Annotated in this window: 91 protein-coding genes and 1 pseudogene; 66 read left to right on the forward strand and 26 right to left on the reverse strand. The window is 48.5% G+C overall.

Annotation, left to right across the window (positions count from 1 at the left end):
• Positions 1 to 187: 187 nt before the first annotated feature.
• The 14 genes from AC4IFB_RS15300 to AC4IFB_RS15365 all read left to right on the forward strand — a co-directional run bounded on the left by AC4IFB_RS15300 (position 188) and on the right by AC4IFB_RS15365 (position 16719).
• Entirely contained in the window at positions 188 to 979 is a 792-nt protein-coding gene (locus AC4IFB_RS15300) for an ABC transporter permease (RefSeq protein WP_490774807.1), read from the forward strand.
• Complete coding sequence (locus tag AC4IFB_RS15305) at positions 976 to 2172, forward strand: ABC transporter ATP-binding protein (RefSeq protein ID WP_490780605.1); 1197 nt, start codon at positions 976 to 978, stop codon at positions 2170 to 2172. Before AC4IFB_RS15300 ends, AC4IFB_RS15305 begins: the two co-directional genes overlap by 4 nt.
• Before the next feature lie 102 nt (positions 2173 to 2274).
• A complete protein-coding gene (locus AC4IFB_RS15310; protein ID WP_490780606.1) occupies positions 2275 to 3207 on the forward strand; it encodes a lysophospholipid acyltransferase family protein in 933 nt (310 codons plus the stop codon).
• Positions 3208 to 3311: 104 nt separating this feature from the next.
• Positions 3312 to 3722, forward strand: a complete 411-nt coding sequence (locus AC4IFB_RS15315) for a hypothetical protein (RefSeq protein ID WP_490780607.1) — start codon at positions 3312 to 3314, stop codon at positions 3720 to 3722.
• A gap of 497 nt (positions 3723 to 4219) precedes the next feature.
• Positions 4220 to 5992, forward strand: a complete 1773-nt coding sequence (locus AC4IFB_RS15320; protein ID WP_490780608.1) for a hypothetical protein — start codon at positions 4220 to 4222, stop codon at positions 5990 to 5992.
• 257 nt (positions 5993 to 6249) lie between these two features.
• Positions 6250 to 7152: a peptidylprolyl isomerase gene (locus AC4IFB_RS15325; protein WP_490780609.1), complete on the forward strand. Its 903-nt coding sequence runs from the start codon at positions 6250 to 6252 to the stop codon at positions 7150 to 7152.
• Positions 7153 to 7195: 43 nt separating this feature from the next.
• Complete coding sequence (locus AC4IFB_RS15330; RefSeq protein WP_490780610.1) at positions 7196 to 10186, forward strand: glycosyltransferase; 2991 nt, start codon at positions 7196 to 7198, stop codon at positions 10184 to 10186.
• 5 nt (positions 10187 to 10191) lie between these two features.
• Positions 10192 to 10455, forward strand: a complete 264-nt coding sequence (locus tag AC4IFB_RS15335) for a hypothetical protein (protein WP_490774800.1) — start codon at positions 10192 to 10194, stop codon at positions 10453 to 10455.
• A 125-nt stretch (positions 10456 to 10580) separates the two neighbouring features.
• Positions 10581 to 11396 carry a glycosyltransferase family 2 protein gene (locus AC4IFB_RS15340; protein WP_490780611.1) on the forward strand — a complete coding sequence of 272 codons (816 nt, stop codon included), beginning with the start codon at positions 10581 to 10583 and terminating at the stop codon, positions 11394 to 11396.
• 189 nt (positions 11397 to 11585) lie between these two features.
• Positions 11586 to 11765 carry a hypothetical protein gene (locus tag AC4IFB_RS15345; protein ID WP_490780612.1) on the forward strand — a complete coding sequence of 60 codons (180 nt, stop codon included), beginning with the start codon at positions 11586 to 11588 and terminating at the stop codon, positions 11763 to 11765.
• 182 nt (positions 11766 to 11947) lie between these two features.
• On the forward strand, positions 11948 to 13477 hold the full coding sequence (locus tag AC4IFB_RS15350; protein ID WP_490780613.1) for a flippase: 1530 nt from the start codon (positions 11948 to 11950) through the stop codon (positions 13475 to 13477).
• 91 nt (positions 13478 to 13568) lie between these two features.
• Positions 13569 to 14699 carry a glycosyltransferase family 4 protein gene (locus tag AC4IFB_RS15355; RefSeq protein ID WP_490775988.1) on the forward strand — a complete coding sequence of 377 codons (1131 nt, stop codon included), beginning with the start codon at positions 13569 to 13571 and terminating at the stop codon, positions 14697 to 14699.
• Positions 14696 to 15637, forward strand: coding sequence for a UDP-glucose 4-epimerase family protein (locus AC4IFB_RS15360; RefSeq protein WP_490780614.1), 942 nt, complete (start codon positions 14696 to 14698; stop codon positions 15635 to 15637). Before AC4IFB_RS15355 ends, AC4IFB_RS15360 begins: the two co-directional genes overlap by 4 nt.
• Positions 15637 to 16719: an MraY family glycosyltransferase gene (locus tag AC4IFB_RS15365; RefSeq protein WP_490780615.1), complete on the forward strand. Its 1083-nt coding sequence runs from the start codon at positions 15637 to 15639 to the stop codon at positions 16717 to 16719. Before AC4IFB_RS15360 ends, AC4IFB_RS15365 begins: the two co-directional genes overlap by 1 nt.
• Before the next feature lie 56 nt (positions 16720 to 16775).
• Here the strand turns inward: AC4IFB_RS15365 and AC4IFB_RS15370 are convergent, their stop codons facing one another.
• On the reverse strand, positions 16776 to 17735 hold the full coding sequence (locus AC4IFB_RS15370) for a glycosyltransferase family 2 protein (protein WP_490775985.1): 960 nt from the start codon (positions 17733 to 17735) through the stop codon (positions 16776 to 16778).
• A gap of 564 nt (positions 17736 to 18299) precedes the next feature.
• On the opposite strand from AC4IFB_RS15370, the gene AC4IFB_RS15375 reads away from it, so the two are divergent.
• The 6 genes from AC4IFB_RS15375 to AC4IFB_RS15400 all read left to right on the forward strand — a co-directional run bounded on the left by AC4IFB_RS15375 (position 18300) and on the right by AC4IFB_RS15400 (position 23968).
• Positions 18300 to 18734 (forward strand): globin, encoded by a 435-nt coding sequence (locus tag AC4IFB_RS15375; protein ID WP_490775984.1) that lies wholly within the window; start codon positions 18300 to 18302, stop codon positions 18732 to 18734.
• 108 nt (positions 18735 to 18842) lie between these two features.
• Positions 18843 to 21425 carry a leucine--tRNA ligase gene (gene leuS / locus AC4IFB_RS15380; protein ID WP_490780616.1) on the forward strand — a complete coding sequence of 861 codons (2583 nt, stop codon included), beginning with the start codon at positions 18843 to 18845 and terminating at the stop codon, positions 21423 to 21425.
• Entirely contained in the window at positions 21415 to 21933 is a 519-nt protein-coding gene (locus tag AC4IFB_RS15385) for an LPS-assembly lipoprotein LptE (RefSeq protein ID WP_490775982.1), read from the forward strand. Before leuS ends, AC4IFB_RS15385 begins: the two co-directional genes overlap by 11 nt.
• A 91-nt stretch (positions 21934 to 22024) precedes the next feature.
• Complete coding sequence (holA, locus tag AC4IFB_RS15390; protein WP_490780617.1) at positions 22025 to 23038, forward strand: DNA polymerase III subunit delta; 1014 nt, start codon at positions 22025 to 22027, stop codon at positions 23036 to 23038.
• A gap of 165 nt (positions 23039 to 23203) precedes the next feature.
• Entirely contained in the window at positions 23204 to 23452 is a 249-nt protein-coding gene (locus tag AC4IFB_RS15395; protein WP_490780618.1) for an EF-hand domain-containing protein, read from the forward strand.
• A gap of 261 nt (positions 23453 to 23713) precedes the next feature.
• A complete protein-coding gene (locus AC4IFB_RS15400; protein ID WP_490780619.1) occupies positions 23714 to 23968 on the forward strand; it encodes a hypothetical protein in 255 nt (84 codons plus the stop codon).
• Between the two features lie 21 nt (positions 23969 to 23989).
• Here AC4IFB_RS15400 and AC4IFB_RS15405 read toward each other — a convergent pair whose 3' ends face one another.
• A complete protein-coding gene (locus AC4IFB_RS15405) occupies positions 23990 to 24511 on the reverse strand; it encodes a retroviral-like aspartic protease family protein (RefSeq protein ID WP_490780620.1) in 522 nt (173 codons plus the stop codon).
• Between the two features lie 478 nt (positions 24512 to 24989).
• On the opposite strand from AC4IFB_RS15405, the gene AC4IFB_RS15410 reads away from it, so the two are divergent.
• The 4 genes from AC4IFB_RS15410 (at position 24990) to AC4IFB_RS15425 (ending at position 28393) form a co-directional block, all read left to right on the forward strand.
• On the forward strand, positions 24990 to 26264 hold the full coding sequence (locus AC4IFB_RS15410; protein WP_490780621.1) for a glutamate-5-semialdehyde dehydrogenase: 1275 nt from the start codon (positions 24990 to 24992) through the stop codon (positions 26262 to 26264).
• Positions 26265 to 26269: 5 nt separating this feature from the next.
• The gene (gene nadD, locus AC4IFB_RS15415; RefSeq protein ID WP_490780622.1) at positions 26270 to 26896 is read left to right on the forward strand and encodes a nicotinate-nucleotide adenylyltransferase; all 627 of its coding nucleotides are present in this window, start codon (positions 26270 to 26272) and stop codon (positions 26894 to 26896) included.
• Positions 26897 to 27056: 160 nt separating this feature from the next.
• Positions 27057 to 27416 (forward strand): ribosome silencing factor, encoded by a 360-nt coding sequence (rsfS, locus tag AC4IFB_RS15420; protein WP_490775975.1) that lies wholly within the window; start codon positions 27057 to 27059, stop codon positions 27414 to 27416.
• 8 nt (positions 27417 to 27424) lie between these two features.
• The gene (locus tag AC4IFB_RS15425) at positions 27425 to 28393 is read left to right on the forward strand and encodes a helix-turn-helix transcriptional regulator (protein WP_490780623.1); all 969 of its coding nucleotides are present in this window, start codon (positions 27425 to 27427) and stop codon (positions 28391 to 28393) included.
• An 86-nt stretch (positions 28394 to 28479) separates the two neighbouring features.
• On the opposite strand, the gene AC4IFB_RS15430 is transcribed toward AC4IFB_RS15425, so the two are convergent.
• Positions 28480 to 28725, reverse strand: a complete 246-nt coding sequence (locus AC4IFB_RS15430) for a hypothetical protein (RefSeq protein WP_490780624.1) — start codon at positions 28723 to 28725, stop codon at positions 28480 to 28482.
• Between the two features lie 601 nt (positions 28726 to 29326).
• On the opposite strand from AC4IFB_RS15430, the gene AC4IFB_RS15435 reads away from it, so the two are divergent.
• The 8 genes from AC4IFB_RS15435 to AC4IFB_RS15470 all read left to right on the forward strand — a co-directional run bounded on the left by AC4IFB_RS15435 (position 29327) and on the right by AC4IFB_RS15470 (position 37191).
• Positions 29327 to 30844, forward strand: coding sequence for a hemolysin family protein (locus tag AC4IFB_RS15435; RefSeq protein ID WP_490780625.1), 1518 nt, complete (start codon positions 29327 to 29329; stop codon positions 30842 to 30844).
• Complete coding sequence (locus AC4IFB_RS15440) at positions 30828 to 32090, forward strand: hemolysin family protein (RefSeq protein ID WP_490780626.1); 1263 nt, start codon at positions 30828 to 30830, stop codon at positions 32088 to 32090. Before AC4IFB_RS15435 ends, AC4IFB_RS15440 begins: the two co-directional genes overlap by 17 nt.
• 258 nt (positions 32091 to 32348) lie before the next feature.
• The gene (locus tag AC4IFB_RS15445; protein ID WP_490780627.1) at positions 32349 to 34160 is read left to right on the forward strand and encodes a Na/Pi cotransporter family protein; all 1812 of its coding nucleotides are present in this window, start codon (positions 32349 to 32351) and stop codon (positions 34158 to 34160) included.
• A gap of 81 nt (positions 34161 to 34241) precedes the next feature.
• Positions 34242 to 34496, forward strand: coding sequence for a hypothetical protein (locus tag AC4IFB_RS15450; protein WP_490780628.1), 255 nt, complete (start codon positions 34242 to 34244; stop codon positions 34494 to 34496).
• A gap of 109 nt (positions 34497 to 34605) precedes the next feature.
• Positions 34606 to 34887 carry a hypothetical protein gene (locus tag AC4IFB_RS15455; RefSeq protein WP_490780629.1) on the forward strand — a complete coding sequence of 94 codons (282 nt, stop codon included), beginning with the start codon at positions 34606 to 34608 and terminating at the stop codon, positions 34885 to 34887.
• Positions 34888 to 35214: 327 nt separating this feature from the next.
• A complete protein-coding gene (locus AC4IFB_RS15460; RefSeq protein ID WP_490780630.1) occupies positions 35215 to 35499 on the forward strand; it encodes a hypothetical protein in 285 nt (94 codons plus the stop codon).
• Positions 35500 to 35519: 20 nt separating this feature from the next.
• Entirely contained in the window at positions 35520 to 36230 is a 711-nt protein-coding gene (locus AC4IFB_RS15465) for a choice-of-anchor H family protein (RefSeq protein WP_490780631.1), read from the forward strand.
• A gap of 97 nt (positions 36231 to 36327) precedes the next feature.
• Complete coding sequence (locus AC4IFB_RS15470; protein WP_490780632.1) at positions 36328 to 37191, forward strand: LEA/WHy family protein; 864 nt, start codon at positions 36328 to 36330, stop codon at positions 37189 to 37191.
• Positions 37192 to 37523: 332 nt separating this feature from the next.
• Here the strand turns inward: AC4IFB_RS15470 and metH are convergent, their stop codons facing one another.
• The gene (gene metH / locus AC4IFB_RS15475) at positions 37524 to 41306 is read right to left on the reverse strand and encodes a methionine synthase (RefSeq protein ID WP_490780633.1); all 3783 of its coding nucleotides are present in this window, start codon (positions 41304 to 41306) and stop codon (positions 37524 to 37526) included.
• A gap of 311 nt (positions 41307 to 41617) precedes the next feature.
• On the opposite strand from metH, the gene AC4IFB_RS15480 reads away from it, so the two are divergent.
• The 3 genes from AC4IFB_RS15480 (at position 41618) to AC4IFB_RS15490 (ending at position 44966) form a co-directional block, all read left to right on the forward strand.
• Positions 41618 to 42769, forward strand: coding sequence for a response regulator (locus AC4IFB_RS15480; protein ID WP_490775963.1), 1152 nt, complete (start codon positions 41618 to 41620; stop codon positions 42767 to 42769).
• Positions 42770 to 42944: 175 nt separating this feature from the next.
• On the forward strand, positions 42945 to 43580 hold the full coding sequence (gene msrA, locus AC4IFB_RS15485) for a peptide-methionine (S)-S-oxide reductase MsrA (RefSeq protein ID WP_490780634.1): 636 nt from the start codon (positions 42945 to 42947) through the stop codon (positions 43578 to 43580).
• 279 nt (positions 43581 to 43859) lie between these two features.
• Positions 43860 to 44966 (forward strand): hypothetical protein, encoded by a 1107-nt coding sequence (locus AC4IFB_RS15490; protein WP_490775961.1) that lies wholly within the window; start codon positions 43860 to 43862, stop codon positions 44964 to 44966.
• 17 nt (positions 44967 to 44983) lie between these two features.
• On the opposite strand, the gene AC4IFB_RS15495 is transcribed toward AC4IFB_RS15490, so the two are convergent.
• Both AC4IFB_RS15495 and AC4IFB_RS15500 read right to left on the reverse strand, forming a co-directional pair.
• The gene (locus AC4IFB_RS15495; RefSeq protein ID WP_490775960.1) at positions 44984 to 45448 is read right to left on the reverse strand and encodes an OsmC family protein; all 465 of its coding nucleotides are present in this window, start codon (positions 45446 to 45448) and stop codon (positions 44984 to 44986) included.
• A complete protein-coding gene (locus AC4IFB_RS15500; RefSeq protein ID WP_490780635.1) occupies positions 45448 to 46011 on the reverse strand; it encodes a uracil-DNA glycosylase family protein in 564 nt (187 codons plus the stop codon). Before AC4IFB_RS15500 ends, AC4IFB_RS15495 begins: the two co-directional genes overlap by 1 nt.
• 358 nt (positions 46012 to 46369) lie before the next feature.
• On the opposite strand from AC4IFB_RS15500, the gene AC4IFB_RS15505 reads away from it, so the two are divergent.
• The 3 genes from AC4IFB_RS15505 to AC4IFB_RS15515 all read left to right on the forward strand — a co-directional run bounded on the left by AC4IFB_RS15505 (position 46370) and on the right by AC4IFB_RS15515 (position 49885).
• Positions 46370 to 47377, forward strand: a complete 1008-nt coding sequence (locus tag AC4IFB_RS15505) for a zinc-binding dehydrogenase (protein ID WP_490780636.1) — start codon at positions 46370 to 46372, stop codon at positions 47375 to 47377.
• 124 nt (positions 47378 to 47501) lie between these two features.
• Positions 47502 to 49346, forward strand: a complete 1845-nt coding sequence (locus AC4IFB_RS15510) for an ATP-binding protein (protein ID WP_490780637.1) — start codon at positions 47502 to 47504, stop codon at positions 49344 to 49346.
• 107 nt (positions 49347 to 49453) lie between these two features.
• Entirely contained in the window at positions 49454 to 49885 is a 432-nt protein-coding gene (locus tag AC4IFB_RS15515) for a putative iron-sulfur cluster-binding metallochaperone (RefSeq protein ID WP_490780638.1), read from the forward strand.
• A gap of 183 nt (positions 49886 to 50068) precedes the next feature.
• Here the strand turns inward: AC4IFB_RS15515 and AC4IFB_RS15520 are convergent, their stop codons facing one another.
• The 7 genes and pseudogenes from AC4IFB_RS15520 to AC4IFB_RS15550 form a co-directional block, all read right to left on the reverse strand.
• Entirely contained in the window at positions 50069 to 51751 is a 1683-nt protein-coding gene (locus AC4IFB_RS15520; RefSeq protein WP_490780639.1) for a methyl-accepting chemotaxis protein, read from the reverse strand.
• A gap of 24 nt (positions 51752 to 51775) precedes the next feature.
• Positions 51776 to 52633 carry a carbonic anhydrase gene (locus AC4IFB_RS15525; protein ID WP_490780640.1) on the reverse strand — a complete coding sequence of 286 codons (858 nt, stop codon included), beginning with the start codon at positions 52631 to 52633 and terminating at the stop codon, positions 51776 to 51778.
• A gap of 418 nt (positions 52634 to 53051) precedes the next feature.
• Positions 53052 to 53813: an HD domain-containing phosphohydrolase gene (locus AC4IFB_RS15530; protein WP_490780668.1), complete on the reverse strand. Its 762-nt coding sequence runs from the start codon at positions 53811 to 53813 to the stop codon at positions 53052 to 53054.
• Positions 53814 to 53867: 54 nt separating this feature from the next.
• Positions 53868 to 54254: pseudogene (locus AC4IFB_RS15535) on the reverse strand (response regulator); the annotation flags it as partial.
• Positions 54193 to 55404: an HDOD domain-containing protein gene (locus AC4IFB_RS15540; RefSeq protein ID WP_490780641.1), complete on the reverse strand. Its 1212-nt coding sequence runs from the start codon at positions 55402 to 55404 to the stop codon at positions 54193 to 54195. The pseudogene AC4IFB_RS15535 and the gene AC4IFB_RS15540, both read right to left, overlap by 62 nt.
• A gap of 201 nt (positions 55405 to 55605) precedes the next feature.
• Complete coding sequence (locus tag AC4IFB_RS15545) at positions 55606 to 56049, reverse strand: NfeD family protein (RefSeq protein WP_490780642.1); 444 nt, start codon at positions 56047 to 56049, stop codon at positions 55606 to 55608.
• The gene (locus AC4IFB_RS15550; RefSeq protein ID WP_490775951.1) at positions 56046 to 56972 is read right to left on the reverse strand and encodes an SPFH domain-containing protein; all 927 of its coding nucleotides are present in this window, start codon (positions 56970 to 56972) and stop codon (positions 56046 to 56048) included. Before AC4IFB_RS15550 ends, AC4IFB_RS15545 begins: the two co-directional genes overlap by 4 nt.
• Positions 56973 to 57400: 428 nt before the next feature.
• On the opposite strand from AC4IFB_RS15550, the gene AC4IFB_RS15555 reads away from it, so the two are divergent.
• The 5 genes from AC4IFB_RS15555 (at position 57401) to AC4IFB_RS15575 (ending at position 60997) form a co-directional block, all read left to right on the forward strand.
• The gene (locus AC4IFB_RS15555) at positions 57401 to 58102 is read left to right on the forward strand and encodes a PP-loop family protein (protein ID WP_490780643.1); all 702 of its coding nucleotides are present in this window, start codon (positions 57401 to 57403) and stop codon (positions 58100 to 58102) included.
• Complete coding sequence (locus AC4IFB_RS15560; RefSeq protein ID WP_490775949.1) at positions 58099 to 58557, forward strand: CBS domain-containing protein; 459 nt, start codon at positions 58099 to 58101, stop codon at positions 58555 to 58557. Before AC4IFB_RS15555 ends, AC4IFB_RS15560 begins: the two co-directional genes overlap by 4 nt.
• Before the next feature lie 11 nt (positions 58558 to 58568).
• Positions 58569 to 59882 carry an ArsB/NhaD family transporter gene (locus AC4IFB_RS15565; RefSeq protein WP_490780644.1) on the forward strand — a complete coding sequence of 438 codons (1314 nt, stop codon included), beginning with the start codon at positions 58569 to 58571 and terminating at the stop codon, positions 59880 to 59882.
• A gap of 392 nt (positions 59883 to 60274) precedes the next feature.
• A complete protein-coding gene (locus AC4IFB_RS15570; protein WP_490775947.1) occupies positions 60275 to 60484 on the forward strand; it encodes a hypothetical protein in 210 nt (69 codons plus the stop codon).
• Between the two features lie 3 nt (positions 60485 to 60487).
• Positions 60488 to 60997 carry a hypothetical protein gene (locus AC4IFB_RS15575; protein WP_490780645.1) on the forward strand — a complete coding sequence of 170 codons (510 nt, stop codon included), beginning with the start codon at positions 60488 to 60490 and terminating at the stop codon, positions 60995 to 60997.
• Between the two features lie 329 nt (positions 60998 to 61326).
• On the opposite strand, the gene prlC is transcribed toward AC4IFB_RS15575, so the two are convergent.
• The 4 genes from prlC to AC4IFB_RS15595 all read right to left on the reverse strand — a co-directional run bounded on the left by prlC (position 61327) and on the right by AC4IFB_RS15595 (position 65763).
• Entirely contained in the window at positions 61327 to 63357 is a 2031-nt protein-coding gene (prlC, locus tag AC4IFB_RS15580; protein WP_490780646.1) for an oligopeptidase A, read from the reverse strand.
• Between the two features lie 266 nt (positions 63358 to 63623).
• The gene (locus tag AC4IFB_RS15585) at positions 63624 to 64169 is read right to left on the reverse strand and encodes a CNP1-like family protein (protein ID WP_490780647.1); all 546 of its coding nucleotides are present in this window, start codon (positions 64167 to 64169) and stop codon (positions 63624 to 63626) included.
• A 77-nt stretch (positions 64170 to 64246) separates the two neighbouring features.
• The gene (locus AC4IFB_RS15590; protein ID WP_490780648.1) at positions 64247 to 65194 is read right to left on the reverse strand and encodes a GIDE domain-containing protein; all 948 of its coding nucleotides are present in this window, start codon (positions 65192 to 65194) and stop codon (positions 64247 to 64249) included.
• Positions 65191 to 65763 carry a LemA family protein gene (locus tag AC4IFB_RS15595; RefSeq protein ID WP_490775942.1) on the reverse strand — a complete coding sequence of 191 codons (573 nt, stop codon included), beginning with the start codon at positions 65761 to 65763 and terminating at the stop codon, positions 65191 to 65193. The genes AC4IFB_RS15590 and AC4IFB_RS15595 overlap by 4 nt, the downstream gene beginning before the upstream one ends.
• Before the next feature lie 23 nt (positions 65764 to 65786).
• On the opposite strand from AC4IFB_RS15595, the gene AC4IFB_RS15600 reads away from it, so the two are divergent.
• Positions 65787 to 66317 (forward strand): gamma carbonic anhydrase family protein, encoded by a 531-nt coding sequence (locus AC4IFB_RS15600; protein WP_490775941.1) that lies wholly within the window; start codon positions 65787 to 65789, stop codon positions 66315 to 66317.
• Between the two features lie 169 nt (positions 66318 to 66486).
• Here the strand turns inward: AC4IFB_RS15600 and AC4IFB_RS15605 are convergent, their stop codons facing one another.
• Positions 66487 to 67167: a GGDEF domain-containing protein gene (locus AC4IFB_RS15605; protein WP_490780649.1), complete on the reverse strand. Its 681-nt coding sequence runs from the start codon at positions 67165 to 67167 to the stop codon at positions 66487 to 66489.
• A gap of 153 nt (positions 67168 to 67320) precedes the next feature.
• Here AC4IFB_RS15605 and AC4IFB_RS15610 point away from each other — a divergent pair, with 153 nt between their 5' ends.
• Together AC4IFB_RS15610 and AC4IFB_RS15615 are read left to right on the forward strand one after the other, a co-directional pair.
• Entirely contained in the window at positions 67321 to 68787 is a 1467-nt protein-coding gene (locus AC4IFB_RS15610) for an ATP-binding protein (RefSeq protein ID WP_490780650.1), read from the forward strand.
• Between the two features lie 167 nt (positions 68788 to 68954).
• Entirely contained in the window at positions 68955 to 69644 is a 690-nt protein-coding gene (locus AC4IFB_RS15615) for a response regulator (protein ID WP_490775938.1), read from the forward strand.
• Here AC4IFB_RS15615 and AC4IFB_RS15620 read toward each other — a convergent pair.
• Entirely contained in the window at positions 69638 to 71170 is a 1533-nt protein-coding gene (locus tag AC4IFB_RS15620) for an Lcl domain-containing protein (protein ID WP_490780651.1), read from the reverse strand. The genes AC4IFB_RS15615 and AC4IFB_RS15620 overlap by 7 nt on opposite strands.
• A 476-nt stretch (positions 71171 to 71646) precedes the next feature.
• Here AC4IFB_RS15620 and AC4IFB_RS15625 point away from each other — a divergent pair, with 476 nt between their 5' ends.
• The 5 genes from AC4IFB_RS15625 to minE all read left to right on the forward strand — a co-directional run bounded on the left by AC4IFB_RS15625 (position 71647) and on the right by minE (position 76554).
• Positions 71647 to 73260: an Lcl C-terminal domain-containing protein gene (locus tag AC4IFB_RS15625; RefSeq protein ID WP_490780652.1), complete on the forward strand. Its 1614-nt coding sequence runs from the start codon at positions 71647 to 71649 to the stop codon at positions 73258 to 73260.
• A gap of 126 nt (positions 73261 to 73386) precedes the next feature.
• The gene (locus AC4IFB_RS15630; RefSeq protein ID WP_490775935.1) at positions 73387 to 74073 is read left to right on the forward strand and encodes a DUF599 domain-containing protein; all 687 of its coding nucleotides are present in this window, start codon (positions 73387 to 73389) and stop codon (positions 74071 to 74073) included.
• A 609-nt stretch (positions 74074 to 74682) separates the two neighbouring features.
• On the forward strand, positions 74683 to 75402 hold the full coding sequence (gene minC, locus AC4IFB_RS15635) for a septum site-determining protein MinC (protein WP_490775934.1): 720 nt from the start codon (positions 74683 to 74685) through the stop codon (positions 75400 to 75402).
• Between the two features lie 67 nt (positions 75403 to 75469).
• Entirely contained in the window at positions 75470 to 76279 is an 810-nt protein-coding gene (minD, locus tag AC4IFB_RS15640; protein ID WP_490775933.1) for a septum site-determining protein MinD, read from the forward strand.
• Between the two features lie 5 nt (positions 76280 to 76284).
• Positions 76285 to 76554, forward strand: coding sequence for a cell division topological specificity factor MinE (minE, locus tag AC4IFB_RS15645; RefSeq protein WP_490775994.1), 270 nt, complete (start codon positions 76285 to 76287; stop codon positions 76552 to 76554).
• 132 nt (positions 76555 to 76686) lie between these two features.
• Here minE and AC4IFB_RS15650 read toward each other — a convergent pair whose 3' ends face one another.
• Positions 76687 to 77721, reverse strand: a complete 1035-nt coding sequence (locus AC4IFB_RS15650; protein WP_490780653.1) for a cytochrome-c peroxidase — start codon at positions 77719 to 77721, stop codon at positions 76687 to 76689.
• Between the two features lie 249 nt (positions 77722 to 77970).
• Between AC4IFB_RS15650 and AC4IFB_RS15655 the strand changes: the two genes are divergently transcribed.
• A complete protein-coding gene (locus AC4IFB_RS15655; protein ID WP_490780654.1) occupies positions 77971 to 79923 on the forward strand; it encodes a diguanylate cyclase domain-containing protein in 1953 nt (650 codons plus the stop codon).
• Between the two features lie 71 nt (positions 79924 to 79994).
• On the opposite strand, the gene aroE is transcribed toward AC4IFB_RS15655, so the two are convergent.
• Complete coding sequence (gene aroE, locus AC4IFB_RS15660) at positions 79995 to 80807, reverse strand: shikimate dehydrogenase (RefSeq protein WP_490780655.1); 813 nt, start codon at positions 80805 to 80807, stop codon at positions 79995 to 79997.
• 5 nt (positions 80808 to 80812) lie between these two features.
• Complete coding sequence (gene hemB, locus AC4IFB_RS15665) at positions 80813 to 81826, reverse strand: porphobilinogen synthase (RefSeq protein ID WP_490775929.1); 1014 nt, start codon at positions 81824 to 81826, stop codon at positions 80813 to 80815.
• A 464-nt stretch (positions 81827 to 82290) separates the two neighbouring features.
• Here hemB and AC4IFB_RS15670 point away from each other — a divergent pair, with 464 nt between their 5' ends.
• A complete protein-coding gene (locus tag AC4IFB_RS15670; RefSeq protein WP_490775928.1) occupies positions 82291 to 82656 on the forward strand; it encodes a thioredoxin family protein in 366 nt (121 codons plus the stop codon).
• A gap of 302 nt (positions 82657 to 82958) precedes the next feature.
• Here AC4IFB_RS15670 and tsaC read toward each other — a convergent pair whose 3' ends face one another.
• Entirely contained in the window at positions 82959 to 83531 is a 573-nt protein-coding gene (gene tsaC / locus AC4IFB_RS15675; RefSeq protein WP_490780656.1) for an L-threonylcarbamoyladenylate synthase type 1 TsaC, read from the reverse strand.
• A gap of 182 nt (positions 83532 to 83713) precedes the next feature.
• Between tsaC and AC4IFB_RS15680 the strand changes: the two genes are divergently transcribed.
• The 3 genes from AC4IFB_RS15680 (at position 83714) to AC4IFB_RS15690 (ending at position 87021) form a co-directional block, all read left to right on the forward strand.
• Complete coding sequence (locus AC4IFB_RS15680) at positions 83714 to 85150, forward strand: transporter substrate-binding domain-containing protein (protein ID WP_490780657.1); 1437 nt, start codon at positions 83714 to 83716, stop codon at positions 85148 to 85150.
• A 119-nt stretch (positions 85151 to 85269) separates the two neighbouring features.
• Complete coding sequence (locus AC4IFB_RS15685; protein WP_490775925.1) at positions 85270 to 85905, forward strand: MlaC/ttg2D family ABC transporter substrate-binding protein; 636 nt, start codon at positions 85270 to 85272, stop codon at positions 85903 to 85905.
• Between the two features lie 207 nt (positions 85906 to 86112).
• A complete protein-coding gene (locus AC4IFB_RS15690) occupies positions 86113 to 87021 on the forward strand; it encodes a hypothetical protein (RefSeq protein WP_490780658.1) in 909 nt (302 codons plus the stop codon).
• A 284-nt stretch (positions 87022 to 87305) separates the two neighbouring features.
• On the opposite strand, the gene AC4IFB_RS15695 is transcribed toward AC4IFB_RS15690, so the two are convergent.
• The 3 genes from AC4IFB_RS15695 to AC4IFB_RS15705 all read right to left on the reverse strand — a co-directional run bounded on the left by AC4IFB_RS15695 (position 87306) and on the right by AC4IFB_RS15705 (position 90778).
• Positions 87306 to 87947, reverse strand: a complete 642-nt coding sequence (locus AC4IFB_RS15695; RefSeq protein ID WP_490780659.1) for a methyltransferase family protein — start codon at positions 87945 to 87947, stop codon at positions 87306 to 87308.
• Between the two features lie 93 nt (positions 87948 to 88040).
• Positions 88041 to 88955: a polyphosphate kinase 2 gene (gene ppk2 / locus AC4IFB_RS15700; protein ID WP_490775922.1), complete on the reverse strand. Its 915-nt coding sequence runs from the start codon at positions 88953 to 88955 to the stop codon at positions 88041 to 88043.
• A 92-nt stretch (positions 88956 to 89047) separates the two neighbouring features.
• Positions 89048 to 90778 carry a chloride channel protein gene (locus AC4IFB_RS15705; RefSeq protein ID WP_490775921.1) on the reverse strand — a complete coding sequence of 577 codons (1731 nt, stop codon included), beginning with the start codon at positions 90776 to 90778 and terminating at the stop codon, positions 89048 to 89050.
• A 109-nt stretch (positions 90779 to 90887) separates the two neighbouring features.
• Here AC4IFB_RS15705 and AC4IFB_RS15710 point away from each other — a divergent pair, with 109 nt between their 5' ends.
• The 10 genes from AC4IFB_RS15710 to AC4IFB_RS15755 all read left to right on the forward strand — a co-directional run.
• A complete protein-coding gene (locus AC4IFB_RS15710; RefSeq protein WP_490775920.1) occupies positions 90888 to 91619 on the forward strand; it encodes a class I SAM-dependent methyltransferase in 732 nt (243 codons plus the stop codon).
• A 128-nt stretch (positions 91620 to 91747) separates the two neighbouring features.
• On the forward strand, positions 91748 to 91999 hold the full coding sequence (locus tag AC4IFB_RS15715; protein ID WP_490780660.1) for a FeoA family protein: 252 nt from the start codon (positions 91748 to 91750) through the stop codon (positions 91997 to 91999).
• A 25-nt stretch (positions 92000 to 92024) separates the two neighbouring features.
• Positions 92025 to 94379, forward strand: coding sequence for a Fe(2+) transporter permease subunit FeoB (gene feoB, locus AC4IFB_RS15720; protein WP_490780661.1), 2355 nt, complete (start codon positions 92025 to 92027; stop codon positions 94377 to 94379).
• Positions 94379 to 94615: a FeoC-like transcriptional regulator gene (locus AC4IFB_RS15725; protein ID WP_490775917.1), complete on the forward strand. Its 237-nt coding sequence runs from the start codon at positions 94379 to 94381 to the stop codon at positions 94613 to 94615. The genes feoB and AC4IFB_RS15725 overlap by 1 nt, the downstream gene beginning before the upstream one ends.
• Before the next feature lie 288 nt (positions 94616 to 94903).
• The gene (locus tag AC4IFB_RS15730) at positions 94904 to 97261 is read left to right on the forward strand and encodes a type I secretion system permease/ATPase (RefSeq protein WP_490780662.1); all 2358 of its coding nucleotides are present in this window, start codon (positions 94904 to 94906) and stop codon (positions 97259 to 97261) included.
• A 64-nt stretch (positions 97262 to 97325) separates the two neighbouring features.
• Positions 97326 to 98726 (forward strand): HlyD family type I secretion periplasmic adaptor subunit, encoded by a 1401-nt coding sequence (locus AC4IFB_RS15735; RefSeq protein WP_490780663.1) that lies wholly within the window; start codon positions 97326 to 97328, stop codon positions 98724 to 98726.
• Between the two features lie 262 nt (positions 98727 to 98988).
• On the forward strand, positions 98989 to 99429 hold the full coding sequence (locus tag AC4IFB_RS15740) for a hypothetical protein (protein WP_490780664.1): 441 nt from the start codon (positions 98989 to 98991) through the stop codon (positions 99427 to 99429).
• Positions 99430 to 99443: 14 nt separating this feature from the next.
• Complete coding sequence (locus tag AC4IFB_RS15745) at positions 99444 to 99590, forward strand: hypothetical protein (protein ID WP_490780665.1); 147 nt, start codon at positions 99444 to 99446, stop codon at positions 99588 to 99590.
• Between the two features lie 110 nt (positions 99591 to 99700).
• The gene (locus AC4IFB_RS15750; RefSeq protein ID WP_490780666.1) at positions 99701 to 100240 is read left to right on the forward strand and encodes a hypothetical protein; all 540 of its coding nucleotides are present in this window, start codon (positions 99701 to 99703) and stop codon (positions 100238 to 100240) included.
• Positions 100241 to 100389: 149 nt separating this feature from the next.
• Positions 100390 to 100963: transposase (locus AC4IFB_RS15755; RefSeq protein WP_490780667.1), on the forward strand; the 574-nt coding region annotated here is incomplete at its 3' end.

A 100963-nucleotide genomic window follows, 5' to 3' on the forward strand; every position in this document is an offset into this window, starting at 1 on the left:
GCCCCACCCTACGCCAATACGGGTAGGGTGGGGCCATGCCCCACCAAGTTCAACTAGTGAGGGTGGTCGCTGAATACTATTTCAAAACCAGTCTAATGTTCAGAGTAGAAAGCTCTGGCTCGGCAAGGCGTGGCAAGTGATGTATCATGGAGCCCTGTTTTATACTGTGACTGGAAGCTGAAGGCGCTTGTTAAAAATCTATCTTGATCTCTACCATCATCGCCAAAGCGTTTTTCTGATGGTGCGGCGTGATACCCTGCTTAGAATTAAAGGTACACTGCTGGGGCCAATATGGTTGTTGGCCCAGCCGCTATTTCTGTTGCTGGTCTACAGTTTCGTTTTTTCCGGAATCCTCAAGATCAGCTTCCGGCCGGATGGCGGTAGTGGTGACTTTGCGCTCTATCTGTTTGCCGCTCTGATGCCATTCAGTGCCTTGCAGGATGGATTGCAGCGTGCCAGCAGCAGCCTTTCTGAAAATAGAGATCTACTGCTAAAGACGCAGATGCCGCCGATTGTATTTCCGGCAGTTGCCTCATTGGGAACCTTGATCCAAGAGGTGATAGGTCTGTTGATTCTTGTTTTCGCTGCCTGGGCTATGGGGTATCCTCCGGGCATTACACTGATTTTGCTTCCTTTATTGATTGGCATCAGGCTGCTGTTAACCTTTGCTCTGGCACCATTGGTCGCAATTCTATCGGTATTCATTAAGGATGTTGGCCAGATCTTGCCAATGATCATGATGGCGCTTTTTTTTACCACCCCGATCATCTATCCACTGGAGATGATCCCGTTAAGATTTCGCCCAATCATAGAGAGCAATCCCCTTACCTGGTTGGTTCAGGCTTATCGGTCAATTATTCTTGAACAGCAGTGGCCGGTTGATAATCTGGTGATTGTCGCTCTTGCCAGTCTGGTTATATTGGTTCTCTCTGGCGCTCTATTCTATCGTTTGCAGCATCGCGCAAAGGATTTCCTGTGATTGCCATCGAAGCAAACCAGCTATCGAAGCACTATCGGCAGTATGCCAAGCCAATCGATCTGTTTAAGGAGTGGCTGTTTCGCAAGCCCTTCCATACAGAAGTCAACGCCCTGGCTCCGATCGATCTCAGAATTGAAAAAGGCACAACCTTTGGTGTCATCGGTGACAATGGCGCCGGAAAATCCACCCTGCTGAAGCTTTTGGCGGGCACCCTTGAGCCTTCAAGTGGTAATTTACATATCGAAGGCAGGAAATCGGCAATATTAGAGCTTGGCTCAGGCTTCCACCCAGAATTCTCCGGTTTGGAAAATATACAGTTGGCCTGTTCTCTATTGGGTCTTTCTGCAGCGGAAACCGAACAGAGAACACCGGATATCATTGAGTTTTCTGAATTGGGTGATGCTATCCACAGGACAGTCAAAACCTATTCATCAGGCATGTTTGTGCGTCTTGCCTTCTCCGTGATCACCTCTATCGAGCCCGATGTGCTGATTGTTGATGAGGCGCTGTCGGTGGGGGATGCCCTGTTCCAGAAAAAAAGCATGGACAGAATGATGCGCTTCAGGGACGAAAGCCGTACGTTGGTGTTTTGTTCTCACAATCTCTATCAGGTCAAAGAGTTGTGTGAACAGGCTATCTGGCTTGAGAATGGCATGGTTATGGGGATGGGGGAGTCGGCCAAAGTGGTCGATGACTATCAGGATTCAGTCAGGCGCAGGCAAAAGGTTGGTAGCAGTCAAAGGGCCGCCCCGGATGCAGAGGCTGCGGGTGATGTCTATCTGAAGGAGGTTGTCTTGGAAGGGGGGATTGATACCCCTGAAGATGTACCGCTCTATCAGACAGGCGGTGCATTGACCATTCGAGTGGAAGCGGATATCGGTTCCCGGCCTCCTGAAGATGTGCATATTGGATTGGTATTGATTCGCAATGATGGGCTACAGGTTTATGGGGTATCGACCTTGATCGATCAACTTGGGCTCTATCAGATGCAGGGTAAAAACTATGGTGTTCGGTTGGTGTTCGATCCAATCAACCTTATGTCCGGTGATTATGCCCTGGAGGCCTGGTTGATCGATCAGAGTGGCCTGCATGTCTACGATTCACGCCCGGTTTGTTGTCAATTTCGAGTGCGTCATGAATCCAGCGAGGTTGGAATCGTTAAAATGAATCACCAATGGGAACCTATTGCCTGAGTGGCAATCATAGAAACATCATAATGGGTTCAAGTGTGAATATTACCGTTTTTCGAAATCGCAAGCTTGGTAAGATGAAACTGCGCCTCGTTGATTGGATTATTGAGGCTGCTTGAGATGGGTGGGCGATTCGATCATTGGGATCTAGGGCTGAAGTATGGCGCGCTTTTTCCTCTCTTGTCGCGCCTGCCTCGATATGCCTCCTATCGGTTTGCCAGCCTATACGGGAAAATTGAGTTTCGCCGGGATCAGGAGCTATCCACCCAGATTGCCCATCAGATGGGGCGGGCGATACCTGGGCTTGAAGATCAGATCTATAAGGATTGGACGCGCTATTTTTACGGCCTGCAGCAGCGTGAAATTCTCGATACCTGGTACTATCCGCGCCTGAAGAGTGCTGAGCAGGTAGGCGGTTTTATCGAAATGGAAAACTTCGAGCAGGTGTTGTCGTTTCGAAGGGAGGGTCGGCCTGTGATCTTCGCTGGGGCGCATCTGGGGCGTTTCTGGATGCTGGGAGTCACGGCTGCGGCTTACGGCGTACCAACAAGCGCGCTCGCGCGGGATGATGAAGGCAACAATACCTGGGGATTACCAGAGCCAGAGTTTGCCTATCGGAGATTGAAGTTATCCCGCTTGCGTGCCTGCTATAGAAGTGACTTCATAACACCGGGTGCCTCAAACATGCGGCCGTTACTACAGGCACTTAAAGAGCGGCCAATAGCGATCCTGCTCGACGTGCCCTACCACAAGGGAAGTCCCGGATTGGTACCGGTGCCGTTTTTTGGGCGAGAGGGCTATTTTCCCGAAGGCACCATTAAAATAGCAAAGCGGGCTGGTGCGGTGATTCAGCCATTTTGTGTTGATGAGCATCGTCAAGGGATTAAATTGAGATTTATGTCACCTGTTGAGGTTGAAGGCAGATCCAGTGAGGCGCTGCTTGCGATGCTGGTTGGAGATATTGAGCAGCGAATCAGACAAAACCCGGGAAGATGGTGGCAATGGCAGGCGCTACCGATGTATTGGGGAGAGGTTTGATGTCGTTGTTAATCTTCTATTGCTCAATTGATGGAATTGAGTCGATTGCGTAGAATTTGGTCGTTTTCAAATAATCAAAGCATTGAGTCAGGAGTTCAGATAGAGTGAGAAACTTTACTGTTATGGTGTTTATTTTAATGATCAGCGGCTGTGCTACTGATCCTGCGGTTCAGGCTTTGAATGATGAAGCTGAGGTGGCGAAGCGTGCTCAGGAGCGCTGGGTGCTATTGTTGGATGGGCGCTTGGAGACGGCCTATAACTACCTGGCAACAGGCTATCGTCAGGTAACGCCATACTCTCACTATGCAAAAAAGGTTAAAGGGGTTGGATTATGGAAATCTGCCCAGGTACAAGACGTTAAATGTAAAGAAGACGTCTGTAGTGCCGATATAGAGATTCAGATGGAAATTCACCATCCGTTGATGAGAGGGCCTGCGCGAACGGAAAGCGTGGTGAAAGAGCAGTGGGTTCGAGATCAGGAAGGAATTTGGGGTTTTCTTCCCACTGTTAATTGATGAAAACAAAAATGCATCTGTTGTTTTTATGATACATTATTGAGTAATTGCTGTAATTACAGTATGTTATGGTAAGTTATTCTTGGGTTGTCTATTATCTTGCATTAAAGCAAGTAGTTAACAGGAAATTTAACGTATTTAGACAACCTGGAGCAGGTGGGTGGTATTATTTTTGTGACAAATTTGGATATAAATAATTGTATAAAAAACAGTTGCTTAGGTCTTGGATTTGTAAATATGCAACATTTTTTTATTTTTTTGCTACAATTCCGCTTGTTAGCTTGAATATTTATGGTAGACTTCTGGCGTGAGATTGGACTTATGGGGCGTTTGTGGCCTGAGACTTTCTTCACAAAGGAATGATCATTCCCTTGAAAGGCCATGAATTTAAGGCGATAATTCCTCGCAAAGCGCCTGAACTCATGGCTTATAGCTGGCCGCATAACGGGCTCAGTTAGTTTTTTAGTGTTAACACGCAAGAAATAGGAGACACAACTGTGTTGAGAAAATCTAAGATCGCTGCAGCCATGCTGATGGCTACCGCTACAGCCGGAGTCAATGCGGCAAACATCAATTCTGATGGCGTCGGCCAAGTTGCCCTGCTGCCTTACTACAATGTAAACAACAACATTGTTACTAATATTAATATCACCAACACCACCAACCTTTATAAAGTGGTCAAGGTTCGTTTTCGCGAGTCCCGCATCTCTGCTGACGTGCTCGACTTTAACATCTATATGTCACCTTTCGACGTATGGAATGGCACCATCCGTGCAAGCGGTACTGTTGCTAACATCATCACTGAAGACGAGACTTGTACCTTCCCTGATAAAGCACTGATTCAGGCTGGCGTTAACTTCCGTAACATCTACGATGCGACCACCGACGAAGATCTGACCGAAGGTTATGTTGAGATCATCGAGATGGGCGTAATTGCTGACGGTACTGGTCCTGCTACTGACGGCGGCGAAACTGCTGAAATTCATGACGGACTTACTGCTGATGGCGCGATTGGCCTGACCGATCGTTCTATCCCAGCTGGTCTCCTTCATGATGCAAACGGCATGCCTGCTGACTGCTCTGTAGTAAGTGATGCTTGGACTGCTGGCGCCGCTGGTGTCAATGGTTTCACCCCTGGTTCAATGACTGCTACCGGTATCGCTGCTGACGCAGCCGTTGCTGACCCATATGAAGTTGGTGGCATCAATGCTGGCTTGGTATACACCGCAGCTGACCGTGGTGGCATCAACGCTTACGCTATCATGATCAATGTTGCTGATGGCGCTGCTTTTGTTGAGCAGGGCACTCACATCGACAACTATGCAACCGTTCCACAGCACTATCGTTCAAACGATGCATCCAACTACCTGTTGCCTTCACTGGCTTCTGGTGACGTTGCTAACGCAACCATGTTGAATGCGACTGCTACCGGCGTTAAAGATACGCTTGCTCTGCCTCTGGTAGAGTACGATACAGGTTCTGTAAACGACATCACTCCTAACCCATCAATCCCAATGGGCTCTAACCCATTCCCGGTTGCTGTGGCGCTGAGTGCTGATGCGATCTCTGCACCTTACTTCGTAGAAGCCAATATCAATGGCGGTACTGACATCGTTGCTACCTTCCCAATGCGTAAGCATGGTATCTACAATGGTGGCGTTCTGAGCAACCAGTTGGATGCCACAGTTGCTGCTTGTGCAGGTACTCTGAACGATATCGTCAGTGACGGTGCTGCGGTAGCAATTCCTAACGTTGGTACTACTGGTCAAGACTATCCTAACGATGGTGCTGGCGCATACTGTGCCAATGCAGGTTATGCTTCCAGTACTCCTGACGTTCAGGTCAGCCTGACCTACTACGACTACGAAGAAGGAACTGCTGCAGCTGCGGCTGGTAGTGATGACTTCTCTCCTGTACCGATCGACGCACCTACTGTCATCGCTCTGGAACGTGAAGTTAACGTGGTTTCTGTAAATGCCGCTACCGGTACCCCTGCATCTGTTCTGGGTACACCGGCTGCCAACGTTTTCAACTGGACTCTCGACGCTGGATTCGAGGCTGGTTGGGTAACCATCGGTATGGCTGCTACTTATGACTACAACACCGATGCTCGCATCGCTGCGATGACTGAGTTTGTTGGCGGTCTGAACGCAGACGGTCCTGGCGTATGGACTGGTGCTCCAGTTATCGGCTTCTCTGCGATGGCTGCAGATGTCGGTCCTGCTCAGATCGGTGAGACTGTTGACCTGATCCGTAGCGTAAATCGCTAAAATACAAATCGCTTAGGCGATCTTGTAGAGAGGCAGGCCTTCGGGCCTGCCTTTTTTTATGCTTAACAATGTGTGTCGGGTCTCTTTCTTCTTTATGAAAGCGAACTTTTTCTTTTGATTTGCGATCTATGTTCTGTGATCGAAAAAGAGAGAACATAGATGGCGAGCCTATGACAGTTGAAGTTGCTGTTCTGTATAATCCCTAACGATCACAGATTCATTAGAGTTTAATTATTTCGATATTTTGAGGTGTGGATATGCGACTGATTTTTGTTGGTCTGTTGTGTGCGTTGATGGCGCCGGTGCTTTTTGCTGAAGATGACGTGTTGATGTTTGGTGGTGATATCGAAGTAGAGAGAAGCGATCTGGATGCCTTGCTCTCTTCAGGGCCGCCGAAGGCCCGTGAAGATGTATTGAACAATAAAAAACAGATACTGCAGTTGTTGCGCCAAACCTATCTGATCAGGGCTCTGGCTGAAGAGTATGCAAAGCGTGGGCTTGCCGATGATAAACTGATGCAGGCAAAGTTGAGAAGACAGAGAGAGAGGTTGCTCTATCTGGAGCGACTCAAAGAGATCGACAATCAGCCTATTCCAGATTTTGAACAGGCTGCGAAGGAGCAATATCTCGGCAATCCCGATGCCTATATGATTCCGGAAAAAGTGAATGCAAAACATATCCTGATCTCTACCACCGATCGTCTGCCGGTCTACCACGAGCGACAAGAGGCGTTGGAGATTGCAAACAAAGTAAAAGCTGAGCTGGATGCGGGTAGCGTATTTGAGGATCTGGTGCCTATCTACTCTGAAGATACCTTATCAAAAAAGAATCAGGGCTCTCTGGGTGTGATCAAGAAAGACTCGATATCGAAACCTGTGGTTAAAGCCGCATTCGATTTGCGCAAACCAGGCGAGATCAGTGAAGTGGTTGAGAGTGAGTTTGGCTTTCATATTGTCAAGCTGGTTGATCGTTTTCCGCCACAAAAACAGACCTTTGAGCAGGTGAAATCAAATATTATCGATATTTTGAAGAAAGAGTATGTTCAAAAGAGGCGTGAGGCCTATTTTGATGAGCTGCTGGAACGCAATAACGCCAGCATCTATGAAGATCTGGTTGAAGAGTATATTGCAAAAGGCTTGAAAGATCTGCAAGCCGAGTGAAGACAGTTGCAGTATTTATGGATTCTGAGTGAGATGAAAACAGGTGGCTGAATACGACTTTAAACTCGATCTGAATGTTGAGAATAACTCTCACACACAGTTGATTCGGCGCATTCCGAAAGGCAGTCGTGTGCTTGAGTTAGGCTGTGCAACGGGTTACATGTCTGAATTTTTGCGCAGGGAGCGGGATTGTTACGTTGTCGGCGTAGAGTATGATCGCGCTATGGCACAAAAGGCGAAAGCCCATTGCGATCAGGTGATCGTAGGCGATGTGCAAAAAGATAACTGGTTGAAGTCTCTGGGTGACGAGAGATTCGATATCATCACCTGCGCCGATATTCTGGAACATCTCAGAGACCCAACAGGTTTACTCAAAAAGTTACCAAAACTTTTAAAAGAAGATGGACGCCTGATTGCCTCCCTACCTAACGGGGCCCATGCAGCACTACGTCTTGAGTTACTGGAGGGCCGGTTTACCTACGAAGATACAGGTCTTCTGGATCGAACTCATCTACACCTTTTCAACTACCACTCATTGCGGGAGCTCTTTGTCAGAAGTGGGTTTAGAGTTGATGAGCTCTCATATACCTTTCATGATATGGCAGACTCCGAGATTGAGCGTCGCCTCGAAAACCTGGGATTTAATCCTACAGAAAAAGGTTTGGCGTTATTCCATACCCCTGAAGCCGCAGCATTCCAATTTATAGTCACTGCGCAACCCGACAGTGATATTTCCATCGAAGATTTTCCTGTATTGACAGATAAGCCGATGGAATCCTCTATCGAAGTCTATCGTAATCTCTACGACCAACTTCACCAGGCTGGGGAGACAGCCGCCACGCGTCTGGCGATGGTTGAAGAGCGCGATCAACTGTTGCAACAGCAGAGAGAAGAGCTCACTGCCCTGATTGAAGTGCGTGATCAACTTTCGGCAGATCAACAGAGGTTGGCAAAGTCACTGGATGAGTCTCAGAACACGCTTACCAAAGAGCAGGCTGTAAATTCCGATCTCTCCCAGACATTGAAGATGAGTGAGCGAGCTGTTCGTGCCATGGGGCAGGAGAAAGCCCTGATAGAGAAGCAGTTGGCTCAACATAAACAGAGTCTGAAGGATGTGACCAGCAGTCGGGGATGGCGTGCCTATATGTCCCTGATGTTGCCGCTGCGTCTGCTGCGCAGATCAAAGCCGGCTATTGGGCAACTGATTAGAAACCCAAGCTTGTTATCGAACTGGATCAAAGAGGCAAAAGCACTCTATAAGGCGGGTGGCCTGACCGCAATTCGAGAGCGCGTGGTGAATCAGACCTCGCCAACCTATACCTACTCATTGTGGATCAAGGATGTCGAGCCGGTAGGTTTACCTAAACTGGATGCCATCGAAGCACTCAATGAAAGAGATGATCGACCGACTGTCTCAATAGTTATGCCTGTCTACAATGTTGAAGAGACCTGGCTGCGTGAGGCGATCGATTCAGTGCTGGCCCAGACCTATGATGATTGGGAACTCTGCATAGCGGATGATGCTTCAACAAAATCTCATGTAAAACGCGTTCTGAATGAGTATGAGACCCGATTCAAACGTATCAAGGTTGTCTACCGGGAGAAGAATGGCCATATATCTGCCGCTACCAACTCTGCATTAGAGCTGGCAACCGGTCAGTTCGTTGCTTTAATGGACCACGATGATGTTTTGGCGCCCCATGCGCTCTTCTTTGTTGCCCAGGAGATTATTCTTCACCCCGAGGCATCACTCTTCTACTCGGATGAGGATAAGTTGAATAGTGAAGGGGTTCGTTACGATCACTATTTCAAACCCGATTTCAATCCTGATCTGATGCGTTCACATAACATGATCTGCCACTTTGGTGTCTACAGACGATCATTGTTGGAGAAGATTGGCGGGGTTCGTGAGGGCTTCGAAGGAGCACAGGATTATGATCTGGCGCTACGCTGCCTGCGAGAGATAGAAGATCCCAGGGAAGGCGTTCGCCATATACCCTGGATTCTCTATCACTGGCGCGCTATCCCAGAGAGTACAGCATCTGGTGCTGAAGCGAAATCCTATGCGATGAAGGCTGCAATCGACGCAGTGAAAGATGACCTGGATGCCCGCAATATTGAGGCAAAGGTTGCCGAATCTGATCTGATCGATGGCATGATCAGAGTGCAGTATCCAGTACCTGAAAATCCACCTCTGGTGTCGATCATCATACCGACTAGAAATGGTGAGGCGCTGTTACGCCAGTGTGTAGATAGTATCCATGATCGAACTGAATATAAAAATTATGAGATTGTTGTCGTAGACAATCAAAGTGATGACCCGAAAACATTGCAATATCTCGCCCAGCTGGATAGCTCCGATAGCGTGAAAGTGGTGCGCTACGACCATCCTTTTAACTTCTCGGCAATCAATAATTTTGCAGTGAGAGAGTCGCAAGGCGAGCTGCTCTGTTTCATGAATGACGACATTGAGATTATCGCACCCGGATGGCTTGATGAGATGGTCAGTCAAGGGACTCGACCTGAAATCGGTGCAGTCGGTGCCCGTTTGTGGTATCCGGATGGCCGCCTGCAACATGGTGGGGTGGTGCTGGGGCTTGGTGGCGTTGCCGGACATGCGATGAAATACAGCTATCAAGGCAATCGCGGGTATATGGGACGCTCAGTGCTGGTGCAAAATTATACGGCAGTAACTGCTGCTTGCATGCTGGTGCGTAGAGCCGTGTTCGACGAGGTTGGCGGTTTTGATGAGTCGAACCTGGCGGTAGCATTCAATGATGTTGATATATGTATCCGCATCTATCAGCAGGGCTATAACAATCTCTGGTCGCCCTATGCGGAGTTTTATCACCATGAGTCTGCATCCCGTGGTGCAGAAGACACGCCTGAAAAACAGCAACGTTTTAGTCGCGAAGCAGAGTTTATGCTCAATAAGTGGGGGCCGTTACTTGAACGGGATCCTGCCTATAATCCGAACCTTACCCGCTGTGGTGAGGATTTTTCTCTGAATTGGAAAGGTGTCGAAGAGGTTTAAAAAATATGTCGGAAAAAAATGATATCGAAGAGTTTACTGCGCTGTCAGAACGCTTTATCAGCCTCGCCAACGAGATGAAAAGTGAAGGTAAACCGATACAAATGATCAATGCAGCTTTGATGTCAGCTTCGGCAACTTATGGCACCTATATCTTTGCAGGTAATGAAGGGTATTTAAAACCGGGCGGCGTAAAAAAATTAACTGATGCGTTTGCTAATCAGGTGAATAATATTCAACAGATTAAGAAAAAAGCAGCAGAGCAGAGCTAATATTTTTGCCAGGTCTGTGATACTTCAATAGCGCTGTACCACTGCGCTGATTCGTTTGTTCTGTTGAATGACCTCTGGCACAAGAATAAAAACGACACACAATAAGACACCAAACTACTCAGCCTATGAAACTGGTTATCTCCATCGTTTATTATGATAGTGGCCTGGATATACTCAGCGATACCCTCAGCAGTATCGTAGAGGCTCTGGGTTACACACTTCAGGAGAGGAGTGACCTTGAGGCTACGGTTGTTGTGGTCGATAACGGCGGCATACTGAATAAAGTAAAACGCCTGGTGGGACAAGTTGTCGGCAGTGGTCGATATCAATGGATGGTGATTGGTACTGGGGGCAATATTGGCTATGGTGCAGCCCACAATCTGGTGATACTCAATCAGGAGAGCGACTACCATCTCATTATCAATCCAGATGTTGAGGTGGTTAAGGATGCCTTTAGCGAAGCGCTGAACTATATGCAGCAGCATCCTGAAGTCGGTATGTTATCCCCCTATTCAGAAGATCCCGAAGGGCATAAACAGTATCTCTGCAAACGTTATCCAGCGGTTTTGGATCTGTTTTTGCGTGGCTTTGCGCCTCGTGCGGTCAAGCGTTACTTTTCAGATCGCATGCAGGAGTATGAGATGCGCTGCGAGATGAACCAGCATGCACTCAGTAAAGAGGCCATGGCCAGTGGTTGTTTCATGTTTGTCAGGCACAGTGTGCTTGATAAGGTGCGAGGATTCTCTCCTGACTTTTTTGTCTATTTCGAAGACTTCGATCTGTCCATAAGAATCGCCAGGCAATCGATCATTGCTTATGTCCCTGAAGTACGGATTGTGCATGGTGGTGGTAATGCTTCAAAGAAAGGGCTGAAACATATTCTGATGTTCGCCAAGTCAGCATTTGTTTTTTATCATATACATGGTTGGCGTTGGGCCTGAGTTTTTTGGTGGGGCATGGCCCCACCCTACGCCTAAACGGAGAGGTCGGGTGGGGCCATGCCCCACCGAGTAGTCAAGTGGATCAACTGGTGAGGGTGGTGGCAAGTTTCGAGGTGCCTGCAGAGGTCCGTTGGATACTGATTATATTCCTATGCCAATATCCGCTCTCCTTACAAGAGAGTTTTTTTGGTGGGGCATGGCCCCACCCTACGCCTAAACGGAGAGGTAGGGTGGGGCCATGCCCCACCGAGTGGTCAAGTCGCTCAACTGGTGAGGGTGGTGGCAAGTTTCAACGTGACTGCAGGGGGTGGTAATGTTACTCCTCAGGATGCAGCTGATGCGCTTCAGCCACTACTTGCTGATAGCTAGCTGGCTACTATCTAGTGTGCTGCACCACACTAGCTATTCATGGCATTTTGAAAATCCGGACACAGTTCGATAGCTCAAGATTTTATGAAATGCCACACCATCCGATTTACTTTGTATTGCCAGATCAGGCCAAATGGTGAAATTTGGTTCTTTGCAGGTGGTTGAACCATAATAGAGATCCGATGAACATTAGACAGAAAGAACTCACAAGTGGCAGTCGTCTGGCTAAAAATATCATCTGGAATCTTGTCAGCGTGCTGGTGCCTTTCCTGGTTGCCATTGTCACTATCCCCATTCTTATTGATGAGATCGGTAAAGAGCGATTTGGTTTGCTGGCGATCAGTTGGATGTTTGTTGGCTATTTCAGTCTTTTTGATTTTGGCCTGAGTCGTGCTCTGAGTGTATTGGTAGCCAAATATCTGGGTGAGGAGCGGGAGTCGGAAATCCCTGGATTGGTCTGGACAGCCCTGACTTTGATGGCAGTGCTGGGGGTGTTTGGGTTTGGGGTGATTCTTATACTCTCCCCCTGGTTGGTGGGAGAGGTACTCAATGTTCCTCCAGCGCTTAAAGAAGAGACACTCAATGCGTTTTATCTTTTGTCCGCGTCGATGCCGTTGGTAATTACAACGGTTGGATTGCGTGGTGTAGTCGCAGCCTATCAGCGCTTTGATCTGCTGACTGCAATCAGAATTCCGATGGGAATGTGGACCTTTCTTGGGCCGGTGGCAGTTCTACCCTTTTCAAACAGTCTCTATCCGATTGTGGCTGTTTTAGTGTTTGGCAGGATGTTGGCTACCATTGCCCATCTGATTCTCATGTTTCATGTCGTACCCGGCATCAGACAACACTATCTGTACGATAAGAAGCAGGTCAGGCCTCTGTTGGGTTTTGGGGGATGGATGACGGTCAGTAATATGGCGGTACCCCTGATGGTGTCAATGGACCGTTTTGTTATCGGTGCGGTGTTGACGGTTACTGCAGTTGCTTTCTATACGACACCTTATGAGATTGTTTCACGATTGCTGGTTATTCCCACCGCTGTTGTTGCGGTTCTGCTGCCTGCTCAGTCGACCACACTGGCGAGAGGGGGAGGGATGGATCGGCAACACTCGGCGCGACTGTTCGATAAAGGGCTCAGTTATATCTCCATTGCACTGTTTCCACTGATTATGGTGATTATCGCTTTCTCATTTGACGGACTGAATTTGTGGGTGGGGCAGGAGTTTGCTGAGAATGGCTATCTGGTGATGCAATGGCTGGGTGTTGGTGTGTTCTTCTATGGCATGTCACTGGTTCCATTTTCTCTGGTGCAATCAGCCGGCTATCCACAGTGGTCTGCCAAGCTACATTTGTTGGAGCTGCCCCTCTACCTGGCAGGACTCTGGTGGGCGCTATCTGAATTCGGTATTTTAGGTGCTGCAATAGTGTGGACAATCAGAGCCTTTGTAGATGCCTTGGCACTATACGTCATGGCCCTGTTACTGATTCCTGAGTGTCGTGCTTCTACAAAGCGGTTTGCCTTGGCACTGCTTGCTGCAGTCACTCTATTTTTACTCGCCGCTCAACTTGAAGCTTTTTACATTAAGGCGCTCTTCACCTCAGTTACACTGCTGTTGTTCAGTTTCATGGTTTGGCGCTATGTTTTCGAAAATAGTGAACGTGCCTGGGTTCTGCGTGCGTTGCATGTGGAGCGTGTGGAGCGGGCAGAGTGAAACTATTCTTCAGGCACAGACAGGCTGAATACGACATACTTAGTCGCCGGGTCAATTACTGGCTCTAGATAGATAAAGTGGTTCCCTAACAATGAAACATCAACTTCTGCTCTTTGTTGTCAATGACGCCGGTTTTTTTCTCTCGCACCGGCTTCCTCTGGCAATTGCTGCCCGTGAAAGGGGGTATAGAGTCGCGGTGGCCACGCCTGAAGGTGATGGGGTTGAGCAGATCGAGGCTGAGGGTTTTCGACACTATGCTGTCTCTCTGAGTCGTAGTGGGGCAAATCCACTTGCTGAAATTAAAACCATCCGGGGTTTATATAGACTCTATAGCAGCTTGCAGCCGACGCTGGTTCATCATGTCACAATCAAACCCGTGCTTTATGGCACCCTCGCGGCACGTATCGCTAAAGTGCCTGCGGTGGTGAATGCTATCTCAGGACTTGGTTTTGTTTTTCTTGCCCGGGGTTGGTTCAGCTCATTTGCCAGGGCTGCGGTTTTAAACAGCTACCGTTGGCTTTTTTCCCGTGAGCGTCTTTGGGTTATTGTGCAGAACCAGGATGACTACCACTATCTTCTTGATGAGGGGTGCCTTAGTCAGGAGAAAATTGAATTGATAAGAGGTTCAGGAGTCGATCTGATCCAGTTCAAGATGAGTCCTGAGCAGAGTGGGGTGCCTTTAGTGGTGCTGCCTGCGCGTATGCTTTGGGATAAGGGTGTTGGAGAATTTGTCGCTGCGGCGCAGAAACTGCACGCAAGAGGTGTCAAAGCACGCTTTGCCCTGGTTGGTGGTATCGACCCAAGTAATCCCAAATCGGTTTCGGCGAAGAAGCTGGCTGAATGGGCCCGAGAGCATGATGTTGAGTGGTGGGGAAATCGTCAGGATATGTCTGCGGTTTTTCGTTGTGCCAACATCATCTGCCTGCCCTCCTACAGAGAGGGATTGCCAAAGGTGTTGCTGGAGGCCGCATCGAGTGGTCGCGCAATAGTCACTACGGATGTTCCGGGCTGTCGTGAAGTGGTGGTTGATGGGGAGAATGGTCTATTGGTTCCTGCGCGGCAGAGTGAGCCGTTGGCCGATGCTCTGTTTAAATTGATCGATCAGCAAGATCTTCGGCAGAGCATGGGTGAGAAAAGCAGGCTGATGGCTGAGGCCGAGTTTTCAATTAACACGGTGGTCGAACAGCATATGTCGATCTATCAGAAGGCATTGGAGTCATGAAAAAGGTATTGGTCACTGGGGCCAGTGGCTTTGTGGGCACTCAACTCTGCCCCTTTCTGATCAGTCAGGGATATGATGTGCGGGCCGGGATGCGCGAGAAAAAAACTGATTGGACGATCTGTGAGCAGGCGGTGTTAGGTGAGATCACAGCTGCCACTGATTGGCGCAAGGCGCTTGAGGGTGTCGATGTAGTGGTTCATTTGGCCGGGCGCGCCCATGTGATGCGGGAATCCACGGGTGATCCCTTAACCTTGTTCCGCAAGGTGAATGTGGAGGGTAGTCGTAGTTTGGCGCGTCAGGCAGCTGAGGCTGGGGTGAAACGTCTGATCTATTTGAGCAGTATCAAGGTCAATGGAGAACGAAGCACTGACCATCCATTGGCCGCTGATGATCCTGCGGCGCCGGAAGATGCCTATGGGCAATCTAAATGGGAGGCTGAGCAGCTATTGAGGGAGATAACCGCAGAAGCGGATATGGAGTTGGTGATTCTGCGTCCGGTGTTGGTCTATGGGCCTGGCGTTAAGGGAAATATGCAGAGCCTTGTGGGTTGGATTCGCAAAGGCCTGCCCCTGCCTCTGGGGCGAGTTGAAAACCGCCGTAGCCTGGTCAGCATTGAAAACCTGCTCGACTTTATTGCCATCAGCCTGGATCACACCGGGGCGGCCGGTGAGGTATTTTTAGTTGCGGATGGTGAGGATCTTTCCACGCCGCAATTAATCCGCAAGCTTGCCCAGGCCATCGGAGTTACTCCGCGCCTGATTCCAGTGCCTATGATGTTGTTACGTCTATTGGGAGAAGTGACTGGCCGCTCATCTGCTATTGACCGCCTATGCGGAAATCTACAGGTCGATATCAGTAAAAACAGAAGGGTGTTGGGTTGGACGCCTAAAGTTACCGTTGAGGCGGCGCTGAAGGAAATGGTAAGGCAGTCGAATTGATGGCGCGTTATGTGGAATGGTTCTACTTGGCTGGAGTGGTGTTTATCCTCTCCGTACTCTTGACCTGGGTGCTACGCTACTATGCTCTACAGCGTGGTTTGATGGACAATCCAAACAGCCGTAGCTCACATCTGACAGCAACCCCCCGTGGGGGCGGGCTTGCTTTTGTGCTGATCTTTTTGGCTCTGCTGCTATGGGCGAAGCGCTTCTATACAGGCAGCTTGCAGGGTATTGCGCCTCTCGATATGGTGTTGCTTGCCGGTGGTGGAGTGGTGGCGTTGATCGGATTTATCGATGACCACAGAGATCTCTCGGCCCGTTTACGAATCCTGGTTCATTTCGCTGCGGCTGGGTTAGCGATCTGGCTGGTGGGAACGCCACCGCTCTCCCTCGGGAGCTGGATTGTAGCTGAGAGTTGGTGGCTCAGTGTACTGTTTGTGCTGATGCTGGTCTGGCTGTTGAATCTCTATAATTTCATGGATGGTATCGATGGCATAGCCAGTATGCAGGCGATCACTGTGCTCAGTAGCGCCTCGTTAATTCTTATCCTGAATAGTGCTGAGCAACAGATTGTTCTGTGGTTGATGCTGCTTGCCACGGGTGTGGCCGGTTTTTTGGTATGGAACTGGGCACCTGCAAAAATTTTTATGGGGGATGCAGCCAGTGGTTTCTTGGGTTTCTCTCTAGGTGTGTTCGCCTGTTTCAGTGCGATTCACTATCCCATCGCCTTCTGGAGTTGGATAATTCTGTTGGCTCTTTTCATAGCAGATGCAAGCTGGACACTGGGCGTGAGGGCGTTGAATGGGGAGAAATGGTATCAACCTCATGCCAAACACGCCTATCAGATCGCAGCAAGATACCGTCAGGCACAGCTTGAAGCGGATGGATTGGCGCCAGAGCAGGCCCGTGCCGGGGCCCATAAATGGGTCGTCTTGCTGGGGTTGCTGATCAATTTGCTCTGGTTGACCCCTTTGGCCTGGCTCGCCTCTTTTAAGCCGGTTTATGGGGTTCTTCTGGTGGTGGTGGCCTATATGCCTCTATTTTTCATGGCGTGGCGAGTGGGGGCGGGAAAATCCCGCTGATCTTATTTTTCATCTCTCACTCTTGCATAGGCTGATACTTGCCCTGTGCAGAATCACTAATCCCGGATATTCGATCGAGGCTCAGACTCCAGTTTTCTCAATCGATACTGTACCTCTTCAAGCAGCTTTCTGTTGACGCTCAACAGATCAGCAATAAATGCCACTAAAAAAGTCTGGAAGCCAATACCCATCATGACACCAGCCAGGACGACAGATTGAATATGTCCTGAGCCATCTCCTGTCAGGTAGTAGTAGAGATATCGTAATCCGAGCACCATTCCCAAGCTGAACAGCACAAGGCCGATCGCCAGGAAAAAGCGAAAAGGTTTGTAGACGACAAAGATTCTGAGAATGGTGATGATCGATTTCTTAATGTAGCTGCTGATGCTCTTTACCAGCTTCGAGGGTCTCAGGTCCTCATTGACCTCAACAGGTACAGAGGTAACGGCCATCTGTTTCATACCGGCCTGGATGATGGTTTCCAGGGTATAGGTATATTCATTGAAAACGTTCAGTTTCATCGCCGCCTCACGGCTGAAGGCGCGAAAACCGCTGGGCGCGTCGGGGATGTCGGTGTGGCTGACCTTGCGCACTACGCTACTGCCCAGGTGCTGCAACATCTTCTTTGTAAAGGAAAAATGTTCGATCATATGGATAGGGCGGGCGCCAATGACCATGTCCGCCTTGCCATCGACAATGGGTTTGGTTAAGTCGGGTATATAGCTGGCATTGTACTGATTGTCGGCATCCGTATTGACGATGACATCTGCGCCTTGCTTTACGCAGGCATCCAGCCCCAGCATGAAGCCTCTGGCCAGCCCCTGGTTTTTGGTATATCCCACCACATGGTCAACCCCGTTTTCCAACGCCACTTTGCGCGTATCGTCTGAGCTGCCATCGTCAATTATCAACCATTCAACCTGATCGAAACCGGGCACCTCTCGGGGCAGCTCTGCCAGTGCTACCGCCAGGGTTTGTTCTTCGTTATAGCAGGGAATCTGTATTATCAGCTTCATTAATTAAGCTCTTGCTGGTTTTAATTATCAGTTCTTGTGCAATGGGTCATAGCGCAGTACAGATCAGTTTTACAACTCATTCCGGCGAGCGCAGGCTTCGGGGCAATCTCTTGCGAATGTATACCACTAAGAAAGCTTGGGTTAATTTTGCCCTGATTTAACGATATTCTTAATCTCAGTGCTAATAGTAACACTTGTTGATACGAATGCATGAGTCAGTTGATGTTTGGGGCAGGGTAGCTGAAGTCAGATGCTTTTGTCAGCTAAGGCTTTGTTGCTGCACGATAAAATTTCTTGTCATAAAGAATTGCCAAGAGATTGTTGGTAGAGGCCAATTCGTTGAATTGGGGGCGCCAGGGTATTAAACAATGATGAGGCCCGCTTAATTTACGCCTGAATGGCTGATTTTTATGCCGGCGTTTTCTCTCTCCCGGCTTAATGAATCATTGTTAAATTTGGTGACCTGTATGGCAAAAGTTACATTCTTTTATGAATTCACGGACATAATGGGAAAAGTTCTAGCCATTTGTGCCGTTAAGAGTGAACAGGTCACAGGCGAGTAGTATGTCCACCATTTCACAAGATAATTTAAAACGCTTTCAGCAAAGTCTCAGACGGGTAAGCCAGAAAGAGGGTTTTTACGAGAGCTTTTATGAGTATTTCATTGCTCAGTCGGACGAAATGGCGAAGATTTTTCATAATCGCAATATGGCTCAACTGATACATAAACTTAAAGAGACGCTGCAAATGGTGGACGATGTAGTGGCGGGGAAGCCTGGCGTGGTGCTCTATATGGAGATGCTCGGCCGCATTCATACCCGTCTTAAGGTTGAGCGCCGACATCTGGATATGTGGACAGATGCGCTGATGAGCACGGTGAAGTCCTACGATGATGAGTATGACAGTCAGGTTCATGCGGCATGGATCGAGGCGATCGAAATGGTTACCAGCTTCATGTATCCGCAAGAGGAACAGGTCAACCTCGCAGCCATGCAATAATCATTTAGCAACGAATTTACCGAGCACCACACTAGAGCTCTTTCTGTCCGAAGCTGGCTGGGGTATCCTTCCGCGATTGTAGTTTTCAATCTTAATTCGGGCCTGACCATGCAGAATCAATACGATCCAGCCACCCTGGAGGCTGAGGTCCAGTCATACTGGGTAAACAGCAAAACCTTCGAAGTCACCGAGGATCCGGAGAAGGAGAAATTCTATTGTCTCTCCATGTTCCCCTATCCCAGCGGCAAGCTCCATATGGGGCATGTGCGCAACTACACCATCGGTGATGTCATCGCTCGCTATCAGCGTATGTTGGGAAAAAATGTCCTGCAACCCATGGGGTGGGATGCATTTGGTCTTCCCGCAGAGAATGCCGCACTGAAAAACCGGGTAGCCCCTGCTGGATGGACATACGAAAATATAGACTACATGAAGCAGCAGCTGAAACGGCTCGGCTTCGGCTATGACTGGCAACGTGAACTGGCGACCTGTCAGCCTGAATACTACAAATGGGAGCAGTGGCTATTCACCGAGCTCTACAAAAAAGGGCTGGTGTATAGAAAGCATGCGGTAGTCAATTGGGATCCGGTTGATCAGACGGTTCTGGCCAACGAACAGGTGATCGATGGTCGGGGTTGGCGTTCAGGCGCTTTGGTAGAGCGTCGCGAAATCCCTCAGTGGTTCATCAAGATCACCGAATATGCCGATGAGCTGCTGGAGGAGATTGACCGGCTTGAGGATTGGCCCGACCAGGTACGAACCATGCAGCGTAACTGGATAGGTCGCTCCTTTGGCGTACAGATGGATTTCGGCATCGAGGGAGGTGATGATCTTTTGACGATCTATACCACCCGCCCGGATACCCTGATGGGTGTCACCTATGTGGCGGTAGCGGCTGAGCATCCTCTGGCGTTGCGCGCTGCAGAACAGAATCCGGCACTGGCCGAATTTATCGAAGAGTGCCGCCAGGGTGGCACTTCCGAAGCAGAACTGGAGACAATCGAGAAAAAGGGCATGCTGCTTGGTATCAATGCGGTCCATCCAGTAAGTGGCGAGCTTGTGCCTGTCTATGCAGCCAATTTCGTATTGATGACCTATGGTACCGGTGCCGTGATGGCAGTACCTGGACATGATGAACGGGATCACGCCTTTGCTCGAAAATATGGTATCCAGATCAAACAGGTCATTCAGCCAAAGGATGGCTCAAGTCTGGATATTCAAGCCGAGGCCTATACCGAAAAGGGTGTTTTAATGGATTCCGGGCCGTTCAGTGGTCAGACTTCCGAGGATGCCTTTGAGACTATCTCTGAGTGGCTGCAGGCCAGGGGTAAAGGGGGTAAGAGTAAAAATTATCGTCTGCGGGATTGGGGTGTTTCCCGTCAGCGATACTGGGGCGCGCCGATCCCGATGATTCATTGTGATCACTGCGGTATTGTGCCAGTGCCTCTGAAAGACCTGCCGGTACGATTACCCGAAGATATCGTCTACGACGAAAACACCATCAATCCGATCAAGGACAATCCCGAGTTCTCTGCCTGCAGTTGCCCTGAATGCGGTGGAGATGCCCAGCGGGAGACCGATACCTTCGACACCTTTATGGAGTCGAGTTGGTACTATGCCCGCTACACCAGTCCTGGTGCTGACAAGATGCTGGATCAGCGTGCTGACTACTGGTTGCCTGTGGATCAGTATGTCGGAGGTATAGAGCATGCCGTTTTGCATCTTCTGTATGCCCGTTTCTACCACAAACTGATGCGTGATGCGGGCCTGGTAAAGAGTGATGAGCCTTTTACACGTCTGCTGACACAAGGCATGGTTGTGGCCGATACCTACTATCGTGACCAGTCAGATGGGAGTAAGCACTGGTACAACCCGACTGAGGTTGATGTCAGTTGTGATGATAAGGGACGCCCTCTGAGTGCCACACTCAAGGAGGATGCCGGGTCTGTGGAGATTGGTGGCATTGAAAAGATGTCGAAGTCGAAGAACAACGGTGTCGATCCCCAGACGCTCATCGACCGCTACGGCTCAGATACGGTCAGGCTCTATACCATGTTCACCTCTCCCCCGGATCAATCCCTGGAGTGGAGTGATGATGGTGTGGAAGGGGCTTATCGTTTTATAAAGCGTCTGTGGGCGCTGGCAGAGACCAGTCAGGATCAACTCTCCCAACCTGTAGCTGCGGATATCGATTATGACGATAGCCAGAAAGAGGCACGAAGAGAGCTGCATGAGCTGTTGAAAAAGGCGCTCTATGACTATCAGAGGCAGCGTTTCAATAATGTGGTTTCAGCCTGCATGGGAATGACCAACATTCTCTATAAACTGGGAGATTCAAGCGCAGACCTGGCAATTGTCAAAGAGGGGCTCTCCCTGGTATTGAGGCTGTTGGCGCCGATAGCACCCCACGTCACCCACCATCTATGGGGAGCACTGGGTTTTGGTGAAGAGATACTTGAGAGTGAGTGGCCACAACCCGATGAGCAGGCACTGAAGCAGGAGAGTCTGCCATATGTAGTGCAGGTCAATGGTAAGGTGCGTGCCACCATACAGGTAGCTGCAGATGCAGATAAATCGGCCGTTGAAAAGATCGCCCTCGAGAATGAGAATGTGAAGCGATTCATTGGCGACAGCACAGTCAGAAAAGTGATTGTGGTGCCAAATAAACTGGTCAATGTTGTTGCTAAATAAGCTCATTATGCGAGGTAGGGTCAGCAGCTGCATAGTCGGGGCTGTTTTGCTTGTTTTGCTGAATGGTTGTGGATTTCACCTGAAGGGCTACGCGCAACCGTCCGCAGCACTGAACGGCCTCTACATAGTCGGCGGTAATGAGCAGCAGACGCTTGCAGGCGTATTGCAGAGTGATCTGCTGGCCGGAGGAGTGATTCTGGCAGCAGATAAAGCCTCGGCAAAATACGCCTTTCAGGTGCTTCAGGAGAAGTTCTCAAGCCGGGTTCTCTCTGTAGATGCCAATGGCAAGGCCCTGGATAATGAACTGCGTCTTCAAGCCAAAGTCCGGCTCACCTCTCCCGGCGTCGGTAACAAGCCCCATGAAGAGCAGTTGCAGCTGGTCAGGCAGCTCAGTTTCAGTGGTAGCGACGAACTTGGCCAAAGAAATGAAACAAGATTAATGAAGAGCGATATGCGTCGGGATTTATCGGCGCAGATCATTCGGCGGCTGGAAGCCGGGTTAAGATAGTGGTTAACCTTCAAGTAGGATGTTTTGAACTCTTACCTGCAGCCATCGACACTGAGGATGAAATGGCACGATTACTTGCCGACAACTGCTCATGAGACTTCGCAACGATCAACTCACTGCACAATTGAAACGCAATTTGGCGCCTGTCTATCTGCTCAGCGGGGACGAGCCTCTGCAAATGATGGAGGCCACAGATGAGATTCGATCGGCGGCCCGGGATCAGGGGTATACCGAACGGGAGGTATTGGATCAGGGTAGTGGTTTCGATTGGTCAGCACTCAATGTGGCCGCTGAAAGTCTCTCTCTGTTTGGGGATCGTCGCATTTTGGAGTTACGTCTGAGCAGTGCCAAGCTGGGTGCTGAAGGGGGCAAGGCGTTGACTGCATATTGCCAACGTCCAGCAGAGGATACGGTGCTTTTGGTCACCCTTCCGAAGCTGGAAAAGGTGCAGATGAAAAGTAAGTGGCTGCAAGCCGTTGAACAACTGGGGGTGGTTATCCAGGTCTGGCCGGTAGAAGGGGGACGCCTGATTCCCTGGATAGAGCAACGTCTGCGCAAGGCCGGTCTGGTACCTGAAACAGGTGTGGTTGAGATGTTGGCAGATCGGGTTGAAGGTAATCTGCTTGCGGCCAGTCAGGAGATTGAAAAGCTCTTACTGCTGCAGGGTGAAGGGATCATCACTCAAGAGCAACTGGCCCGCTCAGTTGCCGATAGCGCCCGTTTCGATGTGTTTGGTTTTCTTGATACCTTAATGGTTGGAGAGGCAGCCAAAGGACTTCGTATGCTTTCTGCACTCAAGGCGGAGGGGGTGGCAGCGCCAGTTGTATTATGGGCATTCAGTCGTGAGATTCGTATGCTGGCAGAAATGGCCTGTGAATTAGAGCAAGGGCAAAACACAGCTCAGGTTATGGCAGCCTTCAGAGTTTGGGAAAAACGTAAACCAATTGTGAAAAAGGCGCTTTCCAATGGCCGTTCTCCGTATTGGCAGAACCTACTCATTAAGTGTTCAGAAGCTGATCAGGCGATCAAAGGTATTCGCAGAACTGATCCCTGGCTTGTATTGAAAAACCTGGCTCAAGGCGTTTCTGGTATTGCATGCTTGTGATGAGCTGCACAACCTTTGTTAAGAACTTAATGCCTGGGAAAGCTGTTCCTTTTCATTTGTGACTTCTGTCACCCAATTTTTTTCGTCGTCGTTGTCTCATCCCGTACAGAGGCCTCAATCAAGAGGGCTTTGATTTGAGAAAATATCATTAAAAGGAGATCGATGATGAAAACTATGACTATGAAAAAGATTATTGTAGGTTTGGCTGCGGCAGGTTTTTTTGCAGCGGTTAATGCTGCAGAAGAGGGCGCATTCACCAAACTTGACGCTAATGCTGATGGTTATATCTCAGCCGAAGAGTCCACAGCTGATGAAGGACTCTACAAGGAATGGGCTAAGGTAGATGCCAATGCTGACGGTCAGGTAGATGCTGCTGAATTCAGTGCATTCGAGTCTGCACCTCAGGCTCAGTAATTGAACAACTCATATTGAGTTGATGGTGGAATGCCGGTGACCAGATAGTTCTGGTCGCTGGATTGTCACAGGGATTTGATGACTAATAAATTGACCCGAAATCCACAATTTACCTGAACCCTGTTAGGGAATTAAAATTGTGGAACTGTGATTCCTGTCACCGCAATAAGAGCCCATGCGGTGTCATATTTGGGTCACCAGAGGATCCACGTTGTTGATACGGACCTTTGGCCAAACTAAATATAATTCGTTAAGGAGAACATGATGAAAACTAAAACCATGAAAATGGCCGCAATGGCATTGGTTACAGCTGGATTTATCACCACTGCAGTAGCCGGTGAGGATGTCTTCACAGCATTGGATGCTAACGCTGATGGAACAATCTCTTCAGAAGAAGCGACTGCAAATGAAGCCCTATACAAAGGCTGGGAAGCTGCTGATGCTAATCAGGATGGCAGTGTTGATGCGGCTGAGTTCAGCGCATTTGAAGCCAGCGCTATGCCTGAAGGTAAATAATATAGCTTGAAATTGGCACCCCTAGTTAGGGGTTGAAATACCAGCGGCCAACTGTGTTGGTTGGTCACTGGTAGCCATTTCAGTCAGATTGCAATTGCTCAATTGAAGTTGGGGAGGCTCGGCGGAAAAAGTGAACGGAGCTGTCTTCAACAGTGCGCTCAAACCGAGAATCTGCCGTGTTTTACCAGGAAATACAGCTACTTCAACCTCTTCCAATAGGCATTTTTCTCCAATAAGCACATCGGACACGGTGTATACAGGTACCTGCATTTCTGCTCCGTTAGCCAGTACCCCCCTCAGATCTCGAAGATAGCGTGGGTTACCCACCGTTCTCAATTCAGCCAGTGTCGATTCATTAATGGTCATATAGCTCGAGCCGGTATCGACCATAAACTCGGATGCCGCCATGCTGCCGATTTTTCCTGAGATATAGAAGGTGTTAGCGCCTTTTGAGTGCATAGGAATATCGAACACAAACTGCTCTGCCCAGAGTTGTCCGGCATATCCAATTAGCATTACTGCACATAGTGTGACTTTGTTCATTGTTTCAGGACCGTTATTTCATCGGCTGGTTGCTTACTACTAAGATCGGTAGAAATGGGCCGAACTTTAAATGTTTTGGTTATCGGTCGTGATATTTATTCCCGTGTAAGATACGAGGTATATCTCTTTTCTGGATTCACAATGAGCAGATCAACGGCATTTCACATCGATTTTTTGTTAAAACCTAAAAAATCAGTTGACCGCTCCATTCTAATAGCAGGTACTAGATTTTGAAGAAAATAGCTACAATTCACATGGTCACCATTTGGGTGAATCATGCTAAAGCATGAATTGCACGATTGTGGCGGCGCATGGCTTCGTTGCGCGCCGTGCAGGGAGGCACAAGTGTCGCGGCACAGGGATGTGCAAGAGTGACCCTTGCCCTGCACCACCACAAGCGCATACTTCACGCTGCCCAACTGATCTTTTTAGGTTAAAGTAATCAAAGCAATTCAGTAGAAAATGAGTTAAAAAAACAATGCTAGACAATAATATCTCCGACGTTGCCAGCTATATGGCTGGACTGGGTCAGCAGGCTCGTCTTGCCTCACGCACTCTGGCCGGAATACCAACAGCCAAAAAGAACAGTGCGCTTGAGGAAATAGCTGCTGAACTCGATAGAGCCAGAGATGGCTTAATGGTTGAGAATGAAAAGGATCTGCTCAATGGCAGGGAAAAAGGGCTCGACAGCGCCCTCTTGGATCGCTTGGAGCTGACTACAGCACGAATCGACAGCATGATCGAAGGTGTCCGTCAGATCGCAGCGTTGTCCGATCCGGTTGGTGAGATATTTGATATGAAATACCTGCCCAGCGGTATCCAGGTTGGGCGGATGAGAGTCCCTCTGGGGGTCGTCGGAATCATCTACGAGTCACGTCCGAATGTGACTGCCGATGCGGCTGCACTCTGCCTCAAGTCTGGAAATGCTGCGCTGCTGAGAGGCGGTTCAGAAGCCTATTACTCTAACCAGGCGATTGCCAAATGCATCAATAGTGCACTACGCAAGACAGGGTTGCCGGAAGCGGTGGTACAGGTCGTAGCGACGACTGATCGTGCAGCGGTAGGGGAGATGATTGCCATGCCGGAATATGTGGATGTCATTATTCCCCGGGGCGGAAAAGGATTGATCGAACGTATCAGCCGGGATGCCCGGGTGCCTGTAATCAAGCATCTGGACGGTATCTGCCATGTCTACGTTGACGATCAGGCTGATCTCACAAAAGCCTACGATGTCGCGATGAATTCGAAAACACATCGATATGGTACCTGTAACACCATGGAGACCCTGCTGGTGGCCGAGGGAGTGGCTGAGGATATTCTATCTAAACTCGCCCCATCTCTGGCAGAAAAGGGTGTAGAGCTTCGTGGTTGTTCCAAGAGTTGCAATCTGATCAAGAGCTGCATAGCAGCAACCGAAGAGGATTGGGATACGGAATATCTGGCGCCGATACTATCGATCAAGGTGGTTGATGGTCTGGATCAGGCGATTGAACATATCAATACACACAGCTCTCAACATACCGATGCGATAATCACGGAGAACTACACCCGAGCCAGACGATTTCTCACAGAAGTCGATTCCAGCTCTGTCATGGTGAATGCATCAACACGGTTCGCCGATGGATTTGAATATGGCTTAGGCGCTGAAATCGGCATCTCAACCGACAAGTTCCATGCCCGCGGGCCAGTCGGGTTGGAGGGGCTGACGTCGGTGAAATATATTGTTCTGGGTGACGGACATATCCGAAGCTGAAGCAGATGATAGGCATCTTTGGTGGTACCTTCGACCCCATACACTATGGGCATCTGCGCACTGCACTTGATGTGATGCAGGCAATAGATCTGGAGCAGATTCGATTTATTCCCCTGCATGGCCCGGTTCACCGTAATCCTCCCCAGGCCTCGCCTGGATTGAGACTGCAGATGGTTGAAGCCGCGATCGCCGGGCAGCAAGGTTTTGTTGCTGATGATCGAGAATTAAAGCGAGCGGGGCCATCCTATACAGTAGATACACTCCTGGATTTACGGGAGGCTTTTCCGCATCAGACCCTCTGTTTGTTGATGGGTATGGATGCGTTTAATGGTTTTTCCAACTGGCATCGGCCAGATGAAATTCTACAATTGGCTCACCTGATTGTGATGAAAAGGCCAGGTGAAGATCAGTTGTCCTTAGCCTCTCAGAGCCTTCTGAAAAAAGCCCAAGTCCATGATAAATCAATGGTTAATCGGCGCTCCTCCGGGGTGATCCTGTTACAGACAGTGACCCAGCTTGATATATCGGCCACGAATATCCGCACTATGCTGAGTCAGGGCAAGCTGCCCCGGTACCTTATGCCTGAAGCGGTTATTGAGCTGATTTTAGCGCAAGGCCTGTATGAAAATTGATTGAGAGCTGGGGTATGTTGAGTTGAAATGGTGTGGAAATCGGCGTTTTCAGCCTATTTCCAGGCTATTCCTGTGAAGATCATAGAAAATTATTCCCCTCAATGGGTTATGATAGCTGTTATCAACCGGTCATTAGACAAAGCAACCGATATGGGACTCAATGCAGACAGAAGCACTTAGAGACATCGTTCTGGAAATCCTTGACGATATGAAAGCAAAGGATGTTGTGGTACTGGATGTACGTGGAAAAACCAGCATAACCGACATCATGATCATCGCCAGTGGAACCTCGGATCGTCACGTGAAATCGATTGCACAGAGTGTCGAGTTCAAGGCAAAGCAGTCAGGTGAAATGCCACTGGGAACAGAAGGGGTGGCGGATGGTGAGTGGGCGTTGGTGGATCTGAATGGCGTAGTGGTGCATGTCATGTTGCCAAAGGTACGCGATTTTTACCATCTGGAGCGGCTCTGGTCACTGGATGAACCTCAGAGTAAAAATCAAAACCTGGAATCAAACTGATAATCTGAATGGATCGGTTCGACCGAATCTTTGAACTCAATAGGATTTTCCAGGCAGCCCGCTATCCGGTCTCCCGTCAGCGGTTAGAGCAGGAACTGGAGTGTTCCAGGGCTACTGTGAAGCGTCTTATTGAAGAGATGCGGCTCTATTTGAATGCACCGATCGTCTACGATCGAAAACAAAATGGCTATCGATACGATGCCGCTGAAAGCGAGATGTATCAGCTGCCTGGCCTCTGGTTCAATGCCTCTGAGCTGCAGGCGCTACTGACAGTTCAACAACTGCTTGCAGATATTCAGCCCGGTCTGCTCGATAACCACCTTCAGCCCCTGCGGCGTAAAATTGACCAGCTATTGAGTCGCCAGCCTGGACAGGCTGAACCCCTATCCCGCCATATTCGCCTGTTAAAAGCGGCTGCACGTCCCGCCGGCCCGCATTTAACGCTTTTTGCCTCTGCATTGTCTGCCGGGCATCGTGTCGACTTTAAATATTACAATCGTGGCACAGACGATTTTACTCAGCGGCAAGTCTCTCCCCAGCGCATGACACTCTATAGGGATAACTGGTATCTCGATGCCTGGTGTCATTTGCGTGATGGTTTACGTACCTTTGCCTTGGATGCCATGAGTGAGGTAAATGAGTCTCAGCAGCAGTCAATTGAGGTGGATGAGAGCCAACTCGAGGCGCACTTCTCAGAGGCCTATGGCATCTTTTCAGGGCCTGCAAAGCATCAAGCGGTATTGCGGTTCAGTAAACAAAGGGCACGTTGGGTAGCGAATGAGCAGTGGCATCCACAACAAAAGAGTCAATGGCTTGAGGATGGTCGATACGAACTCAGCTTGCCCTACGCCAATCCAGAGGAACTGATTATGGACTTGATGCGTTATGGCGCAGATGTCGAAGTGGTATCCCCTGCTGAATTGCGCAAAGAGATCGAAACACGGTTTCGCCTGGCTGCTGCTGTATATAAGAATTGAATGGACCTGGATGGTAAGTGGCCGCAGAACAAGCCAGGAACCGACGTTCTGTTTAGCCAAGGGTGCCCTTAATTGCTAGAGGCAGTTCAACACTTTTTCATGAGTTGCATGTAGCGACGCAGTGCCTTCTTTCGCTGAGTATGAAGAATCTTGATCTTGGTAGAGAGGCGCTTTCGTTTGCGCTTGTCTTTTTCCTTGGGTAACTCTTTTTTGGCAGCTCGTTCCTGTTTTTTCATCTTTTTCAACAGTTCTGCAATTCGTTCAGGTTTAAGCTTCTTATGGTCGCGATCAAGCAGACGAAATATTTTAGATATTAATTTCTCTGTGGACATGACGTCTACCTCTAGGATGCCGGGTGTCGGCTATATCGCGTTGTCTTTTTACAAGGATGGTCTTCATATAGCTTAAAGTATGTAATAATTATAGTTTAAGTTGTGTTTTCCAGAACACTTGCTAGTTTATAGTAGGTTGTCTCTTTATTAGTTCAGCTTGTTCCTCTGGTGGAAACCGGCGATCTAGTTCTAGAAATAGTTGAGCCTAATACAAGTGAGTGTCATTTGAGGGATCCGCACAACACAGGCAGATTTTTTTAGAAATCCTGGGTCTGTCTGTTCTCTGGGGGAATTTTTGTTATCTAATGCTTGTCAGTAGAAGTCTCTATTTGGCCTGTTGTCACAACCCAAACAGGTTCTACTGCAACTGAGCAAAATCCCGATTCAGGTATTGTGTGGAGTTTCGCTCCAAATGAACGATAAGAACTGTAAGGCTGCCCGTTTATCGTTCCAATCACTACAGGGCTGGGGCGACAGGGTTTTATCAGTTTGGATCCTGTATGTGGCTCTACACTGGGTTTAGTGCTGATATCACTCTATTTTGTTATCTCAGTACTTCTTGTTCTTACCACAACTGCGTTTAACAGATTCAGGTTTTTTGATGGAAGAGTTGAGAACACTATACGACTCCCTGGGGCTTGGGGGAGCGGACTGGGAACTGATACTGCGGATTTGCTTGCAGGTGGTTCTGCTTGGGTTCTCTGCCGTTTTTTCCGGATCTGAGACAGCCCTGTTCTCGCTCAGCAGGATCGACCTTCAAAAGCTCAGACATAGCCGGGACAAACACTCGGAAAATATCCATGCCATGCTCGATGAACCCAGGCGATTGATCATATCGATCCTCTGCGGCAACGAACTGGTGAATATCGCATCAGCTGCAAATATGGCGGCAATCCTCTTATTGTTTGTTTCTGAGCAGGATGTAGGCTGGGTCAATATCCTGATCATGGTACCGCTACTGCTGTTGATTGGTGAGGTTACCCCCAAGACCATCGCTGTCAGCTTCCCGGTTAAATTTGCCACTCGCCTGACTGCCAGAATCCTGCCTCGCTGGATAGTATTGATAACCCCGCTCAGGGAAGTGGTACGTCAGGTGGCAGACCGAATCACAACTCTTGTGGTTGGTGAGGCAATCAGTCGTGAAAATATCCTCCAGGCAGATGAACTGCGCACAATCCTTGAAGAGAGTGAGGAGAGTGGTGTCATTGAAGCCACAGAGCGGGTATTGATCGACAATGTGATCGAAGCATCAGAGACAGATATATCACGAATCATGACGCCTGGTCCTCGTATCAGGTTTCTCGATGCTGATCTGCCGGTACAGGAGTTGATTGAAAAATTCCGTGAGTATCAGCACCCCCGCATTCCTCTCTATCAGGGTCACTGGGACAACGTCATCGGCTTCATCCATTCTGAGGATATTCTGCGATTGATCCAGGGTGGTGGAGATTTGGAGCAGGTCACTCTGGAGATGATCATCAAGCCGGCCCATTTTGTACCACCAACCAAAAAGGTTGATGAGATGTTCGACTATTTCCAGGCACACAATACCCGTGTAGCGATTGTGCTCGGGGAGTATGGTGAGGTGCTTGGTATCGTCACCATGAAGGATGTACTGACCTTCATCTTTGGTGAAATCAGCGGCAAGATGGTTGGGCTTGAATACTATCAGGAAGAGGATGAAAACAGCTATATCGTTCCCGGAGATATGCGCCTGAGTGATTTTTATAACCTGACCAATTTCGATATTGAAGACCCTGTCATGAGTACCATTGGTGGGGTGGCATTCAGACTTTTCGATCGATTGCCCAAAGAGGGTGACAAGGTACGTTATGAAGGTTATGAATTTATCACCAGGGAGGTGACAGGATTACGTATCAGTAAGGTTCAGGTACGCAAAATCGTCTCTGACAGGGAGGCCTCGAGCAAGGAGGAGTTGGAAGAAGTCAATGAAGATGAGGCGCAGCTTGAAACCAATGGAGAGGAGAGCCTAAACGACAGCGAAGATTCGGATCTGGATCTTCACGACGATTCTCTGGATGAGGACTCAGAGCCAGTGGCGGATGAGACAGAGCGAAAGATTGAAGCTAAGGAGGTGAAAGATGAGCTGGAGCGTTGAGTTATTGATCATCGTAATCTTCCTTCTGCTGAAGGGGTTTTTCTCTGGATCAGAGATCGCCATGGTCAATTCGGATAAATTGAAGCTCAGACATCTTGCGAAATTGGGCAATCGTGGTGCAGCACTTGTGTTGAAGCTGTTCAAGACCCCGGATGTGATCCTCGGTACAACCCTGGTTGGAACCAATCTCGCAACTGTCATCATCTCAACCCTGGGAGCTCTGGTCTGCATCGATCTGTTTGGTCCGGCAGGTGATCTGATTTCAGTTCTTCTTTTAACTCCAGTGCTGCTGATTTTCGGTGAGGTGGTGCCAAAGAGTGTATTTCAGCAAGAGGCTGACAGCCTTGTCAGCCGGTTGATTTACGTACTGCGTTTTTTCTCATTTGTCTTCTACCCGGTGATCTTCATTTTTAGTCGCATAGCCAGGCTGGTGACGCGGATAGTTGGCGGCGGCAGCGTACCGCAGAATATGTTCATCACCCGTGAAGAGCTGCGGGTGCTTCTGGATGTATCTGAATCTGCCTCTGATCCTCAGACCATTGATCGTAAGCGTATCAGAAGGATTATCCGTTTCGCTGACACCACAGTAGGCGAGGCGATGATTCCCTTGCCGGATGTGGTCGGTTTTAATGAAGTTCGCCACATGAAAGAGGCGGTGCGATTGGTGATGAAGCATGGTTACAATCGCCTGCCTGTCTATCGCGGAAATATTACCAATGTGAAGGGTATCCTGACTTTGGATACCTGGGATCTGATGCAACCTGATCTGGACAGTCGTCCGATCTCCGATTTCATCAGTCCTGTGCTCTACCTGTCGCCACGACAGACCATCGACCGTGCCTTGCCGATGTTGCAGGCCCGCGAGGATCACATGGCGGTTGTAGTGGATGAGTTTGGTTCAGCGGTAGGTATTTTGACCATGGAAGATGTCTTCGAAGAGGTGGTTGGTGAAATTGATGTTGGCTATGATTTCGATGAGTACCATCCGAAGCGGCGTCTCTATATTGAGCATGAGAGTGAAAACTCGCACCTGCTCAGTGGCCGTACACCCATCTCGGAGATTAACGATATTCTTCATGTACAGTTTTCAGTAGAAGAGGCTTTGACCATTGGAGGTTTGGTGGTGAGTCGGATTCGTCATATCCCTGTTGAGGGGGATTGCGTTGAGGAGCAGGGGCACCGTATCACTGTTATCGAAGCAGATGAACGCTCAGTGGTCAAAGTTAGAATCGAGCGTCTTACCTGAGTATCAAGCGAAAATCATGCACCTGAATCGGATCGAAGAATTCAGATAGATTTGGCTTATTTAAGCGCTGGTCTAAAATTGGTTAATCAATAGATCGCTTTTGACAACCCTGGCTTAAGCCTGGGTTGTCAAAAGCGTATGTTGTAAACCACTCTATTTTTAAGAATATGGCTTCGCCAGGGATACAACACTCCTACAGCTTGATTTTAATAGTTGTATCGGCCTGTTGTTGAATGAGATGTAACTATGTTTTCTAAAATGATCTGGCAATTTAACGATTTGAATCCAAAGCGATTATTACTGCTCTTTCTATGTGGTGTGATGGCTTTTTTTGCACTCCCGGTATTTGCGGCTTCAGCTGCCGAACAGAACATCGAATGGGGTGTTATGGGCATGAAGCTGTTTGGTGGGCTTGCCCTCTTTCTATTTGGCATGGAGCAGATGGCCGATGCTCTAAAGGCAGTTGCTGGCGAGCGAATGAAGGGCATTCTCGCAAAGTTGACCAGCAATAAGGTTATGGGGGCTGCAACAGGTGCCTTTGTTACTGCGATAATTCAATCCTCATCTGTGACAACCGTGCTTGTGGTTGGATTCATTACCGCAGGATTAATGACCTTCTCTCAATCGATTGGGGTCATCATGGGGGCCAACATTGGCACCACGATTACCGCCCAGATTGTCGCTTTCAAGGTGACCAAAGCGGCCTTGCTGATGATTGGTGTCGGATTCAGCATGTTGTTTATCTCCAAGCAAGATCGCATCAAACAGTATGGCGGCATGATCATGGGTTTGGGGCTTGTGTTTTTCGGTATGAGTGTCATGAGTGACGCTATGAAGCCGCTCAGGACCTACCAGCCCTTTTTGGATCTGATGATCAGTATGGAGAGTCCGATGATAGGGATTCTCGTCGCAGCAGCTTTTACCGGATTGATTCAATCCTCCTCAGCAACGACAGGTATTGTCATCGTTATGGCCAGTCAGGGGTTTATAACCCTGCCCGCAGGAATAGCACTGGCTTTTGGTGCGAATATCGGCACCTGCGTCACAGCAATGCTTGCTTCAATTGGCAAGCCCAGGGAAGCAGTACGTGCAGCAATGGTGCATGTAATTTTTAATGTGTTGGGTGTAGTTCTTTGGATCATGTTTATACCTCAACTGGCAGAGTTCGTGGTCTCATTTTCTCCATCACATCCAGAGCTCTCAGGTATTGAACGTCTGGGGGCAGAGACCCCTCGCCAGATTGCAAACGCCCATACACTATTCAATATCGCCAATACTCTGATATTTATCTGGTTCACATCCCAATTTGCCAGAGTAGTCGAATACTTGATTCCTGAGCGTCTGATTGAGGAGGAGGGAATCGCTGTCAGTGCAAAATATCTGGATGAAGAGTTGTTGAGTACACCTTCATTGGCTTTGGATCGAGTTCGCCTTGAAGTACTGCATATGGGGGAGAAGGTGCAAGCCATGCTTAACAGGATAATGCCGGCGATCATCAGCGGAAGTCGTGAGTCACTGGATGCTGTGGCTCAACTGGATGATGAGGTGGATATCCTGTATGAGCAGATCCTCGACTATTTAGGCAGAATCAGTAAACAGAGCCTGTCAGACAATCAAACGGACGAACTGCTGAGTTTGATGGAGGCTGTTGGTGACCTCGAAAATATAGGTGACACCATAGAAACGAATCTGGTAGCCCTTGGGCATGAGCGTATCAAGGTTGGGTTCTCTATCAGTGAACCGACTAGAATTGTATTACAGGAGTTTCACCGGGTGATTGTAAGATCGGTTGATGGTGCCATTCAATCGGTATCCCAGATCAATACTGAGGTCGCCCATGCGGTTGTGGCTATGAAGGACGAGATTACGGCTTTGGCCAGTTCTGCGACACAGCATCAAGCGGCACGGTTGGTTGCAGAAGAACCAAACAGGATTGCCGCATACACTACTGAAGTTGATATTATCGAAAAACAGAAGCGTATCTACTATTTCGCAAAACGTATGGCGAAAACAGTGCTCTCTCCGGAAGAGGCAGAAGAAGCAGAGGAGGCAGAAGTGGCGGAAGAGTAACGTTACTTTTTTCGTATCTCAGCAATATTGAGATAGTAAAGATGCTTTTATGTAAATAACCCCGTTCTGAAGGTTTGACTTATGAAAATAGAAAGTCTGCTTCAAAATCTGAAAAAAATGCTCAAAAAGGCAGAGCTTTCGGATAAGGTAAAATGTGACCGAATCGATGAGTTACTGATCCAGCTTGAGAAGAAACAGAAGCGCCTGCAAGGTAAGCTGGAAAATGAGAAAAACTCGAGCAAGTATAAACGCTTGAAAACGGAGTTGAAGGTTGTTCATGCGCAACTGAAAAAAGGTAATAAGCGCAGGCAGGAGCTGGGTAAAAAGTGTAACTAAAACAAGTGCAGGCTGTATAGGGCTTGTTCTGAGCCATTCTTGTTGCCCTGAGTGTCGTAATACTTTTTATCTGATAAGTATATCCAGTGTTATCAATGTGGATCTGCTCGTGACTGAGAGAAAGCCCAATACCCAAATTGCGATGCGCCAACTGATTGAGCAGATCAGAGCGACACTGCCGTTCGATCTGAATAGTGAAGATCGGTGTGGTGATTCCTGTCATGGTTGTTCAAGTAAACTACTCATCTACCTTGAAACAGAGTTGGATGAGTGGGAGATGAAGCTGGCAGATGGTGTAGTGCCGGGATTTGCCGACCTCTCCCGCTTGTTGGGGCAAGGGAAAAAAATAAGCAAGGTGCTGAAGCGCAATGGCTTGATTCCGGAGGAATAGATAAAAAAATGAAGGGTATTGCCCAACTGCACCTTTTCTGATTTTAAATCGAAGTCTATCTATTTCCTCGTTCCCACGCTCCAGCATGGGAATGAATACGAACAGGCAGAGTGGTGCGGCAGGGCCGGCACCCTACACATCGCACTTATCATGACCCAGTTATGCAACGGTTATTGTTCCGTTATCTGTAGAGGAGATCTAGAGGGAAGTCGATCTCTCCTATAACCAGCATCGGATATGGGGCCTATACATCTCCAGGCCATTCAGCTTTCGTTCAGCCAAGCCTCCTTAAGCTTAACTACAAGCTCAAACCAATGGAGGCTTCAAATGAGTTCGAAATTAAAAGCACTGACACTGGGGACAATCCTATCCACTTCGATGATGCTGGCACCTGCAGCCCAGGCGCACGACGTACCGCATGGATTACTGGGTGGGGTGTTACTCGGATTGCACTATGGTCACATCCACAATTATGGCCACCACCATAGCCACCGATACGATCGTTACCGCCATCGTGACTATCGTCGCAGCGATAGCCATGGATATCGTCATCGTGACCGTCATAAGCATGGACGCGATCATGATCGTCGCAGACGTCATCGCGATCACTAATCATTTGTGGAGAGCCTGTTATGAATATGACAAAGGCAATGATATTCGCTGTTTTACTAGTGACGGGAGAGGGTGTTCTGGCCGAGACTGCCACTGAGCGTTTGAGTCAGTCTGTTGAGGGTTTTGTGGCTGCAGAGCCAAAGGCTCTGGTAGAAAAGCTCGATCAGGCTGAGATTGAAATTCATGAGCCAATGTCAGTTACAGGTGATCGCCTTAAGAGCCTGAACCGGCAACTGATTACAACTCAGCATGCTGGCTTGGGTTTTTCGATCTTCGATGCTCAGACTGTAATCAGTCGAGACGATGATGATGATGGTTATTACCATCGTTTGAGCGTGACCTTCGATCCTGATGTCTCCAGCGGTCGTGCATGGGTCTATGCGAAGCTCTATCTCAGTCTTGAGGGTGGGCCCTGGAACCACTACTACACCACAGAGACGTTTCCGATCGACACAGATCGCACAGATGACGACTATGAGGTTGTTACCCGTTTGCTGGATGGATATCCCAGTGGATATTATGATGTGTTGATTGAGCTTTATGATGCTGATGATGAACTGTGGGTGAGTGAATATGGCCCCTATGATGATCAGGACCTTGCTCTGCTACCGTTGGAAGACAGTTACCGCGATGATGACGGTCACTATCACGGTGGCGGAGGTGCCTTGGATCTTGGAGTGGTACTATTAGGCTTGGCTGTGTTTGTAGTCAGAAGGCGAGTCTTATTGTAATAGGCCTACAAAAGGGTCTCTTCAGAACTTTAACAATAGAAGTACCCATTACCTATGCAAGATATCTGCGATCATTTTTTTAAGACGGAACACGACTATGGTTAAGCAATTCCCCTATATCATCACCTTAATGTCCTTGTTGATGTTTCAGGGGTGTTCTACCCTCGAGCAGGCTGAACAGATCATCACTGGACAACAGCCTACCGCTGAGGTGAAGGGCGTTAAACTCTCCGGACTTGATATCGATGGCATCGATCTGATTTTTGATCTGCAGGTCGATAACCCTAATCCGGTGAAAATTGCATTGGATCGCCTGGATTATGATCTGAAGCTATCGAATCACTCCTTCCTTAAAGGTGAACAAGGGATGGGAGTAAGTTTGGCGGCGAACGGTCCCAGCCAGGTTAAATTACCGGTCAGAATGGAGTTTGAACAGTTACTGCAGCAATATGGCCAACTGCTCAAACAGGATGAAGTTCCCTATGAGATTGACCTTGGGCTTGGTTTGGATGTTCCGCTACTGGGACGGATACGTCTGCCGGTTAACTATCAAGGGCGGATGCCTATTCCAAAAATACCTGATGTGAAGGTCAGTGATGTGGATGTAGAGCGTCTGACTCTGCAGAAGGCGGACTTGATGGTCGAGTTGGAGGTGGCAAATCCGAACCGATTCGCGGTAATACTCGATAAACTTGACTACCAACTCAAACTGAATGGTATCGATGTGGGTGGTGGTGTGCTTTCGCAATCGATGAAGATCGATCAGCGGGGAAAAGGTCGGATTAAAATCCCCCTTTCACTTGATTTGATGCAAGCGGGCAGAGGTCTATATGGCGCATTTATTGGTGGTTCCGGTCTAAGCTATGAACTTGGTGGCTCATTGGATGCATCAGGTGATACCCCTCTGTTGGGTGAGTTTCAGATTCCACTGGATAAGCAAGGCAAAGTTGATTTGAATTAGAGCAGATACTTCTAGTGTACCTCGTCATAGATTCTGTACCATTCAGCGAGTCTGGAAGGGGTTAGCCACGCCTTGCACTCACGGCTTGAGCGGCTTTCTAAATACATGGTTTATATGACGCACCACACTAGCCCCATGGTTTCAGCACAAGGGTGGCATTGGCTCTGGTTCAAAGCGCTGTACACCATAATGGTGTATTACAATCGGCCGTTATGCAGCGTAGGCTCCCCCAAAGCGTGAGTATGAGCCTGATTGGGTACCTTGTGGATGCCCAGCATGGGCAGGCTTCCACTGCCGCCCATCAGCCTTATCACGATACTCCCGCCTATTTTCTAATTCTGAGGCGTATAGGCTAAATTTGGCGCCAGCCAGCGCTCGATCTCAGCTAAAGAGATGCCTTTACGGGCAGCATACTCTTCGACCTGATCCCGATTCACTTTTCCTACTGCAAAGTATCTCGCCTGTGGATGGCTGAAATAGAGGCCACTGACCGACGCTGTGGGCACCATCGCTTTACTTTCAGTGAGCCAGATACCGGTGTTCTCCTGCGCCGATAGCAGTGACCAGAGGAGATCTTTCTCAGTATGGTCAGGGCTGGCAGGATATCCCATCGCAGGTCGGATACCGGAGTAGGCTTCAGCAATCAATTCATCATTGTTGAGGGATTCCTCTGCAGCATAACCCCAGAAATCCTTACGTACCTGTTCATGCAGCCATTCAGCCAGTGCTTCCGCCAGTCTGTCTGCAAGGGCTTTGAGCATAATTGCCTGGTAGTCGTCATGCTCTTTTTCGAATTCGTCGAGCTTGGCATCGATACCAATCCCGGCAGTAGAGACAAAGGCGCCCAGATAATCTTTTTGGTTGGATGTTTCCGGAGCGATGAAATCCGCCAGGCACTCATTGTATTTACCCTTCGGCTGGCGACCCTGTTTCCTCAGATTGTGCAGCCTGGTCAAAATTGCAGAGCGACTCTCATCCCCATAGATATTGATATCATCAGCTTCAGCATTGGCAGGGAAGAGCCCAACCAGAGCAGAGGCTCGAAGCCACTTTTCGTCGACAATCTGTTTCAGCATCTGCTGGGCATCGTTAAACAGCTTGCCCGCCTCTACCCCTTTTGCCGGATCCTGAAGGATTTGCGGATATCGGCCCTTCAGCTGCCAGGCATGAAAAAAGAAGGTCCAATCGATATAGGCAGTCAGTTCTGCAATAGGGATATCCTCTAAAAGTACCATTCTCGCCGGATGATCCCCGCTCTTATCCTCGTCAGTCAGGGGAAGAACTCTGGCGCCAGCCGGGGGCTGATAGTCTGATCGGCAGATATTGGGGGTATGGGGGGTGAATGCCTGCCAGTCTATAGGTGTTGGATTCTCTCTGGCCTGAGTCAGGGGAATCAGGTTTCTAGTCTCATTGGCTGCCGCACGACGCTGCCGTACAGTTTCGTACTCTTCACGCAATTGATCGACATAGGCGCCCCGATGCTCATCTGAGAGCAGATTGGATGCGACTGAAACAGCCCGGGAAGCGTCTGGGACATAAACCACCGGGTGATCATATTGAGGCTCTATTTTTACTGCTGTGTGGGCAATAGAGGTGGTTGCCCCTCCAATCATCAGGGGCTGGCTCATGCCCAGCCGCTGCATCTCCCTGGCAACGTGTACCATCTCATCCAGAGAGGGGGTGATCAGGCCGGAAAGACCGATCAAATCGACATTTCTCTCTTTTGCTGTCTGCAGAATGGTATCGGCTGAAACCATCACGCCAATATCGATAACCTCATAGTTGTTGCATTGAAGTACGACACCGACGATATTCTTACCAATATCGTGTACATCCCCCTTAACGGTAGCCATTAAAATTTTGCCTTGGGCCTGCACCGCGCAACCCGCCTTTTCAGCTTCCAGGTAGGGCTCAAGGTAGGCCACTGACTTCTTCATCACCCGTGCAGATTTTACAACCTGAGGCAGGAACATCTTGCCAGCACCGAACAGGTCACCCACCTGGTTCATGCCATCCATCAAAGGACCTTCGATGACCTCCAGGGTCTTTGTGACATGTTGCCGCGCTTCTTCTGTATCCACTTCTATAAACTCGGTGATCCCTTTCACCAGAGCATGTTGCAGACGTTTGTTGACTGGCCAGGAGCGCCATTCAGCATCCTCTTTGACGGTCGATTGGCTGTTGTCGCCCTGATAGCGGGGTGCCAGCTCCACCAGCCGATCACCGGCCAGAGGATCAAGGTTGAGTACGACGGCTTCCACCGCGCTGCGTAAATCTTCAGGTAGCTCGTCATAGACAGCCAGTTGGCCGGCATTGACAATACCCATATCCATCCCTTCACGGATGGCGTGGTAGAGAAACACCGCGTGAATAGCTTCGCGTACTGGGTTGTTACCACGAAATGAGAATGAGACGTTAGAGACGCCACCGGAAATCATCGCATGGGGCAGGGATTGCTTGATCTGTCGAGTGGCCTGAATGAAATCGACGCCATAGTTGTTGTGCTCTTCGATACCCGTGGCGATGGCAAAAATGTTGGGATCGAAGATAATCTCTTCAGCGGGGAATCCGATCTGTTCGGTGAGTAATTTGTAGGCACGGGTGCAGATCTCAACTTTTCTCTTCAGAGTATCTGCCTGGCCCTGCTCATCAAAGGCCATAACAATAATTGCGGCACCATAACGGCGGCAAAGGCTGGCCTGATGGAGGAATTTCTCCTCACCCTCTTTCAGGGAGATCGAGTTAACGATGGCTTTGCCCTGTACGCACTTTAGTCCCGCTTCGATGATCTCCCACTTTGAAGAGTCGATCATCACCGGTACTTTCGCGATTTCAGGCTCTCCCGCGCAGAGATTCAGGAAACGCTGCATGGCAGAGACGCCATCCAGCATCGCTTCGTCCATGTTGATGTCTACCACCTGAGCCCCGTTTTCAACCTGCTCCCGGCAGATATCGAGTGCTTCATCATACTCTTCATTCAGAATCAGTCGCTTGAACTTGGCTGAACCGGTAACGTTGGCGCGTTCGCCGATGTTGACGAATAGTGAGTCAGCTCCGATATTGAGGGGCTCCAGGCCGGAGAGACGACACTGCTTCTCAAGCTCTGGGCATTGGCGAGGGGGTTTCTCCTTCAGGGCATTGGCAATCGCCTGAATGTGCTGAGGGGTGGTGCCGCAACAGCCGCCGACAATGTTGACGAAGCCAGCATCTGCCCACTCACTGAGATATTCGGCCATATGTGCCGCATCCAGGTCATATTCACCAAACTCGTTGGGTAGACCAGCATTTGGGTGGGCGGAGACAAAGGTTTCGGAGATATTGGACATCTCTTCCACATATTGGCGCAACATGTCGGGGCCTAAGGCGCAATTGAGGCCGATAGAGATGGGCTGGATATGGCGTAGACTGTTATAGAAGGCTTCGGTTGTCTGGCCTGAGAGGGTGCGTCCGGATTGGTCGGTGATGGTTCCTGAAATCATCACTGGGAGACGTATTCCGTCCTCTTCGAAGACCTTCTCACAGGCAAAGGCTGCAGCCTTGGCATTCAGGGTGTCGAAAATGGTTTCGATCAGCAACAGATCACTGCCACCGGCAATCAGGCCTCTGGCCGCCTCGGTATAGGCAGTGACAAGTTCGTCAAAGTATATATTTCTTGTGCCTGGATCATTTACATCCGGCGAGATAGATGCCGTGCGGTTGGTTGGGCCAAGCACACCGGCGACAAACCGGGGTTTGTCAGGAGTGGCGTATTTATCGGCTGCTTCACGTGCCAGCTTTGCTCCCGCCTCACTCATCTCATAGGCGAGGGAGGACATATCATAGTCGGCCATCGAGACACTGTTAGCCCCGAAGGTGTTGGTTTCCAGGATGTCAGCACCCGCCTCCAGGTACTCCTGATGGATGTCTCGGATGATTTCGGGCTGGGAGAGTGTTAATAGATCGTTATTACCCTTGAGATCACAAGGCCATTTTTTAAAACGCTCCCCCCGATAATCAGCTTCACTCAGATTGTGGCGCTGTATCATGGTACCCATTGCCCCGTCGAGAATCAGAATGCGCTGACGTAAGAGGGATTCAATAGGGTGGATTGGGTGTTTCGGAGTTTTGCTGGCCATCAAGCTACTCAGGTTTTATGGTGAACGGTCGCCAATTATAAGACGCTGACCCGATACAGGCGAGCCGCTATTAGGATTTGTTGCGGTTAGAACTGCTCGGGGATAGGATTCTGACTGGGATTTTAACTGGATAGGTTATCGTAGTTCGATTAATTATTAGTTCAGTGTTGAGTAGAGTTTAAGGCTTGGTAAGGCTTCACTTTTGATTCCTTTGTGGTTAGCCGATAAAGTCAAACAATAATCTATGCTCATATTCCACTGGAATGCATATCGGCTTCAAATATACCAACCTTCGATAAGGGATAAATAGCGTGTCAAAACAAGCATTTCTTGTAGATGATTCGAAATCTGCTCGCATTGTACTCAGCCGTATGTTGAAGAAAAGCGGTTTCGATGAGGTAGAAATGGCGGAATCGGGGGAAGAGGCCCTGGAGCGATTGAAGTCGCTGACACCCGATGCCATATTCGTCGACTTCCTGATGGATGGCATTGATGGTTTGGAAACAATTACTGAGATTAAGAAGGATCTCCGTTTCGATACCACACCGATCGTCATGTGTACCGCCAATGAGGGTGATGAGTATGTACGTGCAGCCGTCGACCATGGTGCACTGGGCATTTTGGCGAAACCCCCGACAGAAGCGAGCCTGGGAGAGATCATCGACTTGATCGATGCGCATCAGCAGGAAGTTGCTGCAACGAAAGCCGCCGAATCTGAACTCGAAAATGAGCAATCTGAGGTTTCTCCAGAGATTGCAGCCTCTACTGAGGGTGTAGCAGGGCTTTCAGAAGCAGATGTACGGCGCATTGCCGAAGAAGTTGCTGCACAGAGTGGTGAGCAGGCGGCTCGTCAAACGGCAGAGCAGATTACCCGGGATCTCGCCGAGAAAGTTATCGCTGAGTCTCTCGATCAACGACTCAGTTCGATGATCCATGACTATCTTGAGCAGAAGCTTGAACCGATGGTTTCAGAGTTGGTGAGTCGGACAGCCAATGTCGATAAACCTGTGGAAATAGATAGTGACGCACTTAAAAAGGGCATCGTGGAAGAGGTGAATCACGACCTGGAAGACTTTGTCAGGCAGCTTAATCAGCGCAATGTTGAAGAGTTGATTCAATCTACGATTTTTAGTCAGGTTGGCGAACTCAGAGACGATTTCAACAGCCGCCTCAAGGATCAGGAAGAGCGTATTCTCAGTCAGGTTCCGGAAAAGAACGATATGATTGAGCACATTCGGGTGATAACCGAGGGCTCTCTTGAAGCTCATATTCATGAAACCGCGACACAAGTCTCCCAGGAGATTTCAAACTCCGTCGCCACCGAGACGGTAGAGCAGATGCTGGAACAGCATTTTGCGCAACAGAGCGTGGAACAGCAGCCGGAGTCGGGCGGTAAGATGATCTGGATTCTACTGGGGGCACTGGTCGCTGCCTCTGCGGGAGCTGCCTACTTCCTCCTCTGATTAGTATAAGAGTAATCCAGATAACCCCCTGACTACGGGTTAATCGCAATCTTTGTGTGGTTGGTATCGCTGCGGATGGCGCTATAGTCTATGCATATCCCGGCATTCTCTGATTTTGGGATTTTTACATATCGGATGCTTCAGGCAAGCCGCATTACTCTTACAGGAACATCTCATGTTCGGACTTGGTCGTAAAACTAAAATGCCTTCTGAAGAGGAGGCACTGCCTGGTCGCGCCACACCTATAGAGCCTAAATCGAAACATTTTGTGAGTGGAAACACCATTACCGCCCCCTTTCCTGAAGGTTTACAGAAGGCAATGTTTGGAATGGGCTGTTTTTGGGGCGCTGAGCGCCGTTTTTGGAGTTTAGCTGGCGTCTATTCGACTGCCGTAGGCTATGCTGCTGGTCTGACCCCCAACCCCACTTACGAAGAGGTCTGTAGCGGGATGACAGGACACAATGAAGTTGTGCTGGTGATCTACGATCCGGAAAAAGTCGATTTCCAGACACTATTGAAGACATTTTGGGAGTCACATAATCCTACTGAAGTTATGCGACAGGGTAATGATGTTGGTACCCAGTATCGATCTGGTATCTACACCTTTAATGACGAGCAGAAGCGTTTGGCCGAGACATCGCGAGAGCACTATCAACATGCCCTTGGGCAGGTCTCGACTGCACCTATCACTACTGAAATTATTCCCGCACCCCCATTTTATTATGCTGAGGATTATCATCAGCAGTATTTAGCGAAAAACCCGGCAGGCTATTGTGGCCTTGGTGGGACAGGTGTCTGCTATCCAGTTTGAGTGTCGCTATCCTATCTCCGGGTTAATAGTAAGACTTCAGGCTTTTACCGATGCTCTTTTCAGCACTAATTGATCACTGCCATGACTATTGAGATTGCTTTGAACCTGGTTGAATAGAGCTGTAATTGTGAACAACTATTACATTTTTCTAGATGTTAGGGTGAAAAATCCTATTTGTGTGCTATGTCTTAAGTGAGGCCCTAAGGATCATGGGAATCAGCTTTGGGACTTTCAATAAGCAGCAGTATTCCCCACTTACTCGTAGCGCATGGAATGCGGATGGTATACTCAGCAAAACTGTCGACTAAGAATCTACTCCATTTGGGTGGTTTGGCGCTATTAATGGCCTTGCCACTGCTACTCATAGCCAACCTCATCCTCTGGTTGGGTTACAACTTAAGTGTTAACAATATGAAGGAGCGCTGGCAAGGGCTATCCGAACTGTCAGTAGACAGTGCGCTGTATGCTCTAGAGCAACGGCGGAATGACCTGCGGGCTGATATCAAAATGTTGGTATCCGATCCTGATATTGTCAGGGCCATTGGAGGTTATGATGAAAGGGTTTTGAGCAGTATTGCCGCTGACTGGGAGATGTTTGTCGCAGAAAAGCAGTTGTATGATCAAGTCAGATTACTCGACCTGCAGGGTATTGAGCGTTTACGTGTAGATCGAACCCCATTGGGAGCCAGCAGGGTTACCACTCGCCTGCTGCAGGATAAATCTCATCGCTACTATTTTCAGAAGGGCTTGACCCTGGAGGCTGGTGGTATCTATGCGTCGCCTATTGACCTGAATATAGAAAGGGGGGAGGTTGAACTGCCCTATAAGCCAATGATACGTCTGGTTACCCCCCTCGAAGATGAAAATGGAGAAATAGAGGCGCTGCTGGTTGTCAATGCGTTGGCGAGTTATATATTTGATGATTTGGAGCGGCATGCTCACCTGGTCGAGGGGAATATGTTGTTACTCAATGATTCGGGGTACTATTTGCGTGGCTTCAGCAGTGATCAGGAGTGGGGTTTTGTATTTCCTGACACCGCAAAATCTTACCAAAAATTCAATCAGACTTATCCTGAGGTCTGGGCTTTGATGCAGCAGAGCGTATCGAATCAGATAGCCAACAGTGATGGTATTTTCAGCTTCCGCACTGTTACCTATGGATCGAATGGATACGAGCAGAGCTATCGGTTGGTTGTGGCAATGCTGCAAGAGCAACAGTATGCCTTGCTGGCGCCACAGCGAACCTTGTGGTTGGGTATCGCGGTAACACTCTCCTTGCTACTGTTGCTCTCTTCGCTGATTTTTATCCGTTTTCGTTTCAGACAGGCGCTGGAAAAACCAGCCACTGCTGATGAGAGTGAGGGGTTGAGGCATTTTTTTCGTTGATCAGAGGTTGTCGAACGCTATTCGGCCTTGTGTAGCAGTTCGCCCGCTTGATTGACCACTTCAACCCCAACAGGGATGCCGTCCCTCAAGCTGGCTGTTACCACGCAGAAATCTTCAAAAAGTGAAAGACAGCGCTCACTCTTTTTTGAACTGAGAAGTTCATCACCCGCAGTGATTCGAACGTCCAAGCGTCCTACTCTTATGCGCTTCTTATCATTGCGAACCATTGTGCAGGTCACTTCAGTAGTTACATCATTTGAAGGCACATCTTCCTTCGCCAGGCAGAACATCAGACTGGCGCTGAGGCAGTTCGCCGCAGCTGCAGCGAGCATGCGTGAGGCGTTTGGTCCGTTACGTTCACCCAATGGAGGCGGTTCATCCATGATGATATCAGGGGCTTTTTTCAGATCAAATTTTACCCGGAACGCATAATCCTCTTCCTGTTCCAGATGTATGGTGAATTTGCCAATTTCTTCTGCCATTAACTTTTCCTCTGAGTGTTACCGAATTTACCGAGTGGCCAACTAGGGTGAGACTCAATCAGTTGCAATGCTTGAGCAAGTAGTGACTTACCGGGTTGTGTGCGATGCCAGGTTGAAGCACCTGATGGATGGGGTAGGGGTATCAGGTCGGTCTCTCCACTGTCCAATGTTATGCGATGACGCACTCCAATGATATCCACCAGCTTATTCACAGTAATAAACTGTGATATCGCGAGCTTGCCTACTGGAATAATCAACTGAGGCTTCAGTAGCTGCAACTCACAGTTTAGCCATTGTTGACAGTTTTCAATCTCTTCTCTACTGGGTACTCGATCGCCGCCTTTTGGGTTCTTTCCCGGAAAACATCGGCAAACTGCCGACATATAGACACTAGTTCGAAACTGCTCCTCATCCATTCCAATAGTTTCAAACCATTTGAAAAGTGTTTTACCTGCAGTCCAGGCAAAGGGTTTTCCTGCTGATCCCTCTTTGTCTCCAGGGGCTTGACCAACAAGAAGGAGTGGTGAAACGGTAGCGTTGCCAACAACGACAGGGCCAATCATCGAAGTGCAGCGCCGGCACTGTTTCAATAAGGATTGATGGTCATTAAGGGCTTTAAGAGTGTTCATGTTTAAGCGGGTTAACGATGTTTATTTGTACTATTGGCAGATGATAAACGATTTTGCCCCGCGAGAGTCTAGTCACGTGTAAGGCTTTTGCACTTCATAAGGTCTTCTTTAGAGATAGGCTGGATAGCTGTCACTCTTGATCAAGATCATATCACCATTGTATGGAATGGATTCAGAATCGAACAGGACGCCTATACTCAGATTAATAATAAAAAAAATAGAGACGTAGTTTTCAGGAAATGAAAATGGATTTGAGTCTTGGTGATTAAGAATAAGCAATGGTATGGAGGGGATGATGAGAGCTGTAGTTTTACGGGAGCTGGGTGGCCCAGATGTTTTGTCGGTTGAGGAGATATCTGAGCCCGTTATCGAGAAGCCCACTGACATCAAAGTGAAAATCATGGCTGCAGGGGTCAACCCAGTTGATACAAAGCTGCGCAGCAGAGGTGTGTTTACAGATGACGGTCTGCCTGCAGTTTTAGGATGTGATGGTTCAGGTGTGGTTGTTGAGACGGGTGAGGAAGTAACTCTGTTTCGGCCTGGTGATGAGGTTTGGTACTGCAACGGTGGTCTGGGAGGGTTACAGGGTAACTATGCTGAGTATGCTGTACTTGATGAAGTCGTCTGTTGTAGAAAGCCAGCGGCTTTGGATTTTGAGCATGCAGCGGCAGCTCCCCTGGTGCTGATAACCGCCTGGGAAGCGATATTTGGCCGTGCAAGAATGACCGAAGAGCGGACTCTATTGGTTCATGCCGGTGCCGGCGGAGTAGGTCATGTGGCAATTCAGTTAGCTAAACAAGCCGGTATCAGGGTATTGACGACTGTCCGGAGTGCAGAAAAAGAGGCGTTTGTATCTGAGTTGGGTGTTGATGAAATTATTCGCTATGACGAAGGTGGATTCGCAGAGAGAGTTCTTGATCTAACTGATGGACGGGGTGCGGATGTGGTGTTGGATACAGTAGGTGGTCAGGTATTCAAAGAATCGATACCTGCCACAGCGCATTATGGTGATATGGTGACACTACTGGACCCAGGAACTGAAGTCGACTGGAAAGAGGCACGTAACCGAAATCTTCGTGTAGGGTTTACCCTGATGCTAACGCCTATGCTACGAAATCTACCTCAAGCACGGGCAAATCAGGTCGCTATACTTTGTGACTGCGCGGAAATGATCGATAGCGGCTGTCTTAAAATAAGGATCAATAAAACACTGCCGCTAGAGTGCGCTTCGCAGGCTCATCAAATAGTTGAGCAGGGAAGCATGTTGGGGAAAATGGTTTTAACCCCCGTGTCAGCATAAATGACAATTAAAATTTCGTCGAGCCTCGATAAACAAAGCATGCATAGCATGAAGTGTTTTTTTAACCTCTACTTTTTACGAGTGCTTTTCACTATAAAAGGTGGCTAAGGTTTAGGCGACTAAAATGCTGATTAAACTTCTGCAATCCCGATCCTACTGGATACTCCCGCTTATCTTCTGGTTTGTCGTGGTCTCCCTCTCTGTTCGTTGGAATGTAACCCGCTTTGATACATCGATAGAAGAGATTGCCTATGATCGCGGTCGAGTGATGTATCAAATGGTAAGGATGACCAAGATCAACCCTATTATCATGCAGACTCAGCCAGAGTTATTTAAGCAGCAGAGCATGGATATTCAATATCGTGTTATATCAAACAAGCCGAAAAATCCGGAAAATCTTGCAAATGGATGGGAGAGCGTAGCGCTGAATGGTTTTGAAACTGAGAAAGATCCAGTACTGTTCTCAGATGAAAACTATTTTCGTTTTATTGGGCCGCTATATATGCAGCAGACCTGTCTTGCATGCCATGGTGATGAAAGCTCAAAAGTGGGCGATGTCAGAGGTGGAATAAGCGTAGAGATTGCAAAAAAACCAATAGTTGATTCACATATTGCATCAAAACAATCAATGCTGTTTATGCATTTTATAGGATATCTGCTGATCTCTTTTACAAGCATATTCTTTATGTATCAACTTCGAAAACATTGGGGGTTGCTGGAGGCTGCGCAATATGAGTTGAAATCTCAAAAACAGTTCCTCAGTGACGTTACCAATAGTATGAGTGAAGGTTTTGTGGTGTTAGACCAGAAGGGTAGAGTAAGTTATGCAAATCCAGAATCAGTCAACATATTGGGTTGGGATGGTGAGGCGGTAGTAGGTTCTGATTTTATAAATAAAGTTTATGGTAAACGGATTGAAGAGGGTTTTGATATCAATCAAAGTGCAGTATTAAATACCATAAATGATGGTAGAGTACGTAAAGATCAAGAGGATCTTTTTTTTAACTGCCAGGGTGAGCCTGTGGATGTATCACTCTCAGTCTCACCTTTGATTGAGAACGATCAATCTGAGGGTGTGGTCGTGCTGTTCAGTGATATAGCTGAGCGAAAAAAGGCTGAAAGTGAACAGGCACGATTAGAGAGAGAACTCAATCAGACCCACAAGATGGAAGCTGTTGGTCAACTGGCAGGTGGTATTGCTCATGAGATCAATACACCGATTCAGTACGTTGGAGATAACCTTCGCTTTCTCAAAGATAGTTATGAGGATTTCATTCAGCTGCTCGACTCATATCGGGAATTACTTAATGAAGCCGCATCAGAGGAGCGCCTGAAACCAAAAGCAGATCATTTGCTGTCGTTGATAGATGAGATTGATTTGGAGTATCTGAGGGAAGAGACGCCAAATGCTATTGAGCAATCAATAACCGGTGCAGAGCAAGTTGCAAGAATTGTATCGGCGATGAAAGAGTTTGCCCATCCAGGCAGTGCCCAGAAAGAGCCTGCTGATATCAATCGTATCATTACTAATACATTGACTGTCTGCAGAAATGAGTGGAAGTATGTTGCTGAAACAGAGTTACATCTTTCAGAAGGGCTTGCTGCTGTAATGTGTGTTGCTGGAGAGATCTCACAGGTATTTCTAAATCTGATTGTTAATGCCGCCCATGCAATCGAGGCTGCTGAATGTGATAGCAAGGGGGTAATAAAAATTAGCACATCGACTAACAGTGATTGGTTTGAGATTGTTGTCTCAGATAGTGGAACAGGAATTCCCAAAGAAGCGCAAGCGTATGTGTTTAATCCATTCTTTACTACTAAGGATGTAGGAAAGGGTACAGGCCAGGGGTTGGCGGTTGCCCATGATATTGTTGTAAGCAAGCATGGCGGTGAAATTTCATTTCAAACAGAAGAGGGTGTAGGTACGTCTTTTATTGTGCGCTTACCGTTGTCTGCTCTACCTGAATAATCAGGAGTGTTGCGGTAGAGCCAAAAAATCTGAAAGTGTATGGCTGTATGGACAGATATTGCCTAGGAGATCAGGCTTAATTTGACGGTTAATAGGAGATTTATTGAATGAGCAATTGTTGCTGCACTACCTCTGAATCCGGTTCTATTGATATGGAAAAGCATGTATGTCCTGTTAATGGGAAATCATATAAGCGCATTTCTACAAGAACGGTAACTCACCATGTGCGGCAATCATGGGAATTAGATACTGATGGCAAGACTTTTTATTTTTGTGATGACCCTGATTGCGATGTTGTCTATTTCTCAAATGATAATTCAGTTATTACAAAGACATACTTAAGAACCCAAGTAGGTATTAAGACGAGTTCAGAAGAATCTATGCTTTGCTACTGTTACGGGATAACAATGAAAGACTTCATTGGAGATTCGTCAGTTAGGAATTTTGTTGTTCAACAGACAAAACTTGGCCCCTGTTCATGCAAAACAAGCAACCCCTCTGGAAAATGTTGCTTGAAAGATTTCCCAAAGATTGAATAAGTTCGTCGAACTCACTAACAATGATTGTCCGGTCACATTAAAGCTCATTCTTCCAAACTGTCAGATTAAGTTTGGGATTTTACAGATGATGCCTATCTCCCATCAGTCAAATCCTGATTTGACTGATGGGAGATAGATTGTGCAAAACCGACAAAAGCTATCTCTGCATAGTAAAAAAGAAATTTACTTTACAGTAAATTGTTCTACTATCGCTTGGAGTTCTGTTGCCATACGCGCAAGATCCTGACTCGCTGTAGCCGTTTCGCTGGCACCGTCTGCTGTCTGGTTAGACATGTCATTAATCTTGACTATGTTTTGATTTATCTCTTCGGCAACGGCTCCCTGCTCCTCTGCCGCACTTGCGATCTGAGTCGACATCTCATTGATCTGCTCAACTGCCTGTGTGATTGAATTCAAAGCTTCCCCGGTCTGTGTGGCTAATTCAACAGCGGATTTTGCTTCCAGTCGACTTTGATCCATAACTGCTACAGCCTGACGTGAACCCTCCTGGAGTTTCTCAATCATATCGTTGATTTCGTCAGTTGATTCTCGTGTGCGTCCAGCCAGGGTTCGAACTTCATCCGCTACTACAGCAAATCCCCGTCCCTGTTCACCCGCGCGGGCAGCTTCGATTGCAGCATTTAATGCCAATAGATTGGTCTGCTCGGCGATACCCTTGATAACGTCAATAACAGTGTTAATGGCCTCACTATGACTCTCAAGTTCATTGATTGTATTGGAGGAGACCTCAACCTGATCGGCAAGTTTATTAATTTGGGCAATCGCCCGCTGCACAATGCGAGAGCCGTCGTTGGTCTGATCACTGGCATTGTGTGTTGCTGTCGCCGTATGGTTGATATTTGCTGCAACCTGTTGAACAGTAGCGGTCATTTCATTCATAGCAGTTGCAACCTGCTCTGTTTCTGAGCGCTGACTGAGAATAGTCTCACTGGTTTGGGTGGTTATGGCAGACATCTCTTCTGACGCTGTGGAGAGTTGTGATGTTGTCCCAGAGATGTCCGACAGCATATCGAGTAACTTGAGTCGCATGCCGTTGATTGCCTTGAGCAGGTCGCCGATTTCATCATTGCTGGTGATCTCTATCTCCTTGGATAGATCGCCAGATGCAATGAGAGTTGCTTTGTTAATTGCATTGATGATCGATGAGGAGAGCAGGCTGCTTATGATCAGACCTAAAGCCACACTTATCACAGCAATTACTCCAAGGGCTATAACTGCACTATGTTCATGCGCTTCTGCACTTTTGGCACTGTTTTCAGTGAATTTGCCAATTTCAATCAGCAGATTTTCGAGAGTTTTATCAAGATTCTCCTCTTCATGCTCTACCTTTTCAGCCAACTCTTCAGCGTGGTGCGTATCTCCGTCCGCAAGGGCAACAAAGACTTCATGTGCATGTGTGACAAAATCTTTATGCTTTGATTCAACCTCTTTGAGTGTGTTGTTTACTGCAGTAAATTGCGTGAGAATTTCACCAGTACTGTGTTTTATAACCTCTTTGGCAATTTGTTCTGCCTCAAAGATTTCAGATTCAATCATCTCTGTACCTTCATCGAAGGCTTTTATCGATTCACGAAAATGTGTCAGGGCACTATCCTCATATTTTAAGATACTTCCGTAGTGCAATGAACGTTCGAAATTGATGGCTTGTTCCAGTTGATGCACGGTTATTTCAGTCAGTTTTTCCGTAAGTGGAATATCCTCTTCAGCAATGGTGATAAGTTCTTTACCAATGCTGTTCATGGAGATGATGGCATAAGTTGAGCTTATTATAAGTAAGCCTATCAATATACCAGCAAGACCCAGTAACTTGGCTCTCAGCGAAAGGTTGTTCAGTGGATTGTTCATGGTGATACCTCATTGACCTGGTTTTTAATCTGATGTCAGCATTGAACGCCAATGCATCGACTGTAGTGGACGGGCATTCTCGCCAATCAGGTTTTTGAACTGATTGACTTGCGCGTCCGAGACTTCAATCGGTGTCTTCATGACAAACCAGTTGACGTTCTCGCTGCAGGGGGGTGTGGTCAATGAGCCGCTATAGTGAAACAGTTGCCGATTACTGGGTAGTAAATCAGCAGCATTGATGGTCGTTGCCTGAACCAGGTTGACCTTGTTTATTTCAGTAGATGTGTTGTCGAGTATTTTTCTAAGGGTTGGGTTTTCATTGCCTCGTTTGAAGAAAATGCCAACCACCGCTAAGTTACCATCAGCACTCTTATGTACAAGGTGTACCTCCATTGGATAGCGTTGCCCTTCACGTGCATGTTCACTGGGTGTGTGGAAGTGAAACTGAAGCAGTTTGTAGGGGTGATCACCGACCATTAGCGTGCTGTTGTAGACAGGATTGCTCTTTACCGGGTGAGACTTGCCACCAATAGTCACCGTCTCGCGCTTACCGCTTGTGCTGTAATTGGCCTGAAGTGTGTGGCCATTGTTTAAAACGGCTAAGGGAATAGATTGGTATTGGAAGTTGAGGGTATATAGATCGGCGGGGATTTCACTCCAGATGTTGACTGGAGATTGTCGTTTTCCACTGCTGCATAGCAGGTACTGTCTGGATAAGCTGGCCCACTCGGCGGGATTGCCTGCGCCCACATATCCCCAGTGTGGAGTGTGGCCTTTACCAGCATGTTTGTCGGTGGCCGCAAATGTTATGGCCGCTGGCGCTATACACAACGCTAGAGTTGCAGATATAACGCTGGTTTCAACTTTAGGATATCTCTTCATTACCAAGTCCTATGTCGATCTAAAGGATGGACTTGGCCTCCCATGACATTTCGATAAGACTCAGTATCTCAGAGCTGTTTGATAACAAACCCAGCAATGCGATAAAGATTGTAAGCGAATATAAAATCCGTTTGGATGCCTCTATATTATCAAGCAGATCCACTTAATCGGTAGAGGCAATGTCTAGTGGGCCAACGATTACTCAAAAAATGAGTACCACTAAAAATAGCTACACTCATATGTAGTGTATGTATAAAGGCTAGTCACAAACTAGAACAAAAACAAGGGAAGTTAGTTCTTAATTTAATGAGATAATTTGTGGTAAATCAAAACCTTGATGAGCATTGGGGTTTCTGAGATTGATCTATCGCTAAGGGTTTCTGGTAACAAGCTTAGAGTTTCTCTCAGGTTCTTCAACTTAATCAAGTTGTGTGATACGAAATACCCTGATGGTGGTTTTTGGCATAACTTCACGTTCATCGGCGGCTTTCAACTTGAATACCATTGCCTGACTTATGGGCTGCCCTTTGGCGACCAGTACTGCACCAGCAAGTGTTTTGATCGGTTGGTCGACGATGAGGTCGGGTTCAAGCTGACTGATCGACAGGTTGAGGATTTCGACTTTACGGTTTTTAGATCCCTGTATAAGGATTTCAACCAGTGCGGGATCATAATTTTCCGGACTATTCCTGAGCTGCTCTATGGCCTCATCTTCTGACATGCCGAGATTCAGAAATTTGTCGTAATTAATGGCCACCTTAAGTATTTGGCCACCAAGGATTGCCTTTTGATCGCTATTTAGTTTTCCCTGTATCTCTATTTTTCCGATATCGTCATTTTGATGTTTGATCATCTCGGCCACGATTTCGAGTCTGGGTATATGTTTGAGTAAGCGGGCACCCATCTCAGGGTGGGAGTTATAGAGGGCAATCTCAGCTTGGGATAGATCTGCTCCCTCCATGGCTCTGCGTATAAGATCATCAGGTAGGCTGACAAAACCAAGTTGGCAGAGCATACCGGCCAAATCGTAGTGCCAGCCATCTACCAGGCTAAGACTTCGGACGATGCTTCTTACATGGTGTTTGATCCGGGATGATTGGCTGAACGCCTCTGGATTGACCATGCTGAGTACGTCGGCCAGCAAGTCAACCGCACCTTTCAGGGTTTTGTTTAAAAGCACCTTCTCATTGGTGACCAGACGGTACTGTTTAATGCCGTTGATGATCGTTTCATAGAGGGTTTCCGTATCTACCGGTTTGTTCAGGAAACGAAAGATATTGCCATCATTCACAGCGCCGATGGCGACATCCAAATTGGCATTTCCTGTCAGCATAATGCGCACTGTGTTGGGTGAGAGTTCACGTACTTGTGAGAGAAACTCAACCCCATCCATATTTGGCATTTGCATATCAGAGACAACCAGCGCGAAAGGTCCGCCGTCTCTAACGGCCTGCACACCATCTGCGCCACTGGTGGCGGTCTCAAGGTTGAGGCGTTTACGAAACTGCCTGCGGAATGAGTCGAGAAGGTTGCGGTCATCATCCACCATTAAGATTTTTTCAGGTGGTTTGTCCATCAAGGTACTCCTGAGCAATATTAATCCAGCGTCCAAACGTATCATCACCCAAGAGGTTTTGAAGGTGTTGAGGATCGTAGTATTGTCGATCTTCGTCTTCACTTAGCCAGTGACTGAACAGGTTGGCGGCATACACCAGAAGGCAGTCATAGCGTTGCAGTGATTGATTTTCATGACTGTGATGGTGAGCCACTGCCTCTACCGCGGAAAAGGGCAAACCCCAAAGCCCTATGAGATAGGCGCCAATACCTGCATGGTGGCACCATAAGGCATCTGCTTCAGCCTCGAATAGGGGTATATTCTGTTGCAGTGACTGCTCGAAAATTCGACTGTATTCCTCGCTGTTCTGCGAAGCTAATAGTAGTATCCCCAGATCATGCAGCATGCCGGCCATTACTGGGATCTCCAGTTCCTGCCGCTTCAATCCTATTGCCAGCCCCAAGTGTCGAACCAGCCCGGAGACCAACTGACTATGTTGCCATAGAGTTTCCAGCTTAAAGGTGTCGATGGTGGATTGATCAAGTCGGGAGAAGATGCCGGCGCCAAGGGCCAGATTGGTGACCGTCTCAATGCCCAATAGCGATACCGCATGTTGAGCTGAGCCAATCTGCTGTGGCAATCCAAAAAAAGCGGAGTTGACCATTTGCAGTAATTTGGTCGACATGCCGATGTCCTGGGAGACGATATCGCCAATGTCAGCGAGTGAGGTATTCTCTGATTGTAAGGCTTCGATTATTTGCTGGTAGCTCTGAGGCAGACTGGGGAGTGTGCCTAAGCTATTGATCATCTCAGCCATAGCCGGGTTATTCAGCAGGCTGCGAAGTAGCAGTACTTGTTCAAGGGTATTGATCAGGGTCTGTGAGTCACAGGGCTTGGCAATAAACTGGTGGGCATGTTGGACAACTTCCTGGGCGGGTGTCCGCAGTGCCTGACCTGAAAAAAGCAGGCGTGTGGTGCTGGGAAACTTAGACTGAACCTCTTTCAATAAAGAGGAACCCTCCATGCCATTTAGCTGGGTTTCGCTGACAATGATGTCAATGGGGTATTGCTGCAGTAGCTCTAAAGCGCTTGGGGCATCTGCACGATAGTATATTTGCCACATCTCCTTATGGGTGCGTAAGGTTCGCTTGAGTGCTTGCAGTTGGTTGGGGTCACTGTCGACGAAGAGGATATTATTGGTGTGAGGTATATTCATAGCGGGTAAACCGATCTACGTCCAGCAGTTAATGGGCTCTACGGTAGATTCTTGAGGGCCTTCGACGTCATGTCTCCTGGCGGGATATCTATCTCTGGTTCTGGTGTCTGTTTTCAAGCAGTTCATTCTTGTTCTGATTTATTTACGCTTGACTTATAAGTGTAGTACCTGTGCCGACATTTGTGGCAAAGTCATGGCTTGTTAGAGCCGCTCTACCAACAAAACCACACCATGTACACCGACTACCTTGACTTTAGTTCCTGCGGGGCAGTCTTCACCGTGTATCTTCCAGGTGCTATCGTCGACTTTTATCTTACCCTCGCCATTGATGATCGGTTCTTGCAGAGAGAAGACCCGCTCTATGTACTGTTCACCACGCCGGTTCAGGTGGGGGCTGTCGGTCTCAATTGGCCGATGGTGAAGAAAGGTTCGTGCAAGCACAATTGTGACTACACTGAACAGTGCAAAGCTAAGTAGTTGAAATTGCCAGCTAAGCTCAGGAATCATTACCAGCACTAGACCGGTTATCCCGGCTGATAGGCCCATCCAGAGTAAAAAGGCGCCGGGTGAAAAGACCTCTAGAGTCATCAGAACAACCGCCAGGATAAACCAGTGCCAATAGTCGAGCTGAGACAGCCAGGTCATGAAGTCGCTCCAGGATGGTTCTTATCGAAGGCGTGTTTGGCGAGTTCGCCGATACCTGCTATTGATCCAATCAGGCTCGAAGCTTCCAGAGGCATCATAATTACCTTCTGATTCTCTGCCGATGCGACCTGTTGTAGCGCTTCAGTATATTTCAGAGCAACAAAGTAGTTGATCGCATTCACATCGCCCTTGGCAATCGCTTCAGAAACCAGGGTTGTCGCTTTGCCTTCAGCGGCAGCCAGTCGTTCCCTTGCTTCCGCTTCACGGAAAGCCGCCTCTTTTTCACCTTCTGCTTCGAGAATTGCTGCCTGCTTTTCACCCTCAGCCTTAAGGATTGCGGCTTGACGCAGCCCCTCCGCCTCAAGGATGGCCGCACGTTTCTCACGTTCCGCTTTCATCTGTCTGGCCATGGCATCCACCAGGTCTCTTGGCGGGGAGATGTCTTTGATCTCGATGCGGGTTACTTTCACGCCCCAGGGCGTGGTGGCGTCATCCACCACTGTCAGCAGCTGGGTGTTGATCTTGTCTCTCTGGGAGAGTAGTTCATCCAGATCCATTGAACCCATTACGGTACGAATATTAGTCATGGTCAGGTTGAGAATGGCGCCATACAGATTATTGACTTCATAAGCGGCCTGGGAAGCATCCAGCACCTGGAAAAAAATCACCCCATCCACAGTGACCATGGCGTTGTCTTTGGTTATTACCTCCTGTGAGGGTACGTCGAGTACCTGTTCCATCATGTTCATCTTATTCCCGACCTGATCGATGACCGGAACAATCAGATTCAGACCGGGACGCAGGGTTTTGGTGTAGCGTCCAAAGCGCTCCACTGTGTACTCATTACCCTGGGGCACCCTTTTGGCACCTAAAGCGACAAGAACTACGGCAAGGATTAAAACAGCCAGAACAAAAATATCCATATAGGTATCCCCTTGATGTTAAAGGTTAGTGATTCAGCGGCTCAGTATTGCTATTGCTATAGTTCTGCGGATAGCCCTATACCATTTTATGATTATTATGTAGCAAATTTCCTGGATCAATTGGAAAAGCGTACCTGTATTTAAAAAATGCACAACCGTTTGATGATGATATATTCATTATTTTCTGATTTTTTACCATCAACTCACTGAAAGGCAAATATATATTGGATTTGCTGAGAATATCTTCTAGCAGCTCTATTCATCTTGCCTGAAGCTGTAAATTCAGAGTTAGGCTTATCTCTGATTAGTAGCATTCCCGCCGCCACACCTGATGCGGCGAATGTCCTCTATTCACAGACGTTGGTGGATAGAAGGCTTCGTGTCAAAATGCCAATATGAATGATTGCATCAAGCCCCCAAAGACAATAATGCGCAAGGTCGGAAAGGCGATTGCTGATTACGATATGATCCGGGAGGGTGATCGTATTCTGCTCGGTGTTTCCGGTGGAAAAGACTCACTCACCCTGCTACAGGTTTTGTCGCATCTAAAGCGCTACGCCCCAGTTAGTTTCGAATTGGGCGTGATCACGGTTGACCCTGAAGTGGAAGGGTTCGATCCAGCACCGCTTAAATCCTACTATGATAGTTTAGGCGTGCCCTGGATCTATGCAGAACAACCGATTATGGAAGAGGCCCGGGAGAATATGTCGGGGGACTCTTTTTGTGCCTACTGTGCACGGATGAAGCGGGGCATTATGTACACTACATGCCGCAAACAGAACTATAATGTGCTGGCGCTGGCTCAACATTTGGATGATCTTGCTGAGAGCCTGATGATGTCCATTTTTCATGGCGGACAGATGCGCACCATGAAAGCGCACTATCTTAATGATGCGGGGGATATCCGTATTATCAGGCCATTGGTCTATTGCCGAGAGAGTCAAACTGGAGCGTTTGCTGTAGAAGCGGAATTGCCAATCATCCCCGATAGCTGTCCAGCCTGCTTTACCAAGCCGACCCAACGAGAATACATGAAACAGCTTCTGGCCCGAGAAGAGCGGAATAATCGCCATCTATTCGCCAATATGCTGCATGCCATGAAACCTTTGATGGATGAAACGCCGAAATGAAAATTAAACATGTTTCGATACCGACCAAGGTTGCCCGTCCGGGGATGAGTGTTGGTGAGGTGATGCAGGAGTGTGTCGCAAAGCGAATTCCAGGCATACCCTATGTGGATCAGCATGGCCTGATCAGCGGGCGCTTTTCTGTGAGACATATGTTTCGGGTCTGCTGTATTCCTGACGATATTATTCATGGCGCCCATCTTCTTGGAGATGATGTGGAGCATCTGGATTTCCCGCACATAAAAGCGGATGAACTGATGGCTAAAACTGTGGATGATTTCATCTTTCCGGATGCGGTTCGTCTGTCACCAAATTTTCAGGCAATCAAAGCACTGGCAATCATGGAGCAATATGCCACGGAATATCTCTTCGTCACTGAGGGTGATGATTACCAGGGGGTCGTAACACGTTTGAGTATTGCTGAAGCGATCTTAACCAGAGAGTGCTGCATAGAATAGGGCCAGTTAGAATGCTTGAGCAGATTACGACAGAAATGTGGACCGCTGCAGCGCTTCTCGTAGGGGCCTATATACTGATTTTCACGGAGATACTGCATCGTACCACCGCCGCCATGCTGGGGGCAGTGACAATGATCGGGGTGGGTATGTGGATGGGATTCTACAGCCAGGAAGAGGCGCTGTTGGCTGTAGATGGAAATACCATCTTGTTACTCGCTGCGATGATGATGCTGGTGGCCATGCTGCGGCCTACCGGCGCATTCGATTACGCGGCAGTACATATCACCCGTTGGGCGAAGGGAAATCCGAAATTACTGCTGATCTATCTCAGCCTGGCAGTAAGTCTGATCAGTATGATCCTGGATAATGTCACGACAGTGATTGTGTTCGCGCCGCTGACGGTTTTGATTTGTCGTCTATTGAAAATCAATCCGATGCCCTATCTGATGGCAGAGGCTATGTTGTCAAATATCGGTGGTGCAGCAACCCTGGTTGGTGATCCGCCCAACCTTATGATCGGCAGTGCGGCCAATATCAGTTTTAATTCATTTCTGATTCATATGGGATTTCCAGTACTGGTAGCCTGGGTAGGGACCGTTGCGCTGATGCTATTTCTGTTTCGCGATGAGTTGACTACTGGGGGGCAGGATCCCAAAACCCTGGTTGATACTCATGCTATCAAGGATGCAGAGGGCTTAAAGCGGGTACTTTTCTCCCTCAGCATTGTGGTCGTACTTTTCTTTATTCACCACAATTTGCATGTCATGCCGGCATACGCATCGTTTATTGGTCTTTGTGTGGCCCTGCTGTTGATGAAGCCCGATATGGAGCAGATATTTGGTACGGTCAATTGGTCGGTGCTGTTCTTCTTTGCCGGTCTATTCATGATCGTTGGCGGTGTTGAGGCTAGTGGTCTTTTAAACCTGCTGGGCAATGAGTTGGCGGTACTCGCCAAAGATCCGGCGATGTTGCTTATCACCGGTCTGCTATTGATGTGGGTTGCGGCTATTCTGAGCGCGGTGGTGGATAATATTCCGTTCACTGTCACCATGATTCCCATAATCCTGGGGCTGGAGAGCAGCGGTGTGAATATTGCGCCACTCTGGTGGGCCTTGGCGCTTGGGGTTGGCCTTGGCGGTAATGGTACTCACCTTGGGGCGACAGCCAATATCATCGCCGTCAGTGAATCTGAGAAGAGTGGCATGCCAGAGGCCAGAATTACTCCGGTAGTGTGGATGCGCAAAGGCATTCCAGTGATGTTTCTCGGTCTGATTCTTTCCAGTCTGGTCTATGGGCTGTTTTTCGGTCTTTTCACCACAGCTTAAGGCTCATTATTAACCCGGCCATTAATAGCAGTGCAATACGCGGCATGAATTTGTCGACCTGCTGAGGTAACTCAGCAGCGTTGCCACAAGCGCACACTTCACGCTGCCCAACTGATCTTTTTAGGTTGAATCAGCTTATCCTTGAATAATCCCCCAATTTCCTCGTCTGTTTAAATAGAAGATAAATCTTGATTGTTTTGCTTGGTATTTCTATAGCTTAAGTAACGTTGAGCACTATTGAGTTGTGGTAGTGACAAAGTGAGATCTACCCGAACAGGGCACAAGCAATTAATAGAGGTGCCCTTGACTAACATTAAATCTGGGAATGAGCGACAAATTCGCTATCTCTTGTAGAACGAGGTAATTCCAGAAAAACAGAGGCATACACCACTATGAATATCAGAACCACTATGGATCCAGTGACACTTCACGAGGTAAACAATCCCGAAGAGCATCCCTGTTTGTATGAAGGAGATGGTGAAAATGGGGTTGAGATCTATTTTGAGAGCGAAGAGACGAAAAAGATCTATATGGATATGGAGCTTGAGGACCACAAGATAGTTTGTGGAAATGATACGGATGACTACGTTGCTGAGGGATAAGTGATGATCTTAAGACGCATCTATTTGCTGGTGCCTTCCCGCACCCAAGCAGAAGAGGTTGTAAGAGACTTGATGCTGGAACGGATTAATCGACAACATATTCATACGGTTGCAAAGCCGGATATAGACATTGAGGGACTACCAGAGGCGACAGTCAGACAGCGCAGTGGATTTGCTGCGCAACTTGAGAGTTGGTTCTGGGATATGAACCTGTTGATTTTTTTTGTTGCCTTTTTATTCCTGTTTTTCTCCCTTTGGACATCTGAGTGGTTGTTGATGCTTGGGTGCCTGGGGGTGATCGCGGTCACCCTGGCGCTGGGTTATAGCTTTGCCAGCAAGGTACACCAGGCCCATCTCAATGACTTTGAGGTCTGTCTGCGACATGGAGAGATCCTGCTGCTGATTGATGTTCCCCGTTGGCGGGTATCAGGGGTTGAGCGTGCTATTCGACAAAAACATCCCGAGGTTGATCTAGGTGGTGTTGGTTGGGGTATCGATGCACTGGGCATCTGATTTACCAACCAGAGGGTGACGCTTAGCGTCACCCGTTTTTTTTCAAAGTTGCTGATACTATTAACCCGGCGACCAAGTATGTCGTCTTCAGGCTTGAAACCCCTAACAATATGATTTCTAAAAAGTCAGGCCGAAGTGCGTCTGCCTGCAGGCTGCGTTATCAAAACTTGCTGTAGGAGTGCTACAGCAAGTTTTGATGCCTTGCCGCAGGCAGGCACACTTCGGCTGAAGAGAACATACTTAGTCGCCGGGTTAAAAAACCAGACTAGAAGTGCTGTTTACTCCTCTGAGTGTTTAACGGGGTGCTCTTCTGCCATGTCAGAGCTTGTTCAGCCTTCGATGCCACTATGCCGCAACAGGGGCTCGATCTGAGGCTCCCTGCCCCGGAAAGCTATAAACAGATCCATCGCATCCTTTGATCCTCCCTGTTCCAGAACTTCCTCAAGGAAGGACTGCCCTGCTTTCTGGTTGAATATGCCTTCATCCTCGAATCTTGAAAAGGCATCGGCAGAGAGCACTTCAGCCCACTTGTAGCTGTAATATCCTGCGGCGTATCCACCAGCGAAGATGTGTGAGAAGCCGTGTGGAAACCTGTTCCAGGATGGGGGTGTGATTACCGAAACCTGTTGACGAACCTGCTCAAGTATCTCGTAAATTCGACCACCTTTGGACGGGTCATACTCCTGGTGGATGCGAAAGTCGAATAGTGAGAACTCCAATTGGCGAACCATCTGCATCGCTGACTGAAAATTTTTGGCGCCATGCATCCGTTGAAAAAGCTCATCCGGTATTGGCTCACCAGTGTCGACATGTCCTGAGATGAGGTTGAGCGCCTCTTTCTCCCAACACCAGTTCTCCATGAACTGACTGGGTAGTTCTACGGCATCCCAAGCAACGCCATTGATTCCTGCAACTGAGGGATAGTCGATACGGGTCAGCATATGGTGCAGACCATGACCGAACTCATGAAACAGGGTCAGCACCTCGTCATGGGTAAACAGTGCCGGTTGGTCACCAACTGGGGGTGAAAAGTTGCAGGTCAGGTAGGCAACAGGGATCTGATCCATGGTGTCGCTGAAGAAACGGGTTGCGCAATCATCCATCCAGGCGCCACCTCGCTTTTTGGGGCGGGCATACAGATCGAGATAGAACTGTCCCCGGAGTTGATTCTGCCGATCCCTGATCTCGTAGAAGCGGACGTCGGGGTGCCAGGTATCGACATTTTCAACTGCCTGGATGTGGATGCCGTAGAGGCGCTCCACTACAGCAAACATACCAGGCACCACCCGTGTTTCAGGAAAATAGGGCTTTAGCTCTTCCTGGCTGATGTTGTGGCGGTGCTGGCGAAGTTTTTCTGAGTAGTAACCGATATCCCAGGCTTCTAATTTCTCAACGCCGTAAGTCTCTTTGGCGAATTGAGTCAGCTGAGTGAGTTCCGCTTCCGCCTGGGGTCTGGAGCGGCGAGCCAGATCAGTCAGAAAGGCCACCACTTCGTCTGTTCGACGGGCCATTTTGCGCGCCAGCGATCGCTCGGCATAGTTGTCGAAGCCAAGTAGCTGGGCCTGTTCGTGGCGTAACTCAAGGATCTGGTCCATCACCTCGGTGTTGTCCCACTCTCCGGCATGTGGGCCAGAATCTGATGCCCGGGTTGAGTAGGCTTGATAGGCTTCACGCCGCAGTTCCCGTTGATCTGCGTAGGTCATAACCGGGAAGTAAGAGGGAAATTCCAGAGTCAGCAGCCAGCCTTGCTGCTCCCTCTGTTCTGCAGTCTGCTTTGCCAGAGCCATTGCGGATTCGGGGAGTCCAGCCAATTGTTCTGGATCGGTAATGAGTTTGCTCCAGGCATTGGTTGCATCGAGCAGGTTCTCTTCAAACTTGGTAGTCAACTTGGAGAGCGTCTGGGTGATCTCTTTGTAGCGCTGTTTTTTCTCTTCGGCTAGATCAACCCCCGAAAGACGAAACTCCAATAGTGCATTCTCCAGCATCTTTCTCTGTGCGCTATCCAGATCGGCTTGCTCTGCCACCTGTTTATAGGCGTCACACAACTGGCTGTTTTGTCCTACCTCTGTTGCATATTCGCTGAGCTTGGGCAGGCAGGCATTATAGACCTCGCGCAGGGGATCACTATTGACTACAGAGTTCATATGGCTGACAGGAGACCAGGCCCGGCTGAGCCTGTCTTCGGCGATTTCCAGCGGTTCAATGAATGTCTTCCAGGTAGGGTTAGGGATTGTGTTGAGCAATCGCTCCATGGTTTCACGGTTTTCCTGCAAAAGCGTGTCGATAGCCGCTTCCACCATATCGGGCTTAATTCGACTGAAGGCGGGAAGTCCGGGCATCTCTAACAGGGCGTTTGTCATGATTGGGTTTCCTGGATTGTTGTTATCTAATCTGTTTAATCAACTATTGATCAATTCAGAGGTTGATTAAGGTTTGAGCGATTTAAATGGCAATTTTGCATGCCTATCTCAAGCAGATGGGGGCAGAGGTTGGGAAAATAAAGAGAGTACCTTATTGATCCCTTCTGCTCCTCTTCCATGAGGTTTTGTTACAGAGTCTCTGATGTGGTGTTGATCAACTGAAATAACTCGGCTCACTTGGCCTTAATGGCTATCAAGGTGAAGGGTTAATGGTTGCTACCTACCGACTTATTGTTTCTCATCGCTTGCAGTACTTTGTCCACTGGATTGGGCTTGCCGTGCTGAAGATTGCAGAGTAAATCGTCATACAGTGCTGCACGGTAGTCAGTGGACTCATCCTTGGGGATCGCCTCCCAGATCATACCCGGAGCAGGGCTGAGGCTGTCCCGGTCCCCATAGGCGTAAACTTTATAGAGACGCTCCCCGCATCGAAATCCCTCGTAGGAACTGTTGGATGCACCAGACTGAGAGCGGATAACCAGAGTGAAACGTATCGCGCCATCAGCGTCATGCTGAATGGAACCGCGCTCTAGAAAGTAGCGAAATCGAGTTTCGTTTGCCGCAACTCTAAACTCCTCAAGGTCATCAGGGTTAATATTTTGAGGTACCTGAACCTCATTCTCGAGCCATTTCTTCTCTGGTTCGTCATATTCCGGATCGGGCAAAGGGTCATCCAATAGGATGTCCCGTGCCATGAGCGGGGTGGTCAACAAAGCTGTCGCAAGCAGCAGCCATATGTATTTCAGGGCCATCAACACTTTTCCTGTAGAGATTTTGGGGAATTCAGATCTGTATTTTCCCACCTTAAGGGCTTGTGGGCTAGGGATGGTTAAACCAACCTTACTGTGATAAACCAAGCTGTTCCTGTGCCAACAATGAAAAATGCCGCAAGAGTGAAAAATGAGTAATAGCGGAATCTTCTCACCAGATCAAACTCCTCTTTGGTGGAGATCAGCAGAGGGCGTCGATTTGACCCGGTAGAGCTTAGGGTGTGTATGGGCTGCTGATCTTCTTGCATCTGTTCCCTGGTGATCTCCCCTTTGGCGGCCTGGCGAGCCGATTCCCACTCATCGAGGTCGATTTGTCCATCTCTATTCCGGTCGAAACGCTCCAGCAGGCTGGCATGGTCGCTTTTCCACTGGCGCAGACGATCCTTGAGCATATCGTCACGCATCGCTTTTCTATCAATCTCCCCTAGAGAACTGAATAGACCTATGGCATACAGTGGGTCTCCAGGCAAGATCATCTCTTCGGTATAACGATAATCTCCATCGAAGGTGGTATTGACTGAAATCTGCAGCCCGAAACGGTTGAAATGGCTATGGGTTGTGCCGGCCCCCCTGTCCGGCCCGGCGCTGGGTGTTGCATTGGGGCCGTACCAGATGCTGCGTTCACTTGGCGTGATGCTGGCACCTTCAGGGTCGATTATGCATTCGCCTGTAGCATCCCGAATCAGGAACAGAGCGTTACTCTTTTCAGAGCGTATGCTGCGCCACCCCTTGTCACTCTTTCGCTCTATCTTGTAGCGCCACCAGCAACAATTACTTGCGCTAAGGGGTGAAATGACCGGCTCACCCCGCATCATATCGGCTTCACCGATCAGCTCAACATAGCCCTGGGGGGCTGAGCGTATACGCGAGGTTGGCGTATCCTCGATCAGGCGGGCTCTGTGGAGGTGGTAAAATGAAAAATAGAGCGCTGCTAAAGAGAGGAGTGTCAGCAAGGCGCTCCAGAGTAGAAAAGCGCCTGTCCCCATATTGATAATGTCTTGAATCAACTAAATAACTTTTCCATGTTTACATCAGTTTTCTCAGCTTCATCAAACTCCAGGAAGACCGCAGGCTTGAAGGAGAAGCGGTTGGCAAGAATGACATCGGGAAATTGCTCAATGCGTACATTGTTGCTGTTTACACTGTCATTATAAAACTCACGTCGATCTGCGATACTGTTTTCCAGGCCGGTGATTCGACTCTGTAGATGTAAAAAGGTCTCGTTGGCCTTCAGATCCGGATAGTTCTCAGCGACTGCGAACAGATTCCCCAGACCGAGCCGGAGTTGCCCTTCAGCTGCTCCGATAGCGCCCACATCGCCTTGCCTCATGGCGTTATTGACTGCAGCTCTGGCATTCATCACCTTCTCAAGGGTCTCCTGCTCGAATTTCATGTATTGTTTACAGGTTTCGACCAGTTTGGGCAGTTCATCGTGGCGCTGTTTCAACAACACATCGATATTGGCCCAGGCTTTTGTGACATCATGTTTCAGGCGTACCAGGTTGTTGTATATCATGATGCCGTATATCAGGATAACTACGGCAGCCCCAATTATTACAAAGAGTACAATTTCCATCGATTCAGGAACCTCTAAAAGCTATGAACAACATTCGCCCATTTGAATCCCATCAACCCGAAGTCGCTGATGACGCCTGGGTGGATGACACAGCTGTGATTATCGGCGATGTCCATATTGCTCCACAAGTCTCCATTTGGCCAATGAGTGTGATCAGGGGAGATGTGCATAAAATCGAAATAGGCGCCAGAAGCAACATCCAGGATGGTTCTGTAATGCATGTCTCGCATGACAGTTATTATCTGCCTGGCGGTCGGCCATTGACCATAGGTGAGGGGGTGACTGTGGGGCATAAAGTATTGTTGCATGGGTGTGAGATCGCCAGTAATTGCTTCATTGGCATGGATTCGACCATTCTTGATGGCGCGATCCTGGAGGAGGGGGTAATGCTGGGCGCCGGATCTCTGGTGCCGCAAGGGCGCACGCTGGAGGGAGGGTACCTCTGGTTGGGGCGGCCGGCACGACGGGTCAGAGTATTGACTGAGAAGGAAAAAGAGATAATCAGCTACACTGCAGAACACTATGTGCGATTGGCAGAGCGGCATCGTGGGTAAGTCTAAGTGGTATAGCAGTTATCAAGTTCAGGTTACAGAAGTGGTAAGAGAGTACGAAAAGAGATAATTACAGGAGTGGGAGGCTTAGGAAATTGTGAGGGACGATAATACTTATCCCGTTAGATAGGTGTATGCCCACTAGCAACTGTCTATTGCTGGGTTTAGGCCCTTATGGGGCACAGCAAATCCTGTTGCGTCCTGCTCTTTTTGCCCTGTATAACGCCTTGTCAGCTCGTGTAAACAGGGTGGCATCACTTTCATCTGGTGTGAGTTCAGCAATGCCGCATGAGATGGTTGCGTTCACTTTGTCACACTCTAATTCAAAATTACATTGTGCTATCTCTTGGCGGAGATGATCAGCCAATTCTATGGCGCTCTCCTTACTGCAGTCTGATAACAGTACGGCGAACTCCTCACCGCCGATGCGAGCGACGAAATCTGATAGACGCAAGCGCTGGCTGATCTTGTTTGCAATACAGGAAATTACCCGATCACCCATCCAGTGACCATACTGATCATTGATCGACTTGAAGTGGTCTATATCCCAGATAAGCAGACAAAGCTTTTTGTTTTCTCGAATACAGCGCGCCCTGTCTTGCGGCAGACGAGTTTGATAGGCACGACGATTGGGTATGCCGGTCAGAGCATCAATATTGGCTTGCTGACGTTCTCTGTAGAGGTCCTGGCGGAGTATTGAGACCTCTGTTTCCAAATGTGTTACACGCTCTCGAAGCTGGCTGATCTCTGAATCGATGTGGATTGTATCCTGGCTTGGATTCCTGGGTTGGGAGTCCGGGCACTGCACTGGTTCATGGGTTCCGTTTTTATTCAACTGAGTGGCATGCAACATGAGATTATCCCTATTTAAGATTTTTGATTTCGTAGTTCCATGCTCATAATCCTATGAGGTGAAAATGGAGAAATGTTGTGAAGATTGAGGAGAAAATGTGAATTTAGGTCAGCGGTGTAGAAAGCTTGAAGAGTCTCATAGATACTTTTTCTTATGAGAATCGGCATAACAGGCAAAATGGTCCTGATACTCCTGGCTACCAGTATCCTTCTGGTTGGCGCCATGGCCATAGCGATGCAGTGGAGCTTTCAAAAGGGTTTTCTCGACTATTTGACCGAAGCAGAGCTATCGAGGCTAGACGACACAGTAGTTAAGCTCTCCAATGCCTATCGTCGAGAAGGGTCCTGGGAGTTTATACGGGGACGCCACCGAGTGTGGGTAAAGTTTTTGCCACACCAACTGGATGATCAAGCCAGTCTGTTGTCAGTGCCGCCTCCACCACTACTCAACGGTGGAAGAGCGCCCATGCCTGCAGAGGCACGACCATCGATACCACGGCAGTTTAACAGGCGCACACTACCACTTCCGCCAGGTGATCGTTCTGGTCTGAGTACCCGTCTCAGCTTACTGGATGAGTTTAGAGATAATCTGATCGGGCCACCTGATAACTCGGGTAAAGCGTTTGTTCGTCCGATAGAGCTTGATGGCGAAGTGGTTGGCTGGTTGAGTCTGACTCCGCAGCTCATTCCGAGTTCAGATCTGGACAAAAGCTTCAGGGATGAACAACTTAATGCGATCTATCCGATTGCTGTGGGTGCATTGCTGTTAGCGCTGATCATGGGTATTCCTCTTGGTCGCTACCTATTGATCCCTGTAAAGGATGTGGCCATGGGGGTACATGCCCTTGCTAAAGGTCGCTTCGAAACTCAGCTCAAACCCAGAAGTAAGGATGAGCTGGGTCAACTGGTGCTCGATTTCAACGTACTGGCTGAAGCGCTACAGCGTAACGAATTACTGCGCCGGCAGGGTATGGCGGATATTTCCCATGAGTTACGCACACCGCTTGCTCTGCTGCGGGGTGAGGTCGAGGCAATGCAGGATGGTATCCGCCCCGCTGATCAGGCCCAGCTCACTAAACTGCATGACACGATTATGCAGTTCAATCGTATGGTGGATGACCTCTACGACCTTGCGCTGACCGATGCGGGCGCCTTGAATTATCGTAAGGAGGCTTTGAATCTGGCTGATGTGTTGCGCGACTCATCTGTTTCAGCCGAGCATCAGATAGAGCAGAATAACCTTAGTCTGAATTGTGAGATTCCACAGAGATTGAATGTTTTTGGTGATGCCAGGCGCCTGCGGCAGGTGGTGGACAATCTGCTCAAGAACAGTCGGCGCTATACTGATCCTGGAGGGGTGATTAACCTCACCGCATGGCAGGTATCCAAAAAGGTCTATTTTAAGGTTGAAGATAGTGCCCCTGGGGTGGATAACGACACCCTGAGTCGATTATTCGACCGCTTCTATCGGGCTGAAGGATCGAGAAACCGAGCAGGTGGTGGCGCAGGTTTGGGGCTGGCGATCTGTCGCAATATCATTGATGCTCACCAGGGTGTTATCAGCGCTAAACCCTCGCCTTTGGGTGGGCTGCAGATAGTAGTAAGCCTGCCACAGGCCTGAATAGCGTATAAAGGCTGGTGATGATTGTGTTGATAGGCTCCTCCCCCTTCACCTTGTACGGCTAATACTTTTCATGACTCAATCCACACTCGACATGAGAAACCAAGTAAGATTAACCAGATAACATGAAAGCAGTTGTGAAAAATATTCGGGTAGAGCAGGCAAGCATGAGTAGACCGAAACAGATACTGATTGTTGAGGATGAGGTGGGGCTCGCCGAACTGCTGCGTGACTACCTCAAAGATGCTGGTTACGAAACGCAAATGCTTCATGAAGGCACGGGTGTGGTGTCATGGGTAAATGATCATTCACCTGATCTGATCCTGCTTGATCTGATGTTGCCAGGGATGAATGGCCTGGATATCTGCAAAGAGATACGTGTTTATTCCAATGTGCCCATTATCATTACCACCGCGAGAGTCGAGGAGATAGATCGTCTGCTGGGCCTGGAACTGGGCGCCGACGACTATGTCTGCAAGCCCTATAGTCCGAGAGAGGTCGTGGCCCGTGTTAAAACCGTACTGCGCCGGGTAGTCCCTGTTACCGCAGAATCTCCCGCCTCCCATGCCGGGATTGTGCTTGACGAGGCGCGCTTCCAGGTAATGATTCTGGATCAGCCAATGGAGCTGACCCCAGTTGAGTTCCGCCTGCTGAAGACCATGCTGGCGCAGCCGGGCAGGGTGTTCTCAAGGTCGCATCTGATGGATAACCTCTACACTGATCAACGTGTGGTCAGTGACCGTACGGTAGATACCCACATCAAGAATCTGCGCAAGAAGCTGGAGGCTCAGCTTCCTGATCAGGAGATCATTTTCTCGATCTATGGGGTTGGCTATAAGCTGGAGTTGCCTCACTGAAACCGCGGGTCAAAAGGGGGCGCGCCAGGAGGCGGCCCTTTCGGGGCTTCATCCTCAGTAAGGTAGCCATCGTTATTTGTGTCGTGGAAACCGAAGCGATCCTTGGGGCCATCAAACTCTTTTCGAGATACACGTCCGTCACCATCTTTGTCGAGACGTTGCACAAAGTGATGGGAGAAATCTAGTGGTGCGTTTTGGTCAAGCCGAGGCTGCTCCTCGCTGCTTTCCTGGTCAAAATCCTGTGATCTTTCCCCGGCAAGTATCACCCGATAGGGATAGGCGTCGTAATCGATATCACTGGCAGCTTCTGCTTGTTGTGTTGCCCCCTGCCGCACCACCCTTACATAGTTGTTGACACGGACAGCATCACCTTGCGGGCCTCTGCCCATCCTCGCCTTGCCTGTTTTCGGGTCACTGCGCTGGGCGCCAGCGCCATGAACATCCATGATCCGGCCTTGCATTCTTCCCAGGGCCTGACCAAAGGCGATATAGACTGCGTTGCTGCCGGGTCGTACACCGTCCAGGTGAGTGGTGGAGGTCCAGTAGGAGGGGTAGTCCTTTTCTCCTGCCTCATTGATGATCGATGTTGTTTTGAAAAGTGGGTTGATAGCGGCTGATTTGCTGGTGTCTGGGGAGCGAGAATAATCCACGATATAGTGCAGCTCCTTGGTGTTGGGAAGACGCCAGTCGTTGTGTCCTGCCAGCTTGAGGTTCTCAGCGTAGCTCAATGCCTCCTGCCAGTTCATACCCTCCGCACTATCCATTCGGGACCATTGAAGCCCTGTGGTTTGGTCGGTGATTGTGCCATCACCATTATCGTTAAAGCGGTTGATTCCATAAGGTGTGCCTCGAACATAGCGCACATAGAATTTCTTGCGTTCCCAGTGAGAGCCGAGTTGCTTGTAACCATAACCTTTGATGCGTCCATCGGCGAAATTGACCCCGAAAACTGTCTCCATATTATCCATGGTGGTAGAGACATACTGGGTGGTCGATAACCATTGTGCATCGATATATCGCTCCCCTTGTAAGCCATAAATAAAGTCGAAGTAGTCGGTGTTGATAAAAGGGATGGCATCAGATGGAGCAACGTCCATACTATTTTTTTTGTCGGGTGTTCCGGTATAGCCTCGGAAATCGATTAGTGAATAGAGTTCCTTGATAGTGGGTAGACGCCAGTCTTTATGCCCACCGAGGCTCATTTGCATAGCCTCATTTTTCGCCTCTTCCAGGCCGAGCTTTATAGGAGAAACCCCTTTTGACCACTGTAGTCCAGTATTCAGGTCGGTGACGGTGCCGTCCCTGTTGTCACGATATGCCGGTGGATGGCTCTGGTATTGCGCATCCTGACCAAAGAAGGGTTGCCCAAGTGTAGGGCAGCGTATGGCCCTGGCCTGGTTGTAACAGCGGATTTGCCCTGTATCTGGAATCTGTACAGCAGATCTTGCCTCCTGTGCCGGTAAGGCCAGGATGAGTGTCAAAAGAGTGGTAACGGGTAGAAGCCGGTTTAGTGAACAAGTGCTCATATGTTTACTCGATTGTTAATGCAACCAGGAACTTGCCAATGATAATGAATTATCTCCGAGGAAAGCTCATTAAATGTGACTTATAGGAAAGTTTAGTGAATAACTGTGGAGCGACTATGGTGAAAATATGAAGATACTCAGGAGCTGTTGTTCCAGCACTATGTTCACACTATTCACTATTAACCCGGCGACTAAGTATGTTGTCTTCAGCCGAAGTGTGCCTGCCTTCGAGCCGCGCCCCGAAGGAAGTGCCTTTGGGGTGCGCCTTGATCAAGGGCAGGCTTGAAACCCTGAAGACGACATACTTAGTCGCCGGGTTAATATAAGTGCAGAGAATCTTCACGTTTCCTCCATGATTCCTCCACTTTGTTTGGCTTAAATTGAAGGTAGCTCTGAATAAGTCAATCACCGACAAAATATTTAAGCTCGACCTATTCAGGATGAGAGTCTCAAGTTAACCTGTTGTGGAGAGTGTCATGTCAATTTTTAAAATAGTGTGTGTGGCAGGGATCTCGCTTTGCCTTGTGCTGACGGGGTGTGGAGGTGGTGGTTCAGGCGATAGTAGCGAAGATATCATTGATAGCGGTGATGGTACTGACACTAGTGGAGATGAAGAGACCGATAGCAGTGGTGATGATACTGATGGCAGTGATGGTAATGTATTGTACTACAGTATTGGCGGTACGGTTTCCGGTTTGATTGGTAGTGGCTTGGTTTTGCAGAACAATACAGGTGATGATCTCTCCATCGATAGTGATGGAGATTTTACATTCAGCACAACCTTGGCTGATGAGACTGTTTATGAGATATCTGTTGCGACTCAACCCAGTTTTCCGAACGGATATTGCAATATCTTAAATGGCAGCGGCACACTGTCTGGAAATGCGATCACCAACATTGAGATAATTTGTACCGGAGGACGTTACACGATTGTCGATACCAATCAAAGCCTGTGTTATGACTCCTCGACTGGTGTAGAGACGGTCTGCTCTGGAGTCGGTTATGATGCTGACTACAGTGGTCACCAGCCAGACTACACTTTGAGTGAGGACGGTAACAGTGTATTTGATCATGTTACCGGATTGATCTGGACTCAGAGCGCCGATCTGGATGGGAGTGGCGTGATTGATGTGGATGATAAGTTGACCCAACCTGAGGCGGCTAGCTACTGTTCTGGGCTGACTGAAGGTGGTTACGAGTGGCGCTTACCGTCGATTAAAGAGCTCTATTCATTGATGGACTTCACCGGTGGTGATCCCAGTGCCTATACAGGTAGCGACACATCCCGGTTAATCCCATTTATCGATAACACTATCTTCGCGCCGGGATTTGGTGATACCAGTGCTGGTGAGCGCATCATTGATGGCCAATACGCAACCACTACACTCTATCTCTCACCCGAAGGTACAATGGGAGGCAATGACACTATGTTTGGTGTCAATTTTGTGGATGGCCGGATTAAGGGCTACCCGTATAACTTCCCAAGTAACAATTCTAAGACTTTTTATCTGTTCTGTGTGAGTGGTAACGATAATTACGGCATCAACGATTTTGTCGATAACAGTGATGGTACAGTCAGTGATAACGCAACAGGTCTGATGTGGGAGACGAATGACTATCGATCTTCAAATTTTGAGGATGCGATCAACTATTGCGAATCGAACACTACGGCTGGTTGGAGTGATTGGCGTCTGCCTGACATCAAGGAGCTACAGAGTATCGTCGACTATGAGCTTGCTCCAGATTACAGCGGAAGCGCCGCCATAGATCCTCTATTCAATGCTACTTCATTTACAAACGAAGGCGGTGAGGAGGATTGGGGTGCCTATTGGGCATCTACTACCCATGCTACCTCTGAGGGGATGGGTTTTTCCGCAACCTATCTCTCCTTTGGACGGTCTCTTGGTTACTTCAATAGTGAGGTTGTTGATGTACATGGTGCGGGGGCTCAGCGAAGTAACCACAAGTCAGATATCACTTTTCAAGCTGACGGTAGTGCCAATGAGGGGTTTGGTACTTTTTATTATCATGGGCCTCAGGGTGACATTTTACGGCTTGATAATATGGTCAGGTGTGTGCGAATACCTTAGATCGTATATGAATCGATATGGGCTGGGGTGACTCAGTCGATATCGATCAAAGGAGTTTAGGGTGGTAGGTACAAACTAGTGAAATCTTGCTAAACTCTGACCGTAAGCCCTCTACGACCCGGTCTTATGATACCTCTACTCGACTTATCTGCTTTTATCTGGTTTATGATCTGCTGGGTAAGTTATACCCGCTATGCCGACCTGCAGGCTCGTGACAATCTTACCCTGATGAGTGTCATGCATGGCTACCGTTTGCAGTGGATGCATGAAATGTTGAAAAGGGATGTACGGATCGTTGATTCAAATATTGTTTTAATCCTTGCAAGAAGCGCGACTTTTCTTGCATCTACAACTATTTTTATCCTGGCTGGGCTTATCGCCATATTAGGGACGATGGATACGGCCATTGAGATAATAGGTGAATTACGCTACGCGGTTCAGAGTTCGCGAGAGATATGGGAGCTGAAGCTGATTGTTCTGCTACTTATTTTTATCTACGCTTTTTTTAAGTTTACCTGGTCAATGCGTCACTTCAACTATCTCTCCATTATGATCGGTGCTGCACCCAGCAGTGATGCACTACCGGAATGGAGTGATACCTTTGCTGAACGAGCTGCCAAGGTAAGTTCAAAGGCGAGCAATACTTTTAACCGTGGTCTTCGTGCTTACTACTTTGGTTTGGCTTTTCTGAGTTGGTTCATTCATCCGCTTGTTTTTATTCTTGCTACTCTACTTGTGGTCGGGGTTTTATATCGTCGTGAATTTAAATCAGGGATGCTGCGCGAGTTGGGAGATCCGAAAGATTTTTGCTAGTCGTATCAGCTACGGTGATAGTTAATGATCTGCGGAAGCTTGCAGGCTGTTTTGTGAATTTCCAGCGCGATTTGGAGGGGCAGAGCCCCACCCCACCTTTCCGTATAAACGTAGGGTGGGGCCCTGCCCCTCCAACTTCACTAGAAAGAAAAGTGGCGCTTCTAAGAATTTAAGTGGATTTCTACCAGACACTACCCTGTGTGTCGTAATATTTATGGTCTGAATACTACGTAGTTACAGGTTGATATTCTATTGCTGAGTATCGCCGGTAATCAGGATATGTTAAATGCTGTTCAAATATATTTATTAACAAGATCATTCCAAAATTTTATATTAAAAATTCCATAATCTGAGCTGGTTCACAAGATGTAAGAAACAATAGGGTCGGCAGCTTGAATATCCATTACGATTTGCTGGCTGCCACTGGGTAACCCGTGATTGTTCCTGATTCGTGTTTAATTGGCGAAATATCAACTGAGTTTTCTGAGATGAGTATACGTCTGATATTTTCAAGACGGATCAGTGGCTGTTGTTCATTAAATCTATTGTAAAGCGTCGGGTAGCCTGTTTAATGATTGTGAAACATTTCAATATAGAGGTGACTGATCAGTGAGTTCAGATTCACAGACTGCTTATAGTGCAGACGGTAATGTCGAATTGAAGGCAGGATCATTTACACTACTCAAGCTGACGATGTCAGAACTGAATATTGAAGCTATAGATGAGCTGTTATCGGATCGTATCGCAAAAGCGCCGAATTTTTTTCGAAATACACCCATTGTGATAGACCTCAAGTCATCATCTGATGGTGCAAATATAGATAATCTTGCAGTAGCCATAGGTGCAATCCGTGGTTATGGCATGGTTCCTGTTGGTGTTCGTGGTGGTTCTAAAGCCTTTCATGAACAGGCCAGTCTGTTGGAGTTGGCGGTTTTTTCTGAGAAGCGCCGAACTTCTGCCACTTCTCCTGCCAAGTCGACAGCAACTAAGGTGCATCGATCACTTCCTGCAAAAATTGTTGACTCGCCTGTGCGATCTGGGCAGCGTGTCTATGCCCAAGATAGTGATCTGGTTTTACTGGCGCCGGTGAGTAGTGGGGCTGAGGTGGTGGCAGACGGGCATGTCCATGCCTATGCGCCGATTCGGGGTCGGGTGCTTGCAGGTGTCAAAGGGGATAAAAGCGCCTCTATTTTCTGTAAAGATTTAAGGGCTGAGCTGGTGTCAATTGCTGGGCGTTATAAAGTAAGTGATGATCTGTCTCCAAGGCATATGGGGCATTTTGTCTCTGTCTCTCTTCGTGGAGATGCATTTGTATTCAAAGAGATCTGATTGTTTTCTGTGCAAGTTCAAAATGATTATTCGAATCATTATTTTAGAGAATCTTAGGAGCGATTAATTGGCCAGAATTATCGTAGTCACGTCCGGTAAGGGCGGTGTAGGTAAGACGACAACTGCTGCTGCATTGGCTATGGGTCTTGCAGAGAAGGGGCATAGAACCGTAGTTATCGATTTCGATGTTGGTTTACGGAATTTGGATTTAATAATGGGATGCGAAAGACGGGTTGTCTATGATTTTGTCAATGTCATTCAAGGGGAGGCACGTCTGAAGCAGACGCTGATCAAGGATAAGCGTAACGATAACCTGTTTATACTGCCTGCATCTCAAACCCGTGATAAAGAAGCCTTAACAAAAGAGGGTGTAGGAAAAGTACTGGATGAACTGTCGGGTGATTTTGATTTCATTATCTGTGATTCGCCAGCAGGTATCGAGATAGGCGCTACTATGGCGATGTACTATGCGGATGACGCGTTTGTTGTGACCAACCCTGAGGTTTCTTCAGTCCGTGACTCAGATCGTATGATTGGAATTCTCTCCAGTAAATCGAGGCGGGCCGAAGAGGATCGAGAACCGATTCGGGAATACCTTTTACTGACCCGTTACTCCCCTGAGCGAGTTCAGCGCGGAGAGATGCTTAGTGTGGAAGATGTTCAGGATATTCTATCCCTCAACCTGATTGGTGTGATACCTGAATCTCAGGCAGTACTTAACGCCTCGAACTCGGGGGTACCGGTTATCATGGATAACGAAAGTACAGCAGGGCAGGCTTACAGTGATGTGGTTGCGCGGTATCTCGGTGAACAGTTACCTCACCGGTTTTTGGATATCGAGAAGAAGGGTCTGTTGGGCAGGTTGTTTGGGGGTTAATGGCAATGGGTTTGCTGAACTACTTTAAATCAAAAAAGAGCACCAACTCAGCATCTGTTGCAAGAGAGCGATTGCAGATTTTGGTGGCTCATGACCGGGCTGGACGAGATGCGCCGTCATACCTGCCTCAGTTACAACGGGATATCCTCAAGGTGCTACGTAAATATGTTGCAGTTGAGCCAGGTGCGGTTAATGTTAATGTCGAGCACGATGAGCATCATGAGATACTTGAACTTAATATAGTTCTACCTGAAGGAGAGCGAAAGACAGGATAGGCATAGTTACTCTTTGATACTATGCCCAGCCTTATCTTTCTGTCTGCCATCCGTTAACTTTTAATCATTATCTTGTTAACGGTTAATCTTTTCTGGCTTCTCTTGATGCATGCAGGTTGTATCAACGTGTGATTATTCGAGTAGATCTCCTGGTGTGGCTGGCAGCCTTGGCATGGTCTGTATAGGGAACTCTCCATTTAAGGTCTCTAAGAAGGCGACGATGTCTTGAGCGTCACTATCTGAAAGATCTTTATCAAGTTGCGTTTTACCCATTACCCTTACCGCTTCATTAATTGATTTGACAGTCCCGCTGTGCATATATGGCGCGGTGTAGCGTAAATTCCGCAATGTTGGTACTCGCCACATGTTCTTGTCCGCAATATTTCCAGTAACATTCATGCGGCCAGTGTCATTCATTAATCCATACTTGGTAACATATGAGTTGTTGGTAAAGATCGGAAACTTTTGAAAGAAGCCTTCTCCAGCAGGTAGTGAAGGGCCATTGAAGTTTGCCCCTGAATGGCAACCAGTACAACCCGTGCTGGCGAAAGTCTTCATGCCACGGATCTGTTGTTCATTCATCGCCTTACCATCACCCCGTACATATTTGTCATAGGAACTGTTAGGTGTGATTAATGTTCTTTCATAGGCGGCAATTGCTTTGGCGATATTGTCAATTGTAATATTATCGCCTGCGCCAAAAACATCATTAAAGTGCGTTTTGTATCCAGGTATTTTGGCAATTCTATCAGCAACAGCATCGAGATCAGACATACCCATCTCAATGGGATTGGCAGGGGGGCCTTTGGCCTGGTCTTCCAGGCTGGTAGCTCTGCCATCCCAGAATTGAACTGAGTGGAAGGCTGCGTTCCAGACAGATGGGGCGTTTCGTCCACCTGCCTGACCATGCACCCCAATCGATGTGGTGCGGTGATCATCACCACCCTCCATGACATTATGACAGGAGAAGCAGGATACTGTGCCATTGGATGAGAGTCGTGGATCAAAAAAGAGCATCTTACCCAGTTCGACTTTTTCTGGTGTGGTTGGATTGTCTGGCGGTGAAGTTGCTGTTTCCGGTAGCGCCTGCCACTGCTGCGCTATTGCTGAACTGCTGATAAGCAATAAGATTAAGTAAGCTGGGTATCGTTGTTTTGAGTTAAACATGTCGAAGCCTCCAATGCGTCATATCATATTAACTTTTTCACGCTAATAGCCCTGAAGTGTTAAATTCGAATAGGGCTGATAGTAATAGTTAACCTGTCAAGCTGAAATGAAGCTGAAAAAATATTGTTTAATTAATAAATCCTCAAGTCCAATAGATGGTTGCCGATGCCCAATTCAGGCAATTGGAAAAGGATAGAGGCAGTTCGTCTGATTTATAGATTCTATTTATGCTTGCTCGAGGCTAGGTAAGTGAGCGACTTTTGGGCCAATTTGAATGCTGCTTGGCGGGTGCCTTTCATCCGTTATGGCTTGATTGTGTCTGTTGCCGCTGTATTGGCATTTCCAATACTCTCTTCGCACTATCTACAGCCTAAGTTTTCTGATTTATTGATCTCAGTTGTTGAGCGTAATGCAAAGTTATCCGCGGGGCATATGAACAGTATGCTTGGCTTGTTGGAGCAGCCTGTCAGCTCCAGGAATGTTGACCATGAATTTAGGCATCATATATCGATGTTGGAGAAAGATTATGCGCTATGGAAAGCGAAATTGTTTGATGCCTCAGGAGTGACAGTCTACTCAACGGATAGCAACGATATTGGTCAAAAAAACATCTATACCTATTTTCACGAGAAAGTTGTCGCTGGTGTGGTCTATAGCAATCTTGTGAGTAAGCAGGCGAAAACCCTGGAAGGTCAAATCGTCCCTCGGGATGTAGTCGAAATCTATGTGCCTATTATGGATGGCGACGAATTTCTCGGTGCTTTCGAGCTCTACTACGACATAACAGAGGACAATCAGGCGCTGATTGCGCTTATTAGATATGGTACATCGCTGAGTCATGGTTTATCCCTGTTCATAATGATTCTACTGTTGATCATTGCGTTACGGGCGGGCTTAGACGTTCGAAGGCGTCAGCAATTTCAGGAGCAGCTTGCTGAAGAGGAGATGAAGTTGCGTACCATGACCGATTCAGCTCAGGATGCGATTATTTCAATTAATCACAATGGCAATGTTGAAAGCTGGAATCCAGCTGCGCAACGCATATTCGGTTATCAGGAAGAGGATATCATCGGGCAACCAATTCAAGATTTGATCGTGACCTCTAAGATGAATGAGGTGCAGGTCGGTGGATTGTCCGATTATATCAATAATGGAAAAGGCCAGGATGTTGGTGCGGTTATTGAGCAAATGGGGATTAGTAGGGATGGCTGTGAATTTCCTCTGGAGATGTCGATTGCATCGATGCAGCTTCAGAATCATTATCACTCAGTCTGTGTTATTCGAGATATCACCAGCAGAAAACAGGCAGAGCAACAGCTGAGGCTCAGCCATCAGGTTATGGCGTCAGCGACAGAGGGAATTATTATCACCGATAGTCATGAGCAAATTGTATCTGTGAATAATGCCTTTACTGAGATTACCGGGTATACCTTGGAAGAGGTCAGCGGTAAACATCCAAGGCTACTGAAATCGGGTAAACACCCAGAGGATTTCTACCACAAAATGTGGTCAGAAATTCAAGATAAAGGCTCATGGCGGGGTGAGATCTGGAACAGACGTAAAGACGGTGCAGTTTATGTTGAGTGGCTAAGCATTAGTGCGGTTTATGATCAAAAGGGTAAGCTGTCTCACTATGTCGGTATTTTTTCCGATATGACCCAGCGCAAACGTGAGGAGGCGGAACTGGAACGGCTTGCGTTTTATGATCCGTTAACGGGCCTTGCAAATCGGCTCTTGCTTCATGATCGACTGCAGCAGTCCTGTAGTTATGCCAAGCGGAATGGTTCAATGGTCGCGGTTCTGTTTATGGATCTCGATCGATTCAAAGCAGTTAATGATAGCTATGGGCATGAAGTCGGTGATCAGTTACTGCAGGAGGTATCCAGACGGATACAAGGGGTGGTTCGTGAGGGTGATACGGTAGCGCGTCTTGGGGGAGATGAGTTTGTCGTTGTGTTGCGGGATTTAAAAGATAGCGATGGTGTTACTCTGGTTGCGGAAAAGATAGTCTACGCAATAGATCAGCCTATATATATTCAAGAGAATCATTGTGCGATTGAGGCCAGTATTGGTATTGCCCTCTATCCCAATCATCAAGAGGTCGATAGTTTACTTAAGCTTGCGGATCACGCAATGTACGAAGCTAAGCGAAACAGTAAAACTAAGATCTGTTTTGCTGACTTGGGTGATATTTCTGAATAGTAATTTCGATCACGACCAGATCGTTGTTTTCACGCCAAGCTGACAATTCATGAAATGGTCAAAACCTTGTATCAACGCCGCAATTGGGCAATCACTGGCGGGGTTTCCGGTAAGATGTCTCGCCAGAGTCGGAAGGATTCAGCAGCCTGTTCCACCAGCATGCCTAATCCATCCAGTGAGCGGGCTGCATGATGGGCGCGTCCCCAAAGCTGAAAAGGTGTCGCCTGGTTACTGTAGAGCATGTCGTAACACCATCCCCCTTTGGCCAGTATATCATCGGGTATCCGGGGTACCTCTCCTGCAAGTCCAGCCGCAGTGCCGTTGATGATCAGATCGAATTGCATGCCTGCTATCTCTTCCAGGCCGCAGCCAGCGACCTGTCCATAGGGTGCCAGTCCACTGGCCAGTGAATAGGCTTTGCTGGCTGTACGGTTAGCAATAATGATGCGTTTCGGTTTCTCTTCCAGCAGTGGTCGCATCACCCCCCGAACAGCGCCACCGGCACCCAGCATCAGGATACGTTTGTCAGCCAAACGAAAACCCTGGTTCACTGATAGATCGCGGACCAGGCCAACCCCATCGGTGTTGTCACCCCGTAACAGATTGCTGTCCAGGCGAATCAAGGTGTTTACTGCACCCGCGGTATGGGCTCTGTCACTCAGTTCATCAGCCATTCGCCAGGCTTCTTCCTTAAACGGGACTGTGACATTCAATCCGCGCCCTCCCTCGGCCAGAAAAGTGCGGACGTCAGCAGCGAAGTTCTGCTTGTCGCCCAGCAGGCGTTCATAGCTTATTGATTCCCCTGTCTGTCTGGCAAAAGCCGCATGTATGTCAGGTGACTTGCTATGCTCTATGGGATTGCCGATTACCGCGTATTTATCCATATGGGCTAGTCTTGTTGCAGCCAAAGAGCGGCCTGCTTTGCAAAGTAGGTGAGTATGCCATCACAGCCAGCCCGTTTAAGGCAGAGCAGAGATTCCATCACAACCGCTTGTTCGTCGAGCCAACCGTTCTGTGCCGCAGCCTTGAGCATGGCGTATTCGCCACTGACCTGATAGACAAATGTGGGTACCTGATAGGTCTCTTTGACCCGGCGCACGATATCCAGGTAGGGCATACCGGGTTTCACCATCACCATGTCAGCCCCTTCCTGAAGGTCGAGTCCTACTTCGTGCAAGGCCTCGTCACTGTTGGCAGGATCCATCTGGTAACTATATTTATTGCCGCCACCCAGGTTTGCAGCTGAGCCAACTGCATCACGGAAGGGGCCGTAGAAGCTGGAAGCGTATTTTGCTGCGTAGGAGAGAATCCTGGTGTGAATATGGCCATGCTCTTCAAGTGCTTCACGAATAGCACCGATTCTTCCATCCATCATATCTGACGGTGCCACCACATCAGCACCCGCATCGGCATGGGAAATAGCCTGCTTTACCAGAACCGCTTTGGTTTCATCATTCATCACATAGCCGGTGTCATCGATAAGGCCATCCTGACCATGGGTGGTGAATGGATCAAGGGCCACGTCGGTAATCACCCCAAGGTCGGGCAGAGCTGCTTTTAGCGCACGCACAGTTCGTTGGGCCAGTCCATCGGGATTGTAGGCTTCACAGGCATCTTCGCTTTTTGCGGAGAGCGGCGTGACTGGGAAGAGGGCCATAGCGGGAATGCCCAGGGCATGAATCTGTTTGGCCTCTTCCAGCAGCAGGTCGATGCTCATGCGCTCAACGCCAGGCATTGAAGGCACTTCCTCTCGCTGCTGCTCGCCTTCTAGAACAAACACCGGATAGATGAAGTCTGCTGGGGTCAAAATGTTTTCACGCATCAAGCGACGGGAGAAGTCATCGCGCCGCATACGTCTCATACGCGTGGCGGGAAATTGGGATCGGCGATAGTGGCTGGACATGATCGATACTCTGTCGGCTTGGGTAAAACCCCTAAGATAACCTATGATCCTGAAAAAATCAGTTGACCGTTCCGTTCTAGGGCCTGTTAACACTAATCCAGCAGGTTCCTGGCTTTTTAGAAAATAGCTTATGATGCCGGTCTGAGTTTACTATCCGCTGAAAATGGCTATTCAGTCACTATCCCCCGGCAGATCTTTTCGTTCATTCACGGCCAGGCTCAAATCAGAGCCAGGTAAGGCCTGCCGACCATTGTGATGTGGGTTTCTGCCAATTCCAGGATACTTTCCTCGTTACCCTCAACCTCTGTAGAATCGGGCTCTCTATCAACCGGCTTGTCAGGTGGCTTTGATTTCGGTTGGAGATAGTGCGGCAGGACTGCACACTTGAATCTATCCTCGGGTAATTACCGCAGATTAACTCTAAATTAGACGACCGGCTGAGATATCCGGAGCAGGCAGTATGTATGAGTAGTAATAAACAACAACCTTCCTATATCTATGCTGTTGATGAGGCATCTTTTGAGGCAAAAGTGATCCAAGCGTCCCATGATCAGCCTGTTCTGGTCGATTTCTGGGCGGAGTGGTGCGCCCCTTGCCTATCCCTGGCTCCTGCTCTGGAGCGGGTGATCATAGAGCATGAAGGTCAACTATCCCTTGCCCAGCTTGAAGTAGATGACAACATGCGTTTGGCGGGACACTATCGATTACGTGGATTCCCGACAGTAATCATTTTTGTGGATGGAAAAGAGATTGGCCGGTTTCATGGTTCCCGGGCCAGTCATTGGATTCGGGAGTGGATCAATGAGCATCTGCAATCTAAAAAAGTATGAGTGGGTGGCCTGCAGCCTGAAGAGGTGAAATAAAATCCTTTGATGAATCGCTTTTTGCAACTGGGCTTAATGGGTAATATTGAAAATAAGTTATTTATTTCAATTGGTTATGGCGTTTTGGTTGTGTAACCGAAAAAACTGCTCTCTCGATTAAAGTTTTTTCCAGATCCGCCGTCATAAAGGGTAAGTTTTGATGGTTTCGATCCTCCTCCGGCGCTGTTATATATAAGCGCTTTAAGCCCACCCATCCCCCGGGTGGGTTTTTTTTTGTGTCGAATCTGTGTTGGGTTTTCACGCTTAAATCAGGCACGAATCAATGCCTCACTCAGGGCGTCACGAATCACTGTCGGTTTTGTCTGTCCCCCCGTTTTACCATGCAATATAAGGTCTATCCCATCTCCACAGCGAAGATGGACTTCCATTGGGGTTCTGGCAGGGGGGTGTTGACTGATGTTGGCGCTGGTGGATACCAGCGGTGTCGCTGCGATTTTACAGAGTGCTGACGCCAGAGGGTGGTCGGTAACCCTTACCGCCAGGGAATTATGACCTCCTGTTAGCCATTTTGGCGTCTTTTCTGAAGCGGGTATGACCCATGTGGTTGGGCCTGGCCAGTGCTGCATCACACGATCCCATACCTTGCTCGGCAGATCCCCCAGATAAGGGTAGAGTGCTTCCGCTCTATCTGCGATAAGAATCAAGCCTTTCTCCATAGGGCGTTGCTTCAACGCCAGTAGCCTCAACACAGCATCACCATCAAGGGGGTGGCATCCCAGGCCAAAAACAGCCTCAGTAGGATAGGCGACCAGCCCTCCCGCATGAATGACCTTTCGTGCCAGCCGAAAGTGCCAGGGATGAAGATATTGATCCGAGTTCAAGATTTATCCACAGAGTTGTAAATTCACCATTGTACGAACTAGGCTCTGTTAACACTAATCCAATCGGCCCTGCTGACCTGACGATTGTCTAATATTCTGTAAATCTATCTTGGCAGAAGGCTCAGTTCATGAAATAGTCTGTAACAGATGGGTAGAGGGTGAGTGAAGCGGTGAGTTCACGGATGTTATTACAGAAGCTTGGTCTGGGCCTTTTAGGGCTATTTCTTGCAGGCCAGGTATGTGCTCAGGTCTCCAGATTTAATCTGGCTGAAAAACAGTGGTTGGATGATCATCAGAACCTGAAAGTGGGTGTGGTTCAGATGACTGCGCCAGTGCTCTATTTCGAAGGTGGTCAGGCGATGGGACTGGCTGCTGACTATCTGCGCGCCTTATCGTCTAAGACCGGGCTGAATCTGGATATTGTTAAGTACAACAATAGTGAGCGCCTGGAGCAGGGGCTTCGAGAAGGTGAAATCGATCTGATAGGGGCTATGGTTCATTCCGCATCCAGCTCTGCCGATCTACATTTTTCCCGTCCCTATCTGAATTTACCAGCTGCGCTCTATGGTAAGGGTAAGATTACCGCCCAGGGCCTTGCCGATATCGCAGGGGGGGAGATCGCGGTGCTTGCCGGAAGTATCTGGGAAGAGGTTCTGCCCCACTACTTGCCTGGACTTCGTGCTAAATCATTCCCGACCCTGGATGCTGCTTTGCAGTCGGTGCTCGATGGTCGCATTCAAGTCTACCTTGGCGATGCAGCCAGTGTTGACCATTTACTGAAAGTTGGACAATTCAATGGGTTAACAGCGAGCCAACGGCTCGACCTGACTCTGGACATTGCATTGGTGACCCATGCATCCACGCCCGTCCTGCACAGTCTACTGCAAAAAGCGATGGATCGACTGAGTGAAGAAGAGATACATGAAATCTGGAATAACTGGCCGGGGATCGAACGTCCTCTACCTTATCAGTCCGGTTTCCTGGTCTATCTGCTCTGGGGTGTATTGCTGATTGCCTGGAGCCTGTTGCTGATGTGGATTGTCAAAAAGCGCTCAAAGCAGGGGCTTGAGCACCATCGTAGTAAGACTCGTCGTTCAATCAAACGATTGAGGCGACGTGAGGAGCTACTTAAACATAAACTGATGCAAATCAAGCACAAATCCAAACGTTACAGGATTCGATCAAAGAAACTGCAGCATCAGATAACATTCATGGAGGAGATTCTGCCGAGCGCCTCCTGGAGTTGGGATCCTGCCAATGGTGACTGTTTTTGGGAAGATGATATGTTCACCCTGACCGGCCTCGAGAAAGATGAATTCAAGCCGACTCTGGAGTCATTTCTGACACTGGTTCATGAGCAGGACAGAGTCTTGTTAGAGCCCCTATTGCAGAAAGAGACGACGGGTTCGAGTAAAATCAGTTATCGGATAGTGTTGCCTGATGGCACTGAAATTCAGCTATTACAGTACAGTCACTTTGAAGGGGCAGCAGAGGAGAGTGATCCCAAGTGGGTATGTATCTGTTGGCGGATCGACAACTATTCAAGTGCTCAGAATCAGCGGCATCTATCTGTTGTGCCTGCTGCTACATCAATTAAGGATGAGAAAGCGGGAGACTGAAGAGGCTGACACACGCTTGGAAATATGATTTCCTGCATGTGGTTTGTGTGGCATTCCCACGCACCTTTCCTAAAATCTGTTGTCTCAACAACCAGCTAAAAATTACGGGATTAAGACCCATGATGAGATTGTTTGCCATTTTACTGCTAACCCTGACGTTCACTGCCAGTCTGCCGGCTGCAGCCAAGGTGACCCCTTCAGAACGGGTTAAAGAGACAGTTAACAGTATCCTTGAGATACTCAAAGATGAAAATCTTGGTAAGACCGAGCGCCGGGAGATGGTGAAGAGCATTGTTCGTTCTCGATTCGACTATGACTCCATGTCCCAGGTGATTTTGGCGACCAACTGGCGCAAGGCAACTGATGAACAACGTCAACAGTTCATCATACTGTTTCGTGAATTACTGGAGCAGACCTACTTTTCGGCCATGGATAGCTACACTAACCAAACTGTACGAATGGGGCGTGAGCGCCTGAAGGGTAAGCTGGCAAACGTACAGACCTATATTGTCGCATCAAATAAAGAGTTGCCGGTGAGCTACAAGCTACGTTACCGCAATGAAGACTGGTACGCTTATGACGTGGCTGTGGATGGAGTGAGTCTTGTCAGTAACTACCGCACCTCGTTTAGAAACCTGGTAAAAACCAAGGGGATGGACGGGTTGCTTGAGGAACTTGCGAAAAAGGTTGCTACACTCAAGTCTCAGAATAAGAAAATTGAAAAAGAAGAGATGCCTGAAGCATCTACAGATTAAGGAACCTCTGAACAATATAGTGCCGAACTGTTTAGCTGATCAAAACATTCCGATCATGTGTGAGAATTCTGCGTAGTAGTCTGCTATTGCTAAGATCCTCAACACTGTATGGGTGCCTGTTGGCAGCAAGATGTCGGTCAATGGCTTGTTCAGAGGTTGCTTGAAAATCCCTATATACCAATCTGGATCATCGAAGGAGAAACAAGCATGTATAAGAAGAAACTCTTGACCCTGATGGTGGCATCCCTGCTGCCTTTTAGCGCAATACTGAATGCTGAAGAAGCCACCACTGAGGCTGCTGGCCTTGAAACTGAAGTGGCTGAAGAGGCAAATGTTAGTGAATCGGACACCGCATCATCTGAGATGATGGAGCCCGCCCCAGCAGAGGAGAGTACGGAGGCCGATTCGAGTGAAGCCGCGGTTCCTCAGGTTGCGGAAAGTAGTGAAGCGGAACCCGTTGAACCTGCTGCCGTCGATGAGGCTGCCTCAGATCAAGCAGCTGAGGCTGAGGTGACTGCAAAGCACGATCCTGAGGAAATCATGGCTCAACGCTGGAAAGAGCGGGAGCAACGATATCAGGCTCTGCGGCAACGTGCAGAAGAGGCTGGGGTAATGTTGCCAGCTCAACCACCTTGGCGTTCGTCCCAACGAGACTCTGTCAGACCCAGTATGGATGAGCGCATGGAGCACCACCAGAAAATGATGAACATGAGTTCTGAAGAGCGTGATGCTTTTCGTCAGCAGCGCTATCAGGAGATGCGTGAGAAGGCTCAGCAACAGGGCCTTGAAATGCCGGAGACTCCACCTTGGGTAGCTCGCAGGCAGGCAATGGAGGATGAGTGGGCAAAGCATCAGAAGGTCATCGAAGGCATGTCTGAAGAAGAGCGGGCGGCTTGTCATGCCATGCACCGCCGCCATATGGGACGGGGGGCAGGTCACGGCATGGGGCAAGGTCATGGTATGGGGCATCCCGGTATGGGATGTGGTGGCCCAGGTAATTGTCAGGGGCCTTATGGAAATCCTGGTGGCGCTCCAGCACACGGGTATCCTGGTTACGGCTACGGCCCGGGCGCTGCACCCTATGGTCAAGGGAGTTTCTGGGATCCAAGTTACTAAGTGCTGGGCTAGTGTGAAGCAGCACCCTAGTATTGATCCTGATTTAGACTCCGTTGGTGGGGCATGGCCCCACCCTACCAAATAGCACAAGGTTGGGATGGCCCCACCCTACCAAATAGCACAAGGTTGGGATGGCCCCACCCTACCAAATAGCGCAAGGTTGGGATGGCCCCACCCTACCAAATAGCACAAGGTTGGGATGGCCCCACCCAGTTAAATAGCTCAGGGTAGGGTGGGGCCATGCCCCACCAATCAAGGCAGAAAATACTTACGGTACTTTGCGACTACTCATTCTGTAGGGCTTTAGCCTGATGTTTTGAGAGATACTTCCAGGGTCTTGGAACCAGTCCCGGAACGCGTTTACGGTAGTCACGATAGCGTTCACCGTGAAACACCAGCAGTTTCCTCTCTTCCAGAACGGAACCGTAGATCAGATAGAGAGAGATACAAACGGCAGAAACCAATCGTGCCGGATCTATATCCTGGGTCCAGACAAGCACCAGTCCAAGGCTATACCAGGGGTGACGTACAAATCGGTGTAGCGGTGAGATGTGCAGCTGTTCCTGGTCTGCCGTACCCTGTTGTTGTCGCTGCAACTGTCTTAAGCCGAGAAATTCCCTGCTGTCGTAATAGCGTAATGACCAGACGAATCCCAAGCAGGCCATCAGCATCAATAAGTAAGCAACCCAGGCCCAAGCTCCCTGCCAACGCCATAAGGGTTCACTATGAAGCCACCATAGGGCCAGCAGTGGTGGCACTATTAAGACCACAGCCAGGATATTGTAGAGAATTCGATACCAGGGCAGTATTCCCGGAAGACGTGATGCAAGCCACTGTTTCAGGGTGAGTGAAGCCAGCAGAGAGTGGATTGCAAAGTAACCCAGCCACAACAGCGCTAGCAGCGTAAGGTGGAGTGTTTGCGGCATAGTGTTGTGTCTGGTATGACCTGTTCCTGAAGGTCGTGAACAGGGCATATATTGCCTGGATAACGCCGAAGTAATCTCCGGCGAGGTTATTGATCAGCCGACGAACTTGCCTTTTTGCAAACGTTGAGCCTCCATCAATTCCAACTCTCTGGAACCGGAGATGACCACGCTTGGGTCGGGGACATAATCGAGATCGCTATTCAAACGCTCATAGGGTACCGAATTGAGGATCACCCGCATGGCGTTGAGACGGGCCAGATGTTTGTCATTTGAGCGAATAATCGTCCAAGGGGCATGGGTGGTATTGGTACGTCTCAACATCTCATATTTCTGAGTTGTAAAATCGTCCCATCGATCCTGAGCCTGTACATCGATCTCAGACAGTTTCCACTGACGGAGATTGTCGCTCTTACGACGCTCGAACCGTCTTGCCTGCTCCTCTTTTGTTACAGAGAAATAGAGTTTTACGAGAATGGTGCCCTGACGAACCAGATCTTTTTCAAAGCCTGGGCAGCCGACCATGAAGTTCTCATACTCTTCATCACTGCAAAAACCGAAGATCGGTTCCACCACTGCACGGTTGTACCAGCTGCGATCGAAGAGCACCACTTCTCCGCCACGAGGGCATTGAGTGACATATTTCTGGAAGAACCACTGGGTTTTCTGTTCATCGGTGGGTTTGCCCAGTGCAACGACCCGATAGTGTTTCTCATTCATATATCGGGTGACACGTCGAATAGTGCCGCCTTTACCTGCAGCGTCGCGTCCTTCGAAAAGAATGACCATGCGGGTGCGGGTCGCCTCCAGGTATTGCTGCATTTTGATCAGCTCAGCCTGGTAAGGTTTTAGTTCTTCCTCTCGGTTGAATCTTCGAACGGCCTTCTTTTCCTGCTTCTGCGTATTCTCGGCATCAGCTTTGAGTTTATTGTATTCAGCCAGTAACTCATCCAATCGTACCGGCTGTTCATCAACGAGGATGGTGTCTGGATTGTTAATAGTGTCGTTCATGAGCCCCCCTCAACAGTCGCTTTAAATGATTAGCAATATCTTATGCTTTTTAGCCTTTAAATGTTGGTTTTTTTTGCCTTCTTGCAGTGAATTCAAAAGTGGTAAGCCGATTCAATCTGAGTGCGGGTCAATATGCCCTGGATGCGCCAATAGTGTGCCTCGTCGAACCATTCGATGTAGAGTGCTTCGGCGCTGCTGTTATCCAATGCCTCTAAAGCCTCCTGCAGGGTGGACTGCATACGGATAGGAGCCATTTGGTAGCGGGTGGCAGGTATATTCAGCAGATCCAACTCCTGATCATCATGTAACTCAAGGTTTCGCAGCAGCTCGACGCTGGGCATCAATACCCACTCCTCATCTGCGTCATTAATCAACACCCAGTCCGGTTTCTGGTTGAGGGCCATCTTTGCGGCATCACGACTCATTTTTGCATCGAGCTGGACAAAACTCCGGCTCATGAATTCAGCAGCTCCGGTTCGCCTCAAAGATTGCATTACCGGGTCGGTATGGTAGTTCAATCCAGAGGCCTCCAGCAGAGTATGGAACATCGATGACTTACCAAACAACTCACTGCTGACCAGGCTGGCTACGACAATCGCCAGCATCCCAGGCATGATGATTTCCGGGTTGTGGGTCAATTCGATCACTGTGGTCAGTGCTGCAAGGGGGGCTTGCAGAGCAGCCCCCATTACTGCGCCCATGCCGATCAGGGCATAGACTCCTGGGTCGGATACCTGGCCATCAAACAGAAGTGAGGGTAGAGGGGCGAATAGCCCACCCAGGGCGGCGCCGATGAAAAGTGCTGGTCCTATGGTGCCTCCGGGAATGCCCAATCCGATGCTGGCGGCAGTGGCAACAAGTTTTGCAATCACCAGCAGCACAAGCAGATTTAAAGCAACGTCACCAAGCAGTATCTGGTTGACTGTATCGTAGCCGATGCCCATCACCTGAGGGGCAACGAGTGCACAGAGACCGACCAACAGACCGGCGCTTAGATTGCGTACCCAGAAGGGCAGTTTCTGGCTCTTGTCTGAGACAAACTCAATTAGATGGACATAGGTTGCAGAGACAACACCGGCCGCAAGGCCAAGCAGTAGAATAAACGCCAACTCATGAAGTGAGCCAAGTTGAGTAACTTCCAGGTCGAATACCCGCCCCCCTTCAAAGAGCATCAAAGAGAGGCTGTTGGCACTTACTGCAGCAAGCATGATCGGGATGAAACTGACCAGGGTATACTCCATCATCACAACTTCCAGGGCGAAGATCACCCCTGCCAGGGGGGTATCGAATGATGCTGAGATCCCGGCCGCTGTTCCACAACCAACCAGTATACGGATGCTGTTGTTGGGTAGGGATAGGTATTGACCCAGCAGTGAACCGCTGGCGGCACCGAGGAACACATGGGGCCCCTCTCTTCCCACTGAATGGCCGCTGATAATAGCGATTGCCGCGCCGAAAAACTGCAAAAAGAAACCTCGCAGAGAGAGGTGACCTTGATGATAGATCAGACGCTCCATGACCCGTGGGATGCCTAAAACATGGAGCCCCTTTGAATAGCGCAGGAAAATCAGCCCTAACACCAGACCACCTAAAACAGGAAGGGCGAACTGCAGCAGAGGTGGCAAAGCCTCATAATTTTCAGCATTTCCACCTGGCAGCATGGATGATTGAATCGATTCAACCAGCAGGCGGAAAATAACGATCACCATACCGGCTACGAATCCACACATCAGGCCGAGAACAGATAGGATCAGCAAGGCGTCGTGACGGGAGAGCTGCAGGCGCAGCCGGTCAAACCAATTTACAATCCCATCGAATAGCACAATATGCAAACCTGTAGAATAGAATGAGTCATAGTTTACGAGTTACTCAGGGGGAACAACAATGTGTAACCTTACTGGGTACAAAGCAAGATAATGGAGCAGTAGTAAGATGTCAGCAAATCAGATGGTTCTTGACCGGCCTGAGGCTTATGTTACCGGGCGGGAGTTGGATATTATGGAGCAGCTGCTGCCCTTCGATAATATGCGGGGGCTGGAGTTGGGGTGCGGCGCTGCCTGGCTCACAAGAGAGTTGGCACAACGGCATCCTGACTGCACTTTTATTGCCACTGAAGTGGATGCTATTCAGCACCAGAAAAACCTGGCTAGTCCCATCTCCAATCTCCAGTTTCGGCTTGAAGGGGCGCAATCCATCAGCGAGATGGATGAGAGTATCGATGCGGTATGGATGTTGAAATCACTGCATCATGTCCCGCAGCCAATGATGGCGCAGGCAATGGATGAGATTGCACGGGTTTTAAAGCCTGGGGGCTACGCCTATTTCTCAGAGCCGGTCTATAGTGGTGATTTCAATGCACTGATGAGCCTGGTTCATGATGAGAAGATCGTCAGAGAAGAGGCCTTTTCAGCGATCTGCAGTTTGGCTGATCGCCCGGAAATGGCGCTGGAGCAACAGGTTTTCCTGAATGTCCCGGGCTGCTATAAATCCTGGGAGGTGTTCGAGTCCCGGTTCCTGAAAGTGACCCACACAAAGCTGGAGATCAATGAAGTCCAGTATGAGCGGATCAAGCAAGGATTTCTGCGCCAGATGGGCGAAGATGGTGCACATTTTCTCAAACCGCACCGAATTGATCTCGTGAGAAAGTCGCTCACTGGTGATTAGCCGCTGTTTTTTACAGCATTAGTTAATCGCCAAATACTGTAAAATGGTGATTGCATGGGCGTGTTGTCCCTGCTCTAATGAGAATCATTAATATTTAATTGCGGATCTATCCATCTGGATGAGTGATATTGGAACATTTCCTCTCTGACAAACTGGTGAAACTGTCTGGATTACCAGTCGGTAGCCGTGCCTGCATCAAACGGGTAGTGGGAGGACGACTTTTGGTTCATCGCCTGCTCAGTCTGGGTCTGAGAGTAGGATCGGAAATAGAGCTTTTACAGCGAAGAGGAAGTGGTGTGGTTGTTGCTTGTCAAGGTTCAAGGGTTGCTTTAGGCGCTGGTGTGGCGGAAAAGTTGCTCCTGAGTCCAATAGAGCGCTAAGCGCAACAAGGAATTACGAACCATAATGGCCTGTCACGATTCGGAGATTTCAGATATTCCGTCAACCCCAGGGACGTTGACCATCGCCCTTGCGGGAAACCCCAACTGCGGAAAAACCGCACTGTTCAATATCCTCACCGGTATTCGCCAACGTACGGGCAACTGGCCTGGTGTCACGGTGGATCGAAAGGAGGGGCAGTTTCAGATCGACAGTGATGAAGTGAATGCTGTGGATCTACCAGGCATCTACTCCCTTGACGCCTCCTCTCAGGATGAGAAAGTCACCCGGGACTACCTGCTCTCAGGGGAGGCTGATCTCATCGTCAATGTTGTTGACGCCTCCAACCTGGAGAGGAATCTCTATTTCACGGTACAGATGCTTGAGATGGGTGTGCCACTCCTGCTGGTACTGAATATGATGGATGTGGCGCGCAAACGTGGAATGGAGATCGATCTCCAGCGCCTTAGCGAAGAGCTTGGTTGCCAGGTGATACCTGTGGTCGCGGTCAGCGGAGAGGGGGTCACCAAGCTAAAAGGTGCTATCCAGGATCTTGCAGCCGGAGCCATCAAAGGTGGATTTCCACTGGCTCAGGATGAGATGGTGGAACAGGCAATCACTGATCTGGAGTCCGGATTACAGCTGCCTGACAGTCGCTACCACTCCCAACGCCGCTGGTTGCTGCTGAAGATGCTAGAAGGTGACGAATTTGCCTTGAACTTCGCGGATGATCTACTGCATGAGCGGATAGACAACTGGCGAAAAATGATCGAAGACCGGGTCGATGAGGAGCTGGATATCCACATTGCGGATTCCCGTTTCAGTCATGCCCACGCCATTGCCCAGAACGCGACTCGCAACCAGGGGCGTCTGGAAAAGACAATCAGTGACCGTATCGATAAGGTTGTACTCAGCAAGCTGTTCGGTATCCCGGTGTTTTTGGCCGTGATGTATCTGATGTTTATGTTTGCTATCAACATCGGCGGTGCATTTATCGACTTCTTCGATGGCGTGGCCGGCGCCCTGTTTGTTGATGGCTTCGGCCACTTGTTGGCGTCAATCAATGTGCCTCAATGGCTGGTTGTGTTGCTGGCTGATGGCGCTGGTGGTGGCATTCAGGTCGTTGCCACATTCATCCCGATTATCACCGCCCTCTATCTGTTTCTGTCGGTTGTGGAAGATTCAGGCTACATGGCCCGAGCCGCCTTTGTCATGGATCGATTCATGCGCTCCATCGGCCTGCCCGGTAAAGCCTTCGTACCGATGATTGTCGGATTTGGCTGCAACGTACCTGCAGTGATGGCGACCCGAACCCTGGAGAGTGATCGGGAGCGCAAACTCACCATACTGATGAATCCCTTCATGTCTTGTGGCGCACGTCTGCCGGTCTATGTTCTGTTTGCAGCGGCTTTTTTCCCCCAGAGTGGACAGAATCTTGTTTTCAGTCTCTACCTGATCGGCATCGCCGTAGCGATACTGACTGGGCTGATCATGAAGAAAACGCTCCTATCCGGTGAGAGTTCAGGCTTCATGATGGAGTTGCCTCACTACCACATGCCGACCCTGAGAGGGGTGATGTTACGCACCTGGGATCGGGTGAAACTATTTATCAAAGAGGCAGGGCAGGTGATTGTGATCATGGTTCTGGTGATCAATACCCTCAACTCAATCGGTACGGATGGCAGTTTCGGTAATGAAGACACCGAGCACTCGGTCTTGAGCGCAGTGAGTAAAGCGGTGACTCCGGTACTCTCGCCAATGGGTATAACCGATGACAACTGGCCGGCAACGGTTGGTGTCTTTACCGGTATTCTGGCAAAAGAGACGGTGGTGGGCACCCTGGATGCACTCTACAGCAATATTGCTAATGATGAGGCTGGGGTTTCAGGAGATACAACACCCTTCGACTTCTGGATGGCGATCAAACAGGCTGTCGAGACCGTACCTGAAAACCTACTTGGAATAAAAGATCTGCTCACAGATCCATTGGCTATGGATGTTGGTGATATCTCCAGCATCGAAGCGGCTGCGGAAGCGCAAGAGATCAATATCGGAGTATTCGGTGCAATGGCGGCACGTTTTGATGGTCAGGCAGGGGCTTTTGCCTATCTGCTTTTTATCCTGCTCTACTCTCCCTGTGTCGCAACCATCGGCGCAATCCGTCGTGAGGCAGGGCCGCGCTGGGCTGCTTTTGTGGTTGCCTGGTCAACGGGGGTCGCCTTCGTTTCAGCAAGCCTCTTTTATCAGTTGGCTACCTATGACAGCCATCCAGACAGCGGCCTGTTTTGGGTTGTCGTGCTGATTGGTCTGCTGGTTGCGACCATTGTCGGGTTAAGGTTCTGGTCAATGCGCGGTCAGGCCAATGCCAAAGTTGAATTCTGATGCTGTCGGCCATTCGCGATTATCTGCAACAGCGTGGAGAAGCTTCACTGGCGGATATTGCCCGCTATCTGGATGCTGATGCAGAAGCCGTGCGCGGGATGCTTGAACAGTGGGAGCGCAAAGGCCGTGTCGAGCGTCGAAAAATAAAGGCTGAGTGTGGTTCCAGCTGTAACCGATGTGATCCTTTAGCAATGGAACTCTATGTCTGGCGTGGTGGCGTAACACGTAAGAGTTGATGGCAGCTATCTCACTGCACATTCTTGTGGGAAGGGGATGAAATTGAAGGATAGGTACACGAAATGAGTGATACGACCTCAGGTGTTACCTACGTGTAGGCGTCATCGCTTCTTCAAGCCGAATCGCAGGTTGCGGCTTTGCCACACCATTTGTATTTTAAATTCCTGAGGTTAGGCCTGTTTGTTCTTGACGATGCGCTGTTCAATTATCTAGTATGCCAGCCATCTGTTTGATGGGAATTATAACCGGTCTTTTTAAAGATCGGCTTAAAGGAATAACGAAAAGGTATGGATACCGGACTTCAGTCACTGGTCACGATTGCCCAGTTTCATCGACTGCCTGCAGAACCAGAGCAACTTGCTCACCAGTTCGCCCAGCCAGGCCAAACCTTTGGCGATACGGAAATACTACAAGCGGCAAAGGCGCTAACCCTCAAAGCCAAGCGCCTGACCCTCACTCTGCCTGAGATTCAGAATCGGGCACTGCCGGCGATCGCCAGGTTAAACGATGGCCATTATGTCATTCTCGCCAGACTGGCCAGTGAGGATGACAGAGCCGACAAAGCAAAGCATCCCCCAAGCCTGCTAATTCATGATCTACGCGATGAACGCCCAAAGACCCTGACTCAAGATGAGTTTGCCGCACAGTGGTCTGGTGAACTCATTCTTCTAACCCGACGCCATGGATTGGGTGAGAGTCTGCAGCAGAAGTTCGACATCTCTTGGTTTATTCCCGCTCTGGTCAAGTACCGCAAACTCTTTGGCGAAGTCCTGATCGCCTCCTTTTTCCTGCAGATTTTCGCCCTGATCACCCCACTCTTTTTCCAGGTGGTGATGGACAAAGTGTTGGTTCATCGGGGCTTCACCACCCTGGATGTGTTAGCAGTGGGCTTCTTCGTATTGGTGGTGTTCGACGCCTTGATGGGGGGAATCCGTAACTACCTCTTCAGCCATACTACTAATCGAGTTGACGTCTCCCTGGGTTCGCGTCTCTACAACCATCTGATGGCGCTACCCTTGGCCTATTTTGAATCCCGCCAAGTGGGTCAGAATGTCGCGCGGGTTCGAGAGCTGGACACCCTTAGAAACTTCATCACGGGTACAGCCCTGACACTGATCATTGACCTCTTTTTTGTTTTCGTCTTCCTTGCGGTGATGTGGTACTACAGCCCGACTTTGACCTGGATCGTGCTCGCCACAATCCCGCTCTATGTGCTGCTCTCCCTGTTTATCACCCCCATCCTGCGTCATCGGCTCAACGATAAATTCAAACACGGCGCAGCCAACACCGCCTTCCTGACCGAGTCGATCACCGGTATCGGTACCGTTAAGTCGATGGCCGTTGAACCCCAGATGCAGCGCAAGCTGGAAGACCATCTCTCCAGCTATGTCCACGCCTCCTTTCGTAGTCAGAACCTCAACAATGTGGCCAATCAGGTGGCGGGGTTAATCAACAAACTGATGACCCTGGGTATCATCTGGTGGGGGGCGCATCTGGTGATAGCGAATGAACTCACCGTCGGCCAACTGGTCGCCTTCAACATGCTGGCAGGTAGGGTCAGTAGCCCGATCCTTAAGCTGGTTCAGCTGTGGCAGGATTTCCAACAGGCCGGTATCTCGCTCGAAAGACTGGGTGATATCCTCAACACGCCAAGAGAGCCAGGCTTCAATCCAAATCGTTCACGTCTGCCCGCTCTGAAGGGCGAAGTTACCCTGGATCATATACGGTTTCGTTACCGCCCGGATGGCCCGATCATTCTTGATGACCTGAGTTTACGCTGCAGGCCCGGAGAAGTGATCGGAATTGTCGGACGTTCCGGTTCAGGTAAAAGCACCATCACCAAACTGATTCAACGACTCTACATCCCTGAATCGGGAAGATTGATGATTGATGGTGTCGATCTCACGATGGTCGATACAACCTGGCTCCGGCAACAGATCGGTGTGGTGTTGCAGGAGAATTTTCTATTCAACAGAACCATTCGGGAAAATATCGCCCTTGCGAATCCCGCCTTACCCATGGAGCAGGTAATCCAGGCCGCGAAGCTGTCAGGTGCTCATGATTTCATTACCGACCTGCCGGAAGGCTACGATACTCTTGTCGGAGAACAGGGGAGTAACCTTTCAGGTGGACAAAGGCAGCGCATGGCTATTGCGCGAGCCCTGATCGGTAATCCCAGATTGTTGATCTTCGATGAAGCCACCAGTGCCCTCGACTACGAGTCAGAAAGAGTTATCCAGGACAACATGGCAGCGATTTGCCAGGGCCGTACAGTCTTCATCATCGCTCACCGACTGAGTACAGTGAGACAATGCGACCGAATCATCGTCCTGGACAAAGGACGAATCATAGAGCAAGGCAACCATCAGAGTCTGCTCAAAGCCAATGGCTACTACGCCAAACTACACAGTTACCAAAACCATACCCCAGTACTACGCCAGGTGCCGGTTAAACCACACAAACCGATTCAGCCAGAGTCAGCCATTACCCAAACACCACTAGACAACAGACAGAAACCAATTCCACAACAAAGATCAGAGAGCCATCGAGAAAATAGAGAAGAGATCGATGAAAGTTGGGCGTTGGAACTACTGGATGAACAGGAGAGGGAAGCCCTAAAAAATGAAATCAAAAATAGCAACTAAGACCAACCCCCGTAGGGTGCGGCCCTGCCGCACCATGCCCAGCTAAAATGATAAACGCCTAATAATGAATGCATTAATAGACAGCTTCCGCGATGCCTGGAAAAACCGTCATACCCTAGGTGACAACGAAAAAGAGCAAACCCTCACTGCATTCCTCCCAGCAGCCTTGGAGATTCAGGAGACACCGCCTAACCCGCTTACGAGATGGTTAGCCAAAAGTATCGTGGTACTGCTATTAATCGGTATCACCTGGGCAATCTTCGGCAAAGTAAATATCGTAGCCAGTGCAGAAGGAAAAATCCTTCCAGGCTCACGGGTGAAAGTGATTCAACCACTGCAAAAAGGCATCATCAAAAAAATCCTGGTATCAGAGGGAGAGTATGTCACCCAGGGACAACCATTGATCGAACTTGACAGCACCCTGACCGGTGCTGACGAAAGTCGTTCAGAGAATGAGTTATTCAGTGCTGAGATGAAACTGGCGGTCAACGAAGCGCTACTGAAGAGATTAAACAACAAAAAAGAGAAACCGATTGAAGATTGGGCGGTTGAAATAGCAGATGAACAAGAGAGAACAAAAAACCACTTCAATAAACTGCTGCAAGAGAAATGGTTGCAAATTAAGGCCAGAGAATCGTCACTGATCAGCGCCAAAGAAGCTGCCATTGCAGAGTATAAAGCAACAAAAATAGAGATAGAAAAATTAAAAAAGACACTTCCCATAATAGAAAAAAGAGCAAAGATTCTAAAAGGACTTTATCAAAAGCAATACGCTACAGAGACAGAATATCTGCAACTCGAACAGGAGAGAATTCAGCAATCTCATCAATTGGCAGCAGAAAAGCAACATCTGAGACAACTTAAAGCAACAAAAAAACAGGCGCAACAACAGATCGATGCCCTAATCGCAGAAACAAAGGCAGGTATTCTGGCAGAGATTACTGAAAACAGAAGAGAGATATCAGCACTACAAGAAGAGTTGATAAAAGCGAAAGATGTGAATCAACGTCAAGTGCTATATACACCGGTGGATGGGAGGATACAGGAGTTGTCAGTGACAACAATGGGTGGTGTGGTGACAGAGGCGCAACCGCTGATGAAGATCGTACCGGATGAAGAGAATCTAATTGTAGAAGTTTTTCTGGAAAACAAGGATATCGGCTTTGTAAAAAAAGAGATGCTGGCTGAAGTTAAAGTACACACATTTCCGTTTACAAAATACGGCATCGTTGAATCGGAAGTCATAACCATCTCAGATGATGCAATTATTGATGAAAAGCGTGGTTTGTTATACAGCTTGCTATTAGTAATGAATAAGAAAAGTATCCGTGTAGAAGGGAAGGAGATGGCTCTGTTACCTGGGATGGAAGTGACAGCTGAGTTAAAGATAGGTGAGAGACGCTTGATTGAATTCTTTTTGGCACCGTTGATGAAGCATGGTCAGGAGAGTTTGAGGGAACGCTAATAATCACGAACGTATGTTGAATCTCAAAATAACATGAGGTCAAGAAGGTTTTGAGGTTAATGGATTAATAATCATAAGTGGCTTGTTTGATTATCTATTGTTTCGCTTGTAGTGATCTATTTAGGTATTCAGGTCGCTAAGACTATGAGTATGAATGTGACTATGAAACCTCTATCAGATACAGGCAGGAATGAATATTTGTCTGTTTTGCTGCCCAAAAGTATATCGAGAGATATTTCATCAAATACAAGTGAGGAAAGACATGGCTTTTGTCAATGAATATGCAACTGATGAAGATATTGAAAAATATGATTTATATGGTATATGGGATAAATATCACCCCTTGAGAAAGGGTAAGTATTATTCTGGTAAAAGACCAGCTTTTACGATAAACAGGGAAGAAAATATATTCTTGTTAAAAGTCGGCGGTAGCTGGGAAGATGTGCCATATCGGTCTAGATTTCTTCTCTGGACTAATGGTTCGAGTACAATAATAGATCTAGATACGATGAAAGGAGAAGTAATGAAAGTACAGGATTTAAATTATCAGAAAAAATGGGATCTTGTTGGTATATATCCTGAAAAAGATGTAAATCTTTCTAAAAACGAAATAATCAGTATATTGAAAGACGCGCTTGTCACATTTGGTTTATTTGGTGTTTATAATCCAAAACTAGATATTAATGTCGAATTTAATTTTTAATCAAGGATGAAATTATGTCATTGACTGCAGATGAAGCAAATGTTTTGCTGGGCGCGGTAGAGAGTGCATTAAACGGATTGGGTGGTTCAAACGGTTTATCCGAAAAGCCATTTTATAAAGGCGATCATCGTTTTTGTAGTTTTATGAAGACAGCGGCATGATTATGTCGGTTAAACTGATCGCGTAGATTGGTTCTCTCAAAAAAGCAAGTATGATAATTTAGTAGCTTAAGTGCTTAAATGGAAATTAAACAAAGATCAAGGACGAAACTATGCAAACCCTATCCAATACTGACAATAGTGAATCCTTTCGTGATTTACTACCTGGAATCAACCAAAAGACAAATCACAAGATACATGCGAGGAAAGACATGGCTTTTGTCAATGAATATGCAATTGACGAAGATATTGAAAAATATGATTTATATGGTATATGGGATAAATATCACCCGTTGAGAAAGGGTAAATACTACATTGGGCAACGACCCAGCTTTTGTATTGATAGGAAAAAAAGTATATTTTTGTTGAGAGTGGGAGGCGGTGGAAGAGAGAATCCTACTAGAAAAAGATTCCTTTTATGGATTGATGGTAGTCATGTTGTTGTAGATGTAGAGGTCAGCAGCGAATCAAGCGAAAATCTTGATGATATACCATTCAAAAAAGTATGGAATCTTCTGCGATTAACTACAAAAGAAGATCTAAATAAAACAAGAGATGAAGTATTAATGATACTGAAAGAAGCATTTGCAGCATACGGATACTATGGGGTTTATAAACAAGTACCAGACACTATTGTCAAATTTAACTATTAGTCAGGGATGAGAAATGTCAATAACTGCACGGGAAGTGAATCAACGACTCAATTCAACAATGCATTGGGGACAGTCAACGTTTGAAATGATCATTCAGGTGAGTTAAGGTCAAGTAGTAGATGGAATGTATATAAGCCAAGGAGCCGGCTATGACGATATCGCGCAAGCAACAGATCTGCCTTGATGAAACCCCCTATTACCACTGCATATCCCGCTGTGTGCGCCGAGCCTTTCTGTGTGGAGAGGATGCGTTAACGGGGCAAAGCTACGAACACCGTAGAGAGTGGATCGTTGAAAAGCTCAAGCAGCTTGATGGGGTGTTCTCTATCTCGATCTGCGCTTATGCAGTAATGCACAATCACACTCACACTGTCGTGAAGGTTGATCGTGAAACGGTTTTGAATTGGAAAGATGATGAAGTCATATCCCGGTGGACCAAGCTCTACAAACCAAGCCCTATCGTAGATCGCTATCTGGCTGGCATAAAGCTATCAAAGGCCGAACTGGATGTGGTTGCCGAGGATATCGAAAAGTGGCGGCACAGACTCTACGATGTCAGCTGGTTCATGCGCAATCTCAATGAAGGTATCGCAAGACAGGCCAATGAAGAGGACAATTGTACCGGGAAGTTTTGGGAAGGCAGATTCAAAAGTCAGGCCCTGCTTGACGATGCAGCCCTATTGACCTGTATGAGTTACGTTGACCTCAATCCGATCCGGGCAA

Source organism: Candidatus Thiodiazotropha sp. AKIB8, from assembly GCF_058244675.1.

Excerpts from the sequence above, each read along its gene's own strand:
- AC4IFB_RS15465 (WP_490780631.1), top strand. The coding sequence starts at position 35,520 with ATGAATATGACAAAGGCAATGATATTCGCTGTTTTACTAGTGACGGGA.
- minE (WP_490775994.1), top strand. The coding sequence starts at position 76,285 with ATGGGTTTGCTGAACTACTTTAAATCAAAAAAGAGCACCAACTCAGCA.
- AC4IFB_RS15460 (WP_490780630.1), top strand. The coding sequence starts at position 35,215 with ATGAGTTCGAAATTAAAAGCACTGACACTGGGGACAATCCTATCCACT.
- AC4IFB_RS15505 (WP_490780636.1), top strand. The coding sequence starts at position 46,370 with ATGATGAGAGCTGTAGTTTTACGGGAGCTGGGTGGCCCAGATGTTTTG.
- AC4IFB_RS15595 (WP_490775942.1), bottom strand. The coding sequence starts at position 65,763 with ATGGAAATTGTACTCTTTGTAATAATTGGGGCTGCCGTAGTTATCCTG.
- msrA (WP_490780634.1), top strand. The coding sequence starts at position 42,945 with ATGTTCGGACTTGGTCGTAAAACTAAAATGCCTTCTGAAGAGGAGGCA.
- AC4IFB_RS15440 (WP_490780626.1), top strand. The coding sequence starts at position 30,828 with ATGAGCTGGAGCGTTGAGTTATTGATCATCGTAATCTTCCTTCTGCTG.
- AC4IFB_RS15695 (WP_490780659.1), bottom strand. The coding sequence starts at position 87,947 with ATGCCGCAAACACTCCACCTTACGCTGCTAGCGCTGTTGTGGCTGGGT.
- AC4IFB_RS15510 (WP_490780637.1), top strand. The coding sequence starts at position 47,502 with ATGCTGATTAAACTTCTGCAATCCCGATCCTACTGGATACTCCCGCTT.
- AC4IFB_RS15725 (WP_490775917.1), top strand. The coding sequence starts at position 94,379 with ATGCTGTCGGCCATTCGCGATTATCTGCAACAGCGTGGAGAAGCTTCA.
- AC4IFB_RS15600 (WP_490775941.1), top strand. The coding sequence starts at position 65,787 with ATGAACAACATTCGCCCATTTGAATCCCATCAACCCGAAGTCGCTGAT.
- AC4IFB_RS15500 (WP_490780635.1), bottom strand. The coding sequence starts at position 46,011 with ATGATTGGCCCTGTCGTTGTTGGCAACGCTACCGTTTCACCACTCCTT.
- AC4IFB_RS15520 (WP_490780639.1), bottom strand. The coding sequence starts at position 51,751 with ATGAACAATCCACTGAACAACCTTTCGCTGAGAGCCAAGTTACTGGGT.
- AC4IFB_RS15565 (WP_490780644.1), top strand. The coding sequence starts at position 58,569 with ATGCTTGAGCAGATTACGACAGAAATGTGGACCGCTGCAGCGCTTCTC.
- AC4IFB_RS15745 (WP_490780665.1), top strand. The coding sequence starts at position 99,444 with ATGTCATTGACTGCAGATGAAGCAAATGTTTTGCTGGGCGCGGTAGAG.
- AC4IFB_RS15560 (WP_490775949.1), top strand. The coding sequence starts at position 58,099 with ATGAAAATTAAACATGTTTCGATACCGACCAAGGTTGCCCGTCCGGGG.
- AC4IFB_RS15360 (WP_490780614.1), top strand. The coding sequence starts at position 14,696 with ATGAAAAAGGTATTGGTCACTGGGGCCAGTGGCTTTGTGGGCACTCAA.
- AC4IFB_RS15450 (WP_490780628.1), top strand. The coding sequence starts at position 34,242 with ATGAAAATAGAAAGTCTGCTTCAAAATCTGAAAAAAATGCTCAAAAAG.
- prlC (WP_490780646.1), bottom strand. The coding sequence starts at position 63,357 with ATGACAAACGCCCTGTTAGAGATGCCCGGACTTCCCGCCTTCAGTCGA.
- AC4IFB_RS15395 (WP_490780618.1), top strand. The coding sequence starts at position 23,204 with ATGAAAACTATGACTATGAAAAAGATTATTGTAGGTTTGGCTGCGGCA.
- AC4IFB_RS15555 (WP_490780643.1), top strand. The coding sequence starts at position 57,401 with ATGCGCAAGGTCGGAAAGGCGATTGCTGATTACGATATGATCCGGGAG.
- AC4IFB_RS15335 (WP_490774800.1), top strand. The coding sequence starts at position 10,192 with ATGTCGGAAAAAAATGATATCGAAGAGTTTACTGCGCTGTCAGAACGC.
- AC4IFB_RS15425 (WP_490780623.1), top strand. The coding sequence starts at position 27,425 with ATGGATCGGTTCGACCGAATCTTTGAACTCAATAGGATTTTCCAGGCA.
- AC4IFB_RS15430 (WP_490780624.1), bottom strand. The coding sequence starts at position 28,725 with ATGTCCACAGAGAAATTAATATCTAAAATATTTCGTCTGCTTGATCGC.
- AC4IFB_RS15735 (WP_490780663.1), top strand. The coding sequence starts at position 97,326 with ATGAATGCATTAATAGACAGCTTCCGCGATGCCTGGAAAAACCGTCAT.
- AC4IFB_RS15470 (WP_490780632.1), top strand. The coding sequence starts at position 36,328 with ATGGTTAAGCAATTCCCCTATATCATCACCTTAATGTCCTTGTTGATG.
- nadD (WP_490780622.1), top strand. The coding sequence starts at position 26,270 with ATGATAGGCATCTTTGGTGGTACCTTCGACCCCATACACTATGGGCAT.
- AC4IFB_RS15605 (WP_490780649.1), bottom strand. The coding sequence starts at position 67,167 with ATGTTGCATGCCACTCAGTTGAATAAAAACGGAACCCATGAACCAGTG.
- AC4IFB_RS15540 (WP_490780641.1), bottom strand. The coding sequence starts at position 55,404 with ATGAATATACCTCACACCAATAATATCCTCTTCGTCGACAGTGACCCC.
- AC4IFB_RS15525 (WP_490780640.1), bottom strand. The coding sequence starts at position 52,633 with ATGAAGAGATATCCTAAAGTTGAAACCAGCGTTATATCTGCAACTCTA.
- AC4IFB_RS15730 (WP_490780662.1), top strand. The coding sequence starts at position 94,904 with ATGGATACCGGACTTCAGTCACTGGTCACGATTGCCCAGTTTCATCGA.
- metH (WP_490780633.1), bottom strand. The coding sequence starts at position 41,306 with ATGGCCAGCAAAACTCCGAAACACCCAATCCACCCTATTGAATCCCTC.
- AC4IFB_RS15365 (WP_490780615.1), top strand. The coding sequence starts at position 15,637 with ATGGCGCGTTATGTGGAATGGTTCTACTTGGCTGGAGTGGTGTTTATC.
- feoB (WP_490780661.1), top strand. The coding sequence starts at position 92,025 with ATGGCCTGTCACGATTCGGAGATTTCAGATATTCCGTCAACCCCAGGG.
- AC4IFB_RS15375 (WP_490775984.1), top strand. The coding sequence starts at position 18,300 with ATGTCCACCATTTCACAAGATAATTTAAAACGCTTTCAGCAAAGTCTC.
- AC4IFB_RS15405 (WP_490780620.1), bottom strand. The coding sequence starts at position 24,511 with ATGAACAAAGTCACACTATGTGCAGTAATGCTAATTGGATATGCCGGA.
- AC4IFB_RS15340 (WP_490780611.1), top strand. The coding sequence starts at position 10,581 with ATGAAACTGGTTATCTCCATCGTTTATTATGATAGTGGCCTGGATATA.
- AC4IFB_RS15625 (WP_490780652.1), top strand. The coding sequence starts at position 71,647 with ATGTCAATTTTTAAAATAGTGTGTGTGGCAGGGATCTCGCTTTGCCTT.
- AC4IFB_RS15495 (WP_490775960.1), bottom strand. The coding sequence starts at position 45,448 with ATGGCAGAAGAAATTGGCAAATTCACCATACATCTGGAACAGGAAGAG.
- AC4IFB_RS15550 (WP_490775951.1), bottom strand. The coding sequence starts at position 56,972 with ATGGATATTTTTGTTCTGGCTGTTTTAATCCTTGCCGTAGTTCTTGTC.
- AC4IFB_RS15490 (WP_490775961.1), top strand. The coding sequence starts at position 43,860 with ATGGTATACTCAGCAAAACTGTCGACTAAGAATCTACTCCATTTGGGT.
- AC4IFB_RS15400 (WP_490780619.1), top strand. The coding sequence starts at position 23,714 with ATGATGAAAACTAAAACCATGAAAATGGCCGCAATGGCATTGGTTACA.
- AC4IFB_RS15690 (WP_490780658.1), top strand. The coding sequence starts at position 86,113 with ATGTATAAGAAGAAACTCTTGACCCTGATGGTGGCATCCCTGCTGCCT.
- AC4IFB_RS15325 (WP_490780609.1), top strand. The coding sequence starts at position 6,250 with ATGCGACTGATTTTTGTTGGTCTGTTGTGTGCGTTGATGGCGCCGGTG.
- AC4IFB_RS15575 (WP_490780645.1), top strand. The coding sequence starts at position 60,488 with ATGATCTTAAGACGCATCTATTTGCTGGTGCCTTCCCGCACCCAAGCA.
- rsfS (WP_490775975.1), top strand. The coding sequence starts at position 27,057 with ATGCAGACAGAAGCACTTAGAGACATCGTTCTGGAAATCCTTGACGAT.
- AC4IFB_RS15585 (WP_490780647.1), bottom strand. The coding sequence starts at position 64,169 with ATGGCCCTGAAATACATATGGCTGCTGCTTGCGACAGCTTTGTTGACC.
- AC4IFB_RS15710 (WP_490775920.1), top strand. The coding sequence starts at position 90,888 with ATGTCAGCAAATCAGATGGTTCTTGACCGGCCTGAGGCTTATGTTACC.
- AC4IFB_RS15670 (WP_490775928.1), top strand. The coding sequence starts at position 82,291 with ATGAGTAGTAATAAACAACAACCTTCCTATATCTATGCTGTTGATGAG.
- AC4IFB_RS15650 (WP_490780653.1), bottom strand. The coding sequence starts at position 77,721 with ATGTTTAACTCAAAACAACGATACCCAGCTTACTTAATCTTATTGCTT.
- AC4IFB_RS15355 (WP_490775988.1), top strand. The coding sequence starts at position 13,569 with ATGAAACATCAACTTCTGCTCTTTGTTGTCAATGACGCCGGTTTTTTT.
- AC4IFB_RS15740 (WP_490780664.1), top strand. The coding sequence starts at position 98,989 with ATGGCTTTTGTCAATGAATATGCAACTGATGAAGATATTGAAAAATAT.
- ppk2 (WP_490775922.1), bottom strand. The coding sequence starts at position 88,955 with ATGAACGACACTATTAACAATCCAGACACCATCCTCGTTGATGAACAG.
- aroE (WP_490780655.1), bottom strand. The coding sequence starts at position 80,807 with ATGGATAAATACGCGGTAATCGGCAATCCCATAGAGCATAGCAAGTCA.
- AC4IFB_RS15445 (WP_490780627.1), top strand. The coding sequence starts at position 32,349 with ATGATCTGGCAATTTAACGATTTGAATCCAAAGCGATTATTACTGCTC.
- hemB (WP_490775929.1), bottom strand. The coding sequence starts at position 81,826 with ATGTCCAGCCACTATCGCCGATCCCAATTTCCCGCCACGCGTATGAGA.
- leuS (WP_490780616.1), top strand. The coding sequence starts at position 18,843 with ATGCAGAATCAATACGATCCAGCCACCCTGGAGGCTGAGGTCCAGTCA.
- AC4IFB_RS15685 (WP_490775925.1), top strand. The coding sequence starts at position 85,270 with ATGATGAGATTGTTTGCCATTTTACTGCTAACCCTGACGTTCACTGCC.
- AC4IFB_RS15610 (WP_490780650.1), top strand. The coding sequence starts at position 67,321 with ATGAGAATCGGCATAACAGGCAAAATGGTCCTGATACTCCTGGCTACC.
- AC4IFB_RS15680 (WP_490780657.1), top strand. The coding sequence starts at position 83,714 with ATGTTATTACAGAAGCTTGGTCTGGGCCTTTTAGGGCTATTTCTTGCA.
- holA (WP_490780617.1), top strand. The coding sequence starts at position 22,025 with ATGAGACTTCGCAACGATCAACTCACTGCACAATTGAAACGCAATTTG.
- AC4IFB_RS15350 (WP_490780613.1), top strand. The coding sequence starts at position 11,948 with ATGAACATTAGACAGAAAGAACTCACAAGTGGCAGTCGTCTGGCTAAA.
- AC4IFB_RS15515 (WP_490780638.1), top strand. The coding sequence starts at position 49,454 with ATGAGCAATTGTTGCTGCACTACCTCTGAATCCGGTTCTATTGATATG.
- AC4IFB_RS15620 (WP_490780651.1), bottom strand. The coding sequence starts at position 71,170 with ATGAGCACTTGTTCACTAAACCGGCTTCTACCCGTTACCACTCTTTTG.
- AC4IFB_RS15370 (WP_490775985.1), bottom strand. The coding sequence starts at position 17,735 with ATGAAGCTGATAATACAGATTCCCTGCTATAACGAAGAACAAACCCTG.
- AC4IFB_RS15435 (WP_490780625.1), top strand. The coding sequence starts at position 29,327 with ATGGAAGAGTTGAGAACACTATACGACTCCCTGGGGCTTGGGGGAGCG.
- AC4IFB_RS15630 (WP_490775935.1), top strand. The coding sequence starts at position 73,387 with ATGATACCTCTACTCGACTTATCTGCTTTTATCTGGTTTATGATCTGC.
- AC4IFB_RS15615 (WP_490775938.1), top strand. The coding sequence starts at position 68,955 with ATGAGTAGACCGAAACAGATACTGATTGTTGAGGATGAGGTGGGGCTC.
- AC4IFB_RS15410 (WP_490780621.1), top strand. The coding sequence starts at position 24,990 with ATGCTAGACAATAATATCTCCGACGTTGCCAGCTATATGGCTGGACTG.
- AC4IFB_RS15545 (WP_490780642.1), bottom strand. The coding sequence starts at position 56,049 with ATGACCTGGCTGTCTCAGCTCGACTATTGGCACTGGTTTATCCTGGCG.
- AC4IFB_RS15750 (WP_490780666.1), top strand. The coding sequence starts at position 99,701 with ATGCAAACCCTATCCAATACTGACAATAGTGAATCCTTTCGTGATTTA.
- AC4IFB_RS15570 (WP_490775947.1), top strand. The coding sequence starts at position 60,275 with ATGAATATCAGAACCACTATGGATCCAGTGACACTTCACGAGGTAAAC.